This window comes from Streptomyces sp. GSL17-111 (assembly GCF_037911585.1).
GTDB lineage: Bacteria > Actinomycetota > Actinomycetes > Streptomycetales > Streptomycetaceae > Streptomyces.
The window spans coordinates 3851415-3965901 of record NZ_JBAJNS010000001.1 but is presented as its reverse complement, the minus strand read 5'-3'; the positions used below and the strand labels follow the sequence as shown (position 1 = coordinate 3965901).

Genomic DNA, 114487 nt, shown 5'->3' with positions numbered 1-114487 from the left:
TGTTGGTGCCCAGGGCGTTGCGGAGGAACTCCGAGGCGTCGCGCACGTCCGCGTCGGCGCCGAGGATGGCCGGGATGTTGCCCGCGTTGAGGACCACCGTGTGCTGCGAGGTGGCGGTGGTGACGCCGTCGGCGTCCTCCACGAGGTGCCAGTAGCCGGTGTGCAGCGTCATGAGTGCGGGCAGCGTCGTCTGCTTGTAGGCGATGCGGTGGTGCGGGAAGCAGACGCGCACCGACTCGGTGGTGTGGGAGGAGCCGTCCTTGGTGACGGTGTCCATGCGCAGGATCTGGAGGCCGGGGGTCTCCTCGCGCAGGTCGACCCGGGCGACGTGCGGCAGCCGCTGCTTCCAGTGCTGGGCCTCGTTGATGAAGTCGTAGACGTCCTTCGCGGAGCCGTTGATCGTCACGGAGTCCTCGAAGGAGAGCGTCAGCTCGGCGGAACCGGTGGCGAGTTCGACGTTGGCCTTGAGCGCGTCCAGCTCGGAGCGGCTGTTGCGGTCCACGGCCCGGTCGATCCAGGCGAGCTTCTCCGGGTCGTCGTCCACGGCCCGGTAGTCGTGCAGCAGCCGCACGCGGCAGCGTCCGGCGTCCAGGGCCTCGACGACCCAGGTGCCGCCCATCCGCGCAACCGGGGCGGCGGGCACCTCCTGGCGGAAGGTGATGCGCAGGGCCTGCGGGTCCAGGGTGCGGCGCGACGTCCAGTTCTTCGCCTCGCCGTTGGCGGTGGCCCAGATGCGGATGCGCTCCTCCCGCTCGCCCTTCTCGACGTGGTCCACGTGGACCGTCGGCGGGAAGATGCGCGGCCAGTTCTCCACCTCGGCGATGAGCCGGTACACCTCGGCCGCCGGGGCGTCGATCGTTATGTCGTGCTCGACCTCTCGCACGGTCATCAAGCGCTCCTAGAGGAGAAGGGGGATCAGAAGTTGCCCGGCCCGCCGCAGACGTTGAGCGCCTGCGCGGTGATGGACGCGGCGGTGTCGGTGACGAGGTGGCCGACGAGGCCCGCCACCTCCTCGGGGGTGGAGCAGCGGCCGACGGCGGCCCGGACGAACCGGCGGACGTCCTCGGGCACGGTCACGTCGCAGGACGTGCCGTCGACCTCCAGGCCCTCGTCGCGCAGTCCCTTGACGGAGGCGGCCACGGCGTCCGCGCCGCGGGCGCAGAGGAACACCCGGTGCCCGGCCCCGGCCAGCAGCCGGGTCACGGCCGGACCGATCCCGCTGGTCGCGCCGGCGACCAGGGCGACCCGCTGTTCGTGCTCCGCCATGAGCTCTCCTCCCGGGGGCGGTCGATGGCCGGTTCGTGCCGCGCCGCGAGGCGTGCTCCCGGCGCACTCCGCGCCAGCAACGTCACAGACGGCTCTGGAACAGGGCTTGAACCGATCTGGTGTCCGAACCGAGCGCCGCGCCCCTCTGCGTTCGGGCGCGATCGGCCTTCGACGGTGCGTCGAGCGTCTCGCCGCACGGTCGAGAACGGCTACGTCCGACATGAGGGGCGATCATGATCAATCTGTTCCGCCTCAGGTGGGAGCGGAGGAACTCGCCGCAGTCGCCGAGGTGTTCGACGTCAGGTGGCTCGGCCACGGACCTCGGGCGACGGCGTTCGAGGCGGCGTTCGCCGAGCACCCCGGTGTCGACGCCGACCACCGTGCCCGAGATGTCCCTCCACGACCTGACCACCCTGCTGCGCGAGTGCGCGGGCGAGGACGAGCGCGTCAACCTCGAGGGCGACGTGCTCGACACCCCGTTCGCCGACCTCGGCTACGACTCCCTGGCCGTGCTCCGGACCACCGGCCGGATCGAGCGTGACGTCGCGCTGACGCTGGACGAGGACGCCGTCGCCGAGGCGGAGACGCCGCGCGAGTACCTGGCGGCCGTCAACCATCAGCTGACCGACCGCAGCAACGCCTGACCGGCCGCCGGACGCGAAGGCGTGCCCGCAACCCGACCAACCCCTGACGCAGGAGAGGAGTGGCCAGGTGCATGCCCTGGTCGAGATCCACGAGGAGGTGCACGAGGCGCTCCTGGAGCGGCGACCGATCGTCGCCCTGGAGTCGGCGACGCTCGCCCACGGGCCGCCGTTCCCCGGCCCGGTCGAGACGGCCGCCGCCGTCGAGAAGGCGGTCCGGGAGGCGGGCGCGATCCCCGCGACCGTGGGCATCGCCGACGGGCGCTTCGTCATCGGCATGGACGGCGTCGACATCGAGCGCTTCGCCACCGCACCGGCCGACCGCGTCGCCAAGGTCAGCAGCCGGGGGATCGGGGCCGCCATCGCCTCCGGGGGGCTCGGCGCGACGACCGTCGCCGCCGCGCTCGTCGGTGCCGAGCTGGCCGGCATCCCGGTGTTCGCCACCGCCGGGGTCGGCGGGGTGCACCGGGGGGCGGGCGGGACGTACGACGTCTCGGCCGATCTCACGCAGTTCACCCGCAGCAAGGTCGCCGTCGTGTGCGCCGGGGCCAAGAGCGTCCTGTGCGTGCGGCCGACGCTGGAGTACCTGGAGACCCTCGGCGTGCCCGTCATCGGCTACCGCTGCGCGGACTTCCCGGCCTTCTACTGCCGGTCGAGTGGCCTGCGCAACCCTCAGCGCATGGATGATCTGGCCGACATAGCCCGCGCCCTGCGCACCCACTGGGACCTGGGCCTGCCCGGCGGAGCCCTCGTGACCACCCCGGTCGACGAGGCGCACGCGCTGGACCGCGACGAGGTGGCGAGCGTGCTGCGCCGCGCGCTGGCCGACGCCGACCGGGCCGGGATCACCGGCCCCGGGATCACCCCGTACCTGCTGACGGCGGTCTCCCGGGCCACCGGCGGCGCCGGTGACGAGGCCCACCGCGCCGTCCTCGTGAGCACCGCCCGCACCGCCGGGGACCTGGCCGTCGCCCTCTCCCGCCCGCCGACGAGGAGCCAGCCGTGACCGCTACGGAACGCGCGGTCCGGGCCGCCCTGTTCGACCTCGACGGAACGCTCGCCGACACCCCGTGCGCGATCGGCCGACTACTGGTCCGCGTCTGCACGGAGCACGGCCGACGGCTCACCCCGGAGCAGGCCCGGTCGACCATCGGCACCCCGCTGGAGGCCGCCTTCGCCGAGCTGCTCGCCCTGCCCGCCACCGACCCCGAGATCTGCCGGGCCGTGCGCCGCTACCGAGCCCTCTTCGAGGAGGACGTCCTTGACTCGGGCCGCTGGCTCGTGCACGCCGGGGTGCGGGAAGGGCTGGAGCGGCTCCACGAGGCGGGCCTGCCGCTGGCCGTCGCCACGTCCAAGATCGCCGGGAGTGCGCACGCGCTCCTGGACGCCATGGAGATCTCCGCGCACTTCCCCGTCGTCATCGGCCACGACATGGTCAGCCGGGGCAAGCCGGACCCGGAGATGGGGCTCGCGGCGGCGACGGCACTGGGCGTCCCGGCCGACCGGTGCGCCTACGTCGGCGACACCACGGTCGACCTGCGCATGGCGCGGGCCGCGGGGATGCTGCCCGTCGGCGTGACCTACGGCATCGGCGGGCGCGCGGAGTTGACCGCGCTCGCGGCGCCGGTGGGCGGGGCCGTGCACGACACCTTCGAGGACGTCGTCGACACCCTCCTGCTCGCGGAGCGGGCGGCGGCATGAGCGGCCCGAGACGCGAGGCGTCACCACCGCGCACCGCCGACCGCGCCGACCCTCGCGCGGCCCCGTCGAGACCACCGCGCCCGCCGGAACCCTCCCGGCCCGGCCTCCGGCACCCGAAGAACGAGAGGACCTCGCCATGACGCCCACCAGTACCGCAACGGCACGGGGTGCCGTGATCTCCGCGAGCGCGCTGGAGTTCCAGCCGCGTGAGGGCTGCGCCGTCGCCACGGCGGTCGGCCCGCACCTGGGCGCGCGGATCGTCCGCCTGGACGTCGTGCGCATACCGCCGGGCGGTGCCTGGCGGCCGAAGGAGTCGGTCGCCGAGGAGAACGTCGTCGTCGTCTTCGCCGGCTCCGGCACCGCCGCATCCGGAGCGGCGGAGCAGCGCGTCGAGCGGGCCGACACCGTCTACGCACCGACCGGGGACGCCTACGGGCTGACGGCCGAGGACGCGGGTCTGACCGCCTACGTGTGGCACACCACCCTGCGCGCGGACCGCTCCCCCGGCACCGCGCCGCGCCGCTTCTCCCGGCTGTGGAACGAGGAGACGCAGCTGAAGGGCTTCACCGGCGTCGGGAACGACGAGGCGTCCGACAGGACCGCCACGATGAACTTCCTCTTCTGGCCCGGCACGGGCTCGCCCCAACTGTGCCTGCACTGCGGCTTCATGCAGCCCGGCGAGTACTTCAACGTGCACGTCCACCCGGAGAGCGAGGAGGCCTTCTTCGCCTTCGAGGGCGAGGGGCAGCTCCACCTGGACGGCGCGTGGTACGACGCCCGGCCCGGCGACGTGCTGTACGCGCCGCCCGGCGTGCCGCACGGCACCCGGCACCCCGTCGACGATCCCTCGGCCCCGCGCTTCGCCACCTGCGGCGGCCCCACTCCCTTCGACCCGGTCCTCTACGAGCGTGCCGGTGTATCGACAAAGGTTCGGTGATTGACAGATGTGCAGGATCTTCGGCCACTTCGACGCCCAGGCCACGCCCAACGAACTGCGCGCCGTCGCCGCCGCCCAGCGGCACGGCGGGCCGGACGCCCAGACCCACCGCTGCGGACCGGGCTGGGCGCTGGGCAACAACCGCCTGGCCATCATGGACCTCGACGGCGGTGACCAGCCCTACACCCTGGGCCGGGACATCATCGCCGTGTTCAACGGCGAGATCTACAACCACAACGAGCTGCGCGAGAAGCTGCGGGCCCGGGGCCACCACTTCACCGACACCTGCGACGGCTCCGTCATCCCCGCCCTGTACGCCGAGTACGGACCGGACTTCGCCGAGCACCTGGACGGCATGTACTCGATCGCGCTGGTGGACCTGCGCGACGAGCCCACGCTGTGGCTGGTGACCGACGAGGTCGGCATGAAGCCGCTGTACTACCACTGGGACGCCGCCCGGCGGCACCTGTACTTCGCCTCCGAACTCCCGGCGCTGCTGTCCTTCCGCAACGTGCGCGCGACGCCGTGGGAGGGCGGGCTGGACGCCTACCTCGCCACGAAGACGCCGTTCGGCGAGCAGACCATGTTCGAGGGCGTCCGGGTGCTGCCGCCCGCCGTGACGGTGAAGGTGACGCGTGAAGGCGGCCTGCGCACGACCACCCGGGCGGTCACCGGTGCGGCCCGCTCCCCGCACTGCTCGGAGCCGGAGGCCGCCGCCCACGTCCTCGACCTGCTGCGCACCGAGACGCACCGGCTCACCGAGGCCGACGTGCCCGTCTCCGCCATCACCAGCGGCGGCCTGGACTCCAGCTTCGTCACTGTGCTGGCCGCCGAGAAGGTGCGCGACCTGCACTCCTTCAACATCGCCTACACCGGCACCTGGCCGTCCGACGAGCGGGCGTTCGCCCGTGAGGTGGCCGAGTACGCCGGCACCCGGCACCACCAGGTGGAGATCGACCCGGCCACCTTCCCGTCCCTGCTCTCCGACGTCGTCTGGCACCTCGGCCAGCCCAACGCCGACCCGATCACCCTGAGCACCCACGCGCTGTTCGCCGCCGTGCGCGACGCCGGGTTCAAGGTCGCCATCACCGGCGACGCGGCCGACGAGCTGTTCGGCGGATACGACCGCATCTACAAGGCCGTCCACGCCCCCTTCGGCACGGACTGGGTGCCCGCCTACGTCGAGGCGCTCGCGGCGGTGCCGTCCACGCTGCGGGAGCGGCTCTACACCTCCGACTACCGGTCCTTCGTCGCGGACCACGGCTCGGTCTCGGAGGAGATCGCCGAGGAGCTGCGGGCGAGCACCGAGCCGGACACGATGTCGACGCTCACCGAGTTCGAGATCGGCCGGCGGCTGCCGTCCTACCACCTGCGCCGCGTCGACCACCTGAGCATGTCCGCCTCCGTCGAGGTGCGGCTGCCGTTCTGCCAGCCCAGCGTCGTGCGCTACGCCCGCACCCTGCGGGCCGGCCTCAAGGTGGCCGACGGCAAGCGCAAGCGCGTCCTGTACGCGGCCGCGGACGGGCGACTGCCCGCCTCCGTCATCAACCGGCCCAAGCAGCCCTTCACGCTGCCCGTCACCGCGATGCTCCAGCCGGGCCAGGCGCTCATGGAGTACGCGCGCGACCTGCTCGCCCCGAGCCGGCTGCGCCGGCGGGGCCAGCTGGACCCGCAGCAGGTGGAGGCCCTCTTCCAGGCCCAGGCGACGGCCCCGAACGACCGGGCCTCGATGGCGATCTGGTCCCTGATGGTTCACGAACTGTGGCTGGAGCAGTTCTGCTCGGCCATCCCCGCACAGCGCGTTCTCGACGACCGAGTCCCGGAGGTGGCGGTGTGATCGGATACATCGCGCGTGCCGTGGGAGCACCCACTCCCACGCTCGTGCTGGACCAGCGGCAACTGCCCAAGGACCACGGGGAGCTGCGCCCGGTGCTCACCCGCGTGCGCGAGTGGCTGGAGGAGCACGGACGCGAGGACATCCTGAAGTTCGCCCTGGTCGAACCGTCCGAACACCCCCTGTACGACCTGGACTACCGGTTCGTGCAGGGGCTGCCCACCGGCGTCGACCGGTTCGACTTCAACGGGAACTGCGGCCACTCGATCCTGGCGTCGGTCGTCGCGGCCGACGGCCAGGCGTGGCTCCCCCGGCTCGCCCCCGGCGGGCGGGTGCGGGTGCGGGTGCTGAACAACGGCGACCAGGTCGTCGTCGAGGTCGACGAGGCGCGGCGGCGCAGCGGCAGCTTCACCGTGCACTTCCTCCAGGACGCCGGGGCCCGGCTGGACGACCTGCTGCTCACCGGCAACCCCGTCGACCAGCTGCTGACGCCGAGCGGCGTGCAGGCGGCGTCCCTGGTCTCCATGGGCAACCCCTACGTCTTCGTCGACGCCACGGAGTTGGGCCTGGACACCGAGGAGAAGCTCTTCGGGGCCGGCGACGAAACGTTCGCCCAGATGCTGGAGATCCGCGTCGCCGCCGCCGAACTGCTCCAGTGGCCCACCGACGGCGTCTTCCCGAAGATCGCCGCCGTCGGCGGATACACCCCCGGACGGCTGGCCGTGCGGGCGATCTCGGTGCCCAAATGGCACCCCAGCATCGCGCTGACCGGCACCACCTGCCTGGCCGGCGCCGCCAGCATCCCCGGCACCGTGCCCGAGCGGCTGGCCCGCGAGGCGGGGCTCCAGCGCGGCGTCATCGAGATCGACACCCCGGGCGGGTCCACCGCCGCCGCCGCGTCCGTCGCGGGCCGGGGCGACGGCGCCGACACCCTGCACTGGGTCAGCGTCAGCCGCAAGCTGGCCCAGCTCGACGAGCCGCACTGCATCGGCTCGCTGAAGAACTACGACTACAAGGAGGAAACGGCATGGCAACCGCTGACGGTCTGACCCGGCCGGCCGTCCCCACGCGGACGGAACTCGCCGGGCGTTACGCGGAGCTGTGCGAGACCCTGCGGCGCTGCGCGCCGCAGGCGGACACCGACGACGCCCTGCCGGAGGCGGTGTTCGAGGCACTGCGCTCCTCGGGCGTCCTCGGCGCCGCGATCGGCACGGAGTACGGCGGCCACGGCGGGGACGCCGAACTGACCAACCGGCTCATCGAACTGGTCGCCACCGCCGACCCGTCGGTCGCCATCATCCTGTTCCAGCACTACGCCGTGAGTGCCCGGATCAGCGAGTGGGGCACGCCCGCGCAGCGGGACAGGTACCTGCCGAAGCTGGCGGACGGCTCCTGGATCGCGGCGTCCGCCTGGAGCGAGTCGGGCGCCGGCGCCGACAAGCGCAACCTGGCCACCAAGGCCCGCCGGGTGGACGGCGCCTGGGTGCTCGACGGCGCCAAGACCTTCACCACCGGCGCCGGACTCGCCCAGGTCTACCTCGTGCTCGCCCAGTCCTCGGAGCCGACGCGGACGATCTCCACCTACGGCAGCGACGGGCAGACGTTCTACCTGATCGAGGCCGACAACCCCGGGCTCGTCGCCAACACGGGCATGGACCTCGTGGGCATGCGGGCCTCCGCCACCGGCTTCGTCGAGCTGGCGGGCTGCCGGGTGGCCGACTCCGCCGTCCTGGGCCCGGTGGGCGACGCGGTGCGCATCATCGCCGGCGTCCGCGAGTCCGGGGCCACGCTCGGCGCGGTCTCCCTGGGCATCGCCGAAGCGGCGTACCGACTCGCGTACACGCACGCCGTCCGGCGCGGCCTCGACGGCGCGCAGGCCGTTCGCTACCGGCTGGTGGACCTGGAGGCCAAGGTCTGCGCCGCCCGCGCGCTGGTGGACAGCTCCGGCCGCCGGGACACCGCCGACCCCGGGGTCACCACCCTGCACAGCAAGCTGCACGCCTCCCAGGTCTCCGAAGAGGTCACCGCCGAGGCGCTGCGGCTGCTGGGCAGCGCCGGGTTCCTGCGCGACCACCCGCTGAACAAGCTGGCCCGGGACGCCCGGGCGGTGGGCCTGATGGGCCCGATCAACGACCTCTGCCGGGAGCTGGTGAGCGCCCCCTGGACGTCCTGACGTCCTGACGTCCACGCCCGGCAGCCCTGCACGACCCGCACCACCCGCACGACCCGCACGAGGAACCCGCACGACCCGCACCACCCGCACGACCCGCACGAGACCCGCACCACGACACGGAACGCCGAACGGCGGGCCCGCCGGTCAACGGACCGGCGGCGCCTTACACGACAGGAGGAGCGGTGAGCACTAACCACGATCTCGTCATCACCGGTGCACGGGTGGTGACGCCCGACGGGGTGCACGACGGTGGAGTGGCGGTGTCGGGGGAGCGGATCGCCACGATCTTCGCCGCCGGCGCGGCCCCGCAGGGCGAGCGGACGATCGACGCGGGCGGCAGGTACCTGCTGCCCGGACTGATCGACTCGCACGTCCACTTCCGCACCCCCGGTCTCACCCACAAGGAGGACTGGGCGCACGGCAGCCGGGCCGCCGCGGCGGGCGGCGTGACGACCGTCATCGACATGCCCAACACCGAGCCGCCGCTCGTCGAGCCGGAGGCGGCGGCGGACAAGTCGGCCCTGGTCGCGGGCCACTCGCTCGTCGACTACCGGTTCCACATGGGCGTCACCGTCGACAGCGTGGAGAACCTGCGCCGGCTCGAACCCCGGCAGGCCACCTCGGTGAAGGTCTTCATGACCGGCCACCACACCGCGCCCAACATCATCCGCGACCCGGTGGTCCTGGACCGCATCTTCGCCATCGCCGCCGAGCACGGCATCCGGCTCGTGCTGCACGCCGAGGACGACGGCGTCTTCTCGCTGATCGACGAGTCCCAGGAGCCCCCGGCCGGCTACGACGCCTACGAGTCCGCGCACCCGCGCAGCGGCGGCATCGTCGCCTCCTCCCGCGTCATCGACCTGGTCCGCAAGTACGGCACCGCGGCGCACATCCTGCACGTCTCCTCCTCCGAGGAGTCGGACATGCTGAAGGCCGCGAACCGGATCGGCCTGCCGATCACCTACGAGGTCACCCCGCACCACCTGTCCTTCTCCGCGCCCGACACGCAGCGGCTGGGGGCCCGCATCCGGCTGCGCCCCGCGATCCGCTGCCTGAAGGACCAGGGACGGCTGTGGGAGGCCGTCATGGACGGCGGCGTCGCCACCATCGGCAGCGACCACGCGCCGCACACCAAGGAGGAGAAGGTCCTCGCCGTCGCGGACGCCCCGCCCGGGCTGCCCGGCACCCAGGAGATGCTCCTCGCCCTGCACACCGGGATGCGGCGCCGCTACCCGGAGATGCCGCAGGACGAGGTCATGGTCCGCATCGCCCGGATCGCCGCCGAGCGTCCCGCCGAGCTGTTCGGACTGACGGCGCGCAAGGGCCGCATCGCCGTCGGCCTGGACGCCGACTTCTCGGTCTTCGACCCGGACACGACGTGGATCATGTCCGCCGAGCACGCCCAGGCGAAGGTCGGCTGGTCGGCGTACGAGGGCTGGACCTTCACCGGACGCCCCGAGCTGACCGTCCGGCGCGGCGAGATCGTCTACGACGGCCGCGAGGAGACGCCGCGCTTCGGCACGCCGACCGGGATCTGGCTGGACGCCGAGCGTCCCGTCCTCCCGGACCCGGTGCCCTCCGAGCACGCCACGGCCGTCCCGCCGCCGCCCCCGGCCCAGCCGCGTGCGGCGGAGCAGGCGGCGGACCCCGACCGCGTCACGCTCTGACGCCCACCCGCCCGGTCACCCTCCCCGGCCGGGCCGCGCGCCGTCACGGCGGACCCCGTTCCGCCGTGACGGCGCGCGCGGCACGTCACCCACCACGACGCGACGCGCGCACGCCCGACGACGCGCGCACGCCCGACGATCCGGAAGCCCGAAGATCCGAAGAACGGGAGCACCGATGAGCACCGACGCCCACCGCATCACCGTCTACTCGGACCTCGGCTGCCCCTGGGCCTCCCTGGCCCTGCACCACCTGCGGCGGGCCGCCCGCGAGGAGGGCGTCGAACCGGCCGTCGACCACCGCGCGTTTCCGCTGGAGCTGTTCAACGCCCGCCCCACCCCCAAGCACATCCTCGACCCGGAGATCGCCGTCGTCGCGGAGGTCGAGCCCGCCCTCGGCTGGCGGCCCTGGAGCCGCCCGGACGCCGAGTACCCGGTGACCACACTGCTTGCCATGGAGGCCGTGCAGGCCGCCAAGCACCTCGACGGGTACGCCGCGAGCGACCAGCTCGACGCCGCGCTGCGGCACGCCCTCTACGCCGAGTCCCGCTGCGTCAGCGTGCACACCGAGGTCGTCGCCGTCGCGGCGCGGTGCCCGCTCGTGGACGCCGAACGCCTCGAGACCGCGCTGCGCCGGGGCACCCACCGGGCCGACGTCTTCGCCCAGTGGGAGGAGGCCCGGGGACCGGCCGTGCAGGGCAGCCCGCACCTCTTCCTGCCCGACGGCTCGGACGTCCACAACCCCGGCGTCACCTTCACCTGGCCGAAGGGCACCCCCGCACCCGTGATCACCGCCTACGACCCCTCGGTGTGGAACCGCCTGGTGAAGCGCTGAGCGCACGGGACACGCCGCAGGGGCCGCCCTCCCCACGGATGGAGGGCGGCCCCTGCGGGCGTGCTGCCGGGCCGTGCGGCTCCGGCTCCTCGGCTCTTCGGCCGCGCGGCGTTACGAGGCGCGGGCCTTGGTGCGGTCGGCGTCCTTCGCTCCGGCGGATGCCGCGGCCGGGACCGGTCGGGCGGCCTCGTAGAACTCCTCGCGCGGGTTCTCCATCGCGCCGAGCGAGACGACCTCGCGCTTGAGGAACATGCCGAGCGTCCAGTCGGCGAAGACGCGGATCTTGCGGTTCCACGTCGGGACGGCCATGCCGTGGTACGCGCGGTGCATGTACCAGGCGAGGCGGCCCTTGAGCCGGATCTTGGACTTGCCGACGACGATCATCGCGACGCCCTTGTGCAGGCCGAGACCGGCCACCGCACCCTTGTTGGCGTGCTTGTAGTCGCCCTGCGGGAAGCCCCGCATGCCGGAGATCACGTTGTCGCCGAGCACCTTGGCCTGGCGCAGCGCGTGCTGGGCGTTCGGCGGGCACCAGGCGTTCTCGACGCCCGCCGCGCGCGCGGCGAGGTCGGGGATCTGCGCGTTGTCGCCGGCGGCCCAGATGTAGTCGGTGCCGGTGACCTGGAGGGTCGGCTGCGTGTCGACGTGGCCGCGCGGGCCGAGCGGCAGGCCGTAGCGGGAGAGCACCGGGTTGGGCTTGACGCCGGCGGTCCACACGATGGTGTTGGAGTCCGCCTCCAGACCGTTGTTCAGGACCACGTGGCCGTCCACGCAGGAGTCCATACCGGTCTTGAGGTAGACCTCGACACCGCGCTTCTGGAGGTGTTCCAGGCCCCACGTGCCAAGCTCCGGGCCGACCTCGGGGAGGATCTTGTCGGCCACGTCGACGAGGATGAACCGCATGTCCTCGCGCTTGATGCTCGGGTAGTACTTCGCGGCGTCCCGCGCCAGGTCCTCGACCTCACCGACCGTCTCGGCACCGGCGAACCCGCCGCCGACGAAGACGAAGGTCAGCGCCTTCCGGCGGATCTCCTCGTCCTGCGTGGAGTCGGCCTTGTCGAGCTGCTCCAGGACGTGGTTGCGCAGCCCGATGGCCTCCTCCACGCCCTTCATGCCGATGCCCTGCTCGGCCAGGCCGGGGATCGGGAAGGTGCGGGAGACGGCGCCGAGCGCGACGACGAGGTAGTCGAAGGGCAGCTCGTAGGCCTCGCCGACCAGCGGGGTGACGGTGGCCACCTTCCGGTCCTGGTCGATCTCCGTCACCCGGCCGGTGAGAACCTCCGCCTTGGGCAGCACGCGGCGCAGCGGCACCACGACGTGGCGGGGGGAGATGGAGCCGGCGGCGGCTTCGGGGAGGAAGGGCTGGTACGTCATGTAGGAGCGCGGGTCGACGACGGTCACCGTCGCCTCGCCGTACCGCATCTTCTTCAATATGCGGCGCGCTGCATACAGACCGACGTACCCACCACCTACGACGAGGATTCGAGGACGCTCCGTGGTGCTCATGCCATCGAGTATCCAGCACCTGATCGGGCCACGCTCGTGAGCCCCTTCACAAGCACTTCCGCCCGTTCTGCTACACTCCGCCGCCCCGTGACCGGAGCCACATCCGAACCCGGGAACCCACCTACCTCACCGCACGTTGCACCCACGCCGTGAGCTGCGAGGTTACGGTCAGGGGAAGCTTAACCCCGGCCAACGGAATCGGACTTCCACGCCTGCGAAACGCAGCCGATCACGGTGCCCGACCTCCACAACAGCGCTCCGCGCTCCCCGAAATCGACGATTCCGGCCCCGCAGGGCACTTTTCCTTGTGAAGAACTTCACGAACTTTCCCGCGCGGACGGGCGTGGCGGCGGCCGCGAGCGCCTGACGGGGCACCTCCGGCCCCTCCGGAACCCCGCCTCGGACCCGGCCGTGGACCCCGCCGGTCAGACCTCACCCTCGCGGTACTCGGCGTCCGAACCCCGCGCCGTGGCCTCCCGCAGCTCCACCCGGCGGATCTTCCCCGAGACCGTCTTCGGCAGCTCCGCGAACTCGATGCGCCGGACCCGCTGGTACGGCGCGAGCACCGCGCGGGAGTGCGCGAACAGGGCCCGCGCCGTCTCCGGGCCGGGCTCCCAGCCCGCCGCCAGGACGACGTACGCCTTCGGCACCGCCAGCCGTACCGGATCCGGCGCGGGCACGACGGCCGCCTCCGCCACCGCCTCGTGCTCCAGCAGCGCGCTCTCCAGCTCGAACGGGCTGATCTTGTAGTCGGAGGCCTTGAACACGTCGTCCGCCCGGCCCACGTACGTCACGTACCCGTCGGCGTCCCGGGCACCGATGTCGCCCGTGCGGTAGTAGCCGTCCGCCATGGCCGAGGCCGTGCGCTCCGCGTCCCCGTGGTAGCCCGTCATGAGCCCCACCGGCCGCCGCGCGAGGTCCAGGGCGATCTCGCCCTCCGCCGCTCCCGGCTCCCCCGTCACCGGGTCGAGCAACTCCACCGCGTAGCCGGGGCAGGGCCGCCCCATCGATCCCGGCTTGAGCCGCTGGCCCGGGGTGTTGGCGACCTGCACCGAGGTCTCCGTCTGCCCGAAACCGTCCCGGATGACGACGCCCCACCCCCGCCGCACCGCCTCGATGACCTCCGGGTTGAGCGGCTCCCCGGCCGCCACCACCTCGCGCGGAGGCGTCCGCAGCAGCCCCAGGTCCGCCTGGATGAGCATGCGCCACACGGTGGGCGGCGCGCAGAAGGACGTCACCCCGACCCGGTCCATCTCCGCCATCAGCCGGACGGGGTCGAACCGGCCGTAGTGGTGGATGAAGACGGTCGCCTCGGCGTTCCACGGCGCGAACAGGTTCGACCACGCGTGCTTCGCCCACCCGGGCGAGGAGATGTTGAGGTGCACGTCCCCGGGACGCAGCCCGATCCAGTACATCGTGGACAAGTGGCCCACCGGGTAGGAGACGTGGGTGTGCTCCACCAGTTTCGGTCGGGACGTCGTCCCCGAGGTGAAGTAGAGCAGCAGGGGATCGTGCGCGTGGGTGACGCCGTCCGGCTCGAAGGCGTCCGGCGCGGCCTCCGCCTCCGCGTACGCCCGCCACCCCGCGACGGGCGTCCCCGTCGCGACCCGCGTGTACGCGCCCGGCACGGCGTCGAACTTCCCCGCGTCCTCCGACCGCGCGACCACGTGCCGCACCCCGCCGCGCGCGACCCGGTCCCGCAGGTCGGCGGGACCGAGCTGCGGGGTCGCCGGGATGACGACCGCGCGCAGCTTCATCGCCGCCAGCGCCGTCTCCCACAGCTCCACCTGGTTGCCCAGCATGACCAGCACCCGGTCCCCGGCCTGCACCCCCACGCCGCGCAGCCAGTTCGCCACCCGCGCCGAGCGGCGGGACAGCTCCGCGAACGAGACCCTGACCTCGCTCCCGTCCTCCTCGACGACGTGCAGCGCCGTCGCCCCGTTGCCCTCCGCGATGACGTCGAACCAGTCCAGCGCCCAGTTGAACCGCTCGGGACGCGGCCACCGGAACCCCGCGTACGCCGCCGCGTAGTCCTCCCGGTGCCGCAGCAGGAAGTCCCGCGCCGCCCGGAACTCCCCCGTCACCCCGTCACCCATACGCCCTCCTCGTCCTCGCGGGCGTCCCACCGCCCCGACTGCCCCCCGCACCTCCTGGCGTCCCCGGCCGCCCGTCGGGTCAACCACGAGGAGCGCGGTCGACCCGGGGGAACGAGGGACATGTACCTGATCAATCTGACCGACGAAGAGCAGGGCGTCGTGGTCAAGGTGGTGAGCGGGGAGCGTTTCGAGGAGCACGAAGGATTTGACGTCCTCAGATGCGAGACCACCGTGTCGAGCGCTTTCGTCAACGGGCACCTGGACCTGTTTGTCACCTCGTACGACCTCGATGACTGGAGCGCCGCGCTGGACTCCCTCGCGTCAGGCGACGACGTCACCTGGCTGCAGAGTGGACGCTCCCCCCGCCTCAGGGTCGACCTCGAAGGGGAAAGCGGCTGCACGGAGATCAGCGTCTACGACGTCGTCGATTCCATGATCTGCACCACCGTCCCCGTCAGGACGGAAGAGGACTGGATCACCACACACCGGAGGATGCTCGACGCCGTGCGCGGCGCCTTCCCGCTGACACGCTAGGCGTGCCGTCCCGGGGCGCGACCCCGGCTGCCGGGTCCGGCCGTCAGGGGCGGGTGGCGAGGAGGAGGTCGACGATGCCGGTGGTGTCCTCCGCGCCCCGGCCGTCCGCGACGAGCCGGGCCATGGCGTCCGTGTACGGCGTCAGGAGCTCGGTGCTGACGCCCTGTTCGCGAGCCGTGCGCAGCAGCGTCGCGTTCCCGGCGACCTGCATGGCGAGGGTGGACACGACGCCCTTCGCGTAGTCACCGCTCTCCAGTTGCTCGGCCGTCTGGTCCGTCATGGTGGCCATGGCCGTGAGCCAGCCGGTGAGCAGGGGGGGCGAAGCCGGGGTCCTCGCCCACGTACTGGACGTCGGCCGGAACGCCGAGTGTGTCCCGGTGGGCGTCCATCAGCTCCTTGGAGCCGCTGTAGAAGACGGACGCCCCGGACTCGGGGACGCCGATCATCGGGGGGACGGCCATGATGCCGCCGTCCACGAAGCGCGCCCCCCGCTCGCGGGCCCACTCGGCGCGGGCGCGGCCGTCGGCGGGGGTTCCGGTGGTGAGATTGACCAGGTCCCTGCCGGACAGGTCGGTGCCGGCCAGCACGTCACCGACCGAGGCGTCGTCCAGGAAGACGGCGACGACGAGCCGGCTCGCGGCGACGGCCTCGGCGGCGTCGGCGGCCACGTACGCGCCCGCCCCGGCGAGCGGTTCGGCCTTCGCGGCGACGAGAAGTTGATCAAGTACGCACTTCGAAGTGCGCGGACCGCCCCGCGTCGAGTACTCCCTGACACCGCTCGGGCATTCCCTCAACACGGCCCTCGAACCCCTCGGTGCCTGGGGCCGCGAGCACGTTCACGGCTCAGGGTGAGGCGCACGCGTCGTCCTGGCCGTCACACCGGGCAACCGGCGGGACGTCCACTGTCGTACGCGACAGACCACGGGCTCAACGCGTGCGCATTGCATTGTGTACACGACAGTGCGTACACTTTCGCCCATGACCGAGAACAGCGCGACCGTCAGGGAAGCACGCGCGCACCTCGCAGAACACATCAACCAGGCCGCCGACGGTACGCCGACGGTGATCACGCGCAACGGCACGCCCGTGGCGGCCGTGGTGCCGATCGCGGACTTCGAGGCGCTGGAGGAGGCAGCCGACGTCATGCTGGCCCGAGAGGCGGAAGCGGTGCTGGCCGAAGGCGGTCCCACCGTGACCATGGCCGAGCTGCTGGCGGACCTGTTCACCGAGCAGACCGACGATGCGGCGTGAAGTACGCGTTCCGGTTCACCACCACAGCCAGGCGGCAACTCCGCGGCATCCGCCGAACCGATGCCATGCGAATCCTGACCGCGCTGACAGCTCTCGGCGATGACCCGTACGCCGAGGGCCACGACGTGAAGAAGCTCGTCGGCACCTCGGATCTCTACCGGCTTCGGGTCGGTTCCTTCCGCGTCGCCTACCGGGTAGACGACGGCGCACTCGTCGTGCTGGTCGTCACGGTGGGCAACCGGCGGGAGGTCTACCGGCGTACGTGACGACCGGTCGGTCAGGCGAGGGTCCAGGCGATGCCGTCGAGGATGTCGTGTTCGGAGACGACGACCTCCTCGGCACCGGAGCGCTCCATGACCGCCTGGAGGATGACGGCACCGGCCGCGATGACGTCGACGCGGCCGGGGTGCATGACGGGGATGGCGGCGCGCTCGGCGTGGGTGGAGTGGACGAGCCGGTCGGTGATCTCGCGCACCCGGTCCAGGGAGACGCGGGCGTGGTGGGTGGCGGCCGGGTCGTAGGCGGGGAGGTCGAGCGCGATGGCTGCGACGGTGGTGACGGACCCGGCCAGGCCCACCAGGGTGCGGGCGGAGGTCAGCGGGACGGTCTTCTCGGCGGCGTCGAGCGCCGTGTCCACGTCGGCCCGTATGGCGGCGATCTGCTCGGCGGTGGGCGGGTCGGTGACGGCGCCGTCGCGGACGAGGTGACGCTCGGTCATGCGGACGCAGCCGATGTCGACGCTGCGGGCCGCGCTCACCCCGTCGGTGCCGACGACGAGTTCGGTGGAGCCGCCGCCGATGTCGGTGACGAGGTAAGGCGTGTCCAGGCCCGCGCCGGTGAGCTCCTTCGTGGCGCCGGTGAAGGAGAACGCGGCCTCCTGGTCGCCCGTGACGACCTCGGGCTCGACGCCGAGGATGTCGACGACGCCGCGCACGAAGGCGTCCCGGTTCTCCGCGTCGCGGGAGGCCGAGGTGGCGACGAAGCGGACCCGGGAGGCGTCCAGGGAGCGGATGACCTCGGCGTACTCGCGGCAGGCGGCGAACGTGCGCTCCAGCGCCTCGGGGGCGAGCCGGCCGGTGCGGTCGACGTCCTGGCCGAGCCGGACGACCTGCATGCGGCGGTCCAGCTCGGTGAAGCCGCCGGTGGCCGCGTCGAGGTCGGCGACGAGCAGGCGGATGGAGTTCGTGCCGCAGTCGACGGCGGCGACGCGGGTCATCGGTCGCTCTCCTCGGAGTCGGAGTCGGAGTCGGCGGCCGGGGCGGAGTCGGCGGCCGGGGCGGTGGGGACGCAGGAGCCCTTGCGCCACCACTCCGGCAGCATGGCCAGGGCCTCGTCGCCGAGCGGGTTGACGCCGGGGCCGGCGGCGAGGGAGTGGCCGACGAGGACGTGCAGGCACTTGACCCGGTCCGGCATGCCGCCCGCGCTGGGGAAGCCCTCCAGGACCTCGATGGCGTCACGGCGGGCGAGGTAGTCCTCGTGCGCGGCGCGGTAGGCGGCGGCCAGCTCGGGGTCGGTGGCGAGGCGCGCCGTCATCTCCTTCATGACGCCCTCCGCCTCCAGCGTGCCGATCGCGGAGGCCGCGCGGGGGCAGGTCAGGTAGTACGTCGTCGGGAAGGGGGTGCCGTCCTCCAGCCGGGGGGCCGTCTCGACGACGTCGGGCTGTCCGCAGGGGCAGCGGTGGGCGATGGCCCGCAGGCCGCGCGGCGGCCGGCCGAGCTGCGCCTTGAAGGCGGCGACGTCCGCCTCGGTGGGCGGCGTGGGTTCGGTCGGGGGCGGCGGAGTGTCCATGGCGGGCGGCGCGTCTTTCCGGCGTGGGCGGTCGGGTGGTCGGGTGGGGCGGCGGAGCGGGGGGCGGCGGGTCGGAAGGGGCGGCTGGGGTCAGGAGCGGTCGGCGCGGTCGAGGCCGTCGAAGAAGGTGCGGTACCAGGCGCGGTCGGCCGCGTCGTGGTCCGCTTCCTCCCGGGCGCGGCGGTCGGCCTCGTCTTCGGCGTCGGTGTCCCCCTGGACGATGTAGCCGGTCTCCCCGGCGCGGACGTAGTGCAGGTGCTTGCGCGCGAGCTGCTCGACGTAGGCGGGGTCCTGGAGGCGGGCCTTCAGCTCGCGCAGCTCCGCGACGCGTTCCTCGGTCTCGGCCAGCTTGTGGCGCTCCTCGGCGATGTCGGAGCGCTGGGAGACGTAGGTGCGCGTGGGGTAGGCGAGCGCGACGACCAGCGAGCACAGGACGAGCGCGAGCAGCGCGGCGCGCCCGGTGAGCCGGTTGCGGCGCGGACCGTGCCGCAGCCGCCGGTTCTGCGCGCGGTAGACCTGCGCGGCGGCCTGCTCACCCAGGGCCCTGAGCCGGGTGGCGGTGGAGAACCGTTCCCGTTCCGCGGCCACGTCGCCTCCCGGGGGTCGCGTCGAAATGGTGCGTGCGAGCGGCTGCGTCCCGTCCCGCCGGCGGTTGCCGTGGGACGGGACGCGGCAGCGGGCCTGGCCCGGTAGCGGGTCAGCCCTTGAAGCGCGGGAAGGCGCTGCGGCCGGCGTAGACGGCGGCGTCGTCGAGGATCTCCTCGATGCGCAGGAGCTGGTTGTACTTGGCGACGCGCTCGGAGCGGGCCGGGGCGCCGGTCTTGATCTGGCCGCAGTTGGTGGCGACGGCCAGGTCGGCGATGGTGACGTCCTCGGTCTCGCCGGAGCGGTGCGACATCATGCACTTGAAGCCGCTGCGCTGGGCGAGCTCGACGGCGTCGAGGGTCTCGGTGAGCGAGCCGATCTGGTTGACCTTCACCAAGAGGGCGTTGCCGGCCTTGTCGTCGATGCCGCGCTGGAGACGCTCGGGGTTGGTGACGAACAGGTCGTCGCCGACGAGCTGGACCTTCTCACCGAGCTGGGCGGTGATGGTCTGCCAGCCCTCCCAGTCGTCCTCGAACAGCGGGTCCTCGATGGAGACCAGCGGGTAGGCGTCGACGAGCTCGCCGTAGTAGGCGGTCATGTCGGCGGCGCTGCGGGACTTGCCCTCGAACTGGTAGGCGCCGTCCTTGTAGAACTCGGAGGCGGCGACGTCCAGGGCGAGCGCGATGTCGCGGCCGGGGGTGTAGCCGGCGGCCTTGACGGCCTCCAGGATGAGATCCAGGGCCTCGCGGTTGGAGCCGAGGTTCGGGGCGAAGCCGCCCTCGTCGCCGAGGCCGGTGGACAGGCCGCGCTCCTTCAGGACCGCCTTGAGGGCGTGGTAGACCTCGGTGCCCCAGCGCAGTGCCTCGGAGAAGGACTCCGCGCCGATGGGGGCGATCATGAACTCCTGGATGTCCACGTTGGAGTCCGCGTGCGAGCCGCCGTTGAGGATGTTCATCATCGGCACGGGCAGCAGGTGCGCGTTCGGGCCGCCGAGGTAGCGGAAGAGCGGCAGGTCGGACGCCTCGGAGGCGGCGTGCGCGACGGCGAGGGAGACACCGAGGATGGCGTTGGCGCCGAGCGAGGACTTGTCGGCGGTGGCGTCCAGGTCGAGCATGGCCTGGTCGATGAGGCGCTGCTCGGTGGCGTCGTAGCCCACGAGCTCCGGACCGATCTGCTCGATGACGGCGAGGACCGCCTTCTCGACACCCTTGCCGCCGTAGCGGGCCTTGTCGCCGTCGCGGAGCTCCAGGGCCTCGAAGGCGCCGGTGGACGCGCCGGAGGGCACGGCCGCTCGGCCGGTGCTGCTGTCGTCGAGGCCGACCTCTACCTCGACCGTGGGGTTGCCTCGCGAGTCGAGGATCTCGCGGGCTACGACGACGTCGATGGACGGCACGAGGGTCTCCTTCGTGTGGGTCGGTCTTCCTGAGGCAGGAGCCTAACGGTCCCCGGGGCGGCCGTGGGCCTTCGGCCCGCGTCCGGCGTGCGGTGCTGCGGTGAAAGCGCAGCTCAGCGGCGTGGCACCAGTTTGTTCAACAACTGAAGATAAGGGTGGGGGAAGCCGACGTCTCGCCGTACGGACGGGTTCGGCCCCGGCGGCCGACGCCCCGGTGCGCGGGGGGATGCGCACCGGGGCTCGCGAGGCGTGTACCCACCGGACGGCTCGGGGATGCGCGTCCGGCCCGTCACACCACCAGACGCTGGCCGGGGAAGATGAGGTTCGGGTCGCCGCCGACGACGGAGCGGTTGCGGTCGTACAGCTCCTGCCAGGTGGTGCCGTGCCGCTGGGCGATGTCGGCCAGCGTGTCGCCGGCCCGCACGACGTAGGTGCCGCCCTCGCCCGACTGCTGCGGCCGCTCCTGCTGCTGGGTCTGGTGCTGGTGCTCCGTCTGGGGAGCGGCCTGGGGCGCCTGCTCGGGCGCCTGCTGCTGCGGTTGCGGGCGCGGGGGCCGGTCCGCGCCCGTGGAGGAGCCCTCGGGGTCGACGTTCGCGGGCGGGGCGCCGGCGGTGAGGCCGCCCTCCTCCGCGCAGGCCCAGGCGCCCGGGCCCTGCATGTCGAGCAGCCGCTCGGCGACGGCGATCTGCTGCTCCTTGGTGGCCAGGTCGGCGCGCGGCGCGTAGCGGAGGCCGCCGGCCGCCTCCCAGCTGGACTGGGCGAACTGGAGTCCGCCGTAGTACCCGTTTCCGGTGTTGATGCGCCAGTTACCGCTCGACTCGCACTCGGCGACCTTCTCCCAGGTCTCGACGGAAGCGGCCTGCGCGCTGCCCGCCATGACGACGGGACCGCCGACGGCGGCGCCGGCGAAACCGGCGAGCGAGGCGGCGAGGCGGACGACGACGGGCTGACGGTTGCGACTCCGTTCGGAGCCCTTCTCGGTGAACAGCATGGACGGTCTTCCTCACCGGACGCCTACGGGGTGAGCTGTCGGGTTCGGGCGCGTGAGCCGCCCGGCCCGGTGCGGTCCACCCGCTCCGGGCTTCACCCCTAGCCGCTCGCACGGCACGTGCCTGGTTCCCCCGCTCCTGCCGGCGGTTCGCGGACGCGACGATGTTCCCGTTGCCCGTCGGCAGGATTCGGCGTGACGGTCAACGGCCCCGCGGTAGCGGGCGATGTGACGGTAAGCACACCGCAATAATCCGATCAAACACCTCGGAAACGGGCCATATATCCCGATTTGACGCTACGCCCGAAGAATCTGCCCAGGTCTAGGCACTGACGGACGGGCGCCGCAACCCGGAACACGCCGAACGGGAATGTGACGATCGTCACATTGCGTCCGTCCGGGTGACCCTCCGCGTCCGACGCACGGGCAACTAGCGCTGTGCGACCGGGAGTTCCAGGCTCTGACCGGGAAGGATCAGATCCGGGTCGGCACCGACGAGGGAGGCGTTGGCCTCGTACAGCGCGGGCCAGCCGCCCTCCACCCCGTGCTCGGCGGCGATGCCGGACAGGGAGTCGCCCCGGGTGACGCGGTGCTCCTCGGCGGCACCGGCCGGGTCCGTGCGATCGGCGGGGGCCGCGTGCCGCGCGGCACCCCGGTCCGGACGGTCGGTGCCGTCGGGGTCCGCCTCGCGCGGGTCGGGGGCACCCCGGTGCCGTCCGGCACCGTCCCCGGCCGCGCCACCGGACCGGGCGTCGTCCGGGACGGCGGTCTCCTCGGAGGGCGACACCTCCGGATCAGCCCGGTCCTCGGAGCCGTCCGTGGCGGAGCCGTCCGCCCCGGTGGGGCCGGGGGCGGGGCGATCGGTGGAGCGGGCCTCGTCGACGTCCGGGGCATCGGAGGGGTCGGGGCTCTGCGTGGCGGAGGGGTCGGTCGCGTCCGGGGACGGCGTCGCCTCCTGCGGCTCCGCACGGTCCGAGCCGCCCGAGCGGCCCGCGCCGTTTGAGCCGTCGGGGGTGCCGGAGCCGTCCCGGCCGCCGGAGCCGTTCCCGCCGTCGGCGGCGCCCGGCCGCCCGACCTCGGGGACGCCCGGTGCCTCCACGACCCCGTTGACGGACGCGGTCAGACCGCTCGTCACGGCACAGGCGGGCCAGGCGTCGGGGCCCTCGGCGGCGAGGATCGCCTCGGCGACGGCGATCTGCTGGCCCCGACTGGCGAGGTCGGGGCGGTCGGCGTGCTCCGTGCCGCCGTAATCCGCCCAGGTGTCCAGCGTCAACTGGAAGCCGCCGTAGTAGCCGCTGCCGTTGTTCGCGCTCCAGGCGCCGCCGCTCTCACACTCGGCCACGCGGTCCCACACCGCGCCGTCGGCGGCCTGGGCCCCGGAGGCGGCCAGGAACGGCAGGGCGATCCCCGCCCCGGTCACCCCCGCGGCGACGACGACGGCAGGAGCCTGACGGGGGCGGCGGTGCCGCCCGGTCCCGGAACGCATGCGGTGATCTCCCCAGTGACAGCGGGCACGACCCCGAAGGGGGCCGGCTGACGGCAGAACGTAGCGTCGAACGCCCGTCCGTCACAAGTCAGTGTCGCGGATATCACGCGACGGTCACGGCGCCTCACTCTCTGACGCGGCGTCGGGCGTGAACGCGACGGGGAGCGTGCGCAGCCCGCGCATGATGAGCCCGCCGCGCCAGCGCAGTTCGGCCGGATCGGCGTCAAGTCGCAGGTCCGGCAGGCGACGCAGCAGCGTGGCGAGCGCCGTGCGCCCCTCCAGCCGGGCGAGCGGCGCACCCAGACAGTAGTGGATGCCGTGCCCGTAGCCGAGATGGTTGTTGTCGCGGCGGGAGAGGTCGAGGACGTCGGGCCGCTCGAACTTCGCCGGGTCGCGGTCAGCCGCCGCGAGGACGACGAGCACCGGGTCGCCCGCCGCGACGCGCTGCCCGCCCAGGGTCAGCGGCTCGGTGGCGAAGCGCCAGGTGGCCAGCTCCACCGGCCCGTCGTAGCGCAGGAGTTCCTCGACGCCCGTCTCCAGCAGCGCGGTGTCGCCCGCCGCCAGCGCCGCCTGGAGACGGTGGCGCTCCTCCGGGCGGCGCAGCAGCGTGTAGGTGCCGTTGCCGATGAGGTTCACGGTCGTCTCGAAGCCCGCGAAGAGGAGGATGAACGCCATGGCGGCGGCCTCGTTCTCGGTCAGGTGCTCACCGTGGTCGCTCGCCCGGATGAGCCCGGAGATGAGGTCGTCCCCGAGGTCGTCCCGCTTGCGGTGGATCAGGTCGGCCAGGTAGCCGCGCATCTTCTTGACCGCACGTCCCACCCCGCCGCGCGGGCCGCCGCCGTGGCGCAGCATCATGCCCGCCCAGTCGCGGAAGTCGTCCTGGTCCTCGGCGGGAACGCCGAGGAGGTCGCAGATGGCGTAGATGGGCAGCGGGAAGGCGAACTCGTGGATGAGGTCGGCGCTGCCCCGCGCCGCGAAGCCGTCGATGAGGCCGTCCGTCAGCTCCTGCACGCGCGGGGCGAAGGCGGCCACGCGGCGCGGGGTGAAGGCGCGGGCGACGAGCCGGCGCAGCCGGGTGTGGTCGGGCGGGTCGATGTTGAGCAGGTGGGTCATGAGGTTGGCGCCGCGCTCGCCGGGAATGCCCACCTTCCCCTTGCCGTGCGCCTGCTCGCTGTGGGCACTCGGGTTCTTGCTGAGCCGGGTGTCGGCGAGGGCCTGGCGGGCGTCGTCGTAGCGCGTCACCAGCCAGGCGGAGACTCCGCTGGGCAGCTCCGCGCGGTACACCGGCGCGTGCTCGCGCAGCCAGGCGTAGGCCGGGTAGGGGTCGGCGGCGAACTCCCAGGTGAAGAGGTCGGGCATCGGGGGGCGGTCGTTCACGTCCACCCGAGGACGCTATCCCGCCGCGTGCGCCGGGGACGTCCGCCCCGGGGAGGTGGGCGGGCGTCGACGCGTTGACCCCGCACCCGCCCCTCCCCCGCACGCGCTCACGGCACGGAGCCCACACCGCTCGGGCGCGGAACCAGCGGTTCCCGGAGGTGCCCGTCGCGACGGGACGGCCGTGGCGGATCATTGAGCGTCGCTACAGCCGCCGCGTCGTCATCCCGTCCTCCGCACGACCGACCGTGGCGCTGGGCCGAAAAGGAGCGAAACCGTGGCACATCATTCCGCCCGGCTCGCCGGGGTGGCCGTCCACCTGCCGGAGAGCCGGCTCAGCACCCGTGACGCCGAACTCCGCGTCGCGGACCGCAGCACCGGGTTCCGCCCTCCGCCCGGCATCGTCGAGCGGCTGACCGGTGTCGAACGCCTCCACGTCATGCCCGACGACTGGCAGGCGTCCGACCTGGCGGCCGCCGCCGCGCGCAAGCTGCTCGCCGACACCGGCACCGATCCCCGCGACGTGGACCTGCACCTCTTCGCCGCCGCCAGCCAGGACATGGTGGAACCGGCCACGGCGCACATGGTCGCGGACCGGCTCGACCTGCGCTGCCCCTCCTTCGACGTCAAGAACGCCTGCAACAGCGTCCTCAACGCGCTGGAGGTGGCCGGCGCGCTCGTCGCGGCCGGCGGCTACCGGCGCGTCCTCATCAGCTGCGGCGAGTCCCCCTCGCGGGCCGCCCGCTGGTCCGTGCCCGACCTGCGCTCCTTCCTCGCCGCGATCCCCGGCTACACGCTCTCCGACGCGGGCGCGGCGCTGCTGGTCGAACGCTCCCCGCGCCCCGGTCTGCTGGGCTTCGGCGGCACCGCAGACTCCTCGGCCTGGCACGTGGGCACGCTGCCGGCGGGCGGTTCCGCGCATCCGCGCGGGGACGAGCACACCTACTTCCGCCTCGACGGCACCGGGTTGCGCCGCGCCTTCGAGACGCTGGGCCTCCAGGTGCTCCACGACACGCTGACGCGGCTCGCCCTCACCTGGGACGACCTGGCCGTCATCTGCGTCCACCAGGTCTCCCTGCCGTACCTGGAGTCCTTCCGGGAGCGGCTCGGGCTGCCGGCCGACCGGCTCGTCGTCACCGTCGCCGAGCACGGCAACACGGCCGCCGCCAGCCTGCCGTTGCAGCTGCGCACGGCGCTGGACAGCGGCCGCTGCGGCCCCGGCGACCTCGTCGGACTCGTCGGGCTCGCCGGCGGCATAAGCCTGGGGATGGGGGTCGTGCGGCTGTGAGGCTCTGGGTCGTCGTGCCCGCCTACAACGAGGCGGCCGGCATCACACCGACGCTGCGGGCCCTGGCCGCGCAGACCGACACCGACTTCTCCCTGGTCGTCGTCGACAACGCCTCGACGGACGGGACCGCCGACGTCGTGCGGGGCTTCGGCTTCCCCGGCGACCTGCACGTCGTCCGGGAGCCGCGGAAGGGCACCGGCGCGGCAGCCGACACCGGCATGCGGTACGCCATCGGCCACGGCGCCACCCACCTGGCCAGGACCGACGCCGACTGCCTCCCCGCGCCCGACTGGACGGCCCGCGTCCGCGCCGCCTTCGACGCCGGGCTGCTCCTGGTGGCCGGGCGACTGCGCCCGCGCACCGACGAGTTCCCGCTGGCGTGGTGGCGCCGGGCGGCCCTCGTCGGGGCGACGGAGGTGGCCTCGTTCTTCGGGAAGCTGCGTCCCGGCAACCGCGACCCCCGCTACCTGGGCCCCTACGTGATGACGCCGGGCTGCAACATGGCCGTCGAGGCCGACCTGTACCAGCGCGCCGGCGGCTTCCCCCGCACGGCCATCGAGGACGTCCACGAGGACCGCGCGCTGGTCAACTCCGTGCGCACGCTCACCACGGCCTACGGCCTGCGCCGCGACGTGCGCGTCGCCGGCTCGGCCCGCCGGGTGCGGGCCTGGGGGCTGCGCCGCACCCTCGGCTGGTACGCCGACCACCGGTACCGTCCCGAGGTGGTGGACATCCGATGAGCACAGCGCACCCGGGCCACCGGACCCGTGCCCGTTCCCGCAGCGACGCCGACCGCTGGGAGGAGCGCGTCCAGACCACCGCCCACCCCGTCGCCTACCGGATGCTGCGCGCCGTCAGCGCGCGCGGGCCCGTCGTCCGGGTGCCCCGGGTGGGCGTGGTCGTCTCCGACGCCGGGCTCGCCCGCGCCGTCCTCACCGACACCGAGCGCTTCACCAAGACCGGCCCCGGCTCGCCGTCCGACCTCTGGACGCCGATCCTCGGGCCGTCGGTGCTGCTCAACATGGAGGGCTCCGAACACGCCGCGCTGCGCCGCCGGTTGGGCGGGCTGTTCACGCCCGGCTACGTCGCCGCGCTGTGCGAGCGGGTCCTGCGCGAGCCGCTCACGGAGCTGACGTCCGCCCTCGCGGCCGGGGAGGACGTCGACCTCGTCGCCGCCGTGCAGCGGTGCGCGGGTGCGGCCATCTGCGAACTGGTCGGACTGCCGCCGGACCCGAAACGTTTCACCACCGCCTTCGCCGAGGCCTCGGCCGTCACCTCCATGGTCCGGCTGTGGCGCTCGTCGCTGACCCCGCGCCAGGTGGGGACCGCCCGCGCCGTCCTCGGACGGCTGACGGCCGCCGCCACCGACGCCTACCGCTTTGGGGACGAGACCACCGTGCCCGGGCGCATGCGGGCGCTCGGCCTCAGCGAGGAGGAGACGCGCGGCGCGGTCGGCGCCTTCCTCCTCACCGGCACCGAGACCCTCGTCTCCTTCCTGCCCCGGCTGGTCGCCCTGTGCCACGACACCGGCCGGCTGGACCGGCTGCGCGCCGACCCCTCCGGCACCGACGCCGTCGTGGAGGAGGCCCTGCGCGTGACCGTCCCCTCGCCGGTGATGCTGCGCAGCGTCGCCGCCCCCGCGACGGTCGGCGGGACGCCCGTCTCCCCCGGCGACCGCGTCGTCGTCTTCACCCTCCGGTGCGCCCGCGCCCACGGCCCGTTCGACCCCGATCGCCCGATGCCGCCGGAGCTGAGACGGCTGTGGTTCGGCGCCGGGCCGCACTTCTGTCTGGGCATGCCGCTCGCCATGGAGCAGATCCGCTCGGTGCTGGCGGCCGTCCTGGCGGCCGGACCGGTCCGGGTGACCGACCGCCGTATCGCCCGGCGCGTCCTCATACCCGGCTACGCCCGGCTGACCCTGCGGAGGTCCGCGTGAGCCCCCCGGCCGACGCCCACCCCGGCGACCGCCCCGGCGACCCCGGGCGGACCGATCTGCTGACCGCCCTGCTCGACGCGGCGCGGGAGCGCGGCTCCCAGCCCGCCCTCACCGGCCCCGACGGCCGCACCCTCACCTACGCCGAGCTGCGCCGGGCCGTGCTGGCGACCGCCACCGGCCTGCGGTCGGCCGGGTTCGCCGACGGCGACCGGGTGCTGTTCTCCGTCCGGCCCGGCCCGAGCGCCGTCGTGCTGGCCCTCGGCATCATCGCCGCCGGCGGCACCGTCGTCTTCGCCGATCCGGGCGTCGCCCCCGAGGTGTTCGCTGCCCGCTTCACCCTCGCGGCGCCGCGCTGGGCCGCCGCCGAGTCCCTGCTGTACGCGGCCTCCTCCCGGCTCGGACGGCCGCTCGCCCGGCGGCGCGGTCTGCTCCTGCCCGACTACGGCAGCCTCGGGCTGCGGCACATCCGCGCCGGGCGCCGGCTGCCGGGCGTCCCGCGCGGCGCCCTGTCCGCGCGGACCCTGGCCGCCGGATCGGCCCCCGGACGGGAACCCGCGCCGCGCCCGGAGCGGGAAGCGCTGGTCGTCTTCACCTCCGGCACGACGGCCGCCCCCAAGGCCGTCCTCCACACCCGGGGTTCGCTGGGCGCCGGGCTCGCCGGGTGCACCCACCTGCTGCGCCTCGGCGAGCGCGCCACCGTCCACACCGACCAGCTGATGATCGGCGTCCCGGCGCTGGTGGCGGGCGCGCACTGGACCATGCCGCCCCACGGCCTCGCCCCGGCCGCCGACCCGGCCCACTTCGCCGCCGGGCTGGCCGGGGCCACGCACGCCTTCTGCGTCCCCGCCGACCTGCCCCGGGTGCTCGCGGCGGTCGCCGACGGCAGCGTGCGGATGCCCTCCTCGCTGCGGCACCTCGTCCTCGGCGGCGCACCCGTGCCGCCCGGCCTGCTGCGCCGGGCCGCCGAGGTACTGCCCGACGTCGAGGCGCTCGTCGTCTACGGCATGACGGAGATCGTGCCGGCCGCCGTCGCCACCGGCACGCAGAAGCTCGCCCACACCGGCAGCGGCGACCTCCTCGGCAAGCCCGTACCCGGCGTGCGCGCCCGCGTCGCCGAGGACGGCGAGCTGCACCTGGCCGGCCCGAACCTCTGCCACGGCTACCTGGGCGAGCCGCCGCTGACGGAGGTGCCCACCGGCGACCTCGCCCGACTGGAGGAGGACGGCCGACTCGTCCTGGAGGGCCGCAAGAAGGACATGATCATCCGGGGCCGGACCAACATCTACCCCGGCCTGTACGAACCGGCGCTCGCGGCGCTGCCCGGCGTGCGGGAGGCCGTCCTCGTCGGGGTGCCCGACGGAGACGGCGACGAGCGCGTCGTCCTGGTGGTCACCCCCGGCCCCACGACACCCCCCGGCGGCCCGGCGGTGCTGCGGGCCGCCGTGCGCGCGGCCCTGCCCGGTGTCATGGACGCCGCCGCCCTGCCCGACGACGTGCGCGTGCTCGACCGCGTCCCCGTCGCCGGACGCGGCCGCAAGCCCGACCGCGGCGCCCTGCGCGCCCACCTGGCCGAGGAACGTGTCGAGGAACGCGTCGGGGAACGCGTCGAAGAACAGGAGACCGCATGAGGATCGCGGTGACCGGGGCCCGGGGCTTCGTCGGCGCGGCCGTCTGCCGCGCCGCGCGGGCGGCGGGCTGGTCCGTCCACCCGCTCACCCGCGCCGACTGGGACCTGACGCGGCCCGCGCCGCCGGGCCTGCCCGCCGTGGACGCCGTCGTGCACGCGGCGGCGGCGGTGGCCGACTGGGGGCCGCCCGAGCCCGTCTGGCGGGCGAACCTCGACGCGACCCGCCACGTCGCCGAGGCCTTCCCCGGTGTCCGGCTGGTGCACGTCTCGACCGCCAGCGTCTACGACCCCTTCCGGCCGACCGTCCACGGGCGCGAGGAGCAGGCACCCGTACGCCGCTACCTGACGCCCTACGCGGCCTCCAAGGCCGCCGCCGAACGCGCGCTGGCCGACCGGCCCGACACCGTCGTCCTGCGCCCGCACGCCGTCTACGGGCCGGGCGACCGCACGTTGCTGCCCCGCGTGCTCAGCGCCGTCCGGGGCGGCGTGCTCATGCTGCCCGGCGACGGGCGGGCCGCCCAGTCCCTCACCCACATCGACCACCTCACGGCGGCCGTCCTGCTCGCCTGCGACCCCGCCGCCCCGCCCGGCACCTACAACGTCGCCGACGCCGCGCCCGTCCCCGTCGGCGAGGCGCTGGCCGCGCTCCTCGCCGAGCGGGGCCGCGCCGTCCGGGTGCTGCCCGTGCCGCTCGCCGTGGCCGGGCCCGCCGCGACCACCGCCGAGACCGCCTGGCGGCTGCTGCGCCGCCCGCACCCGCCCCGCCTGACCCGCTACGCCCTCAGCCACCTCGCCGTCGAACGCACCCTCGACCTCGGCGCGGCGCGGCGGGCGCTCGGCTTCGACCCCGGCCCCACCTCGTTCGCGGGCGCAGCCCACTGGTGACCTGCGCACGTCACTTCGGAGTGCCGCCGCCCCGGCTGCCGAAGTCCCAGCGCCGCCTGCCGTCCGTCTTGCCCCGGTGGGTGCCGTAGTTCCCGATCTCGTAGGGCATTCGGCGCCGACCGTCGCGCGGCAGCTCGTCCGGCTCCCGCAGCTCCCGCTCGTGCCCCGAGGACCCGGTGACCTCGGCGCCGTGCCCCGTGACGTCCCGGTGCCCCGGATGCTGGATCGGCGGCTGGGAGCGTCCGACGCTGCGCCGGACCTTTCGGACGCCCAACGTCACGGTGAGGATCAGCAGCACCACGATGATGATTCCGAAACCCAGCGGAGCCAGCCCCACCAGGTGGTCGTCCGCCGCCAACGTCTCGCCCAGGCGCGTCGCAAACGTCTCGTTCATGCGCGCCGGGTACCCACCGGGGCCGGGCTTACGCGGGCGGTGTCCACCCGGCCGACGGGGTCACGCCCCCGCGTCCCCCGTGTCCTGCCCCGCACCCTCTCCCGCACGGCGGCGCTCCTCGGCCAGCACGGCGTCCCGGTAGGCGCGCGCCGCCACCCGCAGCGCCGTCTCCGGGTCCACGCCCTCCGCCTCGGCCCGGGTGGCCAGCGCCAACAGCTCGTACCCGACGCCCTCGCCCTCGGCCCGGACCTCCAGCCCCGCCGTCCGGGCCCGGCCCGCCAGCTTCGCCGCCAGCGCCAGCGCGGGCTGCCCCACCGGCACCCCCTCCGTCACCGACGTCCGCCGCTTCTCGACGGCCTTCGTGCGCAGCCAGTGCGCCTTGACGTCCTCCGCCGTCTCGGCCGTCTCCTCACCGAAGACGTGCGGGTGCCGGTGCACGAGCTTGGCGACGATCCCGGCGGCCACGTCGTCCACGGAGAACGGCTCGTCCGGGTCCTCCTCGGCGATGCGGGCGTGGAAGACCACCTGGAGCAGGACGTCGCCCAGCTCCTCGCGCAGCTCCGCGCGGTCCCCCGCCTCGATCGCCTCGACCAGCTCGTACGCCTCCTCCAGGCCGTACTTGACCAGGTCCTCGTGGGTGCGCGGGCCCGTCCACGGGCAGACCCGGCGGATGCGGTCCATGACCTCCACGACGTCCAGCAGCCGCGCGCCCGGCAGGTCGTAGGACCCCGGTAGCAGCTCCAGGTCCGGCATCAGCTCCCCGCCGCCGCCCGCCAGCCGGGCCAGCCCGTCCGTGAGCTCCGGCTCACCCTCGGCACCGGCGACCACCACCACGGAGCGTCCCCCCGCACACCAGGTGACCAGCTCACGCGCGGAGGGCGCGGCCACCTCGACGGCCACGCCCGCCTCCCGCAGGTAGGGCAGCTGCGGGTGCCCGGCGTCCGCGCACAGCACGCGGTCGGCGTCGCGCAGCGCCTGCCAGGCGGGCCAGGACAGCAGTCCGGGCGCCACCCGGTGGCTCGTGGTGAGCAGCACGACGCGCCCGGTGCCGTCGGAGCCGGGCGCGGGGGTGCCGGAAGCGGATGTGGGCTGTTCGGGTGAGGACGTCACCCGTCGAATCTAACGCGCGGCCGACGCCGCCGGTCAGGCCGGTTCCTGCGGCACCCGCGCGGGCTTGATCCACGGCTCCGTGCCCCCCGTCAGGGACACCAGCTCGACGTTCCACTCGCCGTAGCGCGGGTTGACGTCGATGTCGAGCGCCTCCGCCGTCTCGACGAACTCGGCGTTCAGCACCTCGTCCGCGTTCGGCGTCTGCGGCCCGACGCCCAGCTCCTGCGCGATCCGGTCGATCAGCAGCTGCATCCGCAGGACCTTGTCGATCTGGTCCGGCGCGACCGTCTGCTGGAGCATGAACGCCTCGTACGCCTCCGGGCCACCGCGCGCGTCCTCCTGCTCGGCGCGGAACTGCTGCACCTCGCGCCGGGTGAGGTCGTCCACCCCCAGCCTGGCGGCGGTCTCCTCGACGACGCGCTCGCGCAGCATGTAGTTCAGCGTGTACCGGGACAGCGGGCCCGTCTGCTCCAGGAGCTGCCCGCCGTTCGGGTCCGCCCGCTGCGCGTCCCGGACGGCCTCGGCCCGCGCCTGCACCGAGGAGACCTCGATCCGGTCACCGTCCACCAGGGCCGCGGCCCCCGGATGCGCCTCACTGCCGCAGCCCGCCAGCAAGGGCACACCGCCCAGCAGCAGGGCTGCGGCGGAGAGGGAGAATGCGGACCGACGGCGGTGCATGGGGGCCTCCTGGCTGGGCTGGCTGGGCCGGAAACGACGGCGTTTCGTCCTGCAAGGTGATCGTAAGGAGTGCGGCCCCCGCTTCACCACTGTTTCGCCACACCGTTCGAAGACCCGCGCCGGTCGGGGTCACTCCTTGCGCAGCGCGTTCCAGAACTCCTCGAACGACAGCATGCCGTCCTCGTTGGTGTCCCGCTGGGCGATGAGCGTCTCGGCGACGGGGATGGTGACGTAGGGGTCACCCATCTCGGCCATGGCCCGCTTGAACTCCTCCGCCGTCACCAGGCCGTCCTTGTCGGCGTCGAACCGGTCGAACGACGCCCTGGCTTCTTCGATGCTGGCCACCCGGGGTGCCCCCTTCACGTCACAACTGGTGCCGGGCGCCGGACCCGGCACACGGCGGCGCCCCGAGGGCGCCAGGCATACAGTAACGGCCCCCGCGTACACGGACGTTGAGCGGGCAGGGCATGGCGGCGCGGCGGATCGGCGGCGCGGCTGATCGACGGGACCGGCTCAGGCGGCGCCGTGGCGGCAGTCGGCGCAGCGGCCGGGGCGGGGCGCGCGGAAGGCCCGGTCGCAGCCGTCGCAGTTCCGCAGCGGATCGGGACGGGCGGACGGCGGATCGTCCACGGCCCGCAGCACGGGCGGCAGCAGCGCCGTCAACCGGTAGCGCAAGAGCCCGGCCGGGCGCGTCAGCGGATCCGGCAGGTTCGCGGTCAGGGTGGTCCGCAGGGCCTCCGGGCTGGCGCCGCGCTCGAACCAGGCCGCCACGGCCGGGGTCAGCCGCCCCACGTCCGCCTCGGACAGCAGCAGCCGCGTGTCCCGCCGCCGCAGCGTGACGAGGAAGGCCCGCGCCGCCCGGTAGGGCGCCAGCTCCGGCCGCCTCGGCTCCGGCAGCGGCGGTGCGGCGGGCCGGGGCGCCCGCGCGGGCGGGGACGGCCGGGGCGCGGCCTCGGGGCCGGACGGCGCGGAGCCGGACGGCGGGTGGCTGACGTCCGGCGGCCGGACGTCAGCTTCGGGCCGCGCCATCGCCCTCGGGCCCGGCCCACCGCGCCCCGGCCGCGCCCGCCGCACGCCCGGCGCCCCGACGTGACCCGGCCGGTGGTGGCACGTCGTGAGCGTGACGATCCGCCCGCTGGGCAGCCGTCGACGCCGCCGCGTGAGGTAGCCGTGCTCCTCCAGCTCCCGGAGCGCCGCCGCGACGCTGACCTCGCCCTCCGGAAAACGGCCGGCGAGCGTCCGGATGTCCACCCGGGCCCCCTCGGGCAGCGACTGGATGTGCACCGCGAGGCCGATGGCCTTCAGGCTCAACCGCCCGTGCTGGGCCAGGTGATTGCCGACGACGGTGAAGCACTCGGTGTGCCGGACCCGTTCGTGCGTCACTCCTCGGCGTGGAACGCCGGAATCCGCGCACGGGGGCGCGTTAAGCTGCTGCTCAGCCATCGGGAAGCTTCCTCTTCCTCGGTGGTCAGGCCCTCGATCGGGATTGCCGTCCCGGCCGGGGGCCGTCGCATGTGTGGAGGTGTATGCCCGGAGCCTATGCCCGCCCCCGCCGCGCCTGTCCAGCCCGTTCGCACCGCATCACCCGTTCGGGTCACAAGGGTGGGGTTGGGTCGGGGTGAGTCCTTTCCGCAACGTCCTTGGGTGGGTTGACCTCGCGCCCCACCACGACCCCGCCCACCGGATCGCGACCCACCACGACCCGGTCACCGCCACCCGTCCCGGACACGCCGCCCGTTGTCCGGCCGGACCGACGTGACGCCGCCGCCCGCACGGACGTTGCACCGGTGGGACGACGGAAGGCGGGTGGCATGGACGCCGAGCACCCTGCGGACGGGGACGGCGACTCCGGTTGGGACCTCGGGCTGGACGACGAGTCCACAGCGCTGATGAAGGCGGTCGGGCGACAGATCAAGCTCTGGCGCGAAGCTGCCGGACTCACCCAGGCCGAGCTGGGCGCGGAGTTGGGCTACAGCCTGGAGATGATCTCGGCCGTCGAACGCGGACGCCGCCTCGCCCAGCCGGTCCTCCTGGAGTCCGCGGACCGCGTCCTGAACGCGGGCGGGAAGATCGCGGCGATGAAGGACGACGTCGCCGAGGCGCGGTACCCCAAGAAGGTCCGCGACCTCGCCAAGGTCGAGCGCGAGGCCGTGGAGATCGGCGCCTAGGGCAGCCAGAACATGCAAGGACTCCTCCAGACCGAGGAGTACGCCCGTGCCCTGTACCGCATGCGCTGCCCCGCGTTCGACGAGGCGGGCATCGAACGCCACGTCGCGGCCCGCATGGCCCGCCAACACCTGCTGGAGGCCCAACATCCGCCGCTGCTCACCTTCGTCCAGGAGGAGGTGACGCTGCGACGCCCCATCGGCGGCACCGCCGTCCTGCGCCAACAGCTCAGCCGCCTCCTGGACCTCGCCCGGCTCCGCCACGTCACGATCCAGGTCATGCCGACGGCGTGCGAGGAACACGCCGGGATGAGTGGGGACTTCCGAGTGCTGAAGCTGCGGCGCGGAACAACCGTGGGCTTCGCCGAGACCCATCTGGCCAGTCGGTACTTCTCCCGTCCAAAAGACGTGCAGACGCTCGACATGCGGTATGGGATGCTGCGGTCGCAGGCCCTCCCGCCCCGGGAGTCGCTGGAACTGATCGAGCAGGCGCTGGGAGACACATGACGCTCAAGCTCTCACCCGCGAACGGCTCCACCCTGGCGTGGACCAAGAGCAGCCACAGCAGCAACGACGGCCCCGACTGCGTCGAAGTCGCCGCCACCCCGGCCACAGTCCACGTCCGCGACTCCAAGAACCCCGCAGGCCCCGCCCTCGCCCTCGCCCCGGCCACCTGGTCGGCTTTCATCACCTGGGGCGCGGAGTCGCGGTGAGCCCGGAGGGCCTGCGGAAGCGTCAGTCTGCCGAGGCGGCTGGCGACAGCAGGCGTCCGCGACGGCTCGCGTGTCCCATCGGACGTCGTGATGCCGCCTCGACAGGAGCGGCGTCCCGTGGGTCGCCGCGCAAGGGCCACACCCCTTGACCGTGCGGATCGGTGACGACGTCGGTCAGAATCCCGCGTGGCCTGACCGGGTCGACGGGCCGGTGAACAACCCGTCGACCAGAGGCGTCAGGCGCCGTGCGGCCGTCGTGTCTCAGACCGCCGGGCGGAAGCAGATGCCCGTGTTGGTGCGCCACTTCATCGCCTTGCGGGTCAGCGGCCCGTAGACGCCGTCGATGTCCTGGCTCGCGAGACCCTCGAACTGCTGGACGTACCGCACGGCGTTCTTGGTGTTCGCCCCGTAGACCCCGTCGATGCCGATGTCGCGGTTGTAGCAGTGGACGAGGACGTACTGGAGCCGACGCACGGCGCCGTTGTCGGCCCCGACGCCCATGACGCAGTTCCGGGAACCCGTGCCCGTGTAGTAGGGCTGGCGGACGAGGCCGTGGCTGGTGTCGATGGCCTTGCTGCTGTTGCACTTCGGGTAGGCGGCGTGGGCGGTGCCTGCGGGCAGCGCCACGAGGGTCGTGGCGGCGACGGCCGCCGCCCCGAGGACGGACACGGACTTGGCGCGGAGGTTCATGGTGCTCCTGTCGGTTCAGGCAGGTGTGCGCAGGGCTCCGCCGGATCGCCGAGCCCCGTCATGAGCCTGCGGAGCCGCCGGAAGAGGCCGCAACCCCTGCCGGGCACGTGACGCCGACGTGGGACGTCCCACGCGCTGACCTGAGGGAACACCATGCGATGGGATATCCCGCCCGAACCCGGTGCGCGCCGCGCGTGAACGCGTGACGACCTCCGAATGAACCCGACATTTCCCCCCGGCGGACGGCCGTCGCGGCCCACGATGCACACGCAGTGGCCCCGGATCGCGGCCGGGCGTCGGGACCGTTCGGGCAGGGAGCCGGTTTCGCCCATGCCGGGGCGGATCGGGCGATGGAGAAGGTCCGACTCCACCGCCCGGCACGTCGGCCACGGCGACGCGTTCGGGGCGCGCTACCTCAGCCGGCCGACGCCGCTCAGTCCCACAGGGACTGGTTCAACTGCTGAGCGGCCCTCGCCTCCTCTTCCTCCCGCCGTTCACGCTCCTCCCTCTCCTCCTCCTCTTTCCGGCGGCGGGCGTCTTCGTCGTCCTTGTCGCTGGACATCGCGTCTCCTTCGCGGTTGTCGGGGCAGCACCAGAATCGCGTGCCGCTCACAGGAGAGCCATACCGCCCGACCCTGGGACCGACGATCTCGCCCGCCGTCGGAGGAACAGGGCCACATACACGGACGCTCCCTCCCCGTGGGCGCCCGGCTCAGCGGTGGGCCACCGGGGTCGGGGAGTCGGGGGTCGGGAGGGGCTGCGCGTCCGGGGCGGGGTGCGGCGGCGGGGTGGGGGGCGGCGGGGCCGGCTCGGGGGGTGCGAAGAGGCGGGTGACAGGGGGGCGGACGAGGGGGCGGGCGAGCCACCGCACCGGGGGCGACCCCAGGACGGCGGCCAGGGCGACCGCGCACAGCACCAGGCCGACCTGTTCCCCCGGTGTGTTGACGCGCGCGATCCAGCCCGTCTCCCGGAACGGGAGGATGACCAGCGGGTGCAGCAGGTAGATGGTGAACCCGGCGCTGCCCAGCGCGGAGACGAACGGCAGCCTGCGGCGCGGCGTCACCCGCAGCAGGCACAGCACCAGCGCCGCCGCGACCGCCAGGACGGCGAGCCGGATCAGCCACGCCCACTCCAGACCGAGCGGTTCGGCCGCGTACGGGTGGCGCATCGACAGCCACGACCCCGACACGTCGCGGTGCCAGGCCAGCCCGGCCAGGCCGGAGGCCAGCAGCCCGGCGGCGGCGACGGGCAGGCTCCAGCGGGCGGTGAACCAGCCGCGCAGCGCGCCCTGTCCGAGGCGCCAGCCGAGGTAGAACAGCGGGAGGTAGACGACGGTCCGGCTCGCCGAGTAGGCCATCCCCAGCGTCTCCACGTACCCGGCGGCGAGCGCGGCCACCGAGGTCATGATCAGGGGGTGGCGGAGCTGCACGACCAGCGGGAGCAGCAGCCGCCAGCAGAACAGGGACATGAGGAACCACAGCGTCCACGGCAGTTGCGTCACGTGCAGCCGGAACTCGCCGCCCAGGGCCAGGACCTCCAGGGAGTACAGGAGGCTGAACAGCGCGGCCGGGACGGCCACCGACTGCGTCAGCCCGCGCAGCCGTCGTCCACCGAGCGGCCCGGCGCTGCTGAACACCCCGGCCAGCACGACGAAGACGGGGACGCGCAGCGCCCAGGTGCCCACGCTGAACGCGTGCAGCGTCTCGTGGCGCGCCATGATGCTGCCGACCGTGTGCAGGACGACGATCAGCGTGGCGGCGACGAAGCGGACGTTGTCCCACCAGGGGTCCCGCGCGGTGGCGGAAGCGGGTGGCGACGGCGACCGGGGATGGGGAGTGACGCTCATGCGGGCTGCGGGCTCCAGGCACACCGGGGCGGAGGACTCCACCGGCCGTCCGGACCGGCCGGTGCACTCTGCCGCGCGTCGAGGCGCGGCACATGGCGTACGTCCGGCCGGAGGGTGAACGGCGGGTACACGTCCGGTGGTCCGAGGGGCGGGTGCGCCCGGGGGCCACCACCCGGCGTTCGCCGGGGAGACGGCGGGGGGAACTCCGCGCACACCCCTCGTTCACCCGGGGGTCACGCGCAGGGTCCACGGCGTTCCGGCCGGGCGGCTACTCCTTCGGGGAGTTGTTTCCCCACTCGCCCACTCCCCCAGGACCGGCTCACGCCCATGGCTTCCAGATCCCTCACCGCCCGCCCGGACGACGCCGCCCCGGCGGCCGAAGCAAGCGAGGTCGAACACGCCCCTCCCGCCGCGCCGACGACGGCACGCGAGCACCGGTTCGACGTGGACGTGCTGCGGCTGCTGGCGTCGTGCACGGTGATGCTGGGGCACGTCGCCGCGACCTTCATCCACGTGGTGGACAACGACCGGGCGAACGGCGCGGGCGCCTACTGGACGGGCCACTTCTTCGAGGCCGTCAACTCCTTCGCCGTCCCGGTGTTCTTCGCCATCGCGGGATGGGGCGTCCTGGTCGGCGCGACGCCCCGGAGCGAGGGGCGGATGTGGACGCGCATCGTCCGCACCGGCGTGCCGTTGTTCGTCTGGACGGGCGTCTACCTGGTGTGGGCGTGGGCGCGGGACCGCAACGACGACCCGGTGGTCGATCTGGCGGTGGACTCGCTCTTCGCCTCCGTGCAGCCCGCCTACCACCTGTGGTTCCTCTACGCCTACCTGCCGGTCGTCGCCGTGCTGGCCTTCGCCGTGCTGCTCAAGGACGGGCAGCGGCCCTGGGGGCTCGGGGTCGCGCTGCTGGCGGTGGCGGTGGGGCCGAGCACGCTGTCCACGGTCGGGGAGGTCACCGGCTGGGCGGTGCCGCGCGTCGGCTGGGGGTTCGGCACGTACTCGCTGGTGTACGCCGTCGCGGGCGGTCTGCTGATCGCGCTCCCCGGATCCGTCCTGCGCGGCAGGCGGTGGCCCTTCGCGGTGCTGCTGCCGCTGACGATGGCGGGCTGCCTCTGGTACCACACGCAGATCCACTACGTGATCCCCAACGCGCACCTCTTCGTCGGGCTGATGACGGCGTGCGTGCTGCTGCTCGTCAGCCGCAGGCCGGTGCCGGAGCGGCTGCGGGTGCCGCTGCGGCGGCTGGCGGACGCGGCGATGGGGGCGTACATGGTGCACGTGCTGTTCGTGGAGGAGCTGGTGCGTCCGCTGGTGTCTGCGGACCTGGGCGGCGCGGTCGCCGTCGGCACGCTGCTGGGGCTGCTGGGTGCGGTGATCGCCCTGTCCTACGGCGCCAGCCTGCTGTGGGGACGGCTGGGCCTGCGGCGGCTGCTGGGCTGAGGGCCGACCGGGCGGGAACGGCCGACCGGACCTGAACGGCCGACCGGCTGCGGGTGGACCCCCCTGTGGTCCGCCCGCAGCCGGTCGTGGCGCGTCGTGCCGGCTCCCGTCGTGTCGGCTATGCGGCCGTCTCCCCGAACGCCTTGCGGACGGCCGCCATGTTGTCCTGCGTGGTGCGCCACAGGAGCTCCTGGCGCCCGTGGACGTCGGCGACGACGGCCGCGTGGTCGTCGAGGATGCCGACGGCCCGTTCGGTCAGCAGGGCGCCGAGGTCCCGCTCGTGCACGGACACGCCCCACTCCGGGCGCTCGATGTCGGCCAGGAAGTAGGCCATCTTCGGGTGCGAGATGAGGCTGATGACGGGCGTGCCGCAGCCGAACGGGATCATGCCCGCGTGTCCGCGCATGCCGATGACGAGCTTGGTGCGGGCGTACTCGGCGCGGATCGCGTCGCAGTCCCAGTCGTACATCGGGACGACGGGGAGCGAGATGCCGTGGGCGCGCCGCAGGTCGAACGCGATGCGCTCGTCCTCCAGCGCGTGGGCCACGCACCGCACCTCCGCGTGCTCCCCGATCGCGCGGACGGCCTTCGCCGTCTCGGCGAGGAAGTGCTCGTAGTCGTGCCCGAAGCGCAGCCCGGCGCGGTCGTAGGCGGCGTTGAGGAGGACGGTGTCCGCGCGCTCGGCCGGGTCCTGCCAGCCGGGTACGAGGTGGCGGGTGACCGTCGTCGGGCACGGCTGGTACCCGACGCGGTCACGCAGCTCGGCGGGGAGCAGGTCGCGGACCTTCTCCACCGAACCGCTGTTGCGCAGCCCGAAGAAGTCGGCCCGGGAGACCAGCAGCCGCAGGGACTCGGTGAACCGGGTGCGGCTGTAGGACTGCCCGTCGAACGCGTTGTAGCCCACGGCGAAGACGGCGAGCGGCACCGTGAGGCGTTCCAGGTGCGCGTCGGGGACGTTCCACTGCCAGGCGCTGTTGCCGTTCGGAGCGGTGTCGGGGATGAAGAGCCCGCCGCCGCCGACGACCACGCCCCGGCTCGCGTTGGCCCGCTCCAGGGCCGACTCGTCGAAGAGCCGGTGGGCGTGCTGGGAGTGCCAGCGCTCCTCGCCGGTGTCGGCGCCGAAGCACAGCCGCACGGACTCGGGGAGCAGCTTGTCGCCCGCGTTGCCCTGCCGGTCCATGTAGAACGCGACGTGCGTGAGCTGCCCGGCCGGGGCGACGTCCGAACCGGGCCGGACGTCGGGCCGGGTGCGCCGGTGCAGGATGCGGCACATGCGGTTGACCGGCTCGACGGCGAGGCCCGCGGCGGCGTGCCGGTGGGCGGCGGCGTCGTCGTTCAGCGTCCAGGCGAGCTGGGCGAGGCGGCCGTAGGCCTTGGCCGCGCCTTTGGGGTCGGCGGTGGCCAGCAGGAGGTGGGCCTCCGCCTCCTCGTACCGGGAGAGGGCCATGAGCGCGGTGCCCAGCACCTCGTGCGCCCAGGCGCTGCGGGCGGGCAGCGTCACGGAGGTGAGGACGTCGACGGCCTCCTGGTAGCGGCCGGTGGCCAGGCAGGCCGAGGCGACCTGGCGCGCGACGGCGGGGTCGCCGGTGCGCTCCACGACGCGGCGGCCGAAGTGCAGCAGCAGGTCGGGGTGCTTGGCGCCGGGCAGGGCCAGGTACTGGGCGGCCAGGGCCGCGTCGCTGAGGGCGTGGCGCTGCCAGACCTCCTCGGCGAGCGTGTAGCCGCTCTCGCCGCCGTTCCACGGCTTGTGGCGGCCGGTGAAGTGCAGGACGGCCACGTCGTCGGGGACGGGCTGGTCGCCGGTCAGCCGGCGCTTGACGAAGTTGTAGCGCGGGTCGAGGCGGACGAAGTCGCCGTCGAGGACGGCGTTCAGGATGCCCTGGTCGTGCTTGTCCAGCTCGTAGGAGCCGCTGCGGCCGACCTCGTCGAGGCGGGCGCAGAAGGCGTCGGTGAGGTACTCGCGCTGGATGACCAGCAGGCCGCTGTTGAGCTTGTGCTGCCCGTGGAAGAACTGCGGCACGGCGGCCAGTCCCTCGCGCAGCGTGAGGAGTTCACCGATGTCGCCGAGGACCACCATGTCGGTGTCGAGGGTGATGACGGTGTCGTAGTCACGGATGCGGAAGACGTCGAGGATGAAGTACGCCTTGCGGATCAGGTAGTTCTCCGGGTCGCCCTTGACGAAGTCGTCGTAGTGGGCGTCGTCCACGCGGCGTAGGACGACGCGCGGGTGGAGGCGGCGGATCGCCGCGACGGAGGACGGCCGCAGGTCGTCGTAGAGGACGACGAAGTCCTCGCACACGCCCGGGTTGGACAGGGCCAGGCTGCGCAGCAGGGCGAGGAACCCGGGCAGGTAGTTCTCGTCGACGTAGGAGGCGAAGGCGATACGGCGCTTGCCGGTCGGGTTGCGGCGCCCTGCGGTCAGGGGGCGGGGGGCGGCGCCGGCCGCGCGGGACGCGGGGGTGGACGCGGTCATCTGAGCGAGATCCTCGTTTCGGTACGGCTGGTGGCCCGGTCCATGACCCATTCCTTCTCGCTGAGGTATCCGTGCACGGAGGTGATGGGGAGCTTCATGGCGCCGTCGAGCCGGTAGGCACCGGTGGCGTAGAAGTCGAAACCGATCAGGTCGAGCGTCGGGCTGACGTCGAGGAAGTCCAGCAGCCACAGCATGTTGAAACCGCTGGTGGGGATCGTCGGCCACACGCTCTCGGGCACCTTCCCGAGGTTGCGCAGCGGCCAGCGCAGCGAGGCGTCGCCCAGGTAGCGCTGGGCACCGGGCACCAGGCGCTGCCGCACGGACTGCTTCCACGGCTCCTGGAGGCCGCCGAAGACGAGCCGGGTCTCGACCTTGCGGTCCCAGTTGAAGCCGTGTTTGTGGATGGTGGCGTGGATGTCGGTGCGGCTGCCGGTGGCGGCAGGGTCGATGCGGAAGGAGTTGAACCGCACGACGAGGTCGTAGGAGTCGATCTCGGCGCCGAGCGAGCTCCGGCCGACCTTCTGCGAGTTGGCGACCAGGCAGACGCTCTTGCCCGCGACGAGGTTGCGGAAGTCGCCGACGGTGATCAGCTCGGTGGCGGTGTCCGGGTCCGGCACCGGGCCCTGGGTACGCAGCCGCGCGTGGTCGGCGTACAGGGCGAGCACGGCGCCGGCCCCGGCGAGACCACCCGGGCGGCAGGCCGCAGCGGCCGTGTAGTGGTCCATGAGCGCGTCGAGCGACTCGCTCACCTCGGTGGACGGCCAGCGCTCCGCGACCATCGTCCGCAGCGCGGCCACCCAGCGGGCGGCGGCGCCCGCCCGGTCACCCCGCTCGTCCAGGGCCAGGCCCTCGGCCCACAGCTCGGTCGGCGCGACGCCGCGCCACCGCGCGTCCGGCGGGAACTCCTCGGCCAGCAGCCGCAGCAGCGCCTCCAGCCGGGCGGCGCTCTCCCGCAGCCCGGCGACGCGGGCGGTGATGCCCAGGTCGTCGTCCCGGCACAGCGCGACGTAGCGCTCGTGCGCCTCGATCGCCCCGGCGTCCTCCCCGAGCTCCTCCAGCACCCGCGCGCGCAGCCGCCAGCCCGCCCGCGAGCCCGGCCGCTCGGTCAGGACGGCGTCGGTGATGGACAGCGCGAGGTGCAGCTCGGCCGCCGACCAGCAGGACAGCGCCTTGTTCCCGGCCTCCAGCAGGGCGTCCAGCAGCTCGGGGAACTCCTTGGACCAGCCCGACCCCCGGCCGCCCCGGGGCGCGGGCGCGGTCGAGGACCGGGCGTGGACGACGAGGAGTTGCCGCAGCGCCTCCGCCAGTTCGCCGCGTCGGCGGTCGCGGTTGGCGACCAGTTTCCCGCTGTGCGCCGCGCACGACTCGATGCTCTGGTCGAGAGTCGTCGGCCGGATGGGGACCTCACTGTGCGACGCCGGAGCGGATCGCCGGTCCAAGCGGCGAGCCGGCCATCCGGTACGGACCCGTTTCATGATGCTCCAAGACTCGATACGCCCGGCTTCACCGGGCGTTACGCAAGCACCGTACGGAGCACGGGTGTACCGGTGATGAACGACGACCGACCCGCCGACGAACGCACCCGGCCGTCATCCGACGTTCAACTCCGCGTCATACCTAACCCCTTGAACGCCCCGCCCGGCGCGTCGCCGCGCGCTTCACCCGCCGGGCCACACGCAGCGCCGGGCCGGTGCCGGGGAAACGGCCCCCCGCCGGGGCCAGGCTGCCCGGCAGCTCCAGGCTCGTCAGCCTGCGCCGCTTGAAGTAGCGCAGCGTGCCGGGGCCGAAGTGCTCGGCCAGCCACGCCTCCGCCTCGGCGCGCAGCCCCGGGTACTGCCGGGGCTGCATGCAGTACCCGACGGTGCGCACCAGCGCCCCGACGTCCGCGACGGGCCGGGCCGCCGGGCCGGGGTCGTCCGCGCGCGGGGCGGCCTCCGTCTCCAGGTCCGGGAGGAGGGCGTCGACGAGGGTCAGCGGCACCCGGTTGCTGTTCTGGTAGGGCGTCAGCCGGTCCAGCAGGGGCGCCGTACCGATCCGGGCGACGGGGATGCCGTAGTACGTCGAGGCGGTCAGCAGCGCCGTGGAGAAGCAGCCGACGACGAGCCGGGGCCGGCAGCGTCCGAAGACGGCCTCGGCCAGCAGCGGCGCCGTCGGGACCAGCAGCTCCACCCCGCAGTCGGCGGCGGCCTTCTCCAGGGCGCGGGAGTAGCGGGCGGGCGCCGTGGGGTGCGGCTTGAACAGCACGGTCGTGTGCCCGGCGGCGGCCGCCGCCCGCAGCATGCGGGCGTGCAGCTCCTCCTCCTCGTCGGTGGTGAGGATGCCGAGGGCGGCGAGGTACTGGCCGAGCAGCACCGCGCCCGGCCGACGGCCCTCGTCCTCGGGCACGCCCGCGTCCGGCGCGGCGCTCGCCGTCAGCGCGTCGAGCACGGCGCGGAAGGCCGCGTCCGGGACGGGCTCGGCCGGAACGCCGTACTCGGACAGCAGCAGCGGGCGCAGGCCCGGCACGAGGTCCAGGTGCAGCAGCCGCCGGATGCGGGCGGCCGTCGCGGCGGGCAGCGGCTCGCGGGTCGGTCCGTAGCTCATCAGCCCGTCGGCGTAGACGTGCACGTCGGCGTCGGCGAAGATCCCGGCGAGCGCGGCGGCCGGGTTCACGTGTACCGACTCCACGACGAGATCGGCCACGCCGTCGCCCAGGTCCCACGCCCGGCGGAACATCCGCTGCCACAGCGGGTTGTCCTGGTCGGCGGGTGACCAGTCGGCGGGGTGCAGCGGGCGGATGGTGTCGTTCCAGTCGACGACGAGGTCGAACCGGGCGGCGATGCCGTCCCAGCCGGCCATGTCCTGCAGCCGGTTGGCCGTCTCGGGCACGGGGGCGTTGTGGGACACCACGAGCACGCGCCGGGCGGCGGCGGCCGGGCCGAAGAGCCCGGCGTCCAGGGCGGCGGCCAGGGTCGCGGCGCCGTAGAGGGTGGAGACCTCGAAGATCTGCGGGCGCGGCGTGCCCGTCTGCGTCGTGGGTGCCACGGTCAGGCCGCCTTTCCGACGCCGCGTCCCAGCAGACGCCTCAGCAGGGTGGCCCGCTTGACGTCCAGGACGGCGAGCACGTCCTCCAGCACGTCGGCGGGCATGGCGCGCAGCGCCGCCCCGGCCTCCGTGCGCAGCCTTCTCGTCGTGTGCGCGTCGTAACGGGCGGCGCCGCCGACGTGGAAGGCGATCATGGCGCAGTAGGTGCGCACGATCTTGGGCAGGAAGCGGTCGGCCTCGGCGTGGGCGGCGACCTCCGCGAGGATGCGGTCGTGGGCGGGGAGGAAGTCGAGCTGCCGCTCGTCCCCGATCTGGGTCAGCGACGTCGCCACCCCGCGCCGGTAGAACACCCCGTGCAGCCCGACGGCGGCGAACGTGGCGGCCCGCAGGTGCAGTTGCCAGGTGAACACGCGGTCCTCGGCCGTGCGCAGGCTGGGCACGAACCGCAGCCCGTCGTCGAAGAGGGCACGGCGGTAGATCCCGGCCCACACGAACGGGTAGTCCACCATCGTCTTCATCGACGGCGGGGCGATCGCGTCGCGCGGGGAGAGGGCGACGTCGCGGCGCGGCGCGGGCGCCCGGTGGACGACGCGCGTCCGGCCGGTCACCTGGACGTGGTCGGTGCGGACGAAGTCGCAGTCCAGGCGCCGGGCGACGGCCAGGAGCGCGTCCAGGTAGCCGGGCGCGTACCAGTCGTCGCCGTCCAGGAAGGTGAGGTAGTCGCCGCGCGCCGCGTCGATCCCGGTGTTGCGCGCCTGGGAGATGCCCTGGTTGGTCTCGTGCCGCAGCACTCTGGCCCGGGGGATGTCCGGTGCGGCGCGCTCCAGCAGGTCGCCGGTGGCGTCCTGCGAGCCGTCGTCGACCAGGAGGAACTCCGTGTCCGGGCCCGCGTTGCGGGCGAGGCTGCGGAGGGTGTCCGGAACGAAGTCCCGCACGTCGTGGCAGGGGACGATCACTGAGAGCTTGGGCACGTGGCTTCCCGGTGGAGCGGTCAGGGCGGGAGGCGGTCTGCGCACGCCTTCCGCGCCGCACGGTAGGCCCGCCTGACGGCCCCGGCGTGCCCGCCGGGCGGCTTCCGGGTGAACTTCGTGCGTACGACGTGCGAAGCCCCGCCCCCGCGCGCCGTCCCCGCGCGCCGTCCGCCGACCCGACCGGGCGGCGCGGCAGGGGTCAGCCGTGGGTCAGGTGGCGGCGGCAGAGGGCCTCGTCCTGGAGGAGCTGGGTGACCACGGGGTCGTGCGGCCCGCGTTCGGCCGCGTACTCCGCGATCAGCCGGGAGATCTCCGGCAGCGCGCGGGCGTGGTGACCGGCCTCCATCAGCGTCACCGCGTACTGCTTGCGCAGGCTCCGCACGATGGGCGAGGAGGCGCCGTGCTCGGCGACGGCGGCGGGCAGCGCGCTGCCCAGCAGGTCCGCCACGCGCGCGTACTCGCCGAAGGAGAGCAGCCGGCGGACCTCCTCCAGGGTGGCCGCCAGCCCCGTGGGCGGCGGCGGTCCGAAGCCGGGTACCGCGCCGCCGGACGGCGGGGCCGGGCGCGGTGGCCAGGGTGCGACGGGACGGCGGAAGGGACCGGTCGGGTCCAGCGGCATGGCAGGGCCGGGGGTGCCGGGGCCGGGCAGGAGCGGGGCCAGCTCCTCGTAGACCTCGTGGGCGTCGCGCGGGCGCCCGTGCGGGTCCTTGTGCAGCAGCCGGTGCACGAGGTCCGCCAGCGCCGGAGGCGTCTCGGGGCGCAACTCCCTGACCGGTACGGGCTGTTCGTGCAGCTTCTTGTACAGCAGCCCGGCCGCCTCGGGAGCCTGGAAGGGCACCCGGCCGGTGAGCAGCTCGTAGAGCATGCCGCCGAGGGCGTAGAGGTCGGCGGCCGGGCCCACGGGCGCGGTGCCGATGGCCTGTTCGGGCGCCATGTAGACCGGGGTGCCGATGAGCGCGCCGGTGCGGGTGAGCCGGGTGTCGGCGGCGGAGCCGACGGCGGCGATGCCCAGGTCGAGGACGACCACCCGGCCCTCGGGGCGCACGATGACGTTGCCCGGCTTCAGGTCCCGGTGCACGATCCGCACGGCGTGCACGGCCACGAGGGCCGAGCACAGCTGCGCGGCGACGGCCACGGCCCACTGCCACGGGTAGGGCGCGTTCTCGGCGAGGTGGTCGGCCAGGTCGCTGCCCTCAAGGCGCTGCATGACGAGGAACAACTCGTCGTCGTCCCGCCCGGCGTCGAAGACGGTGACGAGGTGGGGGTGGTCGATCTGCGCCGTGACGCGGCACTCGCGCTCGAACCGCTCGCGCAGCTCCTCCGGGTCGGCGCTGCCGGAGAGCGAGGCCAGCTGTCCGGAGTGCATGAGCTTGACCGCCACGCGGCGCCCGCCGAGCCCCCGGTCGTGGCCGCCCCACACCTGGCCCATCGCGCCCTTGCCGAGGGGCTCGGTCAGCTCGTAGCGGCCCGCGATGACGCGGCCGATCACCGGCCGTCCCGCTTGCGCAGCAGGGCGTCCAGCTCATCGAGTTCGGACGCCACCTGCCGCATCCGGGCGGGCGGGGCGGGCTGCCCCGGCGGTGGCGTGGCGGCGGACGGCGGGGTGGACGCGGGCGGCGGGGTGGGGGCCGAGGGGGCCCGGGCCGGTCCCGGCGGGGGCGCGTACACGGTCGGCTGCTGGTGCGGCGCCACCGGGCCGGGCGGCGGTACCGGGCCGGGGTAGCCGTACCCGGCGGAGGCGGGGGGCTGCGGCGCGCCGGGGTGACCGCCGGCGGCGGGCGTCGCCGGGTAGGGGGCGTACCCGGCGTACGGAGCGGGCGGCCGGGGGAACCGGTCGGCGAGGACCGCGTGCGTCGTCGCGCCGATGATGAGCGCGATGGCGAACCCGCCCATCGCGGCGCCGAGATCGGAGTCGGGGTCGTCGGGGGTGGCGAGGGCCAGCACGATCTCCAGGACGCTCAGCGCGAGGAACAGCGCGAACACGGCCCAGTCCAGCGGACGGCGGCGCAGCACGGCGAACCGCAGGGACGGCACCCACGCCAGCATCCCCAGCGACCAGACGGGGAAGGAGGCGAACAGCAGCCGCACCACGATCGCCACGCCGCCGGGGCCCCGGCGGTACGGCGGTGGAGTCGGTGGTGCGACCGGGCCGTACATCTCGATGCTCCCGTCCTTCGCGTGCCTGGCTAAGGGTAGGAGCTGAGGGTATCCGTGGGACAGGGTGCTGCGGACCGGGGTCCGCGGATCGGTCCACGGGCCCGGCCGCCGCCGTCAGCCGGGCGGCCGGGCGGTGCCCTCGGCGAGCGCGTCGTACAGACCCTGCACCAGCCGCTCGCCCAACTCCCCGGCGAGCCGCAGCGCCGCCTCGAAGGCGGCGAGGCGGCGGAAGTGCTCGCCGTAGGGGCGCTGCGCCTCCAGGGGGAGCCGGGGGACGCGCAGCCGCCGCACGTCGAGGCGGGAGGCCGTCGAGGCGTAGCTGCTGGCCTGCCGGGTGTTGGCGGTCGAGCGCAGGAAGCCGGCGAGGAACCACGGGTCCAGCGCGGCGGGCTCGGGGCGCAGCAGGTACAGCGGCTTGGCCAGCGTCTCCCCGGCCCGGTCCGGCTCGACGACGAACGCGGCGCCCCGGCCCTGGACGGGAATGACGACGTCGCCCTCGCGCGTCACGACGGGCTCCCCCTCCGCGCCGCCCGCCCGGACCTCCACGGCGCCGCCGCGCACCAACTCGCCCACGGTGGTGAGGGTCCAGCGCGCCCCGCCGTCCACCACGGGCCCGGGGGCGGGTGCGAGGTCGAGGGTGCGGCGCAGCGTGCGCTCCAGTTCCCCGCCGACGTCGGCGAGGCCCTGGGCGTCGGCGGTGCCCCCGACGGGCGGCAGGTGCCGGGCGGGGGCCAGGTCGACGTCGTCGTCGAGCAGGTCGATGACGGAGCGCGTTCCGCACACGCCGGGCTCCTCCGGCACCGGGCGGCCCGCGTCGAAGGCCCGCCAGGCCGTGCGGACGGTCGCGTGCAGCTCGTCCCACGGCAGCGGTTCGCGGCCGGTGGCCCGGTGGTGGGTCCCGGCGTCGACCAGGAGCAGCCGGGGGTCCGCCGCGCCGGACCCGCCGGGGGCCCGCAGCACCCACAGGTGCAGCGGCAGGCTGTGCGGCGGCGCGGCCCCGGCGGGCAGCGCGACGACGGCGCGCAGCGCGCCCCGGCGCAGCAGCGTGGCCCGCACGCGCCGGCCGGTGCGGCGCGAGGCGGCGGCGGGCGGCATCAGCAGCACCGCCGTGCCGCCGGGCCGCAGCCGGGCCAGGGCGTGCTGCACCCAGGCGAGTTCGGACTCGGTGCGGGCGGGCAGGCCGTACTCCCAGCGCGGGTCGTAGACCAGCTCGTCGTGGCCCCAGTTGCGCTCGTTGAACGGCGGGTGGCACAGGACGGCGTCCACGCCCGGCTGTTCGCCCAGCGGCGTGCGCAGCGCGTCCTCGTCCCGGATGTGCACGGCGGACGGCGGCGGGGTGCCGCACAGCGTCAGGCGCAGGGCGGCCAGCCGGGCGAGCGCGGGGTCGCTCTCCTGCCCGTACAGCTCGACGGCGGCGTCGGCCCCGGGGGTCGCGCGCAGGGCGGCGGCCAGGAGCTCGCCGGAGCCGCAGGCGGGGTCGAGGACGGTGGTCGCGGGGCCGGCGAGCGCGGCCATGAGGTCGGCGGCGGGCGGCGGGGTGAGGGTGTAGGCGCGGGGGTTGGCGTCGAAGTAGCGGGCGAGCAGGAAGGCGAAGGCGTCGGCGGCGCCGGACTCCTCGGCGAGGGCGTCCAGTTCGCGCGTCGCGTCGGCCTCCTCGGCCGTGGCGCCGCCCTTCGCCGCGCCGCGTGCTCGGTCGCCGGCCGGCCCGGCGTGCCGCAGGAGGTGCTCCCCGGCGCGGGCCAGGGCGCCCGCCGCGCCGTCCGGATCGGCCTCGACGCGCTGCCACACACGCTCCCGCAGGGGCACCTCGGCCAGCTTGCCCTGGGCCCGCAGCCACGCCTCGACCTCGGCCAGCGCGAAGGTCGGGCTCGTCTCGGTGCCGCCCACGGGCCGGGGGAAGTGCGGGTAGCGGCGGCGCCAGTTGCTGACGGCGGCACGTCCCACCCCGGCCAGCCGGGCGATCCCGGCCGCCGTCACCTCGGGCACGTCCGGCGGGCTCTGCGACACGTCAGCGGCCTCTCTCACGTCCTGGCTGCGGTCGGTCGAGCATACCCGGCCGACGGCTCCATGGAACGGTTCACTCGGTGAACATCACCATGCATGTGAACCGTGTTGACTCGATTCACAGTCTCTGTTGTTATTGACCCACCGGTTCACAGCGCACCGCGCTGACACAGACCGTCACCGATTTCGAGGGGTACAGCCATGTCCGTGAACAGCATCCGCACCCGTACGCTCGTCGCCGCCGTGACCACCGCCGTCCTCGCCGTCGGCGGCCTGACCGCCTGCGGCCCGGAGGAGCCCACCAAGGAGACGTCCGCCGGCCAGGACGCGCAGGCCGACGCCGGGGACAACGCCGGGGACGAGGGCGGGGACGCGGGCCAGGACACGGACAAGGAGGACGGCGGCGGGGCCTACGCCGCCGGGGACACCGCCGTCTACGACAGCGGGCTCAAGATCACCGTCTCCGGGGCCGAGACCTACCAGCCGGACGAGTACGCCGTCGGCCACACCGAGGGCAACACGGCCCACCAGGTCACCATCACCCTGGAGAACACCGGTGAGGAGAACGTCTCCGCCGACCTCATCATGGTCAGCGCCCGCGCCGGCGAGGACGGCACGGCCGCCGAGGAGATCTACGACGACACCGTCGGCGGCGGCTTCACCGGCGAGCTGCTGCCCGGCAAGAAGGCCACCGCCCAGTACGCGTTCGACGCCCCGGCCGACGCCGACGTGCTCGACCTGGAGGTCGAACTGATCGACTTCACCACCGCCCCCGCCCAGTGGAGCCTGGAGCTCTGAGGCCCGGCACCCGCCCCTCCCCCGGCCGGAGGGCGTCTGAAACCCCCGCAGGCGCCCTCCGCCGCGCGCCCCCGGACATACCCGCCCGGGGGCGCGCGGCCGTCAGGAGCCGAGCACCGCCACCAGGAACTCGCCCGTCCAGGCCAGCAGTTCCCGGCCCACCACGGGCTTGCCGCCGATACCGGCCGGCTTCGGACGCGGCACCAGCACCTGCCCGGCCGACGCCTTCACCACCGAACCCGGGTAGAGCCGCTTCAGCCGCAGCTCCTGCGACTCCCGCAGCTCCACCGGCGCGAAGCGGATCCTGTTGCCCTGCAAGGTGACGTCCGTGACGCCGCACGAGCGGGCCAGCATCCGCAGCCCCGCCACCAGCAGCAGGTTCTCCACCGGCTCCGGCAGCGGACCGTAGCGGTCAGTCAGCTCCTCCCGCACCGCCGCGACGTCCTCCTCGGAGTTCGCCGCCGCGATCGACCGGTAGGCCTGGAGCCGCAGCCGCTCGCCCGGCGCGTAGTCGTGCGGCACGTGCGCGTCCACCGGCAGCTCGATCTTCACCTCCAGCGGCGGGGCCTCCTGCTCGCCGCCGCCCTCCATCGACGCCCGGAAGTCCGCGACGGCCTCGCCCACCATCCGCACGTACAGGTCGAAGCCCACCCCGGCGATGTGCCCGGACTGCTCACCGCCCAGCAGATTGCCCGCGCCGCGGATCTCCAGGTCCTTCATCGCCACGTACATGCCCGCGCCCATCTCGGTGTGCTGGGCGATCGTCGCCAACCGCTCGTGCGCCGTCTCCGTCAGCGGCTTCTCCGGCGGGTACAGGAAGTACGCGTACCCCCGCTCCCGCCCCCGGCCCACCCGGCCGCGCAGCTGGTGCAGCTGCGACAGACCGAACGTGTCGCCCCGCTCCACGATCAGCGTGTTCGCGTTGGAGATGTCGATGCCCGACTCCACGATCGTCGTCGAGACGAGCACGTCGAACTTCTTCTCCCAGAAGTCGACGACCACCTGCTCCAGCGCCGCCTCCGACATCTGCCCGTGCGCCGTCGCGATCCGCGCCTCCGGCACCGCCGCCCGCAGCCGCGCCGCCGCCCGGTCGATCGACTCCACCCGGTTGTGGATGTAGAAGACCTGCCCCTCGCGCAGCAGCTCCCGACGGACCGCCGCACCGATCTGCCGCTCCTCGTACGGGCCCACGAACGTCAGCACCGGATGCCGCTCCTCCGGCGGCGTGGTGATCGTCGACATCTCCCGGATGCCCGTCACCGCCATCTCCAGCGTGCGCGGGATCGGCGTCGCCGACATCGTCAGGACGTCCACGTTCGCCCGCAGCTTCTTCAGCTGCTCCTTGTGCTCGACGCCGAAGCGCTGCTCCTCGTCGACGATGACGAGCCCCAGGTCCTTGAACTTCGTCTCCGAGGAGAACAGCCGGTGCGTGCCGATGACGAGGTCCACCGAGCCGTCCCGCAGCCCCTCCAGGACGGCCTTCGCCTCCGTCTCCGTCTGGAACCGGGACAGCGCCTTCACCGAGACCGGGAACTGACCGTACCGCTCGGTGAAGGTCCCGAGGTGCTGCTGCACCAGCAGCGTCGTCGGGACGAGGACGGCGACCTGCTTGCCGTCCTGCACCGCCTTGAACGCCGCCCGCACCGCGATCTCCGTCTTGCCGTAGCCGACGTCGCCGCAGATCAGCCGGTCCATCGGGGACGGCTTCTCCATGTCGGCCTTCACCTCACCGATCGTGGTGAGCTGGTCGGGCGTCTCGGCGTACGGGAAGGCGTCCTCCAGCTCCCGCTGCCACGGCGTGTCCGCCCCGAAGGCGTGCCCCGGCGCCGACATGCGCGCCGAGTACAGCTTGATCAGGTCGGCCGCGATCTCCTTGACCGCCTTCTTCGCCCGCGCCTTCGTCTTCGTCCAGTCCGCGCCGCCCAGCCGGTGCAGCGACGGCGCCTCACCGCCGACGTACTTGGTGACCTGCTCCAGCTGGTCCGTCGGCACGAACAGCCGGTCCCCCGGCTGCCCGCGCTTGGCGGGCGCGTACTCGACCAGCAGGTACTCGCGCGTGGCGCCCTGCACCGTGCGCTGCACCATCTCCACGTACCGGCCCACACCGTGCTGCTCGTGCACGATGTAGTCGCCCGGACTCAGCGTCAGCGGGTCGATCGTCTTGCGGCGGCGCGCCGGCATCCGCGACGCCTCCCGCCCGGCCGCCTTCTGACCGGTCAGGTCCGTCTCCGTCAGCACCGCGAGCTTCAGCTCCGGCGCGAGAAAACCGTGCTCCAGCGAGCCGCACGAGACCTGCACCAGGGACGGCACCAGCTCCGCGAGCTCCTCGTCGAGGCGCGCCGCGACACCCTCGCCGCCCAGCACCTCCACCGTGCGGGCCGCCGGGCCGTGCCCCTCCGTCAGGTACACGCACCGCCAGCCCTCCGCCAGCCAGCCCTTGGTGTCCGCCAGCGCCCGCGCCGTGTCCCCCCGGTAGGACTCCGCCGCCCGCAGCCCCAACCGGATCGAGTCCTCCTCGAACTCCTCCAGCCCCGCGCCCGCCGAGAACGGCGACACCGACCACCACAGCATGCCCAGCTCACGCGCCCGCTCCCGGACGTCGGCGATGGACCACAGGGACGCCGCGCCGACGTCCACCGGCGCCTGCCCGCCCCCGGCGCTCGCCGCCCACGACGCCTCCAGGAACTCCCGGCTCGTCGCCACCAGGTCCGCCGCCCGCGTCCGCACCCGCTCCGGGTCGCACACCACCGCCATGCTGCCCTCCGGCAACACGTCCAGCAGCAGCTCCATCTCGTCCACCAGGACCGGGGCGAGCGACTCCATACCCTCCACGGCGATGCCCTCGGCCACCTTGTCCAGCAGCTCGCCCAGCTCCGGGTGGGCCCGCGCCAACTCCGCCGCCCGCTCCCGGACGTCCTCGGTCAGCAGCAGCTCCCGGCACGGCGGCGCCCACAGCCCGTGCTCCGCCACCTCCAGCGACCGCTGGTCGGCCACCTTGAAGTACCGGATCTCCTCGACGTCGTCGCCCCAGAACTCGACCCGCAGCGGATGCTCCTCGGTGGGCGGGAAGACGTCGAGGATGCCGCCGCGCACCGCGAACTCGCCCCGCTTCTCCACCAGCTCCACGCGCGCGTACGCGGCGGCGGCCAGCCCGTCCACGATTCCCTGCAGATCCGCCGACTCGCCCGTGCGCAGACTGACCGGGACCAGCTCCCCCAAGCCCTTGACCTGCGGCTGGAGCACCGAGCGGATCGGTGCCACCACCACCTGGACCGGGCCCGTGCCCGGCTCGCGCGGGTCCGGGTGGGCGAGCCGCCGCAGCACCGCCAGCCGTCGGCCCACCGTGTCGCTGCGCGGCGACAGCCGCTCGTGCGGCAGCGTCTCCCACGCCGGGAACTCCGCCACGCCGTCCGGCGGCAGCAGCGACCGCAGGGCCGCCGCCAGGTCCTCCGCCTCCCGCCCCGTGGCCGTCACCGCCAGCAGCGGACCCTTCGCACGGCGCGCCAGCGCCGCCACCGCGAGCGGGCGCGCGGCGGGCGGACCCACCAGGTCCACCTCGCGGCGGGAGGCGGCCCCGGCGGCCTCGACCGCCTCGCGCAGCCCCGCGTCGGCAACGACGGCATCAAGCAGACCGGACAGGCTCATGGGGTGGGTACTTCCGTCCTCGGACAACACGAAGGGCCCGACACGCAAGCGGGCCGGGGCTGCCCAGCGTACGCGCTCGGGCTGACACCGGCCCCCGCACACCGCCGGACGGACGCCGTCGACGGGAGCGCCCGCAGGTCGCGGACGCCCCCGTCGACGGGACCGTGACGGTGCCGGGGCCGCACGCGCCCCCGGCACCCGGCGTCACTCCGTCGCGATCGCCTTCAGGACGTTCATCCGGCCCGCCCGGAACGCCGGCAGCAGCGCGGCCACCAGCCCGACGACCGCCGCCCCCAGGAAGACCCCGCCGATCGTCACCCAGGGGATCTCCAGCGTCCGCAGGCCCTCCAGCGCCAGCAGCCGCTGACCGGCCACCCCCCAGGCCAGCCCCAGGCCCAGCCCCAGCAACGCGCCGAACAGAGCGATCACCACCGACTCCAGCCGCACCATCCGGCGCAACTGCCGCCGCGAGAGCCCCACGGCCCGCAGCAGGCCGATCTCCCGCGTCCGCTCCACCACCGACAGCGCCAGCGTGTTCACCACGCCCAGCACCGCCACGATGATCGCCAGCGCCAGCAGCCCGTAGACCATGTTGAGCAACTGGCCGACCTGGTCCTCCAGCAGCTGCTTGTAGGCCGCCTGGTCCCGCACCTCGTACTGCGGATAGCGCTCCAGCTCCGCCTTCAGCGCCGCGTACGCCGCGCTCTCCTGCCCCTCGACGGCCGTCCCGAGCATCAGCGTGTTCAGGGGCATCCGCTCGGCCGGCACGAACTCCTCGGCGGTGCGCAGCCCGACGTACATCACGCCCTGGTCGATCATCGCCTCGGCCGACGTCACCGCGCGGATCTCCAGCTCACCGCTCCGGCCGCCGGGGAACGCCACCCCCAGCCGATCGCCCACCGCGAGCCCGTGCGCGTCGGCGAACTCCTCGCCCACCGACATGCCGCCCGGCTCGAAGGCGCCCGCCAGCTCGCCCGCGACCGTCTCCGCCCGCACGTCCCGCGCGTACGTCGGCGAGGCGGCGGAGACGGAGCCGCGCGCCGTGCCGCCGTCCGGCAGCGTGAGCGTCAGCTCGTCCAGGGAGCGGTACTCCGTGACGTGCGCCAGCTCCGGCACGTCCTTCAGCGACTCCGCGACCTGCGGCGTGAGCGGCTGACCGGCCATGCTGCTGACGATGAAGTCCGCGCCGACCGTGCGGTCCACCTCCGCCCGGCCCGAGGCGACCATCGACGAACCCACCACCGACAGCCCCGCCACCAGCGCCAGCCCGATCATCAGCGCCGCCGCCGTCGCGCCCGTGCGCCGGGGGTTGCGCAACGCGTTGCGCTCCGCCAGCCGCCCCACCGGACCCCACACCCGCAGCACCACGACCGACAGCGCCCGCACCACGACCCGCGCCAGCAGCGGGCCCACCAGCACGAACCCCAGCAGCGTCAACAGCACCCCGACCGACAGGTACAACGCCCCCGGACCGGCCTCCTCGGCCCCCGCCGCGCCCACCAGAGCCGCCGCACCCGCGCCCGTCAGCGCCACACCGGCCACCGCGCGCAGCCGTCCCGAGCGGCCGTCCGCGGACACCCCCGCGTCCCGCAGCGCCGCCATCGGCGACACCCGCCCCGCACGCCGGGCCGGCAGCCACGCCGCCAGCAGCGTCACGACCACGCCCAGCACCACGCCGACCACCGGCGTCGTCCAGCCGATCGTCAGGTCGTCCGTGCTCAGGGTCATCCCCAGCAGGCCCATCAGTCGCATCAGCCCCACGGCGACCCCCACGCCCGCCGCGACACCCAGCACGGACCCCACGACGCCGAGGAGCAGCGCCTCGATCACCACCGAACGCCCCACCTGCCGACGGTCCGCGCCGATCGCCCGCATCAGCCCCAGCTCACGCGTACGCTGCGCCACGAGCATCGAGAACGTGTTGACGATGAGGAACACGCCCACCAGCAGGGCGATCCCCGCGAAGCCCAGCAACGCGTACTTCATGACGTCCAGGAAGGAGCCGATGTCCTCCGTGTTCCGCTCGGCGGACTCCGCCGCCGTGAGCACCGACAGCTCCTCGCCGACGGCGGCCCGCACGTTCCTCTTCAGCAGCTCGTCCGTCACGCCGTCGGCCGCCAGCACGGCCACCGACGTGAACACCTCGCCGCCGCCGAGCAGCCGCTCCTGCACGACACCGGTCTCGTAGTACAGGGCCGCCGCACCGGGGTTCGTCACCTGCCACGTCGCGATCCCCACCACCCGGGAGGTGAACTCGCCGAAGGCCGAGACGGTGCGCAGCTCGTCGCCCAGCCCGATGCCGTGCTTCTCCGCCGTGTCGGAGTCGACCATCACCTCGTCCGGTCCGCGCGGCGGGTGACCGGCGGTCACCTTCATCGCGCGCCGGTCCAGCTCCGTCCAGTTGGCCGCGATCGTCGGCGCGCCCGTCGTCGGACCGATGTTCTCGTCCTCGGCGTCGACGACCGTCACGGCCATGGTGCCCGCGACGCCGAACGCCTCCCCGGCCCCCTCCACCGCACCGGCCCGCTCCACGAGCGAGGCCGGCAGCGTCTCGGGGCGGCCCGTCGAGGGCAGTTCCCCACCGCCCGACCCGCCGTCGCCGCCCGGCTCGATGGTCACGTCGGCCGCCGTGTCCCCGAAGAGCTTGTCGAACGTGCTGTTCATGGTGTCGGTGAAGACCAGCGTGCCGCAGACGAACGCGACCGACAGCACCACCGCGAGACCGGACAGCATCATCCGGCCCTTGTGCGCGAAGAAGTTGCGCAACGACGTCCGGACGATCGTCATGACACCCGCCCGAGGGTGTCGAAGGCCTTCATCCGGTCCAGCACCGTCTCGGCCGTGGGCCGCAGCATCTCGTCCACCAGCCGGCCGTCCGCCAGGTACAGCACACGGTCCGCGTAGGCCGCCGCCACCGGGTCGTGCGTGACCATCACCATCGTCTGCCCCAGCTCGTCCACCGAGCGGCGCAGGAACCCGAGGATCTCCGCCCCCGCCCGGGAGTCGAGATTGCCCGTCGGCTCGTCGCCGAAGATGATGTCCGGGCGCGCCGCCAGGGCCCGGGCCACCGCGACCCGCTGCTGCTGACCGCCCGACAGCTCGCTCGGACGGTGCCGCAGCCGCTGCCGCAGCCCCACCGTCTCCACCACCCGGTCCAGCCACGCCCGGTCGGGTCTGCGACCCGCGATGTCCATGGGCAGCGTGATGTTCTCCAGCGCGCTGAGCGTCGGCAGCAGGTTGAACGACTGGAAGACGAAGCCGATGTGGTCGCGGCGCAGCCGCGTCAGCCGCTTCTCCTTCAGCCCTGTGATCTCGGTGTCCCCCACCCGGATCTGCCCCGACGTGACGGTGTCCAGACCGGCCAGACAGTGCATCAGCGTCGACTTGCCGGAGCCGGAGGGGCCCATGATCGCGGTGAAGGCGCCACGTGCGATGTCCACGTCCACCCGGTCCAGCGCGACGACCCGCGTCTCCCCCGAGCCGTATGCCTTGACGACCTGTCGCGCCTGTGCCGCGACGGCCGTTCCCCCTCCGGCGTCTCCCGCCCTGGGATTCGCTACAGCCGTGGTCACGGTGTTCTCCTCGTGTCAGGTGGTGCACGTGAACGGCCCGCTCATCGGGCCGTGTCGAGCCTCGTACAGGGCGGGGCGCGCCGCGATGGTGGCAGTCGGTCTGTCGACCGGGGGAACACCCCACCCCCCGCATACCGCCCACGGTAGGAACGGACCGTCTCCGCCCTCTTCGTGCGGAAGGACGAGCCCCTCCCCGGTCGGACCCCACCCCGCCCCTTAGGGGAACCGTCGCCCCTCCCCCTACGTCAGGTGCAACCCCGGCCCCGGGCCTGGGAACACGCGGAACGCGAAAAGGGCCCCGGTCGACGACCGGGGCCCTGCGCGAAACGCTCCCCCGCCAGGACTCGAACCTGAACTTACATATCCAAAGTATGCAGTGCTGCCTATTACACCACGGGGGACTACATAATTCTCAATTCGGACATTCGCCAGGAGTGGCCGAACTGACGCCCTCCACTATGCCGTACCACCAGCCCTCGATGCGACGGTAAAGATCGACTCCTTGCACGACGCCGACCACGAAGCAGCCGCGGTAATCGCCCGTCGTGTTCTTGCGCACGGTCTTGGGGTTGTGCTTCTTGAGCGTCGTCTTGCTCAGCGCCGTGACGTCCACCTGCGCCACCTCGGCCCAGTACCGCTCGGCCTCCGCCACATCCGCGCTCTCGTGAATCATCACCCGGAGCCGAAGCTGGTCGCCCCGGACGCCGAGGAGCGCCAACCAGGCCAGGAAGACGCGGATCACACCCGGGTCACTGTTGACGAACACAACACGCTCACGAACGGCCCAGGGCTTGCTCTTCTCACCCTCGGCCCAGTACAGCCCCACGCCGAGGAGCAGCAGCTCCCGGTCCGTGAGCTCGCCGATCTCACCGGCCGCCGCCGCCCGCGTGGCCCGGCGCAGGGCGGCCGTCCGCTCGCGGTGGGGAGCCCAGCGGGCCTCCCGCATCCGGTGCAGCCGGTCCAGGTCCGGCGGGGGCTTCGGGAGGTCGCGGACCCACAGGGAGACCGAGCTCCTGGAGACGCCCAGCTCGGCGGCGATCTCCGCGTAGCGGCGGCCTGCGCGGCGCAGTCGGCGCGCCTCCTCCCACAGGTGCGCCTTCGCGTTCGGATGACGGCGCACGGGCGGGCCGGCCGGGGGTGGGGAGGTCGGCGCCCCCGACGGCTCGACAGGTGGCTCGCCGGGCGGTTCGGTGGACGGGTGTTCGGGTTCCGGGCTCATGTACACAGCGTGACGGACGCGGCACGGCCACGCGTCGAAAAGCCGGCCACCTCACCGGATCGAGCGAGGAATGAAGCACTCCGCTTCGACTCGGCGTGCGGGGGCGCGAACGCGCAGGTGACCCGCCTCGGGCGCCGTCGGGAAATGGGTGGCGGTGGGTCTTAGGGTGGGCGGTATGACCGAGTCGGGGGCTGAGGCGTCGCGGGGGCGACGGACCGGGCCGTTGTGGTGGGGGCGCCCGCGGAGCGCCGTGCTGGACGTCACGCTGGGTGTCGTCTCGGCCGTGGAGTGCGCGGCGGAGGGCGTGCCGTTCGCGGCGGAGACCGGTGTCCCGGTCGTGCTGGCGATGCTGCTGGGGGTGGTGGCGGGCGGTTCGCTCGTCCTCCGTCGCCGGTACCCGATCGCCGTGGTGCTGGTGGCCGTCGCGGTGATGCCCGCGCAGATGGGGTTCGTTCTGGGGACGGTGGGGCTGTACACCCTCGCGGCCACGGACGTGCCGCGGCGGATCATCGCCCTGCTGGCCGGAATGATGATCGTCGGCGGTTTCGTCGTCTCGTACCTGAGCTTCCTGCCCGGCGGCTCGGAGGACGACGTGCCGGGGCCGTGGTGGTTCCTCCTGCTGCTGGCGGCGCTGCTCGCGGTGGTGCTGACGCTGCCGCCGGTGCTGCTCGGCCTGTACGTGGGCGCGCGGCGACGGCTGGTGGACGCGTTGCGGGAGCGGGCGGACGGCCTGCAGCGGGAGTTGTCGCTGCTGGCGGAACGCGCGGAGGAGCGCGCGGAGTGGGCGCGGGGCGAGGAGCGCACCCGGATCGCCCGGGAGATGCACGACGTGGTGGCCCACCGGGTGAGCCTGATGGTGGTGCACGCGGCGGCGTTGCAGGCGGTGGCGCTGAAGGATCCGGCGAAGGCGTCGAAGAACGCGGCCCTGGTGGGGGACATGGGGCGGCAGGCGCTGTCGGAGCTGCGGACGATGCTGGGCGTGCTGCGGGCGCACGAGGAGGACGGCGGCCCGCAGGGCGGTGCGGCGCGCGCGGCCGGTGAGCGTCCGCTGGAGCGGGTGGCGCAGTTCGCGGCGGCTGCGGCGGAGCGGGACGCCCGGCTGCGGGACGAGGAGCCGGACGGGCCCCGGCTCGGCGAACTGGAGCAGTTGGTGGGGCAGTCCCGGGCGGCGGGGATGGCGGTGGAGCTGTCGGTCGAGGGGGAGGTGCGCGCGTACGCGGCGGTGGTGGAGCGCACGGCGTTCCGGGTGGTGCAGGAGGCGCTGACGAACGTCCACAAGCACGCGGCGGGGGCACGGACGCGGGTGCGGCTGGCGCACCGGGGGGCCGAGGTGGCGGTCCAGGTGGAGAACGCGGCTCCGGCGGCGGGGGTGGCGGACGCCGGGCTGCCGAGCGGGGGGAACGGCCTGGTCGGGATGCGGGAGCGGGTGACGGCGCTGGGCGGCGGCTTCGTGTCGGGCCCGACGGCGGCGGGTGGTTTCCGGGTCTCGGCGGTGATTCCGGAGCGGCCGCGCTGAGCGTGTGCCGTACCCGCGCGACCGGAGCACGGGGCGTCGGGCCACGGGCGTCGGGGCGCGGGGTCAGTTCGGGGGGTACTCCAGGCGCTGCGGCCGGGTTCCGGTGACGAGCGTGGCGAGCGCGGAGTCGACGTTCGGGCCGAGGTACCAGTCGGCGCTGTGGTCGAGGCTGTAGACGCGGCCCGCCTCGTCGATGGCCAGGAGTGCGGTGGGTTCGCCGTGGTGGCCCTCCTCGCTGCCGAGCGGGGCGACCTGGGTGTCGAGGGCGCGGCCGAGGTCGGCCAGCGTGCGGGCCCAGTGCAGGCCGCCGACGGGGTCGATGACGGCGGGGGTGGGGGCGATGTGGCGGCCGGGCGCGGTGCCCGCGACCCGGAGGCCGCCGAACTCGGCCCAGGCCTCGACGGCGGCGGGGAACAGCGTGTGGCGGTGGCCGGCCGGGGAGGTGTGGGCGCGCAGGGTGTCGGCCCAGATCTCGGCCTGGCGCATGTCCCAGCGGCCGGGACGCCAGCCGGCGTCGCGCAGGGCGGCGTCGACGGCGACGGGGAATCGTGTGGTCATCAGCGGGAGGTGGCGGTCTCGGCTCGGACGGTGGGGGCGGGTTCGACGGCGTGGACGCCGAAGTGGGCGAGCAGCGCGGCGCAGGAGCGGCAGGGCGGTGCGTACGTGCCGTGCTGCGGGTCGCCCTCTTCGCGGATGCGGCGCGTGGTGATCTTGGCGTGTTTGAGTGCGCGGCGGGCGTCCCCGGCCGTGAAGGGTTTCCGGGCCGCGCGTTTGGAGCGCGCGCTCTCGGCGCCCGTGAGGTAGCGGGACAGCAGGACGGCCTCGGGGCAGTGTCCCGTGTGACGTTCGCGACGCTCGGTGGTGAGGGTGTCCAGGAAGTCCTGGACGAGGGGGTGGTGGCCGGGCCGGTGACCGGCCTTGGCGGCGGCGCAGGTGAGCGTGGTGCCGCGCACGGAGAGGGCGGCGGCCGTGGTGGGCATGATGCCGTCACGGCGGTGCCTCGGTACCGGTGGGGCCGCTCCGGTGCCGTTCGTGCCGCCCCAGCCGATGCGGGGGTCCGATGTGTGGTGTGTCGCGTACATGGTGGTTCCTCCGCATCACGTCCCCCTCGGGTGATCCAGACTTTGCCAAATGTTCTCGCGGTAGCGGAAGTCGGGTTCCGTGTCCGGTGTGTCCCGGATCCGTGACAGGACCAGGTCGGGGTGGGCGCCGGGGGGAGCGCATACGCTGGGGGCCGAGCAGTCGGACGCAGCAGGGAGCACCGCCAATGACGACAGGTCGGCTCGGGCAGGAGGCCGCGCCGCCGAACGCGGCGTACGCGGGGCAGGTCGTGCACTTTCCGGACCCGGTGCGAGCGGCGCGCTTCCCGCAGGGCGTGCGGATGGACGCCTCCGGGTTCCCGGTGTTCGCGCCCTACGCGCGGGCGGCGGCGGAGGTCGCCGAGCCGCCGGAGGGCTTCGGTGTGGACGAGTTGCGGCTGACGGACTACGTCTCGGCGAACGCGGCGCAGCACGCGGCCGGGCACGAGCTGTGGGCGGAGCTGCCGCCGGTGGCGACGCCGCACGGCTGGACGTGGCACCACGTCCCGGGGTCGCGGCGGCTGGAGCTCGTGCCGGTGGAGGTGAAGGCGCTGCTGCGGCACCACGGCGGTCTCGCGACGGCGGCGGTGGACCACGGCAAGCGCGGTACGCGCCCGTTGCAGGAGACGCGTCCGGCGCACTTCGAGGTGCCGCACCCGGTGGCGGTGCCGGAGGAGCAGGTCGTCCAGGTCGAGGAGTTGCTGGGGTACCGGCTGCCGGGCGCGTACCGGTCGTTCCTCAAGGCGGCGGGCGGCTGCGCGCCGGTGGGGGTCGCTCTCGACGCGGAGTTGGGCCTCCTGCTGGACCAGCCGTTCTTCACGGTGCGGGACGAGGCGGCGGTCAACGACCTCGTCTACGTCAACAAGTGCCTGCGGGACCACCTGACGAAGGACTTCCTCGGGATCGCGTTCGTGCACGGCGGCCTGCTGGCCGTGAAGGTGCGGGGCGAGGGCACGGGTTCGGTGTGGTTCTGCGCCTACGACGACGCGCGGGACCGGGACGGCCTGGACGTGCGGGAGCGCGTGAGCGAGCTGCTGTTCCCGTGCGGTGAGGACTTCGACGCGTTCGTGCTGCGGCTGGCGGGGAACCCGCCCGAGTTGGAGACGGTGGCGAACCTGATGGTCGACGGTGGCTTCGCGCGCGCCGTCGCGGTGGAGGGGTGAGCGCGGTGGTGACGTTCGCGCAGGCGCAGGAACGGGCGGAGCGCTGGATCAACGGCGGTGTCCCGGCGTACCAGCACCGGGAGGTGCGGGTACGGGAGTTCGACCTGGGTTTCGTGGCCTGGGCGGAGGACCGGGCGGACGGCCCCCGGGCCGACGGCGGCCGGACGCGGCTGGTGATCGCCCGGGACAGCGGGGAGTCCACGCTGTGGCCGGGGCTTCCGGTGGGTGAGGTGATCCGCCGGTACGAGGAGGAGTACGGCGCCCGGGCGGTGGACGCGCAGCCCGCCCCGGTGCCGCCGCAGCGGGTGGACCTGGAGGCGACGTCGTTCCTGCTGACGCCGCCGGAGTGGCTGCAGGAGGCGGCGGACCGGATGGGCATCCCGGACCGGAGGTCGTCGCAGTCGGGGGCCACCCCGGCGGCCCCGGCGGCGGAGCGCCCGGAACCGGAGGGCGAGCGTCCGGAGCGGCGTCCGGTGGTCGGCGGCTGGGCCGACACCTCCGACTCCGGTGCCGGGGAGTCGATCGCCCCCCCGGCGACGGTCCTGGCGCCGCCACTGAGCGGCAGCGACGACGCGGACGGCGACGCGCCACCGCCCACCGCGCCCGCCGGTGAGGCGCGCACGGAGCTGCTGCCCGAGGGCAGCGCGCTGCCCCGCACGCAGGTGTCCCCGGCGCTCGACGACGGGTCGGCACCGGACGCGCCCCCGCCCGCCACGGCACCGCCCGGTACGCCGCCGCCCGGGGTTCCCGCACCCGGTGGGGCGGAGGGACCGCCGGCCGGGCAGGGCGAGGCCATCGCCTACGCGGCCACGAGCAAGGTGCGGCCGCCGGCGCGTCCCTCCCGCGGCCGGGGTCCGACGGTTCCGCCGCCCCCCGGTGAGCCGGGTGTGCCGGGCGCCGCCCGCAGGCCGCAGGGCGGCACGTCGGGAACGGGCGGCACGTCGGGCGGAGTGGCCGGAGGCTATGTGCCGACGCAGTTGGTGTCGGCGGACGACGTCGCGCAGGCCGGTGATCCGGGTACGCCACCGCCCCCGTCCGGCGCGGACGCCTCGGGGCCCGGCGCCCCGGGCGGCGGCGTCCACCACGCGGCGACGATGCTGGCCGGGCCCTCCGGCCCCCCGAGCCAGGACGGGGGCCGGCCCCCCGCGCCCCCGGCCCCGCCGAACGGGCCGGGCGCGCCCGGTGCTCCGGGTGCTCCGGGTGCTCCGGGTGCTCCGGGTGCTCCGGGTGACGGCATGCACCATGCCGCGACGATGCTGGCCGGTCCGTCCGGCCCCGGGCCCGCCGGACCGGGCGCTCCGCCCCCGCCGCAGCCGCCGCCGAGCCCCTCCGGCGGACCGCACGGACCGCAGGGCGCGCAGCCCGGCGGCCCGCACGGCGGCCCCGGCGGGCAGCAGCCCTACGGCTATCCGCAGCAACCGACGGTGCCGACGGTCGGCCCGGGGTACATGGCGGTGCTGCGCTACCGCGCGCCGGACGGTTCCGAGCAGCAGCTCATCCGGCGGTCCGCGCCGGGGATGCCGCACCCGGAGTGGCAGATCCTCTACGAGCTGCGGGCGATGAACGTGCCGCCGCAGCAGGTGCTGGAGCTGCACACGGAGCTGGAGTCGTGTGACCTGCCGGGTGGTTACTGTGCCCGGATGGTCCGCGAGACGTGGCCGCAGGTGCGGGTGAGCCACACGGCTCCCTACGGCGCCGACCACGGATCGCGGCAGCAGGGCATGCGTCATCTGCTCACCCATCAGGGCGAGTTGCACCAGGTGGCGGACGGTCCGGCGCGCCCGGCACCGGTACGGGCCCCGGTGCAGCCGGTCCCGCAGGCGCCGCCCGTCCCGCCGGAGGGCGTCGGGCACGAGCTGCAGCAGGCGTTCGGCCCGCAGGGCGTGTTCCGCTTCGACCAGCGGGCGGTCTCCCGGCAGGGGGTGCCCGACGTCGTCGCGCGGACGCTGGTCGTGGCCGGACTGCCCACGGAGTTCGGCCCGTTCTTCTGGGCGCAGGCCCAGCCGGGCCGCCCGGTGCCGACGTTGGCGGAGCTGGCCCAGGAGCGGGGCGTGCGGCCGGGCCCGGACGCCGGTTCGTACCTCGTGATGGGCAACGACTTCGGACGTCAGCTGTGCGTGCAGTACGGCACCGCGCACATCGTCGCCGTCCCGTTGGAGGGCCGTGCCGACGGGCAGCCGGCGGCGCCGCAGTTCGTCAACACCGGGCTGCCGGAGCTGGTCCGCTGCCTGGCGATGGCGGGGCGGATGTGGCGGCTGCGGTACGGCCTGACGCCGGACCAGGCGGGCCGCTGGACGGTCGACTTCCAGCAGCAGCTGGCCGCGCTGGACCCGGCGGCGCTCAGCCACCCGGAGAACTGGTGGGCGGTGCTGCTGGAGCAGCTGTGGGACGGCCTGCTGTAGTCCGACGCGCACACACCTGACGCCCTTCGTCCCGGAATGCCGCTCCATGCCGCATCCTGGGGGGACGGACGCGCTCGAGTGGGAGAGGTCTACAAGGATGGCTTCGACGGAGTCACCGCACGGCTTCGACGTCGTACGGGGCCGGGGCTACCGGCCCGCGCAGGTGGACGAGCGGACCTCCGGCCTCCGCCGGGAGATCGCGGAGGCCCGGGAGCGGCTCGACAGGCTGGAGGTCCTCGCCCGGGAGCTGGGCGAGGAGGCGGACCGGCTACGGGCCGTGGTGGCGGCGCTGCCGCCGCCGACGTACGCGTCGCTCGGACCGCGGGCCCAGGCGCTGCTGGCCGAGGTGGAGTCCGAGGGCGAGGCGGTGCGGGACGCCGGGGAGAGCGACGCGGCCCGGCTGCGGGAGGACGCGGAGGCGGCCGCCCGGACACTGCGCGCGGAGGCGGGAGCCGAGGCGGCCCGGGTGCGCGCCGCCGGTGTGGAGGCGGCCGACGCGGTGCTGGTCCGGGCCGGTACCGAGGCGGACGGACTGCGGGACGCGGCCCGCGCGGAGGCGGCCGGACGCCGGGAGGAGGCGGCGGCGCGGCTGCGCGAGGTCACCGAGCACTGCCAGGCCCTGCTGGGCGGCCAGGACCGGGAGCACCGGCAGCGGCGGGAGGCGGCGGAGGCCGCGCTGGCCGCCGAGGCGGCCGAGGTGGATGCCCGAGTGGCGGAGCTGGAGGAGCGCGGCCGGACCGTGCTGGACGCGGCGCGCCGGGAGCAGACGGAGACCGAGCGGGCCGCCGGTGAGACGGAGGACGCGGCGCGGACGGCCGCGGCGGAGACCGTCGCGCGGGCGCGGGCCGAGGAGGAGCGCGTCGAGGCGGAGACGGCGCGGATCCTGCGCGAGCAGGACGGCGCGGCGGACGACCTCCGCGACCACCTCGCGCAGGTGCGTTCCTCGCTGGCCACCCTCACGGGCCGAGGCCACGCACCGGGCTGACGAGGGGGTTCACCGGGGGCGCGGACCTGCGGCGGTATCCTTCGGGTGACATTCACCCGAAGCCGAAGGGCATACCGTGAGCGCCAACCGCCCGGCAGCCGTCGTCGTTCTCGCAGCGGGTGAGGGCACCCGCATGAAGTCGTCGACGCCGAAGGTTCTGCACGACATCTGCGGGCGGTCGCTCGTGGGCCACGTCGTCGCCTCCGCCAAGGAACTGGACCCCGAGCACCTCGTCGTGGTGGTGGGGCACGCACGTGAGCGGGTCTCCGCACACCTGGCCGACCTGGACGGCGCGGTGCGCACGGCGGTGCAGCACGAGCAGAACGGCACGGGGCACGCGGTGCGGATGGCGCTGGAGGAGCTGACGGCCGAGGGCGTCGCCCTGTCCGGGACCGTGCTCGTCACCTGCGGCGACACGCCGCTCCTCACCGGGGAGACGCTGGCGGAGCTGGCGGCGGCGCACGAGGCCGGGGCGCACGCGGTGACGGTGCTGTCCGCGCGGGTGCCGGACGCCACGGGCTACGGCCGCATCGTGCGCGGCGCGGACGGCGAGGTCACGGGGATCGTCGAGCACAAGGACGCCACCGAGGAGCAGCGGGCGATCCGGGAGATCAACTCCGGTGTGTTCGCCTTCGACGCGGCCCTGCTGACGGAGGCGCTCGGCCGGGTGCGCACCGACAACAGCCAGGGTGAGGAGTATCTCACCGACGTCCTCGGCATCCTGCGGGCCGACGGGCACCGGGTGGGCGCGGCCGTGGCGGCCGACCACCGGGAGATCGTCGGCATCAACAACCGGGTGCAGCTGGCGCAGGCGCGCCGCATGCTCAACGACCGGCTCCTGGAGCGGGCGATGCTCGCGGGCGTGACGGTGGTGGACCCGGCGACGACGTGGGTGGACGTCACGGTGACGTTCGAGCCGGACGCGCTGGTGCACCCGGGGACGCAGTTGCTGGGCACGACGCACCTGGCGGAGGGGTGCGAGGTGGGCCCGCAGGCGCGGCTGACGGACACCTCCGTGGGGCCGGGGGCGACGGTCGGCAACACCGTCGCGGTCGGGGCGCGGATCGGGGCGCAGGCCTCGGTGGGGCCCTACGCCTACCTGCGGCCGGGGACGGAGCTGGGACCGAAGGCGAAGGCCGGCACGTACGTGGAGATGAAGAACGCGCGGATCGGCGAGGGTTCGAAGGTGCCGCACCTGTCCTACGTGGGGGACGCCACGATCGGCGATCACACGAACATCGGGGCGGCCAGTGTCTTCGTGAACTACGACGGCGAGGCCAAGCACCACACGACGATCGGCTCGCACTGCAAGACGGGCTCGGACAACATGTTCGTCGCGCCGGTGACCGTCGGGGACGGCGCCTACACGGCGGCCGGTTCGGTGATCACCAAGGACGTGCCGCCGGGTTCGCTGGCCGTCGCACGGGGGCAGCAGCGCAACATCGAGGGCTGGGTGGCCCGCAAGCGGCCGGGCAGCGCGGCGGCGCAGGCGGCCCGCTCGGCGGCCGAGCCGGCGGACGGCTCCGGCGCCGGTGACGGTGACGGCGGCGCATGACCCCGCCCCCGCAGGACAGGACGTGCAGACTCCGCAGAACCCTCAGGAACACCCGCAGAACGGCCGAAAACGAACGGTCCAGGCCGGGGCGTACCGTGATAGGCGCACCACCACCGCAGCTCAAGGAGACACCGCAGTGACCGGGATCAAGACGACCAGCGAGAAGAAGCTGATGCTCTTCTCCGGCCGCGCGCACCCCAGGCTGGCCGAGGAGGTGGCCAGCGAGCTCGGTGTCGACCTGGTCCCGACGAAGGCCATCGACTTCGCGAACGGCGAGATCTACGTCCGTTTCCAGGAGTCCGTGCGCGGCGCCGACTGCTTCCTGATCCAGAGCCACACGGCTCCGATCAACAAGTGGATCATGGAACAGCTCATCATGATCGACGCGCTGAAGCGGGCCTCCGCCCGCAGCATCTCCGTGGTGATCCCGTTCTACGGCTACGCCCGTCAGGACAAGAAGCACCGCGGCCGCGAGCCGATCTCCGCACGGCTGATGGCCGACCTGCTCCAGGCCGCCGGAGCCGACCGCGTCCTGAGCGTCGACCTCCACGCCGACCAGGTGCAGGGCTACTTCGACGGCCCCGTCGACCACCTCTTCGCGCTGCCCATCCTGACCGACTACATCGGCCGCCGGGTGGACCGCGACAAGCTCACGGTCGTCTCCCCCGACGCCGGGCGGGTCCGCGTCGCCGACCGCTGGGCCGACCGGCTCGGCGCGCCGCTGGCCATCGTGCACAAGCGGCGCGACCCGGACGTCGCCAACCAGGTCACCGTGCACGAGGTCGTCGGTGACGTGAAGGGCCGCGTCTGCGTCCTCGTCGACGACATGGTCGACACCGGCGGCACGATCTGCGCGGCGGCCGACGCGCTGTACGCGAACGGCGCCGAGGACGTCATCGTCACCGCGACGCACGGCATCCTCTCCCACCCCGCGCCGGACCGGCTGAAGAACTCCAAGGTGAGCGAGTTCGTGTTCACGAACACGCTGCCCACCCCGGAGGAGCTGGAGATGGACAAGATCACCGTGCTCTCGATGGCCCCGACCATCGCCCGTGCGGTGCGCGAGGTCTTCGAGGACGGCTCCGTCACGAGCCTCTTCGAGGAGCAGAGCTGACCGATTCACGGTGCGGCCTCCCCGCCGGGTACCATCACCTGGTTGCTCGGCGAGGGAGGCCGCACCACGGGTGCGGCGGTCCGTAATCGACGCGCTCTTCGTAGCAGGCCGTTCGTGTGGCCGGGTGACGTGTACAGGTTCACCCCGAAACGAGGAGCGAGTGTCATGGCCGACGTCAAGATTTCCGCGAAGATCCGCAGCGAGTTCGGCAAGGGCGCGTCCCGCCGGCTGCGCGCCCAGGAGCTGGTCCCCGGCGTCATCTACGGCCACGGCGCCGACCCGGTGCACGTCACGCTGCCCGGCTACGACCTGATGATGGCCCTGAAGAACTCGAACGTCCTGATCCACCTGGACGTCGAGGGCAAGAAGGAACTGGTCATCCCCAAGGCCGTGCAGCGCGAGGCCATCCGCGGCTTCCTCGTCCACATCGACCTCCTCACCGTGAAGAAGGGTGAGACGGTCTCCGTCGAGATCCCCGTGCACACCGAGGGCGACCTGGCCCCGGGCCAGCTCATCCTGGAGCACTCGCTGAACGCCCTGCCCGTCGAGGCCGAGGCGACGCACATCCCCGAGTCGGTCACCGTCTCCATCGAGGGCCTGAACGCCGGTGACAGCGTCCTCGCCAAGGACGTGAAGCTCCCCAAGGGCGTCACCCTGGACGTCGAGGGCGACACCACCGTCCTCCAGGTCCTGGCCGCCCAGGCCGAGGAGCCCACCGAGGGCGAGGGCGCCGAGGGCGAGTCGGCGGCGTGACCCGCCGGGCCGGGCGTGCGGCCGACGCGCCGCCGCCCGGCCCGTGGCCGTTCCGCCCCGGTGCCCCCGCCCGGGCCCGTCACCGCAGCCGACCGCAGCCGCAGGGAGCAGCAGGCACGACATGAGCGAGACCACCACCGGCCCCTGGCTCGTCGCCGGCCTCGGCAACCCCGGCCCCGGCTACGCGGGCAACCGGCACAACGTCGGCTTCATGGTCGCCGACCTGCTCGCCGGGCGCATGGGCGCGGCGTTCAAGGCCCACCGCACGCGCGCCCAGGTCGTCGAGGGCCGCATCGGGCCGCCGGGCCCCGGCAGTCGACGCGTCGTCGTGGCCAAGCCGATGACGTACATGAACCTTTCGGGCGGGCCCGTCACCGGGCTGGCCGACTTCTACAAGGTGCCCGTCGAGCGGATCATCGCCGTCCACGACGAGCTGGACATCGACTTCGGGGCGCTGCGGGTGAAGCTGGGCGGCGGGGACAACGGCCACAACGGGCTGAAGTCGATCACCAAGTCGCTCGGCTCCGGCTACCACCGCGTCCGCTTCGGCGTCGGCCGTCCGCCGGGCCGCATGCCGGTGGCCGACTTCGTCCTCAAGGACTTCGGCTCCACCGAGCGCAAGGAGCTGGACTACTTCGTGGACCGCGCGGCCGACGCCGTCGAGTGCCTGGTCCTCGACGGGCTGGCCCGCGCCCAGAACACGTACAACACCTAGGGGACGACGCACGGGGGGCCGCCACAGCATGGCACGGGGGAAGCAGCGGACACCGCGCAAGCAGTCGGTGATCATCAGGGAGCTGCTGCTGGCCTGCCTGTTCATCGTCGTCTGCGTGCCGTTCACCATCGGCTTCGGCCAGATGCTGGGCGCCACTGCCGGAAAGGCGCTGGACTACTACCGGGCGGGCCAGGGCGAGCACGGGGTGCCGGGCTCGGCGGAGGTGACCCGCACCGAGGTCAGGAGCGGCAACAAGAGCAGCTACACCCACTGCTTCGGGACGTTCACGCCGGACGACGGCGGTTTCGCCCGGACGGGTCTGCGCATCCACGCCGCCGACTGCACCCGGGCGGACCTGGACGACGTCCGGCTGGTGGCCGGGGACACCAGCGGCCGGATCGCCGTGGACGACCCCGACGTGATCATCGCCCGGGGCGCCGCCCCCTGGCTCACCGAGGCGGCGTCGGCGCTCATACCGCTGGCGCTGACGCTCGTCTGCGGCGCGCTCTCCCTCGGGGCGCCGTTCGTCGTCTACGGGCTGGTGCTGGAGGCGCTGCGCGATCCCCGGGCGGACGAGTGAGGGCCACCCGCCCCCGACGGGTCACGCCTTGCGGTGGCCGATGAGGCGGGGGTTCTGCTCCAGGCCGTCCAGGCCGTGCCAGGCGAGGTTCACCAGGTGCGCGGCCACCTCGGCCTTCTTGGGCTTGCGGGCGTTCAGCCACCACTGGCCGGTCAGGGCCACCATGCCGACGAGGGCCTGCGCGTAGAGCGGGGCGAGCTTCTCGTCGAAGCCGCGCCCCGTGAACTCCCGACCGAGGATGTCCTCCACCTGGGTGGCGATGTCGCTGATCAGCGAGGCGAAGGTGCCGGTGGTGGAGGCGACGGGCGAGTCGCGCACGAGGATGCGGAACCCGTCGGTGTAGGTGTCGATGTAGTCCAGCAGGGCGAAGGCCGCCTGTTCCAGCAGCTCGCGGGGGTGCCCGCCGGTGAGGGCGCTGGTCACCATGTCGAGGAGCTGGCGCATCTCGCGGTCGACGACGACCGCGTACAGGCCCTCCTTGCCGCCGAAGTGCTCGTAGACCACCGGCTTGGAGACGCCGGCCTTGGCCGCGATCTCCTCCACGGACGTGCCCTCGAACCCCCGTTCGGCGAAGAGCCTGCGCCCGATGTCGAGGAGTTGCTCCCGGCGCTCCTTCCCGGTCATGCGTCGTCGTGCACGCCGGGAGGGAGCGTCGGGCAGGTGCTGGGAGATGCGGTCATCGGTCGCCACAGCGACCATCATGCCGCGTCGGCGTGGCTCCGCTCGCGGCGGGAGGCCCGGGGGTCCTCCGAGCGCTTCGCGGCCAGGCGGCTCTCCTGCGGCCAGCGGACGTCGTAGGCCCAGCCGAGCTTCTCGAACCACCGGATGATGCGGGCGCTGGAGTCGATCTGGCCGCGCTGCACACCGTGCCGGGCGCTGGTCGGGTCGGCGTGGTGCAGGTTGTGCCACGACTCGCCGCAGGACAGGACGGCCAGCCACCAGACGTTGCCCGAGCGGTCGCGCGACGTGAACGGGCGCTTGCCCACGGCGTGGCAGATGGAGTTGATGGACCAGGTGACGTGGTGCAGCAGCGCCACGCGGACCAGGGAGCCCCAGAAGAACGCGGTCAGCGCGCCCTGCCAGGACCAGGTGACCAGGCCGCCGACGAGCGCGGGCAGCAGGAGCGAGACGGTCGTCCACAGGACGAACTGGCGGGAGACGGCACGCAGCGCCGGGTCCTTGATCAGGTCGGGCGCGTACTTCTGCTGCGAGGTCTGCTCGGTGTCGAACATCCAGCCGATGTGGGCCCACCACAGGCCCTTCATCAGGGCGGGCACGGTCTCGCCGTAGCGCCACGGGGAGTGCGGGTCTCCCTCGGCGTCGGAGAACTTGTGGTGCTTGCGGTGGTCGGCGACCCAGCGGACCAGCGGGCCCTCCACGGCCATGGACCCGGCGACGGCGAGCGCGATGCGCAGCGGCCGCTTCGCCTTGAAGGAGCCGTGGGTGAAGTAGCGGTGGAAGCCGATGGTGATGCCGTGGCAGCCCAGGAAGTACATGAAGACCATCAGGCCCAGGTCCAGCCAGCTGACACCCCACCCCCAGGTGAGGGGGACGGCGGCGACGAGGGCCAGGAACGGCACGGCGATGAAGAGCAGCAGCGTGATCTGCTCCACGGTGCGGCGCTCGTCACCCCCGAGGGTGCCCAGGGGGGCCGGCTGATCGTTGGCGGGTGTACGGGGAGCTGGGGCGGTGCTGTCGACGGCGCCGTCGATCAGTTCTGGTGTCGTCGTCATCTACGTCCTTGTTCGACGGGGGCGGCCCGGCCCTACCTACGGAACCGTAACCTACGGTTTCGTAAGTATGGCAGCACTTGGCCTCTCGGTCACAGGAGCGGGCAGGGGTGCGGTTGCGCAGCGGCGCGCGAAGGAGTGAGCGCCCGGTGCGTGGACGGCCCCGACCCGGGGTAGGGGCTCCTCCTATCCTTAGGGCGTCGGACAGCGCGGTCCGTGACCTGCCAAGAGCGAGAATGTCCTGAACAACAGGTGTGCCCGCGCGACCGGCGACGCAACCGCAGCAGCCGTGAGCCGGGGCACCGCAGTGCCGCCAAGAGCTGCCGAAGAGCTGCAAGGAGCCGCCCCTCATGAGCAGTGCCGACACCCGTCCGGAGGCCGTGGAGTCCCCGGAGGGCACCAGCGCCCTGCGCGCCGACATCCGCCGTCTGGGCGATCTGCTGGGTGAGACCATCGTCCGGCAGGAAGGCCCGGAGCTGCTGGATCTGGTCGAACGCGTCCGGGCGCTGACGCGCAGCGACGGCGAGGCCGCCGCCGCGCTCCTGGGTGAGACCGACCCGCAGACCGCCGCGAAGCTGGTGCGGGCCTTTTCCATCTACTTCCACCTGGCGAACGTCACCGAACAGGTGCACCGGGGGCGCGAGATGCGCGCGGCCCGCTCCGCCGACGGGGGCCGGCTGTCCCGCACGGCCGACCTGCTGAAGGACGCCGACCCGGCGCACCTCCAGGAGACGGCCGCCCACCTCGGGGTGCGTCCGGTCTTCACGGCGCACCCCACCGAGGCGGCGCGGCGCTCGGTGCTGACGAAGCTGCGCAAGGTGGCCGAACTGCTGGAGGTCACCGACTCCGCCGAGCGCCGCCGCACCGATCTGCGGCTGGCGGAGAACATCGACCTGATCTGGCAGACGGACGAGCTGCGGGTGGCCCGCCCCGAGCCGACCGACGAGGCGCGCAACGCCGTCTACTACCTGGACGAGCTGCACAGCGGCGCGGTCGGGGACGTGCTGGAGGACCTGGCGGCGGAGCTGGAGCGGGCCGGGGCGCCGCTGCCCGCCGGTTCGCGACCGCTGACCTTCGGCACCTGGATCGGCGGCGACCGCGACGGCAACCCGAACGTCACGCCGCAGGTGACGTGGGACGTGCTGATGCTCCAGCACGAGCACGGTATCGAGCAGGCGCTGGCGCACGTCGACGAGCTGCGCGGGGCGCTGTCCAGCTCCATCCGCAACTGCGGGGCCACGCAGGAGATGCTGGACTCCCTCAGCGACGACCTGGAGCGGCTGCCGGAGATCAGCCCGCGCTACAAGCGCCTGAACGCCGAGGAGCCCTACCGGCTGAAGGTCACCTGCGTGCGGCAGAAGCTGCTGAACACCCGGGACCGCCTGGCCGAGGACAAGCCACACGTCCCGGGCCGGGACTACCTGGGCACCGGCGAGCTGCTGGCCGACCTGGAGCTCGTGCAGTCCTCGCTGCGGCAGCACCGCGGGCAGCTCGTCGCGGACGGCCGGCTGGAGCGGGCGCTGCGCACGCTGGCCGCCTTCGGCCTCCAGCTCGCCACCCTGGACGTCCGCGAGCACGCCGACGCCCACCACCACGCCCTGGGCCAGCTCTTCGACCGGCTGGGCGAGGAGTCGTGGCGGTACGAGGACATGCCGCGCGACTACCGGCTGCGGCTGCTGGCCAAGGAGCTGCGCTCGCGCCGGCCGCTGGCTCCGACCCCGGCGCCGCTGGACGAGGCGGGCGCCAAGACGCTCGGCGTCTTCTCGACGATGCGCCGCGCGCTGGACACCTTCGGTCCGGAGGTCATCGAGTCCTACATCATCTCGATGTGCCAGGGCGCCGACGACGTGTTCGCCGCCGCCATCCTGGCCCGCGAGGCGGGGCTGATCGACCTGCACGGCGGCTGGGCCCGCATCGGGATCGTGCCGCTGCTGGAGACGACCGACGAGCTGAGGATCGCGGACGAGCTGCTCGACGCGATGCTCTCCGACCCCTCCTACCGCAAGCTGGTCGCGCTGCGCGGCGACCTCCAGGAGGTCATGCTCGGCTACTCGGACTCCTCGAAGTTCGGCGGCATCACCACCTCGCAGTGGGAGATCCACCGGGCGCAGCGGCGGCTGCGGGACGTCGCGCACCGGCACGGGGTGCGGCTGCGGCTGTTCCACGGCCGGGGCGGCACGGTCGGCCGGGGTGGCGGTCCGACGCACGACGCGATCCTCGCCCAGCCGTACGGCACGCTGGAGGGCGAGATCAAGGTGACGGAGCAGGGCGAGGTGATCTCCGACAAGTACCTGGTGCCCTCGCTCGCGCGGGAGAACCTGGAGCTGACGGTCGCCGCCACGCTCCAGGCCTCGGCCCTGCACACGGCGCCGCGCCAGTCGGACGAGGCGCTGGCCCGCTGGGACGCCGCGATGGAGACCGTCTCGGAGGCCGCGCACGGCGCCTACCGCAGGCTGGTGGAGGACCCGGACCTGCCGGCGTACTTCTTCGCCTCCACCCCGGTCGACCAGCTCGCCGACCTGCACCTGGGCTCGCGTCCGTCCCGGCGGCCCGACTCCGGCGCGGGCCTGGACGGGCTGCGGGCGATTCCCTGGGTGTTCGGGTGGACGCAGTCGCGGCAGATCGTGCCGGGCTGGTTCGGCGTCGGCACCGGTCTGAAGGCCGCGCGCGAGGCCGGGCTGGGCGACGTCCTGGCCGAGGCGCACGAGCGCTGGCACTTCTTCCGCAACTTCCTGTCGAACGTCGAGATGACGCTCGCCAAGACGGACCTGCGCATCGCCCGGCACTACGTGGAGACGCTGGTCCCGACCGAGCTGCGGCACGTGTTCGACACCATCGAGGCGGAGCACGCCCTCACGGTCGCCGAGGTGCTGCGCGTCACCGGTGAGCGGGAACTGCTGGAGGCGAGCCCCGTGCTGCGGCAGACGCTCAAGATCCGGGACGCCTACCTGGACCCGATCTCGTACCTCCAGGTCGCGCTGCTGCACCGGCAGCGGCAGGCCGCCGAGCGGGAGGAGCCGCAGGACCAGGTGGTCTCGCGGGCGTTGCTGCTGACGGTCAACGGCGTCGCGGCCGGCCTGCGCAACACCGGCTGACCCCGGCCTCACCCGGTCCGGCCGGGCGGTCGCGACCCCTTCGGGGCACCGCGGTCGCCCGGCCGGCGCCGTTTCCGGCCGGGCGGTTCAGTCGGCGGGTCTGCGGGCGACGGCGAAGACGCGGCGGAACGGGAAGACCGTGCCGTGCGGTCCCTCGGGGTAGGCGGCGCGGAGCAGGTCGCGGTACTCGGCGACGAACGCCGCGGCGGCGTCCGGATCGTCGGCGAGCGTGGTGAGCACCGGCCGCAGGGCCGTGCCGCGCGTCCAGTTCAGCACCGCGTCGGGGCCCTGGAGGAGCTGGACGTAGGTGGTCTCCCACACGTCGGCCACGCAGCCGAGGTCGGTGAGCCGCTGGAGGTACTCCCGCGGCTGGAGGATGTGGACGTACCGGCGGCCCTGGGCCCCGAGTCTGTCACGCCAGCGGGGGGCTTCGCAGAGTTCGCCGAGCAGGGCGTGGCTGGGGGAGGTGAAGTTGGCCGGGACCTGGAGGGCGAGGACGCCGCCGGGCGGGAGTGCCTCCAGCCAGGTCTTGAAGCGTTCCGCATGGCCCTCGACCCACTGGAGTGCGGCGTTGGAGACGATGAGGTCGTAGGTCTCCTGGGGTTCCCAGTCCGCGATGTCGCCGGTCGCGAAGTCGAGCCGGCCGCCGCCGGGGGTGGGGCCCGCGTGGGCGCGGGCGGCGGCCAGCATGTGCGGTGAGCTGTCGTAGCCGGTGATGTGGGCGCCGGGCCACCGGTCGGCGAGGAGCGCCGTGACGTTGCCGGGGCCGCACCCGAGGTCGGCGATGCGCGGCGGGCGTCCGGCGGCGGGGAGCTCGGGTATGCGGTCCAGCAGGTCGAGGAACGGGCGGGTTCGGTGGTCGGCGTGGTGGAGGTAGGTCTGGGGGTCCCAGGTCGGTGCGGACGACATGTGCGGTGCCTCCTTGCGTGCGTGGACCTGCCGTGCCTGACAGGCGGTCCCGGCGTTCGGAGCCTTCCACTCCGTAAGGGCCGTCATCCCTCCAATGTGTCTCGACATCAAGAAACTTTATGGCGACACAACTACTACACTGACGGCATGGAGGACGAGGTCGACCGACTGGTCGCAGCATGGCGCCGCGAACGCCCCGATCTCGACGTGGAACCCCTGGAGGTGCTCAGCCGGGTCAGCCGGCTGGCCCGGCACCTCGACCGGGCCCGCCGGATCGCGTTCGCGGAGCACGCCCTGGAGCCCTGGGAGTTCGACGTGCTCACCTCGCTGAGGCGCGCCGGAGCCCCGTACCAGCTCTCCCCCGGGCAGCTCCTGACCCAGACGCTCGTGACCTCCGGCACGATGACGAACCGGATCGACCGGCTGGCCAAGAAGGGCCTCGTCGAACGGCTCCCGGACCCGAGCGACCGGCGCGGGGTGCTCGTACGGCTGACGGACGAGGGCCGCGACCGCGCCGACCAGGCGCTGGCCGGGCTGCTCGCCCAGGAGCGGGCCATCCTCGTCGAGCTGTCCGCCGCGCAGCGCGCCGACCTCGCCGGTCTGCTCCGGCTGCTGACCGCTCCCTTCGACAACGTCCCCGCCGGCCTCTGACGCCGTCCGGCGGGCGACGCCGTCCGGCGGGCGCTCGTCAGGGCAGCGGGTCCGGCGGGGTCAGCCCGGCCCGGCGGGCCAGCGCGACGGCGGCCAGCGTCGAGTGCACGCCGAGCTTGCCGAGGACGTTCTGCATGTGGGTCCGCACCGTGTGGGGGGACAGGAACAGCCGCTCGGCGACCGCGTTCCGCCCCAGCCCCGCGACCATGCAGCGCAGCACCTCCAACTCGCGCGGGGTCAGCGACGCCAGCAGCCGTTCCCCCTCGCTGCGGTGCCGGGCCCCGGCCGTCAGCTCCCGCAGGACGGCCGTGAGCAGCACCGGCGGCACGTGCGTCTCCTCCCGCAGGACCCCGCGCACGACGCGCAGGAGCCGGGAGAGGGAGGTGCCCCTGGCCACCCAGCCGCACGCGCCGGCCCGCAGCGCGGCGGCGGCGTGCCGGGGGTCGTCCCGGGCGGCCAGGACCACGGGGCGCACCCCCGGATGGGCCTCGCGGACCGCCGTCAGGAGTCTCGCCTCCGGCGCCTCCTCGCTCCCCTCCCGCCCCACCCCGACGAGCTCCGCGTCGACCAGGAGCACGTCGAACGGACGCCCGGCCCCCGCCGAGCGCTCCAGGTGGCGCAGGGCCGCCGGCCCACTGCCCACGGCGGTCGGCTCCAGGTCCGGCTCGGCCGCCAGCGCGGCCACCATCGACTCGGCGAACACCCGGTGCCCGTCGGCCACCAGCACCCGTATCCGTCGCAACGCCCACCCCCAGCACGGTGCGGACCAGGGTACGGACGGTGCCCGGCGGCGGAAGCCCCGGCGCGCAAAGTGGCCGAACTCCTCCGTCGGCCGCCGAGCGGCCCTCCACCGGGCCACGAGCGGACCGTACAGTCGGCCGCATGTACACCTTCGACACGACGGTCAGCGACGCCCGGCGGAGTCTGCTCGTCGCGCGGCTGCGGGAGACGAACACCAGCGGCTCCCCCGTCCTGGCCGCCCTGCGCGGCACGGTCCACGACACCGAGGTGCCGCTCGACGTCACCGCCCTCGACCCGGCGGGCGGCGAGGAGTTCGCCGGGGGCCTCGTCGGCCACGTCTGGGCCCGCTGGCTGCACATCGACTACCTGTGGGTGGCCGAGCGGCACCGGGGCACGGGGCTCGGCGGCGAACTCGTCGGCCGGGCCGAGCGGCTGGCGCGGGACGAGCACGGCTGCCGCTTCTCCCGCGTCGAGACGTGGGACTTCCAGGCGCCGGAGTTCTACCGGAAGGTCGGGTACACCCTCGTCTCCGAGCTGCCCGACTACCCGCCGGGCGTCACGGACCACCTGTTCACCAAGTCCCTCAGCTGAGCAGTCCCGTGCGGGCGGCGAGCGCGGCGGCCTCCAGCCGGGAGCCGACCTCCAGCTTCGCCAGCACGCGCTGCACGTGCGTGCGTGCCGTGCTGGTCGCGATGCCCAGCCGCGCGGCGATGGCCCGGGTGTCCTCGCCCTCCGCGACCCGCGTCAGCACCTCCACCTCCCGGGGGGTCAGCAGCGCCCGCAGCCGCTCGGCCTCGTCGCCCGGACGGGGCGCCGGGTCCAGCAGCTCGGCGAAGGCCAGCCGCAGCAGCTCCGGCGTGACGGCCGCCTCCCCCACCCGCACCCGCACCAGGGCCCGTTCGACGCAGGCCACCCGCCCGTCGCTGGGCACGTAACCGCACGCACCGGCGGCGAAGGCGGCGGCCACCCCGCGCGGGCTCGGCACCGGGCCCAGGACGAGGACGGCCGTCCGCTCCAGCCGCGCCCTGATGCGCGCGACCGGGGCGAGCACGCCCGGCTCCTCGGGCACCGCCGTCCCCCACAGGCACACCTCGGGCCGCCTGCGGACGACGAACTCCACGGCGTCCTGGCCCGGGGTGAAGGCGGCCAGGACGCGGTGACCGCGCAGCCTGAGGGCGGAGGCCAGCGCCTCGGCCTGCAACCGGTGGTCGTCCACGACCACGACCCGCACACCCATCCGCCCGCCCCTTCGCCGTCTGCCGCCCCCGCACCACGCCGTCCGGCCCCGCCCCGGTAACCGCGCAAGCTACCGCGTCACGTGCCCGCTGTGCAGTCCCCCTCGGACACGGCGGCGGGCCGCACGCGGCCTTGCGCGTGCGGCCCGCCGTGGACCGTCCTTCGAGACCGTGCGGTCCCGTCGTACTCCCTAACGCACCGCCATGATGAGCGCGTTGTTGAGCGAGGTGTCCGTGTACAGCTGCGTGGTGACGAACAGCAGCGTGCCGCCCGCCCACATCGGACGGGTGTTGCTGCCCGTGGTCATCTTGCGCAGCGCCTCGTCCTTGTCCGTGGGCAGCTCCAGGAACGGCTCGGCCTCGCCCGTCCCCGGGTCGAGGAGCTGCGCGTTCGCGGGCACCTCGTAGCCGCCGTCGGCGAAGGCGAGGAGCTTGCCGTCGTGCATCGCGACCGGCGAGATGCCGCCGGCCTGGCCCAGCTCGAAGACCTGCTTCTGTCGGCCGGACTTCAGGTCGTAGGAGACGATCTCGTTGGTCTGGCCGTCCCCGCCCTGGTGGAGTTTCGTCTCCAGGTAGATGACGTTCTCCTCCGGGTCGACGACCACGTTGCGGACGTCCGTCAGCTTGATGCCGTCGGTCCGGAACTGGAAGCGGTCCTCGTCGACGCTGATCTTCTCCTGGAGCTCGAGCTCCTGCGAGAGGACCATGATGTCGGTGACGGCGATGCTGCTGGAGCCGCCCGCGTTCACGCCGATGACGAGCGGGTTCGTGGAGAAGACGCGCTGCACCTCGACGCCCTTGGGCGCCACCCACTCGTCCTTCTTCTCGCCCTTGGCGCTCAGCGTCTGGAGCTTCACCTCGTCGCCGAAGCCGCACTCGATCATCGTGATGAACTGCTCGCCGCCCACGTAGGCGCGGTCGCGGCACTCGGTGTAGTCGTCGGTCGGCTTCCACAGGAGCTTGCCGCTGTCGAGGTCGTACGCCGCCGAGCCGCCGATCCACGCCACGCCCGCCGTGTCACCGCTCACCGCCGCCTGCGGGAAGCTGACGTCGGCCATGCTCTCGCCCTCGGGGGCCGGCAGGTCCTCGCGCCACAGCTCCTTGCCGGCCGCCAGGTCGATGCCCATGACCTTCTCGCACTTGCGGCCCCACAGGATCATCGTCCGGTCGCCGGACGCCGTCGGCGCGGCGGCGCACTCCTCGCCCCGGACGGCCTTGATCTCCCAGGCCTTCTCCCCGGACTCGAGGTCGTAGGCCCGGACGGCGTCGTGCTCGTACTTGACGACGTTGTCCCCGACGAACCAGACGCCGGGCACCTCCATGATGATCTCGGCGTTGAAGGACGTGGGCGCCTCGACCTGCCAGGCCAGCTCGCCCTCGCCGTCCTGCGGGCCGGTCGGGCCGGACTTGTCGCCGTCCTTGCCGTCCTTGCCGTCCTGCTCCTTCCCGCCGTCGCCCTCGCCGCCCTGGCTGTTGCCCTTGTCGTCGCCCTTGGCCTCCGGCTCCCCGTCGCCCCCGGTGAAGAGGAAGATCCCGCCGACGGCGATCACGGCCACCGCCACCACGGCGGCGACGATGATCATGATCTTCTTGTTGAACCCGCCACCGCCCGACTGCGGCACGCCCGGCATCGGGTAGGTGGGCTGCTGACCGTAGGGGCCGGGCTGCCCGTACGGGCCGGGCTGCTGGCCGTAGGGACCGGGCTGGCCGTAGGGCCCCGGCGCTCCGGGCGCCGCCGGGTAGCCGTAGGGCTGCGACGGCGGCGGCGTCCCCGGGTAGCCGTAACCGGGGGGCGGCGTGGGCGGCTGGCCGGGCGCCTGGGGGTAGCCGTAACCGGCCGGTGCCTGGCCGGGCGCGGGCGGGGTCTGCGGCGCCTGGTTCGTCTGTTCGGCCTGCTCCGGCTGCTCCGGCTGCTCCGGCGACTTCCGCAACGACGGTGCGTCGGCGGGCGCTTCACCGGCCCCCTGCTCCTGCGATGACCCGGAGGCGGACCCGGAGGCGGACTCGGTGGGCTCGGGGGGCGGCCCGAAGCCGCCGGACGCCTGCCCCTCCGGCGGCGTGTCCTGCGGTTCGCCGGGTGGCTGGTTCGGCGGCTGGCTGGGTGGGGGCGGCTGCGACATGGCGATCCTTCTGCGCATGCGGACCGATTGCCCTGCCCCTCATTCCCCCGTAGGGACGAGCGAATCGGACATATGGCCCGCCGATTTTCGGCCTTGCTGGGTTGTTGAGCGAAGCCCTTTGTACCACCGGACACATGAGCGACCGCGGGCGGTTCCCACGCGTCCGCCCAGCCGGTACCGAGCCGGGACCCGTCCGTGACCGGTGCGCACCACGCGGGCCCGCCGCGTCACTGCTCCTCGGCCAGCTCCAGCCAGCGCAGCTCCAGGTCGTCCTTCTGCTCGGTGAGCTCCCGCAGCTCCGCGTCGAGCCGGGCGACCTTCTCGAAGTCGGTTGCGTGCTCGGCCATCTGCGCGTGCAGCGTGCCCTGCCGGTCACCGATCTTGTCCAGCTGCCGCTCGATGCGCTGGAGCTCCTTCTGCGCCGCGCGCGAGACGGCGGCCGGCTTCCCGGCCGCCGGGGCGGACGCGGGACGGGCCGCCGGCGCGGACGCCGCGCTCTCCACGGCCCGCGCGCGCCGCTCCAGGTACTCGTCGATGCCGCGCGGCAGCATCCGCAGCGTCCGGTCGCCGAGCAGGGCGAACACCCGGTCCGTCGTGCGCTCCAGGAAGTAGCGGTCGTGGCTGATGACGACGAGGGAGCCGGGCCAGCCGTCGAGCAGGTCCTCCAGCTGGGTCAGGGTCTCGATGTCCAGGTCATTGGTCGGCTCGTCGAGGAAGAGCACGTTCGGTTCGTCCATCAGCAGCCGCAGGATCTGCAACCGGCGCCGTTCGCCGCCGGACAGGTCGCCCACCGGCGTCCACTGCTTCTCCTTCGCGAAGCCGAACCGCTCGCACAGCTGGGAGGCCGTCATCTCCCGGCCCTTGCCGAGGTCCACGCGGGAGCGCACCTGCTCGACGGCCTCCAGGACCCGCCAGGTGGGGTCGAGTTCGGCGACCTCCTGGGACAGGTAGGCGAGCCGCACCGTCCGGCCGACGGTGATGTGCCCGGCGGCGGGCTGCTCCTCGCCCTCGCTCCGCGCCGCCGAGGCCAGCGCCCGCAGCAGCGAGGTCTTGCCCGCGCCGTTGACGCCGACGAGACCGACGCGGTCGCCGGGCCCGAGCTGCCACGTCACCCGCTCCAGCAGCACCCGCGGCCCGGCCTCGACCGTGACGCCCTCCAGGTCGAACACCGTCTTGCCCAGGCGGGAGTTGGCGAACTTCATCAGCTCCGCGCCGTCCCGCACCGGCGGTTCGTTCTCGATCAGCGCGTTGGCGGCCTCGACCCGGAAGCGCGGCTTGCTGGTCCGCGCCGGCGCGCCGCGCCGCAGCCACGCCAGCTCCTTGCGGACCAGGTTCTGCCGCTTGGCCTCCTCGGTGGCCGCGATGCGCTCCCGCTCGGCGCGGGCGAACACGTAGTCGCTGTAGCCGCCCTCGTACTCGTGCACCACACCGCCCTGCACGTCCCACATGCGGGTGCACACCTGGTCCAGGAACCAGCGGTCGTGCGTCACGCAGACCAGGGCCGAGCGGCGGGCGCGCAGGTGCGCGGCGAGCCAGGAGATGCCCTCCACGTCGAGGTGGTTGGTCGGCTCGTCGAGCACGATCAGGTCCTGCTCGGCGATGAGCAGCTTGGCCAGCGCGATGCGGCGGCGCTCCCCGCCGGAGAGCGGTCCGATGACGGTGTCCATGCCCTGCGCGAAACCGGGCAGCTCCAGGCCGCCGAACAGGCCCGTCAGCACGTCCCGCACGCGGGCGTTCCCGGCCCACTCGTGGTCGGCGAGGTCGCCGACGACCTCCTGGCGGACGGTCGCGGCCGGGTCGAGCGAGTCGTGCTGCGTCAGCACGCCGAGCCGCAGCCCGCCCTGGTGGGTGATCCGGCCGTCGTCGGGCCGCTCCAGCTTGGCGAGGATGCGCACGAGGGTCGTCTTGCCGTCGCCGTTGCGCCCGACCACCCCGATCCGGTCCCCCTCGCTGACGCCGAGGGAGACGCCGTCGAGCAGGGTGCGCAGTGTGTACGCCTTGCTGACGGCTTCGAGGTTGACCAGGTTGACGGCCATGCGGTGGGGCTCCTTGCGACGATCCGGCTCCCCGCCAGCGTAGTCGCCCCGCGCCGCCGCCCCGCCGCCCCTCCGTCCCGGCTCCGCCCGCCGGGGCGGCTGCCGCCGCGCCCGGACGGGCGGGCGCCGCCGCCGTGGACGGCGCTCAGCCGCCCCGGCCGGTGTTGAGCCGGGCGGCCTGACGCGTCAGGTGATCGCGCTCGGCCAGGTCCGACGCCTTCCCGGCCGCCTCCGCGTACAGCACCGCCGCCCGCTCCAGGTCCCCGGCGCGCTCGTGGAGGTAGGCCGCCACGGCGGTGTGCCGGGGCAGGGAGGCGTCCAGCCGCGCGAGGGCCGCCAGCCCGGCGTGCGGCCCGTCGGCCTCCCCGACGGCCACCGCGCGGTTGAGCCGGGCGACGGGGCTGTCCGTCAGGCGCACCAACTCGTCGTACCACTCGACGATCTGCACCCAGTCGGTCTCCTCGGCGGTGGGCGCGTCGGCGTGGAGCGCCGCGACGGCGGCCTGGGCCTGGAACTCGCCCAGGCGGTCGCGGGCCAGGGCGCCCTGCAGGATCTCGACGCCCTCGGCGACGGCCAGCGTGTCCCACCGGCCGCGGTCCTGCTCGGCGAGCGGCACCAGGGCGCCGTCGGGGGCGGTGCGGGCCTCCCGCCGGGCGTGGTGGAGCAGCATGAGCGCGAGCAGCCCGGCCACTTCGGGATGGTCGATGACGCCCGCGAGCTGCCGGGTGAGCCGGATCGCCTCGGCGGCGAGGTCGACGTCGCCCGAGTAGCCCTCGTTGAAGACCAGGTAGAGGACGCGCAGCACGGTCGTGACGTCGCCGGGGCGGTCGAACCGCACCCCCGAGACGGTGCGTTTGGCCCGGCTGATCCGCTGCGCCATGGTCGCCTCGGGCACCAGGTAGGCGCGGGCGATCTGGCGGGTGGTGAGGCCGCCGACGGCGCGCAGGGTGAGCGCGACGGCGGAGGACGGCGTCAGCGACGGGTGGGCGCACAGGAAGTACAACCGGAGGGTGTCGTCCACGTCGGACGCGGACCCGGGCGCGGGCTCCTCCTCGACGCGGTCCTCGCGCCGTCGGCGGGCGGCGTCCGCACGCGCCGCGTCGAGGAACCGGCGCCAGGCCACGGTGACCAGCCAGCCCCGTGGGTCGCGCGGAGGGTCGGCGGGCCAGACGCGGAGCGCCTCGAGGAGCGCTTCCTGCACGGCGTCCTCGGCCGCCGCGAAGTCGGCTCCGCGGCGGACGAGGATGCCGAGCACGCTCGGCGTGAGGCTCCGGAGCAGGGTCTCGTCCACTCCGGAGGGCACCTCGGACGTCACTCCGTGATCGTGGGCGGGGCGGACAGGAAGGGGCGCAGCTCCAGCCACTCGTGGATCGGCTCGCCGCCCGCGCCGGGCGCGGCCGAGAGTTCCCCGGCCAGCTCGACGGCGCGTTCGTGGCTGTCGACGTCGATCACCATCCAGCCCGCGATGAGGTCCTTGGTCTCGGCGAACGGGCCGTCCGTCACCGGCGGGCGTCCCTCGCCGTCGTAGCGCACCCACGTCCCCTCGGGGGCGAGCGCCTGGCCGTCGACGTACTCCCCGGTCTCCTGGAGCCGCGCCGCGAAGTCGTTCATGTACCGGACGTGCGCCGAGATCTCCTCCGGCGTCCAGCGCTCCATGGGGACGTCGTTGACGGCGGCGGGGGCACCCCGGTAGTGCTTCAGCAGCAGGTACTTGGCCATGGTGCTTCTCCTCGGTCCTGGAGCGGCCCATCGTGGCCGCCTTCACTCCGGGGACGGAGCCAGGCACGGGTTCTCGACATCACGCGCCGGGTTTTTTCCACCCGATCGCGTGGCGGTGCTCAGCCGGCGTTCAGGATCTCCGCGACGACGGGCCCGGCGTTGGTGCCGCCGTGTCCGGAGTTCGGGATCACGGCGGAGACGGCGAGGTCGTCGCTGTAGCCGATGAACCAGGCGTTCGGCTTGTCCTGGCCGTCGACCTCGGCCGAACCGGTCTTGCCGCCCTTGTCGCCGCCCACGGAGGCCATGGCCTCGGCGGCGGTTCCGCTGGTCGCCGTGGTGTTCATGAGCGATCGCAGCTCGGCGGCGAGCGCGGGGCTCATGGCGCGCGGGGCACTGGCCAGGGTGCGGCCGTCCACCGACGGCGGGACGAGGTAGGGCTGCTTGAAGGCGCCCGCCTTCACCGTCGCCGCGACGGAGGCCATGGTCAGCGGGTTCATCCGCACCCCGCCCTGGCCGATCAGCGACGCGGCCATCTGCGCGTCGGCCTGCACGGGGACGGTGCCGTCGAACGTGCCCGTGCCGACCTGCCAGGTGAGGCCGAGGCCGAAGAGGTCACGGGCCTGCTGGGTGAGGTCGTCGTCGGCCAGCTCGGGGGCCTGGCTGATGAAGGCCGTGTTGCAGGAGGCGGCGAAGCTGTCCCGGAACGTGCCGCCCTTGATGTCGAACTTGTCCAGGTTCTGGAACTTCCAGCCGCCGTGGGTGAAGAACTTCGGGCACGGGTGGGCGGCGTCGGCGGAGGCGAGGTCCTTCTCGATGAGCATCGAGGCGCTGACGACCTTCCAGGTCGAGCCGGGCGCGAGGGAGCCGCGGAGGGCCATGTTGAAGTCGCCCGCCGGCGCGTCCGCGACGGCCAGGATCTCGCCGGTGCTGGGCTTGACCGCGACGGCCGCGCCGCTCTTCCTCCCCTCCAGCGCCGCCTGGGCCGCCTTCTGGAGGTCCGCGTCGATGGTGGTCGGGATCCTGCCCGGCTCGCCCTCGGACAACTTCTTGAGGACCTTCTTCTCCTCGCCGTCCTTGTCGACGATCCGCAGGGACACCGGCGCGGTGCCCTCGGAGCGGTCGGCGTAGCGCTTGGAGACGTCGGCGAGCACGGCCTTGAGCTCGGGGAACTCCTCCCCGGTCAGCTCCTCGCCGTCGCGGTCGACGGTGATGACCTCCGGATCGCCCTTGGCGTCGGTGACGATCCGCTCGCCGTCGGCCAGGTCGGGGTGCAGGACCTCCGGCTCCCAGTCGACGACGACCTCGCCGCTGCCGTCGTCCCGCACGACGGTCAGGGCGGAGACGTACTCGACGCTGCCGCTCGTGTCCTCGTGCGTGACCTCGGCGGTGACGCCGAACGGCACCTCCGTGCCCTTCGGGGCGCGCTCGGCGAGCTCCACGCCGGTCACCCCGGCGTCCTCGGCGAACGCCGTGAGGGCCGCCTCCGCCGCGGCCTCCTCGTCGGTGAGGGCGGCGGCCTTCGCCGCGTCGCCCGACTCCCAGGCGGCGAGGAACTCCTCGGCCGCGGCCCGCACCTCGTCGGCGCTCGGCGGCCCGGTGGGTCGGGGCTCGGACTTCCCGTCCTCGCCAGTGGTCAGGGTGGACTCGCCGCCCCCCGACTCGTCGGCGCCGCCCACCAGCGCGTAGGCACCGAATCCGGCGGCTCCCACGGCCACGGCACAGACGGCGCCGATCACCGCCATCCTCTGACCGTCTCGCATACGTCTTCAGACCCTCCACCCCGCCCCGGCGGCCACCGGGGACCTCCGAGGCACACTAGAGCACCGGTTCGGCCGTTCGGGTGTGAGGCCCCGCGCGCGTCGAGGACGTTGCAGGGCTGTGACACGCACCCGTCAGATCCAGGTGCCGAGCCACATGCGGGCGCGCCACTCCTCCATGGAGAGTTCCTGGCCGGTGTAGAGCGGCCAGAAGTAGACGGAGTCTCCCGTCCCGGCATCCGCAGGGCCTTGACCAGCTAGTTTGCTACTCGGTAGGCGGGTGTTCGTCGCTCTGGGCCGTCTGTGGGCCGTGATCATGGCTTCCGGAGCGCTGAAACAGCCGGTCCACGGCCTTGCGGGTGCGGCCCTCACTGCTCGGCATCAGGTGCGTGTACGTCCGCAGGGTGAACCCCGGGTCGCTGTGTCCGAGGTACTGGCTCAAGGCCCTGATGTTCTCCCCCGCATCCAGCAGCAACGAGGCATAGAAGTGCCTCAGCGCGTGCATGCCGTGCTCTCGCGCACTCGCGTACCTCTCCCCCTCCTGCCGCGCCGGAAGAACGTCGGCAGCGGCAAGAGCGGGCTTCCAGACGTGATCGTTGAAGTGGCTCACCCGCACGTGCTGCCCGCGCGGACCGCTGAACAGGAGCTGACGGGTCACGGAGGGGCCCTCCGGGGTTCGCCACGGGAGAGTCACGTCTATGGGCGGGAACCGCTTGAGGTGGGCGCGGAGCGCGTCGCTGACGGCCCCGGGCAACGGCACGTCGCGCACCTTCCCGCCCTTGGGCGGTGCGAACACGTACTTGCCCCGGATGCGCTTCAACTGGTGCCGCACAGCGATCCAACCGCCCTCATGGTCCAGCTCATCGAGCGACAGCCCGAAGACCTCACCCTGCCGCAGTCCGCATCCGGCACCGACGGTCACGGCCGCCTGGAAGCACTCGGGCAACGCGTGCCGGACGGCCCCCACCTGGTCGAGCGTCCACGGGACGACCGGTGCCGGGTTCTCCCTGGGCAACTTGACAGAACGTGCCTTGCAGGGGTTCTTGCTCAGAACTCCGTCGTCCACGGCCGCGCTCAGCACAGCGGAGACGGTCCCCACGATGATCCGCCGGTGCGACGCCGCCGGAACGGTCGTCTCCAAGGCTGCGATCCAGTCCCGAACGTGGCTGGGCTGAAAGGAGCCAAGGGGACGGCTCCCGAGGTGCGGGAAGGCGTGCAGCCTGAGACGGCGCTCTGCGGCTTCCCGGCTGTTCACCTCACCCGCGTGCGAAGCAACCCAGCGTTCGGCGTACTGCTGGAACGTCGTCCGGCTGCTCTTGGGGTCGGTGTACTGGCCCCTGCTCATGTCGGCTTCAACGACGCTGAGCCAGTCCTCAGCCTTGCGCTTCTGTCGGTCGGGGAAGCTCTTGGACTTCTCGGTGCCATCGGGGCCGATGTAGCGGGCACGGTAGCGCATGCCAGCGCCGTGCCGGTCGGTCTTGACCCTCCGGGGTCTGCCGTTCGCGTCGTTCTCGGTCTTGTACCAGCGGTCTTGGATGTGTCCGGCCATCGGGGAAGGTCTCCTGTATGGGGTGGCGGGTCGGGGGTGTGGGTGGGTCCGCAGGGGTGTTGGAGGGGAGTTCTGCGGCCGGTCGCGATGAGGTCGAAACTCGATACCTGTGCAGGTCAGGCGGCAGGTGTGCCGATATCTGGGGCGAAACCGGTTTCGGGTCGGGGCGAAACTGCGTGCCGGGCCCGAAACCGGTTCGCGGGGGATCAAGCGGCGTTGTGCTCGGTGCGGGCGGTGATCCAGGCGTGGACGGCGGCGGGGTCGTAGCGCAGGTGCTTGCCGACGCGGAAGCCGGGCGGTCCGGTGCGCTTGCGGCGCCAGGAGTAGACCGTCTCGACGGGTACCGCCAGGAGGGAGGCAAGGTCTTCGGGGGTGAGGTAGCGGTCCGGCAGTCCGCCGCGCAGAGTGGCGCGGCGGTCGCCCTGGGGGCGTGCTGGCATAGGTGCGGCTCCTTGGGGTGTCTGGGGCGGTGACGTGCGTGACGGGCCGCGTCACACCCGGCGTCACGGGGGCCACGGCGCCCGGGCCCTGAGGGACCGTTCACGGGTGTTCACCGACTCGGGTCCGGTGTTCGCGGTCGCGTTCACGGCTGCGGGTCGGTGTTCACCGGATCGGGTCGGACGTTCACCGGTCGGGGCCGGTGTTCACGGGCGCATTCACGCGGTCCGGCTGTCTCGGCATCGGGCCCGGTAGTCGGGGTGTTGGCGCTGGCCACACCCCGACCGTTGCGGGGTCGGTCGGGTGGTCGACCCCGCAACGGTCGGGAACCGGGGCGACTGGTCACATGGCCGGTCAGGTTGGTGACCGGGTTGGTGGTCACGTCGGTGACCGGTCGGGTCGGCCGGTGGTTACCAGCGGGCGTGCAGGGGCCGGTAGAAGGCCGGACCCGGTTCGCGCGGCGCAGTCGTGCCCAAGGCGTAACCACCGTCGTCCAGGCGCACGACCAAGGGGGCAGGCTCGCGGGCGCTGTGGGCATGGGCGAGCGCGAAGCACAGGCGACGACGGCGGAAGTCGGGCATCACCTGCCGGTACAACCACGACACCGGTTCCCGCAGCTTGGCCGGTACGCCCAACTCGGCCACCACCGACTCACCCAGACCGACCAGCGTTTCGGCCGGCACCCGCTCGGCCCCCTGCCGGATGCACTGAGACACCAGCAAAGACCGCGCGGACAGGAAGGAGACGTCTTCCTGCTGGCAGCGCCTCAGGTCCGACAGATACAGGCACACCGCCACCTCACCGGCCGTCATCGCCCGCGACCGCGCCCCGGCGTACCAGTACGCCAACGTCAGCCGGTGCGCCCAGCGCCAACACTGGACGACCTCCCAGAACTCATCGCCCAGCCCGCAGAACGTGCCCAACTCCGCCCGGACACCCTCCACGCCTAGGGAGCGCACCCCGCCGCACAGAGCGGCCGACAGGGTGTCGGTGTCCGGGTTGCCCAGCTCGTCCGCGCTCGACTCGAACAGGGCGCACGCGGCCTCAGCCCGCGTCAGCTCCACCCCGACTTCGGGCACGGGGATCGTGGGCAACTCCTGACCGCCCTGGCGGCGGTCGGCCGCGAGCAGGCGACCCACCTCGGTACCGCGAAGCTGCGCGAACACCTCGCGCACGCCCTGGGGGAACTCACTCATCGGGCCACCCCCATAAGGGGGCGCGGACGGGGCCGCGAGCAGATCCAGCAGGGACGGTAGCCGTCCTCGTACCAGTCGGATTCCGCGTCGATGACCCAACGGCCCCACACCTGCCGGGCCCCCTCACACACCGGGCAACCGCCATCGACCTGTGCCGCCGCGTTCCGCTCGCGTGCCGCGTTGGTCATACCGTCGGAACAGCAGACACTCTCGCTCGCCGCCTGGTCGGCCAGCAGCAGACGGCGCGCCCTCGGGAAACGCTGCTCGTGACGCGCTTGGATCTGGGCCGTCAGCAGGTCCTTGACGTTCAGAAGCCGCCACCCGTGGAGGTACTCAGCACGGCAACGCACTTCCTCCATGCCGAAGCGCTCAGCACCCTGCACGATCCAGGCGCGCACCTGCTCACCGGTGTGGTGACGCTTCACGTTCGGCATGTCCGAGGCGTAAAGAGCAACGGTCCGTTCCGAGTGGGTCAGGCCCGCCACGTCGATGCGCTCAGCGACCTCGACCGTTGCCGGTTCGGTACGCCGTTCCGCGATGGTTCCAGGCATCATGGAGACACCCCTTCATGGGTCAGGGGAGCGGCGGACTGCTTGGCGGTAGGGCGCCGCTCCCTGTCTGTCCCTGGCACTGACCAGGGGCTTTGCGCATCACTGGCCGCTCACCACCTGGCGAGCCAACCGGCGACACATCCCTAGGTTCCCTAGGGCACCCTAGGGTGTCAAGGGGTACGCTAGGCATGCAGGTCGAGAAGTGAGGAGCCGTTGAGATGGCGGACCAGGTCAACAATCGGGCGCCGTACGCGCAGATTGCCGCCCACTACGCGGAGCTGATCACGTCTGGACAACTTGGTCCAGGCTCCCTCCTGCCAAGCATCAAAAGCTTGGCGCAGGAATGGAAGGTCAGCACCGCGACCGCCGAGAAGGCACTGCGGCAACTGCGCGGCGAAGGATTGGTAAGGGGTATTCACGGCATCGGTACAGAGGTCGTGGATTTGCCATCGCCCATGTCCTCGGGTTCTCAGCGCCAGGATCGCGGACGGCATAGCGGCTCAAGCTGGGGAGCTGGAGAGCGATCGGATTCACACGAAGCCTCTGTGGTACCCGCCCCCGAGTACGTAGCCCACGAACTGGAATTGGAACCAGGGCAAGACGTTGTAAGGCGACGCCGCGTGTACCGGGACCGGCACGGGATCGTCGCGCACTCCACATCATGGATTCCAGCCCGCTATGGGAGTCTCGTGCCGCAGTTGGCGCGGAGCGAACGGCTCAGCGGGGGCACTTCGCTACAGCTCATCGCTCAGGCAACGGGAAGCCCGATTACCCACCGAATCGACACGGCCTCTGCTCGACTTCTAACCCCGCAAGATTCGGCTCTGCTGGATTTGGACCCTGCGAACCCGCCGACAGAACCCGTGGTAGTGATGACTGCCAAGTTCGTCGACGACGACGGCAACGTTGTGGAGTTCGGCGAGGACCTGGGGAGCCCAGGCCGCAAGTGGCGGGTCGAATCGGAGGTAGCTCAGTGACCGCCCACGGAGCTGAGGAGCGCCCCCGCTGCGTCCTCATGGCTGGGCTTCCCGGTTCTGGCAAAACAACATTGGCTCGCACGCTGGAGGACCGGGGATTCGTGCGCCTTTGCCCTGACGAAGAGATGTGGCGGCGGCACGGGGTGTACGGGGTGGATTTCCCCAGAGGAACGTTTCCCACCCTCGAAAAGCCAATCCTTGAAGAGACGATTGCGACGCTTGCGGAGCTCTTGCGAAAAGGGCACGACGTGGTGGTTGATCACGGCTTTTGGACGCCCGAAGACCGAAGCCGGTGGCGGACAGCCGCCCTGAGCGCTGGCGCCGTTCCTCTGCTCGTCTACCTCGAAGCGAGCCACGAAGAACTGTGGTCAAGGATCAGCAAGCGGAACGCGAAGCACGAGGAAGACCCGAACTCCATCTACTTCTCTGAGAGCGACCTAGCGCGATACCGAACACGTTTCGTCCCGCCGGGTCCGGACGAAGACCCGACCCCGTACGACGGCGGTCCCGAGTGCGTGCTGAGGCTGGTTGCCGGGGCGGGACGAGCGTCAGCACACCAGGACCGCCGCTGCTGATCGCGGCGCCAAGCGGACCGCAGGCTGGCCCGTGCAGGCTGCAGCGCTGGCGACCCTCACCACCCTGGACCAGGTCGTTCGCGCTTAGCGGCCCGAGTTGGGTCAGCACAGGAAGCGCCGTCAGACCGAGGTTCGAGCCATACAGGAACGGCCTTCGGCCGCACGTCTTCCGGAAGCTCGCTCCGCGAGCACGCGGCTCGATACATGGCTTGCCCCGTCGACGCGCGCTCCGCTCTCACTCGCGGCTACGGAGCGTGTCGGGGAGGGAGGGGACACCCTTGCGTGATCCCCATATCCCAGGCTCTCAGCACGCCTCCAGGGCGGCTCACGGAGCCTCCCTGTCTCCCCGTGGGTGCCATCTGCCCTGCTCGTCAGGGCATGCAGTCCCGGGGAGGCTCTCGGGGAAAACTCCCCGCATCCCCGAGAGCCTCCCCATAACTCTAAGTAGCAGAAAGCGGTATCTAGCCGCTCGTCGCTGCGCACGAGCGAAGGCGTGCTGCCTTGGGGTTGCCGGCGTCTTTGGTGCGATACCAACAACTGTGAGCCAACTGAAGCTCTTAGGGGAGGGGCCCTCCCCCCTGTCAGGTCCGCTACTTCCGCTACCTCCGCTACCGTGCAGGTCACAGACCTGCGACGGGTAGCGGCAAGCCCGGATTCCTCCGCTACCCCACCACCCACACCCGCTACCGGCCCGACCCTGACCACGCCGGGGCCGGTAGTGGACCCATCCGCTACCGCTACCCCCATCCGCTACCACGATCACGCCCCTGACCAGGGCGGTAGCGGAGGTAGCGGAAGTAGCGGACCTGACAGGGGGAAGGGGGCCGCCCCCCTAAGAGCCTTGGTCGAGCCCGGTCGAAGCGTCATGCCGCCGACGAACCGGGGCCAGAACGAGCCGCTGGCGCCCGAGAATCGTCGGCCGAAGGCCGTCCTCATAGTCTCTCCGCGCCGGGCTCCGGGCCGTCTGTGGGCCGTGAGGGGATGGCCAACGACGACGAACGACGGCCGACAACGCCCGCTGTGCGTCGAGCGTTCTCGGCCGTCGTGAGCTACGTTGTCGCAGCTAGATCCAGGTGCCGAGCCACATGCGGGCGCGCCACTCCTCCATGGAGATCTCCTGGCCGGTGTAGAGCGGCCAGAAGTAGACGAAGTTCCAGACCACGAGGAGCAGCAGCACGCCCGTGACGACGAGCCCGACCGCGCGGCGGACCTCGGTCGAACGGGGCGGTCCGGCGGCTGCGGCGAGCAGTTGGGCCACCGCCAGGCACAGGAACGGCACGAACACCACGGCGTAGAAGTAGAAGATCGTGCGGTCCTGGAAGTGGAACCACGGCAGGTAACCCGCCGCGATCCCGCACAGCAGCGCCCCCGAGCGCCAGTCGCGGCGCAGCGCCCAGCGGTAGAGCGCGTAGACGACGGCGGCGCACCCGAGCCACCACAGCAGCGGCGTGCCGAGGGCCAGCACCTCCTGGGCGCAGCCGCCGGGCTCCGCGCAGCCCCCCTCGCCGGGCTCGCGCGACTCGTAGAAGTACGACACCGGCCGGGCCGCCACGATCCAGCTCGCGGGATGCGAGTCGTAGGCGTGGTCGTCGGTGAGGTCGACGTGGAAGCTCAGCTTCTGCCACTCGTAGTGCCACAGGCTGCGGAGCGGGCCGGGGACGAAGCCGAAGGCGGTGTCGGCCCCGGCGTTCTCGTGCCAGTCCCGGTAGTAGCCGCCGTCGCTGACGAGCCATCCGGTCCAGGACGCCAGGTAGACGACGCCGGCGACGGGCACGAGGGAGAGGAACGCGGGCCCGGCGTCGCGGCGGAGCACGGTGCGCACCGGCCGGTGGGCGCCCGCGGTGCGGCGGGCGCCGACGTCCCAGGCGACCGTGAGGAGGCCGAACGCCGCGAGGACGAACAGGCCGCTCCACTTCGTGCCGCAGGCGAGCCCGAGGCAGACGCCGGCGGCCAGCCGCCAGGGGCGCGCGCCCAGCCGCAGGGTGGCGGCGACGGTGGGGTCCGGACGGTCGTCGGGGAGGGCGGCGGCCAGCCGTGCCCTGGACCGGTCCCGGTCGACGAGGAGGCAGCCGAAGGCCGCCAGGACGAAGAACATCAGGATGAGGTCGAGCAGGGCGGTGCGGCTCATGACGAAGTGGAGCCCGTCCACCGCCATCAGCGCCCCCGCGAGGCAGCCCAGGAGCGTGGAGCGGAACATGCGGCGGCCGATCCGGCACAGCATGAGGATCGACAGCGTGCCCAGCACGGCCACCATGAACCGCCAGCCGAACGGCGTCAGGCCGAACAGCTGCTCGCCGAGTGCGATGACCCACTTGCCGACGGGCGGGTGCACGACGTAGGCGGGCGCCTCCGTCAGCGGGATCACCTGCGGGTCGGCCAGGATCTTGTCGTTGGCGCCCTCCTGCCAGCTGCCCTCGTAGAGCAACTCGCGCAGGGACCAGGCGTCCTTGGCGTAGTAGGTCTCGTCGAATATCACCGCGTGCGGTGAGCCGAGCCGCCAGAAGCGCAGGAACCCGGCGAGCAGGGCGACCAGGAGCGGTCCGCCCCAGCCGCGCCACCGGGGCTCGATGCCGAGCGCCGACCACATTCCGGTGCCGGACTGCGGGAAGGGCGGCACCAGGCGCTCCCGCACACCGGGACGCGGGCGGGGCAGGTACCCGTAGCGGCGCAGCCGCTCAGGCCCACCCGCAGGGGCCTGCCCGGCTGCGGCGGGGCCCCGGTCGGGCGCCGTGATCTCACTCCTCACCGGGTCATCCTAGGGAACGCCCGGCCGGGGCGGCGGGTGTTGCCCCCGGAAGGCCCCGGCACGACGACGCCACCACGGCGGCGTGACGGGGGTCCGCGCCGCCGGGCGGCGGGCGGCGGACGGGTCCCCGGGTGCGAGGATGGGGCGGTGACCGGAACGCTCGTACTGGCAGGAACGCCCATCGGGGACGTGGCCGACGCCCCACCGCGACTGGCGGCGGAGCTGTCCGGCGCGGACATCGTCGCCGCCGAGGACACCCGGCGGCTGCGCCGTCTGACGCAGGCGCTCGGCGTGCAGCCCACGGGCCGCGTCGTGTCGTACTTCGAGGGCAACGAGGCCGCCCGCACTCCGGAACTGGCGGACGCGCTGGCCGGTGGGGCCCGCGTCCTGCTGGTGACGGACGCGGGCATGCCCTCCGTCTCCGACCCCGGGTACCGCCTGGTGGCCGCCGCCGTGGAGCGGGGCATCGCGGTGACGGCCGTCCCCGGCCCGTCCGCCGTGCTGACGGCGCTCGCGCTGTCCGGGCTGCCGGTGGACCGGTTCTGCTTCGAGGGCTTCCTGCCGCGCAAGGCGGGCGAGCGCCGGACGCGGCTGGCGGAGGTGGCCGGGGAGCGGCGCACGCTCGTCTACTTCGAGGCCCCGCACCGGCTGGCGGACACGCTGACCGCCATGGCCGAGGCGTTCGGCACCGACCGCCGGGCGGCGGTGTGCCGTGAGCTGACCAAGACGTACGAGGAGGTGCGGCGCGGTCCGCTGGCCGAGCTGGTGGAGTGGGCCGGGGCCGGGGTGCGCGGGGAGATCACCGTCGTGGTCGCCGGTGCGCCCGCGCCGGACCCGGCGGCGCTGGACGACGCGGAGCTGGCCGGTCGGGTGGCGGCCCGCGAGGAGGCCGGGGAGTCGCGCAAGGAGGCGATCGCCGCCGTGGCCCGGACGACGGGGGTGCGCAAGCGGACGGTCTTCGACGCCGTCGTCGCGGCCAAGCCCCGCCCCGGCGACCGGTAGCGCGGCTTCGCGGCCTCCCGCCATCCCCTACCCGCCGGTACGGGGCTACCCTCGAATACAGTAGCGGGAGGAGTCGCCCATGTCGGACTTCAGGGACACGCCACTGCGCTCGGTGGAGGAGTCGTACGCCTTCGCCTGCCTGTCCTGCGGCCACTCGTGGGAGCAGACCTACCGGATCGAGCACCACCTCGACGAGGACAACCGCCCGTACTTCCTGTACTTCGCCGGGAACCGGCGGGTTCCGTCACCGCTGAACCGGCTGACGTGCCCCCAGTGCGACGGGCACGACGTGCGGATCGTGCGTGCCGGGCAGGCCGAGTCGGTCTCCTCGGCGATGGACGTCGGCTGGCCGCCGCTACGGCGCTGAGGCCGGGGATCGGGCACGTCCTAGGATCGGCGGTATGGCTGCCTCATCCTCCGCCGACCGCACCGCGCCCCCGCTCCCCGAACCGCTCGGCGTGGCCGTGGCCGACTCGCACACGCACCTCGACATGCAGGACTCCACCGTCCCCGAGGCCCTGGAGAAGGCCGCCTCCGTCGGGGTGACCACGGTCGTCCAGATCGGCTGCGACCTGGAGCGGGCCCGCTGGGCGGCCCAGGTGGCGGCCGAGCACGACGCGGTGTGGGCGGCCGTCGCGCTGCACCCCAACGAGGCACCCCGGCTGGCGCTGGAGGAGGGCCCCGAGGCTCTGGAGGCGGCGCTGGCGGGGATCGCGGAGCTGGCCGCGCTGCCGCAGGTGCTGGCCGTCGGCGAGACGGGGCTGGACCACTACCGCACCGGCCCCGAGGGGAAGGCGGCCCAGGAGGAGTCGTTCCGCCGGCACATCGCGCTCGCCAAGGAGGTCGGCAAGGCGCTCGTCATCCACGACCGGGACGCCCACGAGGACGTCCTGCGCGTCCTGGACGAGGAGGGCGCCCCGGAGCGCACCGTCTTCCACTGCTTCTCCGGTGACGCGGAGATGGCCAAGGTCTGCGCGGCCCACGGCTACTACATGTCCTTCGCGGGCAACGTGACGTTCAAGAACGCACAGCCGCTGCGGGACGCGCTGGCCGCCGCCCCGCCGGAGTTGCTGCTCGTCGAGACCGACGCGCCGTTCCTCACCCCCGTCCCCTACCGGGGGCGGCCGAACGCCCCGTACCTGATCCCGGTCACGCTGCGCGCCATGGCCGAGGTCAAGGGCATGGACGTCGACGTGCTGGCCGGGCACGTCGCGCGGAACACCGCGCAGGCGTTCGGCTACCCGCCCGCCCCGTAAACTGCACCGGTGAGCACAGCCCCCGACCCCTCCGCCACGGCCGGTCCGCCGGACGCGCTGCTCGGTCCCACCGACGTCCGCGAGCTGGCCGCCGCGCTCGGGGTGCGGCCCACCAAGCAGCGCGGCCAGAACTTCGTCATCGACGCCAACACCGTCCGCCGCATCGTCCGCACCGCGCAGGTGCGCCCGGACGACGTCGTGGTCGAGGTGGGGCCCGGCCTCGGGTCGCTGACCCTCGGGCTGCTGGAGACCGCGCGCCGGGTCGTCGCCGTGGAGATCGACGACGTGCTGGCCGGGGCCCTGCCGACCACCGTGGCCGCACGCCTCCCGGCGGCCGCCGAGCGGTTCGCGCTGGTCCACGCCGACGCCCTGCGCGTCAGAGAGCTGCCCGGCCCGGCACCGACGGCGCTGGTGGCCAACCTGCCGTACAACGTCGCCGTGCCCGTCCTGCTGCACATGCTGGCCACCTTCCCGACCATCGAGCGGACGCTGGTGATGGTGCAGTCCGAGGTCGCCGACCGGCTCGCGGCGCCCCCCGGCTCCAAGGTGTACGGGGTGCCGTCGGTGAAGGCCGCCTGGTACGCGGACGTCCGGCGGGCTGGGGCGATCGGGCGGAGCGTCTTCTGGCCCGCCCCCAACGTCGACTCCGGGCTGGTGTCCCTGGTGCGCCGCGACCCCCCGGCCACCAGCGCCGGGCGCGCGGAGGTCTTCGCCGTCGTGGACGCCGCCTTCGCGCAGCGCCGCAAGACGCTACGGGCCGCGCTCAGCGGCTGGGCCGGGTCCGCCGCCGCCGCCGAGACGGCCCTGCGCGGCGCCGGGATCTCGCCGCAGGCGCGCGGGGAGTCGCTGACGGTGGAGGACTTCGCCGCCGTCGCCGAACAGCTGCCGACGGCGCGGGCGTCCGCGCCGGCCCGGCGGCCGAGGGAGGAGCAGCCGTGAGCGTCACCGTCCGGGTCCCGGCCAAGGTCAACGCGCAGCTCGCCGTAGGGCCGCCCCGCGCGGACGGCTTCCACGACCTGGCCACCGTCTTCCTCGCCGTGGGCCTCCACGACGAGGTCACCGCGACGCCCGCCGACGCCCTGCGGATCACCTGCTCGGGGCCGGACGCAGCGCAGGTGCCGCTCGACGCGTCGAACCTGGCCGCCCGCGCCGCCCGCCTCCTGGCCGACCGGCACGGCCGGGCCCCGGACGTCCACCTGCACATCGCCAAGGACATCCCGGTGGCCGGGGGCATGGCGGGCGGCAGCGCCGACGCCGCCGGTGCCCTGCTGGCCTGCGACGCCCTGTGGGGCACCCGCACCCCCCACAGCGAGCTGCTGGAGCTGTGCGCCGAGCTCGGCTCCGACGTACCGTTCTCCCTGCTCGGCGGCGCCGCCCTGGGCCAGGGTCGCGGTGAGCGGCTGACGCCGCTGGACGTGGGCGGCACCTTTCACTGGGTCTTCGCCGTGGCGGACGGCGGCCTGTCCACCCCGGCCGTCTACCGGGCGTTCGACGGCCTCGCGGCGGGCCGGGCCGTCCCGCCGCCGGAGCCGTCCGCCGCGCTGATCGACGCCCTGCGCACCGGCGACGTGCACGCGCTCGCCGCGCACCTCGGCAACGACCTCCAGCCCGCCGCGCTCTCCCTGCGCCCGTCCCTCGCGGACACCCTCGCCGCCGGGACGGCCGCCGGGGCCCTGGCCGCGCTCGTCTCCGGCTCGGGTCCGACGTGCGCCTTCCTCGCCGCCGACGCCTCCTCCGCCGCCAAGGTCGCCGAGGCCCTCGCCACCTCCGGCACCTGCCGCACCACCCGCCTCGCCCCCTCCCCCGTCCCCGGCGCCACCCTCCTCTGACCACCGGCCCGGCCGTACGCGGCGACGCGCCGGGGAATCGGCGCCTTGTGCGAGTGGCGTGGCGGCTTCTGCCAGTGCCGTGAGGCTCGGCGCTCCCTACCGTGGTGGCAGCGGCGGTCAGGGGACCGGCGGAGACGGGAGTCGGAGAACATGCGTACTGCACTGGTGACCGGTGCCTCCTCGGGCATCGGCAAGGAGACGGCCAGGAAGCTCCTGGAGCGGGGGTACACGGTGTACGCCGTCGCGCGCCGCGTCGACCGGATGGCCGACCTGGCGAAGCTGGGCGCGGTCACGCTGAGCATGGACATCACCCGGGACGCGGACGTCCGGGCCGTCGTCGACCGCGTCACCGCCGAGCACGGCGGCGTGGACGTGCTCGTCAACAACGCCGGCTTCGGCCTGTACGGGGCGATCGAGGACACGACCGTCGACGACGCCCGGTACCAGTTCGAGGTCAACCTCTTCGGCCTGGCCCGGCTCACCCAGCTCCTGCTCCCGCACATGCGCGAGCGGGGACGGGGGAAGATCGTCAACATCTCCTCGATCGGGGGCAAGGTCTACACCCCGCTGGGAGGCTGGTACCACGCCACGAAGCACGCCCTGGAGGGCTGGTCGGACACGCTGCGCCTGGAGGTCACCCCGTTCGGCGTCGATGTGATCGTCATCGAGCCGGGCGTGATCGAGACCGAGTTCGGCGACGTGCTGACGGAGCCGATGCTGCGGCGTTCCGGCTCGTCGGCGTACGCCGGACTGGCGCGCAGGGTGGCCGCGGCGAGCCGCGCGAACTACGCCCCGGGCAAGGGCACCTCCGCCGCGCGGCTGGCCGAGGTGATCGTCGGTGCGGTCGCGGCACGCCGTCCCCGCACGCGCTATGTGGCGGGCCGGTACGGCAGGTCACTCCTCACCCTGCGCAGGTGGCTGAGCGACCGTGCCTTCGACCGCCTGATGATGCGCGTGGCGGGCGGGTAGGGGTGGCGACGTGACCGCTGACACCTTCGCCCTGGAGCCCTCCCTGCAGGCGCTGCTGACGGACCTCGGCGTCCACCCCGCCCACGTACTGCGCCGGGCGGGCCTCCCGCCGGACCTGCTGGCCAGGGGCCCGGTGCGGCTGGCCGCCGCCCGGTACTTCTCCCTGTGGCGCGCGCTGGAGGAGGAGACGGGCGACCCCCTGCTGCCGCTCACCATCGGACGGGCGCTGTCCCCGGAGGTCTTCGACCCCCCGCTGTTCGCCGCGCTGTGCAGCCCGGAACTGCGGACGGCCGCCCACCGGATCGCGACGCACAAGCGGCTGGTCTGCCCGGTCAAGCTGCGCGTGGACGAGGCCCCGAACCGCATCCGGGTCGTCTACGAGTGGCCCGCGACGCTGGACCCGCCGCCGCCGCTCGTGGCCACGGAGCTGGTCTTCTGGGTGGTGCTGGCCAGGACCGCCACCCGGACCGGGGTCCGGCCGCTCCGGGTCGCCGCCCCCGTGCCGCCGCAGGACGCGGAGCCCTACCGGGAGTTCCTCGGCACCGCGATCGAGCGCGGCCCGCTGCCGTCCGTCACCTTCTCCGCGACCGACGCGGACCGGCCGTTCCTGACCGCCGACCAGCGCATGTGGGACTTCTTCGAGCCGGAGCTGCGCCGACGGCTCTCGGAGCTCGACGCCGACGCGTCCACGGCGGACCGGGTGCGCGCGGCCCTGCTGGAGCAACTCCCCGCGGGCAGCGCGGCGATGGAGGCGACGGCCCGCACCCTGACCGTCAGCACCCGCACCCTGCAACGGCGGCTGAAGGACGAGGGCACCAGCTTCCAGGCCGTCCTCAACGCGACGCGCGAGGCGCTGGCCCGGCACTACCTGAACCACTCGGGGCTGTCGGCACGGGAGGTCTCCTTCCTCCTCGGCTACCAGGACCCCAACTCCTTCTACCGGGCCTTCCACACCTGGACCGGCCGGACGCCCGCGCAGGCGACGGCGGAGGTGGTCTGAGCGGCGCCGCTCGCGTCAGTGCCGCGCGTCCCGCAGGCAGGTGCGGAGGGCGCGGACGAGGGCCTGGGCACGGGGGTCGGACGTCACGGACCGCTGCATGCCGTTCGTGACGTAGCCGAAGCCGATCCCCGTCTCCGGGTCGGCGAAGGCGAGCGATCCGCCGCGTCCGGGGTGGCCGAAGGAGGCCGGGGAGAGCATCGGCGAGGAGGGGCCGTGGAGCATGTACCCGGAGCCGAAACGCGTCCGCACGACCAGGACGCGGTCGGGGCCGACGGACTCCTCGGTGCGGGCGAGGGCCAGGGTGGCCGGCACGTAGAGGCGGCGCCCGGGGCCGCGTCCGGCGTCCTCGACGGGACCGACGAGCGCGGCGTAGAAGCGGGCCAGGCCGTGGGCCGTGGCCACACCGCCGGAGGAGGGCTGCTCGGCGGCCCGGTGGGCCGGGTCGTTCTCGTCGGGCAGCGGGTCGACGACGCCGAAGGCCCGGCGGGTCGGCGAGTCGGGGTCCTGGTGGGCCCGGGCGACGTCGGGCTTGGGGCGCACCTTCAGCCCGGCCGACGCGGGCGGCTCCGGGGCGGGCACGGGGGCCAGACGTCCGACGCGGGGGGCCTCGGCGTCGGGGAGGCCGATCCACAGGTCCAGGCCGAGCGGGTCGGCGATCTCCTCGGCGAACCACCGCCCGAGGGTGCGGCCCGTCGCGCGGGCCACGACCTCGCCCAGCAGCCAGCCGTAGGTGTGCGCGTGGTAGCCGTGCGCGGTGCCCGGCTCCCACAGCGGCGGCTGCGCCGCCAGGGCGGCGGGGCCGCTCACGCCGTCCCGGGCCTGCTCGGGGGCGAGCGGGGTGTCCAGGACGGGCAGCCCGGCGCGGTGGGCGAGCAGGTGACGGACGAGGACGCGTTCCTTGCCGTGGGCCTTGAACTCCGGCCAGTAGGTGCCGACCGGCGCGTCCAGGTCGATCCGGCCGCGCTGTTGCAGGAGGTGGAGGACGGCGGCGGCCGGGCCCTTCGTGGCCGAGCGGATCACCTGGGCCGTCTCGCACCGCCAGGGGCGGGCGGGGGCGTCGTCGGCACCGGCGGCACCGGCGGCTGCGTCGGCACCGGGGGCTGCGTCGGCACCGGGGGCTGCGTCGGCGTCGGCGCGGCCGGCCCACAGGTCGACGACGGGGCGGCCGTCGCGGTAGACGGTCACGGCCGCGCCGACGTCACCGCGCTCGGTGAAGTTCGTGCGGAAGGCGTTCAGGACCGGTTCGAATCCGGCGGTCACCGTGCCCTGGACGTCGGTCACTGCGCTGCTGCTCCTGCCTGGTGCGGTCCGGTCCGCCCGCTGAACGCGGCGCGGCCGGTGTGTACTGGTCGTCCCCTATGGTGCGCTACGCGTCCGCAAGGGCGACCGAGTGGGGGTCGAAGCCGAAGGGCGGCTCCGGCCGGTGGGCGCGCAGCAGTTCCCCGTCGCACAGGGGCCTGCGCGTCGGGCCGTGCGCGGCCGGGATGAGGGAACGCTTCGATCACGGCGCGATCGAACGATGATAGGCATCTGGTGCGAACGGCTTGCACAAGCGCATCCCTCACTGTGCGACACCCGGCGGGCGCACAGGGTCGTGTGGGGGAGTTCACAGGCGCGCGGCCGCACCCGTACGCCGGTTTGCGGGTCTTACACAGCGACGGGCATCCGCCCGCGAAGGAGCCCGACGATGCGACGACCGCTCACCATCGACCACACCGTCAACGTACGGCTGGCCAGCCGCCCCGGCGACCGTCCGGTACCGGCGACGCTGCGCTACGACACCTCCGACCCGCTCGCCGTCCGGGTCGCCTTCCCCGCCGAGGCGGCCCTGCACGGCGCCGAGGTCACCTGGGTCTTCGCCCGCCGACTGCTGGACGAGGGACTGCGCGGACCGGCTGGCGACGGCGACGTGCGCTTCCGCCCCGGCCCGCCCGGGCGGACGTTCATGGAGCTGAAGGCGCCGCAGGGCTCGGCGCTGGTGGAGCTGGCGGCGGAGGACCTGCACCGGTTCCTGGCCGCGACGTACACCTTCGTCCCGCAGGCCGTGGAGACCGCCCGGCTCGACGTCGACGGCGCCCTCGCCGCCCTGCTCGGCTCCGTCTGACCACCGACGAACGTGGCGCGTCCGGAGGCTGCGGCGCCCGCACACCTCCCGGCCACGCACGCCGATGGCCCGGCGCCTCGCGGTGCCGGGCCATCGGGGTGTGCGGGGTCAGACGGAGACGCGCTCCCGCTCCGGGTCGGCGGCGGGGCCTTCGGCCTTGGCCAGGTGCTTCTGCAGCCGCTCGCCCTCGACGTCGACGTTGGGCAGCGCGCGGTCCAGCCACTTCGGCAGCCACCACGCCTTGTCGCCCAGCAGGGCCAGCACGGCGGGCACGATGGCCATGCGCACGACGAAGGCGTCGAAGAGGATGGCCACGGCCAGGCCGAAGCCCATCATCTTGACCATGGAGTCGCCGGCGCCGATGAAGCCCGCGAAGACGCTGATCATGATGACGGCCGCGGCGGTCACCACGCGGGCGCCGAGCTTGAAGCCGGTCACGACCGCCTGGCCGGGCCGCTCGCCGTGGACGTAGGCCTCCCGCATCCGGGTGACGAGGAAGACCTCGTAGTCCATGGCCAGACCGAAGATCACACCGATCATGAAGATCGGCATCATGCTCATGATCGGGCCGGTCTGCTCCACGCCCAGCACGCCGGCCAGCCAGCCCCACTGGAAGACCGCGACGACGGCGCCCAGCGCAGCCAGCACGGACAGCAGGAAGCCGAGCGCCGCCTTGAGGGGCACCAGCACCGAGCGGAACACCATGAGCAGCAGGACGAAGGCCAGGCCGACGACCAGCGTCAGGTAGGGCACCAGGGCGTCGTCCATGACCTGCGAGAAGTCGATGCCGCTGGCGGTGAAGCCGGAGACGAGGACGAGGGCACCGGTCTGCTCCTCGTAGGAGCCGGCGCGGTCGCGGATCTCCCGCACCAGGTCCTCGGTCTCGGTGCTGCTCGGCCGGGACTCGGGGACGACGGCCATGACGCCCGCGTCGCCCTTCTCGTTGAGCAGCTGCGCGGGGGCGACGTTGGCGACGCCGTCCAGCTCGCGGATGCTGTTGCCGACCTCCTCGGCCGCCGCCTGCGGGTCACCGCCGTCGGCGATGACCTCGTCGAAGTCCATGACGACGAGCAGCGGGCCGTTGAAGCCCGGGCCGAAGCCCTCGGCGACGAGGTCGTAGGCGCGGCGCTGGGTGGTGGACGTGGGCTGGTTGCCCTCGTCGGGGAGGCCGAGCGTCATGCTGCCGACCGGGAGGGCGGCGACCCCCAGGCCGATGACCGAGACCAGCAGGACGACGAGCGGCTTGCGCAGCGTGAAGCGGGCCCAGCGGGTGCCCAGGCCGGGCTTGCTGTCGGCCGTCTCGGGCGCGGGGACGCCCGTCTCCGGGTTGGCGTTGCGGACCTTGCGGCCGAAGATGCGCTTGCCGACCATGCCGAGCGCGGCCGGGACGAGGGTGATGGCGACGAGCACCGCGATGACGACCGTCGCCGCGGCGGCGAAGCCCATCTTGGTGAGGATCGGCACGTTGACGACGGCGAGACCGGCCAGCGCGATGATCACGGTGAGACCGGCGAAGACGACGGCGGAACCGGCGGTTCCGACGGCTCGGCCGACGGCCTCCTCGCGGTCGCGGCCCTCCGCCAGCTCGGCGCGGTAGCGGGAGGCGATGAAGAGCGCGTAGTCGATGCCGACGGCGAGGCCGATCATCATGGCGAGCGTGCCGGTGGTGGCCGACAGGCCGAGCGTCGACCCGAGGGCCACGATGCCGGTGACGCCGATCATCACGCCGATGAGTGCGGTGATCAGCGGCAGCCCGGCGGCCACGAGCGAGCCGAAGGTGAGGATGAGGACGAGCGCGGCGACACCGATGCCGATGATCTCGCCGTGGCCCATGTCCGGCTCGGCGAAGAGCACGTCACCGCCGACCTCGACGGTGAGCCCGGCCTCCCGCCCGAGGTCGGCGGCCTCCTCGATCTGCTCCCGGGTCTGGTCCTCCAGCTCGGGGCCCGGCACCTCGTAGGAGCCGTTGGCGATCGCGGTGGTGCCGTCCTGGCTGATCGTCTTGGTCTCGAAGGGGTTCTCGATGCTGACGATCTGCTGGTGCTTCTCCGGCGACAGCGCCCCGAGCACCTTCTCCACGGCGGCCTGGTTGTCCGGCTCGGTGATGGCCTCGCCGTCCGGGGCCTTGAAGACGAAGCGGCCCTGCGCGCCGTCGGCGGCGGCGTCACCCGGGCTGCGGTCCTCCATCAGGTCGAACGCCTGCTGGGACTCCGTTCCCGGCAGCGCGAACTCGTCGTCGGGGGGGTCTCCGGCGGTCGACGCGGCGCCGATCACGACGACGAGCACCGCGGCCCACAACAGGGCAACGATGCGCCGCCGCCGGAAGGCGAGCCGGCCGAGCTTGTACAGGAAGGTGGCCACGGGAGGGATACTCCGGTCTGGTCGGGCGGGCAGTCGGTGCGGGAGAAAATGACAGTCCCTGACAGAAGAGACGCGTGAGCCCGCGTCCGGGGTGCCCGGTTCGCCGCACTGAGGCGCAGGTCACATCGAACAGGCGGAACGTCCCGTTCCCGGCGCGCGTCCCGACCGCGCGCCGCCGAGTTGCCGGGGCCCGGGGGCGGCCGAACCATAAGAGGGGTGAGTGACGACGCCGCGTACCTCCGGTTCCCGCACCTCCACGGTGACCTGCTCTGCTTCGTCGCCGAGGACGACGTGTGGGCGGCGCCCCTCGTCCTGCCGGGGCGGCGCCCGGAGCGGGCCTGGCGGCTCACGGTCGACCGCACCCGGCTGGGTCCGCCGCGCTTCTCCCCCGACGGGCGGCACATCGCGTTCACCTCGTGGCGCAGCCTCGACCCGGAGATCCACCTCGTCGACGTCGCCGGGGGCCCGGCCCGGCGGCTGACGTACTGGGGCGCCCCCGACACGCGGGTCTGCGGCTGGACGCCGGAGGGGGACGTCCTGGCCGTCGCCTCGCACGGGCAGCCGTTCCCGCACTTCACCTGGGCGTACCGGCTGCCGCTGGACGGCGGGCCCGGCGGACGGCTGCCGTGGGGGCCGTGTACCGACATCGCCGTGGACGACCTGCTGGGCTACCCGGGCGGGGAGCGGCGCACCCTCCTCCTCACCGGCTGCCCGCCGCACGAACCGGCCGCCTGGAAGCGCTACCGGGGCGGTGCCACGGGACGGCTGTGGCTGCACGGACGGCGGCTGCTGCCCGAGCTGGCCGGACACCTGGACGCCCCGATGTTCGTCCGCGACCCCTCGGAGACGGGCGAGGACGGCTCACCCGGGTGGCGGATCGCCTTCCTCTCCGACCACGAGGGCGTCGGGAACCTCTACTCGTGCCGCACGGACGGCACCGACCTGCGGCGGCACACCGACCACGCCGACTTCTACGCCCGGCACGCCTCCTGCGACGGCACCCGCGTCGTCTACCAGTGCGCCGGGGAGGTGTGGCTGGTGGACGACCTGAGCCCCGGCGGCACACCCCGCCGCCTGGACGTCATGCTGTGCGGGCCGCGCACCGGGCGGCGCGGCTACCAGGTCCCCGCGGCCACCCGGCTCGACGGCCTGGCGGTGGACAGGACGGGCCGGGCCAGCGCCGTGTGCGTCGGCGGCAGCCTGTACTGGCTGACGCACCGCGACGGCCCGGCCCGGGTCATCTCCAGTACACCCGGCGTGCGGGTGCGGCTGCCGGAAATGCTCGGCTCCACCGGGCGCATCGCGTACGTCACCGACGCCGAGGGGGAGGACGCCGTCGAGATCGCCTGGCTGCCGAGGGCCAGCGGTGGGCGGGGCCCGCGCCGGGTGGCGGCCGGGCGGCTGGGCCGGGTGCACGAGCTGGTCTCCTCCCCCGACGGCGACACCCTCGCCGTCGCCGCACACGACGGACGGCTGCTGCTGGTCGACGTGGCCGGGCTCCTGGCCCGGGAGAACGACACGGCGGCGGGCGGGGTGACGGACGGCGCGGAGGCCCCCCGGGCGGGCGAGGACGGCGCCGGCGCGGAGGAGGGCGCCGGCGAGGGAGGAGACGGCGGCCCGGAGGACGGCAGCGACGGCGGCGCGGGAAAGGAAGGAGCTGACGGAGGGGACGGCGGTGAACCGGTCGTCACCGAGCTGCTGCGCTCCGCCAACGGCCCGGTGCGCGACCTCGCCTTCTCCCCCGACTCCCAGTGGCTGGCCTGGGCGCACCCGGGCATAGGGCGCACCCTGCGCCAGATCCGCATCGCCCGGATCGCGGACGGCACGGTCATCGACGTCACCGACGCCCGGTTCGAGGACGAGCAGCCGGTGTTCACCCGGGACGGCCGCTACCTGGCGTTCCTGTCCTGGCGGGGCTTCGACCCGGTGTACGACGTGCACACCGGGGACCTGTCGTTCCCGCTGGGCTGCCGCCCCTACCTCGTCCCGCTCTCCTCCGCGACGCCGTCCCCCTTCGCGCTGAACCCCGAGGGGCGCCCCGCCACCGGGGGTCTGGACCCCACGGAGCTGCCGGGCGGTTTCGACGAGGACCGCGCCGTGCTGGTGGAGGCCGAGGGGCTGGCCAGCCGCGTCACGCCGTTCCCGGTGACGGCGTCGAAGTACTCGGCCCTGACCCCGGTCGCGGGCGGCGGGCTGGTCTGGCTGCGCTATCCGATCTCCGGCGCGCTCGGCGAGACGTTCGTCAACCCGGCCGACACCTCGGGGCGTCCCACCCTGGAGCACTTCGACCCGGCGCGCGCCAAGCGCATCGAGCTGAGCGCCGACGCCGACTCCTTCGCCGTCAGCGGCGACGGCACCCGCATGGTCGTCAACGACGAGGGCGATCTGCGCGCCGTGCCCGCCAACGACCTCGCCGACGGCGACTCCACCGTCTGGATCGACCTGCGTCGCATCCTCCACGACGTGCACCCCGGCGCGCAGTGGCGGCAGGCGTTCGAGGAGGCCGGCCGCATCACGCGCGCCTACTTCTGGGAGCCGGGCATGTGCGGCATCGACTGGGACGCGGTGCTGGCCCAGTACCGGCCGCTGGTGGACCGGGTGGCGTCCCCCGACGAGTTCGCCGACCTGCTGCGCGAGGTGCTGGGCGAGCTGGGGACCTCGCACGCGTACGTGGCCGCCGCCCGACGCAACGAGGGCCCGCCGCACTACCAGCGCCCGATCGGGCTGCTGGGGGCCAACCTGGCTCGCACGAAGGACGGCGAGTGGATCGTCTCGCGCATCCTGCCGGGCGAGTCCTCCGACTCCAAGGCCCGCTCACCCCTGGCCGGTTCGGGCATCCGGGACGGCGCCGTGCTCACCCACGTGGACGGGCGCCCCGTGGACCCGGCCGCCGGGCCGTACCCCCTGCTGGCCGGAGCCGGCGGCACGACGGTGGAGCTGGCCTTCCGCGCCCCCGGGGGCGCCGGGCCCGCGCGCCGCGTGGCCGTCGTCCCGCTGATCGACGAGCGGCCGCTGCGGTACCAGGACTGGGTGGCCAAACGCCGGGCGGTCGTGCGGAAGCTGAGCGACGACCGCTGCGGCTACCTGCACATCCCGGACATGGGCGGCTCGGGCTGGGCGCAGTTCAACCGCGACCTGCGCATGGAGGTCTCCCGCCCGGCGCTCATCGTGGACGTCCGGGGCAACGCGGGCGGCAACATCAGCGAGCTGGTCATCGAGGGCCTGACCCGCACCATCCTCGGCTGGGACCTGACGCGGGACGCCGAGCCCGTCTCGTACACCTCCAACGCGCCGCGCGGGCCGATCGTCGCGCTGGCCGACGAGGCGACGTCCTCCGACGGCGACATGATCACCGCCGCGTTCCGGCTGCTCGGCCTGGGGCCCGTCGTCGGCTCGCGCACGTGGGGCGGGGTCGTCGGCATGACGGGCCGCCACCGGCTCGGCGACGGCTCGGTCATCACCGTGCCGATGAACGCGGCCTGGTTCGACGCCTACGGCTGGGACGTGGAGAACCACGGCGTCGCCCCGGACATCGAGGCGCTGCGCACCCCGCTGGACTGGGCCGAGGGCCGCTACACCGTGCTGGACACGGCCGTCCGCACGGCGTTGGACCTGCTGGAACGACATCCGGCCAGCACCCCGCCGGACGTCTCCGACGTCCCCGACCGCCGCCGCCCGCCGCTGCCTCCCCGCCCGGTGTGACGCGGCGCACCACCCCTGACGACGACGGTCGGGTGGAGGGAGCACCCCGGCTCACCGGTGCGCTCCCCACGTCCCCGCGCGGCTGACCCCGCGCGGGCCCCACGCGGCCCGCCCGGCTCCCCGCCCCGGGTCAGCCGCGCTCGCGCTCGTCGGCGGCGCCGCCCGCACCCACCAGGCCGGTGGGACGAGCGCCCCGCGCGGCGAGCAGCCTCGGCGCGACCCTGCGCATCTCCCGGCGCCCGCCCACGCCGACGATCGTCGGCAGAGCACCGCGCACGAACTGCATGCCGCGCAGCCACCACTGCCCGTAGACGTGCGGCGACCGGCGTTCGATGCCCGCCACGATCCGGTCCACGGCCGGGCCGAGCGGGTAGGTCCTGTTCATCGGTGGCGGCATGGAGTTGGCGCGCAGGTCGCGCATCACCTCGTCCTCGTCGGCGCCGCGCACCATGTCGGTGTCCGTCCAGCTCAGGTAGCCGACTCCGACCCGCACCCCCTGGTGACCGACCTCCGCGCGCAGGCTGTGCGCGAACGCCTCGACGCCCGACTTCGACGCGCAGTACGCCGTCATCATCGGCGCCGGGGTGATCGCGGCGAGCGAGGCGATCTGGAGGAAGTAGCCGCGGGACTCCGTGAGCGCGGGCAGGAAGGCCCGCCCCGTCACCGCTCCGCCCACGAGGTTGACCTCGATGACCCGGCGCCAGGTCACCGGGTCGCTGTCGCCGAACAGGCCCCCGGTGGCGACACCGGCGTTGGCCACGACGACGTCCACCTTCCCGAACCGGGCCCTCACCTCCCCGGCCACCTGCTCCATGGCCACGTGGTCGGTGACGTCGGCGTGCCAGTGGGCCGATTCCGTCGGGAGCGCGGCGCTCACCTTCTTCAGCTCGTCCGGCTCCAGCCCGACGAGGGCGATCTTCGCGCCGCGCGCCGCCAGCTTGCGGGCCAGCAGCGCGCCGACGCCCCGCGCGCCGCCGGTGACGACGACGACCTGGCCGTCCAGGTTTCCACGCTTCATCGGGACTCCTTCTTCACATCGGCCGTCGTGTCGGCGCCGGAGGGCTTCAGGTGGTCGGCGACCAGGCCGCGCAGGACGTCCGTCACGGACTCCGGGTCCTCCAGCGGCGTCATGTGGCCGAGGCCGCGCTTCTCGTGCACGCCGACGCAGTGCGGTAGCGCGGCCACCAGCTCGCGCGCGTGCGACAGCGGCGTCAACCGGTCGTGGGTGCCCGCGAGGACGGCCGTCGGCATGGTGAGCCGGGGTACCTGCGCGGAGAGGTCGAGCTCGTTCAGCACCTTCCCCCAGCCCCGCCGCACCGTGCGGTGACAGGCGTGCACGATCCGCGCGCAGGCCTCGATCCGCTCGGGCGCCGAGCCGGGGCCCATCGTCGCGTAGGCGAGCATCGCGCGGCTGACCGACGAGACCGGGCCGAGCGGGGCGGGCGAGGTGAGCAGCAGCCGGTGCGCCAGCCCGCGCGGGCCCGCCCCGCCCGGCACGGGCAGGACCCGTGCCTCGGCGGAGAGCCGCCGGGCGCCAGTGCTGCACAGGAAGGCCGCGGCGGCGTGCCGGGCCAGCGTGGGCCGTCCGGCGGCGGCCATGATCGTCATGCCGCCCATGGAGTGCCCGCCGACGACGGCCTGCTGCCGCGGATCGAGGACCGCCTCCAGGACGGCGCACAGGTCGTCGGCGAGGGCCTGCGTGCTGTAACGGCCCGGGGTGGCCGGCGACCTGCCGTGACCGCGTTGGTCGTAGGCCACGACGCGGACACCGTCGGCGGCCAGGGCGCGGGCGACGGGCGCCCAGAAGGCGATGTTGCACGTCCAGCCGTGCGCGAGCACGACCGTGGGGCCGCCGGCCGGGCCGAACTCCTCGACGTGCAGGCGGGCCCCCGTGCTGGAGGTGACCCGTCGGGTCGCGGCCGGTTCCGGCGCCGCGAACGGGCCCGAGGTGAGCGGGGCGACGGGGCTCATGCGGCGGCCTCCCCGGATGCGGCGGGAAGCGAACGCCCGGCGGGGACGGCCCGCTCGTCCCGGCCGGGCCGCTCGGCGCGCAGCACCTCGTACTCCTCCAGCCGGACCTCCCGCGTGGCGCGGCGGAACTCCGCCGTGGTGCCCGGCCACACGGTGGTGTTGCGGCCGTTCGCGTCCAGGTACCAGCTGTCGCAGCCGCCGGTGTTCCACACCGTGCGCTTCATGCGCTCCTGGATCCGCGCGGTCCAGGCGTGCACGGCGCCGCGCCGCGCGTCCAGGGCCACCCGGCCGCCGAGGGCGTCGAGCCGGCGCAGGTAGTCGACCATGTAGGTCAGCTGGGCCTCGATCATCAGGATCATGGAGCTGTTGCCGAGCCCGGTGTTCGGCCCGATGATCGTCATGAAGTTGGGGAAGCCGGCGGCGCTCGCGCCGCGCAGCGACTCCATGCCGTCCCGCCACTCCTCGGCCAGCGTCGTGCCGTCGGCGCCCTTGACCCGCTGGGCGATCGGCATGTCGGTGACGTGGAAGCCGGTGCCGAAGATGATGGCGTCGACCTCCGTCTCGGTGCCGTCGGCCGCGACGAGGGTGTTGCCCCGGACCTCCTTGAGCCCGGAGGCCACCAGGTCCACGTTGTCCTGCGCGAGCGCCGGGTAGTAGGAGTTGGACAGCAGGATGCGCTTGCAGCCGATGCGGTAGTCGGGCGTCAACTGACGGCGCATCTCCGGGTCCTTGACGGCGCGCTTCATGTGCAGGAGCGCGAGCTGCTGGACGGGCCCCAGCTCACCCGGCCGCTTGGTGAAGGCGCTGACCTGCAACTCGCGGATGCCCCAGAGCAGTTGGCGGCGCAGGTACCGGGTGACGGGCAGCTTCGCGTGCAGCCAGCGCTCCGCCCCGGTGATCCTGCGGTCCACGCGCGGCATGACCCAGGCCGGGGTCCGCTGGAAGAGCGTGAGCCGGCCGACCGTCGGCTGGATCGCGGGCACGATCTGGATGGCGGACGCGCCGGTGCCGATCATGGCGACCCGCTTGCCGCGCAGGTCGTAGTCGTGGTCCCACTGCGCCGAGTGGAAGACCTTGCCCGTGAAGCCGTCGAGCCCGGGAATGTCCGGGATCTTGGGGTCGGAGAGCGGGCCGGTGGCGGAGACGACGACGTCCGCCGTCAGGGTGCCCTGCGAGGTCCGCACGACCCAGCGCAGCTCCTCGGCGTCCCACTCCGCCTGCTCGACCGTGTGCCGGAACCGGATGTGCGGGCGCAGCCCGAAGGTGTCGGCGACCCGCTCCAGGTAGGCCCGGATGTGCGCCTGCCCGGAGAAGCTCCGCGGCCACTCGGGGTTGGGCGCGAAGGAGAACGAGTAGAGGTGCGAGGGGACGTCGCAGGCGCACCCGGGGTAGGAGTTGTCGTGCCACGTGCCGCCGACGGCGTCGCGGCGTTCCAGGACGACGAAGTCCGTGATGCCCGCCCGGCGCAGCCGCACGGCCGCCCCCAGGCCGCCGAACCCGGAACCGATCACCGCCACCCGTACATGCTCATGCTCGCGCTCGCCCATGCCGCGCCCTCCCGGTCTCCGTACCGTCATGCAAACCGCGCCAGCAATCACTGGCGCAATCGCAGCGTAGAGGAGCGGCGTACTCATGGGTAGGGGGCGGCGCGGAAAAGTTACCGCCGGTTGCACCACGCCGCGCCCACGGCTCCCGACCCACCCACACGCCCCGCACACCCCGGCGCCCGCGCCCGCTTCCGTCGCGCGCGAGGTCATAGGCTGGCCCGGTGGGGAACTTCGAGGAGCAGCACACCGCGACGGACCCGGCACCCGAACGCGAGTACCGCATGACGGAACTCGCCGAGGCCGCCGGCGTCACGGTGCGCACCGTGCGCTTCTACCGCGAACGCGCCCTGCTGCCGCCACCCCGCCGCGAGGGCCGCATCGCCTGGTACAACGAGCACCATCTCGCCCGGCTGCGCACCATCGGCGCCCTCCTGACCCGCGGCCACACCCTCGGCGGCATCACCGAGCTGCTCACCGCGTTCGAGAAGGGCCGCGACTCCCACAGCGCCGCCGAACTCCTCGGCCTCGAACCGGCGCTGACGGCGCCGTTCTCCGAGGAGGTGCCCGTGCGCCTCACCCCCGAGGAGCTGGCCGCCCACTACCCGGGCGAGGTCACCCCCGAGAACCTCTCCGACTCCATCGACCTCGGCTACGTGGCCGTCGACGGCGACGAACTCGTCCACACCAGCCGGCGCCTGCTCGACGCCTCGGCCGCGCTCGTCCGCGAGGGCATTCCGCTCGCCGACGTCCTGGACGGGGCGCGCCGCGTCCGCACCCAGGTCGAGGCCATCGCGGCCGTCTTCGCCGACGTCCTCTCCGCGCACCTGCTCGCCGAGGACCGCGACCCCGAGGACGTCGCCGCGTCCGTGGACCACCTGCGCCCCTACGCCAAGCACATCGTCGACGCCGAACTCTCCATGGCCCTGGACCGCCGCGTCCGGAGCCGACTCGACACGTGGCTCGCGGAGCACGGCGAGAACGGCGAGAAGGACGCGGACGACGAGAACGGCACTGTGAACGACACTGCGGGTTGACATCCTCCCGGGCCTAAGGGCCGGGGATTCCCGCCTGCTCCCACACTCGCTGTGTGGGTCGCTTCGGGTGGGTTCCTGCTTCGCTGCGCGGTGCCGGGACGAGTCCCGGTCTTACCTGCGCTCCACAGGCTGACACCGCCAGTCCGGCGGCCTTGGCGACGTTGACCGCCGCGTTGATGTCCCGGTCCAGGACCGCCCCGCACGCCCCGCACGTCCACACACGGACGTTGAGCGGCTTGGGGCCGTCCTTGACGCCGCACCGGGAGCACACCTGCGAGGTCGGCTCGAACCGGCCGATCTTCACCAGGGTGCGCCCGTACCGGGCGGCCTTGTACTCCAGCATTCCGACGAACGCCGACCATCCGGCGTCGTGGACGGACTTGGCCAGGCGCGTGCGGGCGAGTCCCCTCACCGCCAGGTCCTCCACGGCGACCGCTTGGTTCTCGCGGATCAGCTTTGTGGAGAGCTGGTGGTGGAACCCGCGACGTGCGTCGGCCACCTTCGCGTGTGCGCGGGCGACCTTGATCCGGGCCTTGTTCCGGTTGCTGGAGCCCTTCTCCTTGCGGGAGAGGGCACGCTGGGCCTTCTTCAGGCGCTTCTCGGCCCGGCGCAGGAAGCGCGGGCTGTCAACCTTGGTCCCGTCCGAGAGGACCGCGAAGTGCCCAAGACCGAGATCGATACCCACCTCGGACGCGACATCGGGAAGGACTTCCTCCGGTCCGGTCTCGACGACGAAGCTCGCGAAGTACCGGCCCGCACAGTCCTTGACCACCGTCACCGTGGACGGCGCCGAGGGCAGCGTGCGGGACCACTTCACCTTCACGTCGCCGATCTTCGGCAGGCGCAGCTTCCCGCCCGGCGTGACCGACCAGCGGGCGTTCGCGGTAAAGCGCACGGACTGCCGGTTGTCGCGCTTGGACTTGTACCGGGGTGCACCCATGCGGGGGCGCTTGCCCTTCAGGCCCTCGAAGAAATTCCGGTACGCCGTGTCCAGGTCGCGCAGAGACTGCTGGAGGACGACCGCCGAGACCTCGGCGAGCCAGGCCCGTTCCGGGGTGTTCTTCGCCTCGGTGATGAGCGTCTTGGACAGGTCGCCGGTCTTCGGGAACGGCTTGCCCTCGCCGCGGGCGGTCTC

General features: G+C 73.6%; 97 protein-coding genes, 1 tRNA gene, 3 pseudogenes and 1 riboswitch (2 of these 102 only partly in view). Of the genes and pseudogenes, 46 read left to right on the top strand and 55 right to left on the bottom strand.

Features of this window, described 5'->3' with window-relative positions; genetic code table 11:
• Positions 1-889, bottom strand: partial view of an aromatase/cyclase gene (locus V6D49_RS17705; protein WP_340560944.1) — the 5' portion only. 53 nt of this gene lie to the left of the window's left edge; the window shows 889 of its 942 coding nt (coding positions 1-889); it begins with the start codon at positions 887-889; its stop codon lies beyond the left edge, outside the window.
• A 26-nt stretch (positions 890-915) separates the two neighbouring features.
• Positions 916-1266, bottom strand: coding sequence for an SDR family NAD(P)-dependent oxidoreductase (locus tag V6D49_RS17700; protein ID WP_340560942.1), 351 nt, complete (start codon positions 1264-1266; stop codon positions 916-918).
• Between the two features lie 389 nt (positions 1267-1655).
• Here V6D49_RS17700 and V6D49_RS17695 point away from each other — a divergent pair, with 389 nt between their 5' ends.
• The 9 genes from V6D49_RS17695 (at position 1656) to V6D49_RS17655 (ending at position 11051) form a co-directional block, all read left to right on the top strand.
• Positions 1656-1910: an acyl carrier protein gene (locus V6D49_RS17695; RefSeq protein ID WP_340560940.1), complete on the top strand. Its 255-nt coding sequence runs from the start codon at positions 1656-1658 to the stop codon at positions 1908-1910.
• A 67-nt stretch (positions 1911-1977) separates the two neighbouring features.
• A complete protein-coding gene (locus V6D49_RS17690; RefSeq protein WP_340560939.1) occupies positions 1978-2913 on the top strand; it encodes a pseudouridine-5'-phosphate glycosidase in 936 nt (311 codons plus the stop codon).
• Positions 2910-3608 carry an HAD family hydrolase gene (locus V6D49_RS17685; RefSeq protein WP_340560937.1) on the top strand — a complete coding sequence of 233 codons (699 nt, stop codon included), beginning with the start codon at positions 2910-2912 and terminating at the stop codon, positions 3606-3608. Before V6D49_RS17690 ends, V6D49_RS17685 begins: the two co-directional genes overlap by 4 nt.
• A gap of 136 nt (positions 3609-3744) precedes the next feature.
• Positions 3745-4545 (top strand): cupin domain-containing protein, encoded by an 801-nt coding sequence (locus V6D49_RS17680; RefSeq protein WP_340560935.1) that lies wholly within the window; start codon positions 3745-3747, stop codon positions 4543-4545.
• A gap of 7 nt (positions 4546-4552) precedes the next feature.
• Positions 4553-6382, top strand: coding sequence for an asparagine synthase (glutamine-hydrolyzing) (asnB, locus tag V6D49_RS17675; protein ID WP_340560934.1), 1830 nt, complete (start codon positions 4553-4555; stop codon positions 6380-6382).
• Positions 6379-7428, top strand: a complete 1050-nt coding sequence (locus V6D49_RS17670) for a PrpF domain-containing protein (protein WP_340560933.1) — start codon at positions 6379-6381, stop codon at positions 7426-7428. The genes asnB and V6D49_RS17670 overlap by 4 nt, the downstream gene beginning before the upstream one ends.
• Positions 7407-8552 (top strand): acyl-CoA dehydrogenase family protein, encoded by a 1146-nt coding sequence (locus V6D49_RS17665; protein ID WP_340560932.1) that lies wholly within the window; start codon positions 7407-7409, stop codon positions 8550-8552. The genes V6D49_RS17670 and V6D49_RS17665 overlap by 22 nt, the downstream gene beginning before the upstream one ends.
• Before the next feature lie 182 nt (positions 8553-8734).
• Positions 8735-10219: a dihydroorotase gene (locus tag V6D49_RS17660; RefSeq protein WP_340560931.1), complete on the top strand. Its 1485-nt coding sequence runs from the start codon at positions 8735-8737 to the stop codon at positions 10217-10219.
• A 175-nt stretch (positions 10220-10394) separates the two neighbouring features.
• Positions 10395-11051 carry a DsbA family oxidoreductase gene (locus tag V6D49_RS17655; protein WP_340560930.1) on the top strand — a complete coding sequence of 219 codons (657 nt, stop codon included), beginning with the start codon at positions 10395-10397 and terminating at the stop codon, positions 11049-11051.
• Positions 11052-11162: 111 nt separating this feature from the next.
• Here the strand turns inward: V6D49_RS17655 and V6D49_RS17650 are convergent, their stop codons facing one another.
• Both V6D49_RS17650 and V6D49_RS17645 read right to left on the bottom strand, forming a co-directional pair.
• Positions 11163-12557, bottom strand: coding sequence for an NAD(P)/FAD-dependent oxidoreductase (locus V6D49_RS17650; protein WP_340560929.1), 1395 nt, complete (start codon positions 12555-12557; stop codon positions 11163-11165).
• 425 nt (positions 12558-12982) lie between these two features.
• A complete protein-coding gene (locus V6D49_RS17645) occupies positions 12983-14653 on the bottom strand; it encodes an AMP-binding protein (protein WP_340560928.1) in 1671 nt (556 codons plus the stop codon).
• A 120-nt stretch (positions 14654-14773) separates the two neighbouring features.
• Here V6D49_RS17645 and V6D49_RS17640 point away from each other — a divergent pair, with 120 nt between their 5' ends.
• Entirely contained in the window at positions 14774-15187 is a 414-nt protein-coding gene (locus V6D49_RS17640; protein WP_340560927.1) for a DUF5959 family protein, read from the top strand.
• A gap of 43 nt (positions 15188-15230) precedes the next feature.
• Here V6D49_RS17640 and V6D49_RS17635 read toward each other — a convergent pair.
• Positions 15231-15891, bottom strand: a pseudogene (locus V6D49_RS17635) (imine reductase family protein); the annotation flags it as partial.
• Between the two features lie 43 nt (positions 15892-15934).
• Between V6D49_RS17635 and V6D49_RS17630 the strand changes: the two are divergent.
• The 3 genes and pseudogenes from V6D49_RS17630 to V6D49_RS17620 all read left to right on the top strand — a co-directional run.
• A pseudogene (locus V6D49_RS17630) lies at positions 15935-16039 on the top strand (winged helix-turn-helix transcriptional regulator); the annotation flags it as partial.
• 126 nt (positions 16040-16165) lie between these two features.
• Positions 16166-16438, top strand: coding sequence for a type II toxin-antitoxin system Phd/YefM family antitoxin (locus V6D49_RS17625; RefSeq protein WP_340560926.1), 273 nt, complete (start codon positions 16166-16168; stop codon positions 16436-16438).
• Complete coding sequence (locus tag V6D49_RS17620; RefSeq protein WP_340560925.1) at positions 16435-16704, top strand: type II toxin-antitoxin system RelE family toxin; 270 nt, start codon at positions 16435-16437, stop codon at positions 16702-16704. The genes V6D49_RS17625 and V6D49_RS17620 overlap by 4 nt, the downstream gene beginning before the upstream one ends.
• An 11-nt stretch (positions 16705-16715) precedes the next feature.
• Here the strand turns inward: V6D49_RS17620 and V6D49_RS17615 are convergent, their stop codons facing one another.
• From V6D49_RS17615 to V6D49_RS17585, 7 genes are all read right to left on the bottom strand, one after another.
• On the bottom strand, positions 16716-17654 hold the full coding sequence (locus tag V6D49_RS17615; protein ID WP_340560924.1) for a Ppx/GppA phosphatase family protein: 939 nt from the start codon (positions 17652-17654) through the stop codon (positions 16716-16718).
• On the bottom strand, positions 17651-18226 hold the full coding sequence (locus V6D49_RS17610; protein WP_340560923.1) for a DUF501 domain-containing protein: 576 nt from the start codon (positions 18224-18226) through the stop codon (positions 17651-17653). Before V6D49_RS17610 ends, V6D49_RS17615 begins: the two co-directional genes overlap by 4 nt.
• 90 nt (positions 18227-18316) lie before the next feature.
• On the bottom strand, positions 18317-18814 hold the full coding sequence (locus tag V6D49_RS17605; RefSeq protein WP_340560922.1) for an FtsB family cell division protein: 498 nt from the start codon (positions 18812-18814) through the stop codon (positions 18317-18319).
• A gap of 109 nt (positions 18815-18923) precedes the next feature.
• Positions 18924-20204, bottom strand: a complete 1281-nt coding sequence (eno, locus tag V6D49_RS17600) for a phosphopyruvate hydratase (RefSeq protein WP_340560921.1) — start codon at positions 20202-20204, stop codon at positions 18924-18926.
• A gap of 289 nt (positions 20205-20493) precedes the next feature.
• The gene (locus tag V6D49_RS17595; RefSeq protein ID WP_340560920.1) at positions 20494-21195 is read right to left on the bottom strand and encodes a LysM peptidoglycan-binding domain-containing protein; all 702 of its coding nucleotides are present in this window, start codon (positions 21193-21195) and stop codon (positions 20494-20496) included.
• 6 nt (positions 21196-21201) lie between these two features.
• Positions 21202-21366: riboswitch (cyclic di-AMP (ydaO/yuaA leader) on the bottom strand.
• Between the two features lie 256 nt (positions 21367-21622).
• Positions 21623-22678 (bottom strand): transglycosylase family protein, encoded by a 1056-nt coding sequence (locus V6D49_RS17590; RefSeq protein ID WP_340560919.1) that lies wholly within the window; start codon positions 22676-22678, stop codon positions 21623-21625.
• Between the two features lie 114 nt (positions 22679-22792).
• On the bottom strand, positions 22793-24037 hold the full coding sequence (locus tag V6D49_RS17585) for a cytochrome P450 family protein (RefSeq protein ID WP_340564105.1): 1245 nt from the start codon (positions 24035-24037) through the stop codon (positions 22793-22795).
• Between the two features lie 292 nt (positions 24038-24329).
• Between V6D49_RS17585 and V6D49_RS17580 the strand changes: the two genes are divergently transcribed.
• The 5 genes from V6D49_RS17580 to V6D49_RS17560 are packed head-to-tail and all read left to right on the top strand — an operon-like array spanning position 24330 to position 29788.
• Positions 24330-25340, top strand: coding sequence for a 3-oxoacyl-ACP synthase III family protein (locus tag V6D49_RS17580; RefSeq protein ID WP_340560917.1), 1011 nt, complete (start codon positions 24330-24332; stop codon positions 25338-25340).
• Entirely contained in the window at positions 25337-26080 is a 744-nt protein-coding gene (locus tag V6D49_RS17575; protein ID WP_340560915.1) for a glycosyltransferase family 2 protein, read from the top strand. Before V6D49_RS17580 ends, V6D49_RS17575 begins: the two co-directional genes overlap by 4 nt.
• Positions 26077-27276 (top strand): cytochrome P450, encoded by a 1200-nt coding sequence (locus V6D49_RS17570; protein WP_340560913.1) that lies wholly within the window; start codon positions 26077-26079, stop codon positions 27274-27276. Before V6D49_RS17575 ends, V6D49_RS17570 begins: the two co-directional genes overlap by 4 nt.
• Positions 27273-28904 (top strand): class I adenylate-forming enzyme family protein, encoded by a 1632-nt coding sequence (locus V6D49_RS17565; RefSeq protein WP_340560911.1) that lies wholly within the window; start codon positions 27273-27275, stop codon positions 28902-28904. Before V6D49_RS17570 ends, V6D49_RS17565 begins: the two co-directional genes overlap by 4 nt.
• Positions 28901-29788 carry an NAD-dependent epimerase/dehydratase family protein gene (locus V6D49_RS17560; RefSeq protein WP_340560910.1) on the top strand — a complete coding sequence of 296 codons (888 nt, stop codon included), beginning with the start codon at positions 28901-28903 and terminating at the stop codon, positions 29786-29788. Before V6D49_RS17565 ends, V6D49_RS17560 begins: the two co-directional genes overlap by 4 nt.
• 10 nt (positions 29789-29798) lie before the next feature.
• Here V6D49_RS17560 and V6D49_RS17555 read toward each other — a convergent pair whose 3' ends face one another.
• From V6D49_RS17555 to V6D49_RS17535, 5 genes are all read right to left on the bottom strand, one after another.
• Positions 29799-30182, bottom strand: coding sequence for a DUF6479 family protein (locus V6D49_RS17555; RefSeq protein ID WP_340560908.1), 384 nt, complete (start codon positions 30180-30182; stop codon positions 29799-29801).
• Positions 30183-30242: 60 nt separating this feature from the next.
• Complete coding sequence (locus V6D49_RS17550; RefSeq protein ID WP_445330650.1) at positions 30243-31301, bottom strand: nucleoside triphosphate pyrophosphohydrolase; 1059 nt, start codon at positions 31299-31301, stop codon at positions 30243-30245.
• Between the two features lie 24 nt (positions 31302-31325).
• Complete coding sequence (locus tag V6D49_RS17545) at positions 31326-31970, bottom strand: SurA N-terminal domain-containing protein (protein ID WP_340560904.1); 645 nt, start codon at positions 31968-31970, stop codon at positions 31326-31328.
• 129 nt (positions 31971-32099) lie between these two features.
• Positions 32100-32315 (bottom strand): EF-hand domain-containing protein, encoded by a 216-nt coding sequence (locus V6D49_RS17540; RefSeq protein WP_340560902.1) that lies wholly within the window; start codon positions 32313-32315, stop codon positions 32100-32102.
• A 168-nt stretch (positions 32316-32483) separates the two neighbouring features.
• A complete protein-coding gene (locus V6D49_RS17535) occupies positions 32484-33353 on the bottom strand; it encodes a helix-turn-helix domain-containing protein (protein ID WP_340560901.1) in 870 nt (289 codons plus the stop codon).
• Between the two features lie 428 nt (positions 33354-33781).
• Between V6D49_RS17535 and V6D49_RS17530 the strand changes: the two are divergent.
• Together V6D49_RS17530 and V6D49_RS17525 are read left to right on the top strand one after the other, a co-directional pair.
• Positions 33782-34642: pseudogene (locus V6D49_RS17530) on the top strand (helix-turn-helix domain-containing protein).
• Entirely contained in the window at positions 34639-34848 is a 210-nt protein-coding gene (locus V6D49_RS17525) for a DUF397 domain-containing protein (protein ID WP_340560899.1), read from the top strand. The pseudogene V6D49_RS17530 and the gene V6D49_RS17525 overlap by 4 nt, the downstream one beginning before the upstream one ends.
• A gap of 261 nt (positions 34849-35109) precedes the next feature.
• Here the strand turns inward: V6D49_RS17525 and V6D49_RS17520 are convergent, their stop codons facing one another.
• From V6D49_RS17520 to V6D49_RS17510, 3 genes are all read right to left on the bottom strand, one after another.
• Positions 35110-35538, bottom strand: coding sequence for a peptidoglycan-binding domain-containing protein (locus V6D49_RS17520; protein ID WP_340560897.1), 429 nt, complete (start codon positions 35536-35538; stop codon positions 35110-35112).
• Positions 35539-35971: 433 nt separating this feature from the next.
• Complete coding sequence (locus V6D49_RS17515; protein WP_340560896.1) at positions 35972-36100, bottom strand: hypothetical protein; 129 nt, start codon at positions 36098-36100, stop codon at positions 35972-35974.
• 150 nt (positions 36101-36250) lie between these two features.
• Complete coding sequence (locus V6D49_RS17510) at positions 36251-37426, bottom strand: acyltransferase family protein (protein WP_340560895.1); 1176 nt, start codon at positions 37424-37426, stop codon at positions 36251-36253.
• A 285-nt stretch (positions 37427-37711) separates the two neighbouring features.
• On the opposite strand from V6D49_RS17510, the gene V6D49_RS17505 reads away from it, so the two are divergent.
• Complete coding sequence (locus tag V6D49_RS17505; protein ID WP_340560894.1) at positions 37712-38827, top strand: acyltransferase; 1116 nt, start codon at positions 37712-37714, stop codon at positions 38825-38827.
• 118 nt (positions 38828-38945) lie between these two features.
• On the opposite strand, the gene V6D49_RS17500 is transcribed toward V6D49_RS17505, so the two are convergent.
• The 7 genes from V6D49_RS17500 to V6D49_RS17470 all read right to left on the bottom strand — a co-directional run bounded on the left by V6D49_RS17500 (position 38946) and on the right by V6D49_RS17470 (position 49459).
• Complete coding sequence (locus tag V6D49_RS17500; protein WP_340560893.1) at positions 38946-41300, bottom strand: glycosyltransferase; 2355 nt, start codon at positions 41298-41300, stop codon at positions 38946-38948.
• Positions 41297-42739 (bottom strand): hypothetical protein, encoded by a 1443-nt coding sequence (locus V6D49_RS17495; RefSeq protein WP_340560891.1) that lies wholly within the window; start codon positions 42737-42739, stop codon positions 41297-41299. Before V6D49_RS17495 ends, V6D49_RS17500 begins: the two co-directional genes overlap by 4 nt.
• Positions 42740-42917: 178 nt before the next feature.
• A complete protein-coding gene (locus V6D49_RS17490; protein WP_340560889.1) occupies positions 42918-44324 on the bottom strand; it encodes a polysialyltransferase family glycosyltransferase in 1407 nt (468 codons plus the stop codon).
• Between the two features lie 2 nt (positions 44325-44326).
• Entirely contained in the window at positions 44327-45295 is a 969-nt protein-coding gene (locus V6D49_RS17485) for a glycosyltransferase family 2 protein (protein ID WP_340560888.1), read from the bottom strand.
• 199 nt (positions 45296-45494) lie between these two features.
• Complete coding sequence (locus V6D49_RS17480; protein ID WP_340560886.1) at positions 45495-46784, bottom strand: serine/threonine-protein kinase; 1290 nt, start codon at positions 46782-46784, stop codon at positions 45495-45497.
• Complete coding sequence (locus V6D49_RS17475) at positions 46781-47452, bottom strand: hypothetical protein (RefSeq protein WP_340560884.1); 672 nt, start codon at positions 47450-47452, stop codon at positions 46781-46783. The genes V6D49_RS17480 and V6D49_RS17475 overlap by 4 nt, the downstream gene beginning before the upstream one ends.
• A 114-nt stretch (positions 47453-47566) precedes the next feature.
• A complete protein-coding gene (locus V6D49_RS17470) occupies positions 47567-49459 on the bottom strand; it encodes an N-6 DNA methylase (protein ID WP_340560882.1) in 1893 nt (630 codons plus the stop codon).
• Positions 49460-49657: 198 nt separating this feature from the next.
• On the opposite strand from V6D49_RS17470, the gene V6D49_RS17465 reads away from it, so the two are divergent.
• Entirely contained in the window at positions 49658-50254 is a 597-nt protein-coding gene (locus V6D49_RS17465; protein ID WP_340560881.1) for a DUF4352 domain-containing protein, read from the top strand.
• A 102-nt stretch (positions 50255-50356) separates the two neighbouring features.
• Here the strand turns inward: V6D49_RS17465 and mfd are convergent, their stop codons facing one another.
• The 5 genes from mfd to V6D49_RS17440 form a co-directional block, all read right to left on the bottom strand.
• On the bottom strand, positions 50357-53899 hold the full coding sequence (mfd, locus tag V6D49_RS17460; RefSeq protein WP_340560880.1) for a transcription-repair coupling factor: 3543 nt from the start codon (positions 53897-53899) through the stop codon (positions 50357-50359).
• 204 nt (positions 53900-54103) lie between these two features.
• Complete coding sequence (locus tag V6D49_RS17455) at positions 54104-56686, bottom strand: ABC transporter permease (RefSeq protein ID WP_340560878.1); 2583 nt, start codon at positions 56684-56686, stop codon at positions 54104-54106.
• A complete protein-coding gene (locus tag V6D49_RS17450) occupies positions 56683-57471 on the bottom strand; it encodes an ABC transporter ATP-binding protein (RefSeq protein WP_340560875.1) in 789 nt (262 codons plus the stop codon). Before V6D49_RS17450 ends, V6D49_RS17455 begins: the two co-directional genes overlap by 4 nt.
• A 329-nt stretch (positions 57472-57800) precedes the next feature.
• Positions 57801-57872: transfer RNA gene (locus V6D49_RS17445), tRNA-Gln, on the bottom strand.
• A gap of 11 nt (positions 57873-57883) precedes the next feature.
• Complete coding sequence (locus V6D49_RS17440; RefSeq protein WP_340560874.1) at positions 57884-58690, bottom strand: hypothetical protein; 807 nt, start codon at positions 58688-58690, stop codon at positions 57884-57886.
• Between the two features lie 175 nt (positions 58691-58865).
• Between V6D49_RS17440 and V6D49_RS17435 the strand changes: the two genes are divergently transcribed.
• Positions 58866-60206, top strand: a complete 1341-nt coding sequence (locus tag V6D49_RS17435; protein ID WP_340560873.1) for a sensor histidine kinase — start codon at positions 58866-58868, stop codon at positions 60204-60206.
• Between the two features lie 63 nt (positions 60207-60269).
• On the opposite strand, the gene V6D49_RS17430 is transcribed toward V6D49_RS17435, so the two are convergent.
• Together V6D49_RS17430 and V6D49_RS17425 are read right to left on the bottom strand one after the other, a co-directional pair.
• Positions 60270-60764: an SUKH-3 domain-containing protein gene (locus V6D49_RS17430; RefSeq protein ID WP_340560872.1), complete on the bottom strand. Its 495-nt coding sequence runs from the start codon at positions 60762-60764 to the stop codon at positions 60270-60272.
• Positions 60764-61288, bottom strand: a complete 525-nt coding sequence (locus tag V6D49_RS17425) for a YwqJ-related putative deaminase (RefSeq protein WP_340560871.1) — start codon at positions 61286-61288, stop codon at positions 60764-60766. The genes V6D49_RS17430 and V6D49_RS17425 overlap by 1 nt, the downstream gene beginning before the upstream one ends.
• Positions 61289-61473: 185 nt before the next feature.
• On the opposite strand from V6D49_RS17425, the gene V6D49_RS17420 reads away from it, so the two are divergent.
• The 8 genes from V6D49_RS17420 to V6D49_RS17385 all read left to right on the top strand — a co-directional run bounded on the left by V6D49_RS17420 (position 61474) and on the right by V6D49_RS17385 (position 70552).
• Complete coding sequence (locus V6D49_RS17420; protein ID WP_340560869.1) at positions 61474-62448, top strand: SMI1/KNR4 family protein; 975 nt, start codon at positions 61474-61476, stop codon at positions 62446-62448.
• Between the two features lie 5 nt (positions 62449-62453).
• On the top strand, positions 62454-64850 hold the full coding sequence (locus V6D49_RS17415) for an SUKH-4 family immunity protein (RefSeq protein WP_340564103.1): 2397 nt from the start codon (positions 62454-62456) through the stop codon (positions 64848-64850).
• A gap of 97 nt (positions 64851-64947) precedes the next feature.
• Positions 64948-65835 (top strand): cellulose-binding protein, encoded by an 888-nt coding sequence (locus V6D49_RS17410; protein WP_340560868.1) that lies wholly within the window; start codon positions 64948-64950, stop codon positions 65833-65835.
• A 76-nt stretch (positions 65836-65911) separates the two neighbouring features.
• Positions 65912-67390 (top strand): bifunctional UDP-N-acetylglucosamine diphosphorylase/glucosamine-1-phosphate N-acetyltransferase GlmU, encoded by a 1479-nt coding sequence (gene glmU / locus V6D49_RS17405; protein WP_340560867.1) that lies wholly within the window; start codon positions 65912-65914, stop codon positions 67388-67390.
• A gap of 136 nt (positions 67391-67526) precedes the next feature.
• Positions 67527-68504: a ribose-phosphate diphosphokinase gene (locus V6D49_RS17400; protein WP_340560865.1), complete on the top strand. Its 978-nt coding sequence runs from the start codon at positions 67527-67529 to the stop codon at positions 68502-68504.
• 165 nt (positions 68505-68669) lie between these two features.
• A complete protein-coding gene (locus tag V6D49_RS17395) occupies positions 68670-69257 on the top strand; it encodes a 50S ribosomal protein L25/general stress protein Ctc (protein ID WP_340560864.1) in 588 nt (195 codons plus the stop codon).
• A gap of 121 nt (positions 69258-69378) precedes the next feature.
• Positions 69379-69972 (top strand): aminoacyl-tRNA hydrolase, encoded by a 594-nt coding sequence (gene pth, locus V6D49_RS17390; RefSeq protein WP_340560862.1) that lies wholly within the window; start codon positions 69379-69381, stop codon positions 69970-69972.
• Between the two features lie 28 nt (positions 69973-70000).
• Positions 70001-70552, top strand: coding sequence for a hypothetical protein (locus tag V6D49_RS17385; protein WP_340560860.1), 552 nt, complete (start codon positions 70001-70003; stop codon positions 70550-70552).
• Positions 70553-70573: 21 nt separating this feature from the next.
• Here the strand turns inward: V6D49_RS17385 and V6D49_RS17380 are convergent, their stop codons facing one another.
• The gene (locus V6D49_RS17380) at positions 70574-71251 is read right to left on the bottom strand and encodes a TetR family transcriptional regulator (protein WP_445330649.1); all 678 of its coding nucleotides are present in this window, start codon (positions 71249-71251) and stop codon (positions 70574-70576) included.
• Positions 71251-72285, bottom strand: coding sequence for an acyl-CoA desaturase (locus V6D49_RS17375; protein WP_340560858.1), 1035 nt, complete (start codon positions 72283-72285; stop codon positions 71251-71253). Before V6D49_RS17375 ends, V6D49_RS17380 begins: the two co-directional genes overlap by 1 nt.
• A gap of 347 nt (positions 72286-72632) precedes the next feature.
• On the opposite strand from V6D49_RS17375, the gene ppc reads away from it, so the two are divergent.
• Complete coding sequence (gene ppc / locus V6D49_RS17370) at positions 72633-75377, top strand: phosphoenolpyruvate carboxylase (RefSeq protein WP_340560857.1); 2745 nt, start codon at positions 72633-72635, stop codon at positions 75375-75377.
• Between the two features lie 87 nt (positions 75378-75464).
• Here the strand turns inward: ppc and V6D49_RS17365 are convergent, their stop codons facing one another.
• Entirely contained in the window at positions 75465-76286 is an 822-nt protein-coding gene (locus V6D49_RS17365) for a trans-aconitate 2-methyltransferase (RefSeq protein ID WP_340560856.1), read from the bottom strand.
• A 147-nt stretch (positions 76287-76433) separates the two neighbouring features.
• Between V6D49_RS17365 and V6D49_RS17360 the strand changes: the two genes are divergently transcribed.
• Positions 76434-76937 carry a MarR family winged helix-turn-helix transcriptional regulator gene (locus tag V6D49_RS17360; protein WP_340560854.1) on the top strand — a complete coding sequence of 168 codons (504 nt, stop codon included), beginning with the start codon at positions 76434-76436 and terminating at the stop codon, positions 76935-76937.
• A 37-nt stretch (positions 76938-76974) separates the two neighbouring features.
• Here V6D49_RS17360 and V6D49_RS17355 read toward each other — a convergent pair whose 3' ends face one another.
• Complete coding sequence (locus V6D49_RS17355; RefSeq protein ID WP_340560853.1) at positions 76975-77679, bottom strand: response regulator transcription factor; 705 nt, start codon at positions 77677-77679, stop codon at positions 76975-76977.
• Between the two features lie 140 nt (positions 77680-77819).
• On the opposite strand from V6D49_RS17355, the gene V6D49_RS17350 reads away from it, so the two are divergent.
• Positions 77820-78269 carry a GNAT family N-acetyltransferase gene (locus V6D49_RS17350; RefSeq protein WP_340560852.1) on the top strand — a complete coding sequence of 150 codons (450 nt, stop codon included), beginning with the start codon at positions 77820-77822 and terminating at the stop codon, positions 78267-78269.
• Here the strand turns inward: V6D49_RS17350 and V6D49_RS17345 are convergent.
• The 10 genes from V6D49_RS17345 to V6D49_RS17300 all read right to left on the bottom strand — a co-directional run bounded on the left by V6D49_RS17345 (position 78262) and on the right by V6D49_RS17300 (position 90282).
• A complete protein-coding gene (locus V6D49_RS17345; RefSeq protein ID WP_340560850.1) occupies positions 78262-78915 on the bottom strand; it encodes a response regulator transcription factor in 654 nt (217 codons plus the stop codon). The two genes, V6D49_RS17350 and V6D49_RS17345, sit on opposite strands and share 8 nt — an antisense overlap.
• Before the next feature lie 189 nt (positions 78916-79104).
• Positions 79105-81033, bottom strand: a complete 1929-nt coding sequence (locus tag V6D49_RS17340) for an outer membrane protein assembly factor BamB family protein (protein WP_340560848.1) — start codon at positions 81031-81033, stop codon at positions 79105-79107.
• Positions 81034-81260: 227 nt separating this feature from the next.
• A complete protein-coding gene (locus V6D49_RS17335) occupies positions 81261-83069 on the bottom strand; it encodes an ABC-F family ATP-binding cassette domain-containing protein (protein WP_340560846.1) in 1809 nt (602 codons plus the stop codon).
• Positions 83070-83214: 145 nt separating this feature from the next.
• Positions 83215-84360: an RNA polymerase sigma factor gene (locus V6D49_RS17330; RefSeq protein WP_340564099.1), complete on the bottom strand. Its 1146-nt coding sequence runs from the start codon at positions 84358-84360 to the stop codon at positions 83215-83217.
• A 20-nt stretch (positions 84361-84380) separates the two neighbouring features.
• Positions 84381-84788 carry a YciI family protein gene (locus V6D49_RS17325; protein WP_340560844.1) on the bottom strand — a complete coding sequence of 136 codons (408 nt, stop codon included), beginning with the start codon at positions 84786-84788 and terminating at the stop codon, positions 84381-84383.
• A 119-nt stretch (positions 84789-84907) separates the two neighbouring features.
• The gene (locus V6D49_RS17320) at positions 84908-86530 is read right to left on the bottom strand and encodes a penicillin-binding transpeptidase domain-containing protein (protein WP_340560842.1); all 1623 of its coding nucleotides are present in this window, start codon (positions 86528-86530) and stop codon (positions 84908-84910) included.
• 280 nt (positions 86531-86810) lie between these two features.
• Positions 86811-88094 (bottom strand): tyrosine-type recombinase/integrase, encoded by a 1284-nt coding sequence (locus tag V6D49_RS17315; protein WP_340560840.1) that lies wholly within the window; start codon positions 88092-88094, stop codon positions 86811-86813.
• 206 nt (positions 88095-88300) lie between these two features.
• Positions 88301-88534 (bottom strand): helix-turn-helix domain-containing protein, encoded by a 234-nt coding sequence (locus V6D49_RS17310; RefSeq protein ID WP_340560839.1) that lies wholly within the window; start codon positions 88532-88534, stop codon positions 88301-88303.
• A gap of 408 nt (positions 88535-88942) precedes the next feature.
• Positions 88943-89728 (bottom strand): hypothetical protein, encoded by a 786-nt coding sequence (locus V6D49_RS17305; RefSeq protein WP_340560837.1) that lies wholly within the window; start codon positions 89726-89728, stop codon positions 88943-88945.
• A complete protein-coding gene (locus V6D49_RS17300; protein WP_340560835.1) occupies positions 89725-90282 on the bottom strand; it encodes a hypothetical protein in 558 nt (185 codons plus the stop codon). Before V6D49_RS17300 ends, V6D49_RS17305 begins: the two co-directional genes overlap by 4 nt.
• A gap of 215 nt (positions 90283-90497) precedes the next feature.
• Between V6D49_RS17300 and V6D49_RS17295 the strand changes: the two genes are divergently transcribed.
• Together V6D49_RS17295 and V6D49_RS17290 are read left to right on the top strand one after the other, a co-directional pair.
• A complete protein-coding gene (locus V6D49_RS17295) occupies positions 90498-91256 on the top strand; it encodes a GntR family transcriptional regulator (protein ID WP_340560834.1) in 759 nt (252 codons plus the stop codon).
• Entirely contained in the window at positions 91226-91831 is a 606-nt protein-coding gene (locus V6D49_RS17290) for an AAA family ATPase (protein WP_340560833.1), read from the top strand. The genes V6D49_RS17295 and V6D49_RS17290 overlap by 31 nt, the downstream gene beginning before the upstream one ends.
• A gap of 1063 nt (positions 91832-92894) precedes the next feature.
• Here the strand turns inward: V6D49_RS17290 and V6D49_RS17285 are convergent.
• Positions 92895-94577, bottom strand: coding sequence for a dolichyl-phosphate-mannose--protein mannosyltransferase (locus tag V6D49_RS17285; protein WP_445330542.1), 1683 nt, complete (start codon positions 94575-94577; stop codon positions 92895-92897).
• Between the two features lie 147 nt (positions 94578-94724).
• Between V6D49_RS17285 and rsmI the strand changes: the two genes are divergently transcribed.
• The 7 genes from rsmI to V6D49_RS17250 all read left to right on the top strand — a co-directional run bounded on the left by rsmI (position 94725) and on the right by V6D49_RS17250 (position 100633).
• Complete coding sequence (rsmI, locus tag V6D49_RS17280; protein WP_340560831.1) at positions 94725-95579, top strand: 16S rRNA (cytidine(1402)-2'-O)-methyltransferase; 855 nt, start codon at positions 94725-94727, stop codon at positions 95577-95579.
• Between the two features lie 79 nt (positions 95580-95658).
• Positions 95659-95946 carry a hypothetical protein gene (locus tag V6D49_RS17275; protein ID WP_340560829.1) on the top strand — a complete coding sequence of 96 codons (288 nt, stop codon included), beginning with the start codon at positions 95659-95661 and terminating at the stop codon, positions 95944-95946.
• A gap of 34 nt (positions 95947-95980) precedes the next feature.
• Positions 95981-96835, top strand: a complete 855-nt coding sequence (locus V6D49_RS17270; protein WP_340560827.1) for a TatD family hydrolase — start codon at positions 95981-95983, stop codon at positions 96833-96835.
• A gap of 9 nt (positions 96836-96844) precedes the next feature.
• Positions 96845-97774, top strand: a complete 930-nt coding sequence (rsmA, locus tag V6D49_RS17265) for a 16S rRNA (adenine(1518)-N(6)/adenine(1519)-N(6))-dimethyltransferase RsmA (protein WP_340560825.1) — start codon at positions 96845-96847, stop codon at positions 97772-97774.
• Positions 97771-98664, top strand: a complete 894-nt coding sequence (locus V6D49_RS17260; RefSeq protein ID WP_340560823.1) for a 4-(cytidine 5'-diphospho)-2-C-methyl-D-erythritol kinase — start codon at positions 97771-97773, stop codon at positions 98662-98664. The genes rsmA and V6D49_RS17260 overlap by 4 nt, the downstream gene beginning before the upstream one ends.
• Positions 98665-98814: 150 nt before the next feature.
• The gene (locus V6D49_RS17255) at positions 98815-99633 is read left to right on the top strand and encodes an oxidoreductase (RefSeq protein ID WP_340560821.1); all 819 of its coding nucleotides are present in this window, start codon (positions 98815-98817) and stop codon (positions 99631-99633) included.
• A 10-nt stretch (positions 99634-99643) separates the two neighbouring features.
• Positions 99644-100633, top strand: coding sequence for an AraC family transcriptional regulator (locus tag V6D49_RS17250; RefSeq protein WP_340560819.1), 990 nt, complete (start codon positions 99644-99646; stop codon positions 100631-100633).
• A 15-nt stretch (positions 100634-100648) separates the two neighbouring features.
• On the opposite strand, the gene V6D49_RS17245 is transcribed toward V6D49_RS17250, so the two are convergent.
• Positions 100649-101914 carry a serine hydrolase domain-containing protein gene (locus V6D49_RS17245; protein ID WP_340560818.1) on the bottom strand — a complete coding sequence of 422 codons (1266 nt, stop codon included), beginning with the start codon at positions 101912-101914 and terminating at the stop codon, positions 100649-100651.
• A 406-nt stretch (positions 101915-102320) separates the two neighbouring features.
• On the opposite strand from V6D49_RS17245, the gene V6D49_RS17240 reads away from it, so the two are divergent.
• Positions 102321-102737, top strand: a complete 417-nt coding sequence (locus V6D49_RS17240) for an SsgA family sporulation/cell division regulator (protein ID WP_340560817.1) — start codon at positions 102321-102323, stop codon at positions 102735-102737.
• A gap of 108 nt (positions 102738-102845) precedes the next feature.
• On the opposite strand, the gene V6D49_RS17235 is transcribed toward V6D49_RS17240, so the two are convergent.
• Positions 102846-105098 carry an MMPL family transporter gene (locus V6D49_RS17235; protein WP_340560816.1) on the bottom strand — a complete coding sequence of 751 codons (2253 nt, stop codon included), beginning with the start codon at positions 105096-105098 and terminating at the stop codon, positions 102846-102848.
• A 216-nt stretch (positions 105099-105314) separates the two neighbouring features.
• On the opposite strand from V6D49_RS17235, the gene V6D49_RS17230 reads away from it, so the two are divergent.
• Positions 105315-108800, top strand: coding sequence for a S41 family peptidase (locus tag V6D49_RS17230; protein ID WP_340560815.1), 3486 nt, complete (start codon positions 105315-105317; stop codon positions 108798-108800).
• A 130-nt stretch (positions 108801-108930) separates the two neighbouring features.
• Here V6D49_RS17230 and V6D49_RS17225 read toward each other — a convergent pair whose 3' ends face one another.
• The 3 genes from V6D49_RS17225 to V6D49_RS17215 are packed head-to-tail and all read right to left on the bottom strand — an operon-like array spanning position 108931 to position 112318.
• Positions 108931-109818 carry an SDR family oxidoreductase gene (locus V6D49_RS17225; RefSeq protein WP_340560814.1) on the bottom strand — a complete coding sequence of 296 codons (888 nt, stop codon included), beginning with the start codon at positions 109816-109818 and terminating at the stop codon, positions 108931-108933.
• Positions 109815-110771 (bottom strand): alpha/beta fold hydrolase, encoded by a 957-nt coding sequence (locus tag V6D49_RS17220; RefSeq protein WP_340560812.1) that lies wholly within the window; start codon positions 110769-110771, stop codon positions 109815-109817. Before V6D49_RS17220 ends, V6D49_RS17225 begins: the two co-directional genes overlap by 4 nt.
• Positions 110768-112318: a flavin-containing monooxygenase gene (locus V6D49_RS17215; RefSeq protein WP_340560810.1), complete on the bottom strand. Its 1551-nt coding sequence runs from the start codon at positions 112316-112318 to the stop codon at positions 110768-110770. The genes V6D49_RS17220 and V6D49_RS17215 overlap by 4 nt, the downstream gene beginning before the upstream one ends.
• A 281-nt stretch (positions 112319-112599) precedes the next feature.
• Here V6D49_RS17215 and V6D49_RS17210 point away from each other — a divergent pair, with 281 nt between their 5' ends.
• Positions 112600-113352, top strand: coding sequence for a MerR family transcriptional regulator (locus tag V6D49_RS17210; RefSeq protein WP_340564096.1), 753 nt, complete (start codon positions 112600-112602; stop codon positions 113350-113352).
• Positions 113353-113365: 13 nt separating this feature from the next.
• Here the strand turns inward: V6D49_RS17210 and V6D49_RS17205 are convergent, their stop codons facing one another.
• A protein-coding gene (locus tag V6D49_RS17205; RefSeq protein WP_340560808.1) for an RNA-guided endonuclease InsQ/TnpB family protein crosses the window boundary here: on the bottom strand, positions 113366-114487 show its 3' portion. The gene runs 111 nt beyond the window's last position; the window shows 1122 of its 1233 coding nt (coding positions 112-1233); the start codon falls outside the window, past its right edge; its stop codon occupies positions 113366-113368.

What these genes read in the sequence shown, in the direction of transcription:
- V6D49_RS17380 (WP_445330649.1), bottom strand. Translation starts at nt 71,251, where the DNA reads ATGGTCGCTGTGGCGACCGATGACCGCATCTCCCAGCACCTGCCCGAC.
- V6D49_RS17645 (WP_340560928.1), bottom strand. Translation starts at nt 14,653, where the DNA reads ATGGGTGACGGGGTGACGGGGGAGTTCCGGGCGGCGCGGGACTTCCTG.
- V6D49_RS17625 (WP_340560926.1), top strand. Translation starts at nt 16,166, where the DNA reads ATGACCGAGAACAGCGCGACCGTCAGGGAAGCACGCGCGCACCTCGCA.
- V6D49_RS17700 (WP_340560942.1), bottom strand. Translation starts at nt 1,266, where the DNA reads ATGGCGGAGCACGAACAGCGGGTCGCCCTGGTCGCCGGCGCGACCAGC.
- V6D49_RS17555 (WP_340560908.1), bottom strand. Translation starts at nt 30,182, where the DNA reads ATGAACGAGACGTTTGCGACGCGCCTGGGCGAGACGTTGGCGGCGGAC.
- V6D49_RS17295 (WP_340560834.1), top strand. Translation starts at nt 90,498, where the DNA reads ATGGCGGACCAGGTCAACAATCGGGCGCCGTACGCGCAGATTGCCGCC.
- V6D49_RS17255 (WP_340560821.1), top strand. Translation starts at nt 98,815, where the DNA reads ATGCGTACTGCACTGGTGACCGGTGCCTCCTCGGGCATCGGCAAGGAG.
- V6D49_RS17500 (WP_340560893.1), bottom strand. Translation starts at nt 41,300, where the DNA reads ATGACCGCGTCCACCCCCGCGTCCCGCGCGGCCGGCGCCGCCCCCCGC.
- V6D49_RS17435 (WP_340560873.1), top strand. Translation starts at nt 58,866, where the DNA reads ATGACCGAGTCGGGGGCTGAGGCGTCGCGGGGGCGACGGACCGGGCCG.
- V6D49_RS17570 (WP_340560913.1), top strand. Translation starts at nt 26,077, where the DNA reads ATGAGCACAGCGCACCCGGGCCACCGGACCCGTGCCCGTTCCCGCAGC.
- V6D49_RS17420 (WP_340560869.1), top strand. Translation starts at nt 61,474, where the DNA reads ATGACGACAGGTCGGCTCGGGCAGGAGGCCGCGCCGCCGAACGCGGCG.
- V6D49_RS17225 (WP_340560814.1), bottom strand. Translation starts at nt 109,818, where the DNA reads ATGAAGCGTGGAAACCTGGACGGCCAGGTCGTCGTCGTCACCGGCGGC.
- V6D49_RS17425 (WP_340560871.1), bottom strand. Translation starts at nt 61,288, where the DNA reads ATGTACGCGACACACCACACATCGGACCCCCGCATCGGCTGGGGCGGC.
- pth (WP_340560862.1), top strand. Translation starts at nt 69,379, where the DNA reads ATGAGCGAGACCACCACCGGCCCCTGGCTCGTCGCCGGCCTCGGCAAC.
- V6D49_RS17410 (WP_340560868.1), top strand. Translation starts at nt 64,948, where the DNA reads ATGGCTTCGACGGAGTCACCGCACGGCTTCGACGTCGTACGGGGCCGG.
- V6D49_RS17465 (WP_340560881.1), top strand. Translation starts at nt 49,658, where the DNA reads ATGTCCGTGAACAGCATCCGCACCCGTACGCTCGTCGCCGCCGTGACC.
- V6D49_RS17360 (WP_340560854.1), top strand. Translation starts at nt 76,434, where the DNA reads ATGGAGGACGAGGTCGACCGACTGGTCGCAGCATGGCGCCGCGAACGC.
- V6D49_RS17515 (WP_340560896.1), bottom strand. Translation starts at nt 36,100, where the DNA reads ATGTCCAGCGACAAGGACGACGAAGACGCCCGCCGCCGGAAAGAGGAG.
- V6D49_RS17375 (WP_340560858.1), bottom strand. Translation starts at nt 72,285, where the DNA reads ATGACGACGACACCAGAACTGATCGACGGCGCCGTCGACAGCACCGCC.
- V6D49_RS17320 (WP_340560842.1), bottom strand. Translation starts at nt 86,530, where the DNA reads ATGGCGGTGATCGGCGCCGTCTGTGCCGTGGCCGTGGGAGCCGCCGGA.
- V6D49_RS17345 (WP_340560850.1), bottom strand. Translation starts at nt 78,915, where the DNA reads ATGGGTGTGCGGGTCGTGGTCGTGGACGACCACCGGTTGCAGGCCGAG.
- V6D49_RS17665 (WP_340560932.1), top strand. Translation starts at nt 7,407, where the DNA reads ATGGCAACCGCTGACGGTCTGACCCGGCCGGCCGTCCCCACGCGGACG.
- V6D49_RS17325 (WP_340560844.1), bottom strand. Translation starts at nt 84,788, where the DNA reads ATGGCCAAGTACCTGCTGCTGAAGCACTACCGGGGTGCCCCCGCCGCC.
- V6D49_RS17525 (WP_340560899.1), top strand. Translation starts at nt 34,639, where the DNA reads ATGACGCTCAAGCTCTCACCCGCGAACGGCTCCACCCTGGCGTGGACC.
- V6D49_RS17640 (WP_340560927.1), top strand. Translation starts at nt 14,774, where the DNA reads ATGTACCTGATCAATCTGACCGACGAAGAGCAGGGCGTCGTGGTCAAG.
- V6D49_RS17365 (WP_340560856.1), bottom strand. Translation starts at nt 76,286, where the DNA reads ATGTCGTCCGCACCGACCTGGGACCCCCAGACCTACCTCCACCACGCC.
- V6D49_RS17545 (WP_340560904.1), bottom strand. Translation starts at nt 31,970, where the DNA reads ATGCACCGCCGTCGGTCCGCATTCTCCCTCTCCGCCGCAGCCCTGCTG.
- V6D49_RS17310 (WP_340560839.1), bottom strand. Translation starts at nt 88,534, where the DNA reads ATGCCAGCACGCCCCCAGGGCGACCGCCGCGCCACTCTGCGCGGCGGA.
- V6D49_RS17655 (WP_340560930.1), top strand. Translation starts at nt 10,395, where the DNA reads ATGAGCACCGACGCCCACCGCATCACCGTCTACTCGGACCTCGGCTGC.
- V6D49_RS17335 (WP_340560846.1), bottom strand. Translation starts at nt 83,069, where the DNA reads ATGGCCGTCAACCTGGTCAACCTCGAAGCCGTCAGCAAGGCGTACACA.
- V6D49_RS17215 (WP_340560810.1), bottom strand. Translation starts at nt 112,318, where the DNA reads ATGGGCGAGCGCGAGCATGAGCATGTACGGGTGGCGGTGATCGGTTCC.
- V6D49_RS17475 (WP_340560884.1), bottom strand. Translation starts at nt 47,452, where the DNA reads ATGTACGGCCCGGTCGCACCACCGACTCCACCGCCGTACCGCCGGGGC.
- ppc (WP_340560857.1), top strand. Translation starts at nt 72,633, where the DNA reads ATGAGCAGTGCCGACACCCGTCCGGAGGCCGTGGAGTCCCCGGAGGGC.
- V6D49_RS17430 (WP_340560872.1), bottom strand. Translation starts at nt 60,764, where the DNA reads ATGACCACACGATTCCCCGTCGCCGTCGACGCCGCCCTGCGCGACGCC.
- V6D49_RS17300 (WP_340560835.1), bottom strand. Translation starts at nt 90,282, where the DNA reads ATGATGCCTGGAACCATCGCGGAACGGCGTACCGAACCGGCAACGGTC.
- V6D49_RS17210 (WP_340564096.1), top strand. Translation starts at nt 112,600, where the DNA reads ATGACGGAACTCGCCGAGGCCGCCGGCGTCACGGTGCGCACCGTGCGC.
- V6D49_RS17440 (WP_340560874.1), bottom strand. Translation starts at nt 58,690, where the DNA reads ATGAGCCCGGAACCCGAACACCCGTCCACCGAACCGCCCGGCGAGCCA.
- V6D49_RS17385 (WP_340560860.1), top strand. Translation starts at nt 70,001, where the DNA reads ATGGCACGGGGGAAGCAGCGGACACCGCGCAAGCAGTCGGTGATCATC.
- V6D49_RS17610 (WP_340560923.1), bottom strand. Translation starts at nt 18,226, where the DNA reads ATGGACACTCCGCCGCCCCCGACCGAACCCACGCCGCCCACCGAGGCG.
- V6D49_RS17350 (WP_340560852.1), top strand. Translation starts at nt 77,820, where the DNA reads ATGTACACCTTCGACACGACGGTCAGCGACGCCCGGCGGAGTCTGCTC.
- V6D49_RS17240 (WP_340560817.1), top strand. Translation starts at nt 102,321, where the DNA reads ATGCGACGACCGCTCACCATCGACCACACCGTCAACGTACGGCTGGCC.
- V6D49_RS17695 (WP_340560940.1), top strand. Translation starts at nt 1,656, where the DNA reads ATGTCCCTCCACGACCTGACCACCCTGCTGCGCGAGTGCGCGGGCGAG.
- V6D49_RS17615 (WP_340560924.1), bottom strand. Translation starts at nt 17,654, where the DNA reads ATGACCCGCGTCGCCGCCGTCGACTGCGGCACGAACTCCATCCGCCTG.
- V6D49_RS17560 (WP_340560910.1), top strand. Translation starts at nt 28,901, where the DNA reads ATGAGGATCGCGGTGACCGGGGCCCGGGGCTTCGTCGGCGCGGCCGTC.
- V6D49_RS17340 (WP_340560848.1), bottom strand. Translation starts at nt 81,033, where the DNA reads ATGTCGCAGCCGCCCCCACCCAGCCAGCCGCCGAACCAGCCACCCGGC.
- V6D49_RS17455 (WP_340560878.1), bottom strand. Translation starts at nt 56,686, where the DNA reads ATGACGATCGTCCGGACGTCGTTGCGCAACTTCTTCGCGCACAAGGGC.
- V6D49_RS17270 (WP_340560827.1), top strand. Translation starts at nt 95,981, where the DNA reads ATGGCTGCCTCATCCTCCGCCGACCGCACCGCGCCCCCGCTCCCCGAA.
- V6D49_RS17585 (WP_340564105.1), bottom strand. Translation starts at nt 24,037, where the DNA reads ATGCCCGACCTCTTCACCTGGGAGTTCGCCGCCGACCCCTACCCGGCC.
- V6D49_RS17505 (WP_340560894.1), top strand. Translation starts at nt 37,712, where the DNA reads ATGGCTTCCAGATCCCTCACCGCCCGCCCGGACGACGCCGCCCCGGCG.
- V6D49_RS17590 (WP_340560919.1), bottom strand. Translation starts at nt 22,678, where the DNA reads ATGCGTTCCGGGACCGGGCGGCACCGCCGCCCCCGTCAGGCTCCTGCC.
- V6D49_RS17275 (WP_340560829.1), top strand. Translation starts at nt 95,659, where the DNA reads ATGTCGGACTTCAGGGACACGCCACTGCGCTCGGTGGAGGAGTCGTAC.
- mfd (WP_340560880.1), bottom strand. Translation starts at nt 53,899, where the DNA reads ATGAGCCTGTCCGGTCTGCTTGATGCCGTCGTTGCCGACGCGGGGCTG.
- V6D49_RS17650 (WP_340560929.1), bottom strand. Translation starts at nt 12,557, where the DNA reads ATGAGCACCACGGAGCGTCCTCGAATCCTCGTCGTAGGTGGTGGGTAC.
- V6D49_RS17395 (WP_340560864.1), top strand. Translation starts at nt 68,670, where the DNA reads ATGGCCGACGTCAAGATTTCCGCGAAGATCCGCAGCGAGTTCGGCAAG.
- V6D49_RS17680 (WP_340560935.1), top strand. Translation starts at nt 3,745, where the DNA reads ATGACGCCCACCAGTACCGCAACGGCACGGGGTGCCGTGATCTCCGCG.
- V6D49_RS17520 (WP_340560897.1), bottom strand. Translation starts at nt 35,538, where the DNA reads ATGAACCTCCGCGCCAAGTCCGTGTCCGTCCTCGGGGCGGCGGCCGTC.
- V6D49_RS17315 (WP_340560840.1), bottom strand. Translation starts at nt 88,094, where the DNA reads ATGGCCGGACACATCCAAGACCGCTGGTACAAGACCGAGAACGACGCG.
- V6D49_RS17595 (WP_340560920.1), bottom strand. Translation starts at nt 21,195, where the DNA reads ATGCTGTTCACCGAGAAGGGCTCCGAACGGAGTCGCAACCGTCAGCCC.
- V6D49_RS17220 (WP_340560812.1), bottom strand. Translation starts at nt 110,771, where the DNA reads ATGAGCCCCGTCGCCCCGCTCACCTCGGGCCCGTTCGCGGCGCCGGAA.
- V6D49_RS17305 (WP_340560837.1), bottom strand. Translation starts at nt 89,728, where the DNA reads ATGAGTGAGTTCCCCCAGGGCGTGCGCGAGGTGTTCGCGCAGCTTCGC.
- asnB (WP_340560934.1), top strand. Translation starts at nt 4,553, where the DNA reads ATGTGCAGGATCTTCGGCCACTTCGACGCCCAGGCCACGCCCAACGAA.